Below are 107,052 nucleotides of genomic sequence, written 5' to 3'. Positions count from 1 at the left end.
AGGTCGGGGGATGCTTGGGTGAGTAGTTCGCCCAGGTAGGTTGTCGGGTCGATATGATGGGGGTCAGCGGCCATTGCGGGGTATCTCCTTTCGAGGATAGGTAAGAGTTGATTCGAAAGGTACCCGCGATGGTCGCCTTTGTGCATGCCGACACGAGGATCACCGCGGGATACAGATACACCACACTAACGGACGCAACCATCGGGCTGGGGGAAACGGCTGGGGAAATGAGAGGCACATAGTGTGCTCACTGGTGTTTTCTGGTAGGGACATGGTTTATTCTGAATGGTCAGGTGCATTTAATGTGATTGATTTTCGTGCGGTGGTTCTTGGCGTGCAGTTCTGAAAAAATGCGATTTATTTTTAAGGCACACCCAGCAACACCATATGGGGTTAAGTGCTCTCATGTGGCAGAAGAAGCATGCTCTGTGGTTGGTTCCGTTGTCGTATCGTATCGTTAGTGGTGGGTAGTGCGTGGTATTGGCAACCGCGTCTGATCGATCATTTGACTGAGACGCGGTAGCCGCAGCGGCTCCTGGTTATGGAGGTTTCTATGTCCCTTCCAGTTGGTGCATTTACTGCTGCGGCGCCCGGGATCCAGCGCCGTTTGCGGAAAATAAGTAAATATCCGCGCGAGCCGCGGGTATTTTCCCAAGCTAAAATTTGGTTTGCTTTTGGGTGGCCGGGTTTAATTGTTATGGCTATAACGGTTATTGCGTTAGCAACCGCTGATGAGGCGAGTCGTCCTGATGATGCCACTCTCGGAATTATTTGTTGCTCCGGTTTGATGGTTTTTTGTTCTTGGTTTCTGTGGATGGGGTACAAGCGGCGTTTTGGCGTAGATAATCAAAAAGTGTGGTCCAGCTTTGCGCCGGTCTTTTATCGGGAGATTTATTTCTCGGAGATAACACGGGTGACCTTCGCGGGTGTATCTTTCGGAGTCTTTGCTTGTAATAAGAGACCTCTTGCTTTGGGTATCAACCGTTTTGATTACACCCTGGCATGCCTGCGGATTTTGGAGGAGATGCGGGTAAGGTGCTTCACGGTTGGGAAAATCGAGCCTCATGATCCGCGGTGGCCGGAATCATGGCAGGAAATGCGTAATCGGTTGGCGGTCGAAGCGTACCGGAACCACCAAAATTACTATGATTCCCACCCGGCCGAATTGCAGGAGCTCAACGCATTAGCGGTCGGGCGATTCGTTACTCCCAACCCGGTTCCGCAGCCGCCTACTCAAAAGGGATACTGAGAAAGCCCGGCTTTAGCCCCGAAACCTGCGCCAGGCCGCGAGCGCTAATCCGGCCCCGCCCAGCAGCGCCGCGAGTGCCAGTCCTGCGGCAGAGTCCGCTCCGGTGTATTGTAGCGGCGTTGGGCGCGGCGTGGGCATGTTCGCCGTCCGAGTTGGGGTGGTGCTGGGCTGGGTTGGCACATTTGTCGGTGGCGTAGACGCAGGCGTGCTCACCGAAGGCGGTGTGCTGGGAAAAATCGGAGTGCTCGGAACTATAGGAGTGCCGATAGTAGCCGGAACGGTAGGGGTAGAAACCGGCGGCGCGGGCGTGGACGGCGTCGGGCGGGGAACGCTTTGGTCGCTGGGTTCCGGTGCTGGCGTAGTGGACGGCTCCGGTTCCGGCGATTCAGAAGGCTCCGGCTGTTCGCACAGCGTGATCACCGCGGCAGCCTGATCGCAGCCGTCCTCACCAATACCGCTGAGGTCATACGTGACCGCGGGATTGGCGTAGAGGGCATAGGTGTAGGCATACCAATCGCCTGCCCCTAATGAGCCTTCAATATCTGTCCCGATAAGATCGCTGCGCCCGGTTTCCTTCGTGACCACGCATTGCGGTGAGCCGGTCAGACCGGCATCCGTCACCCTTTCGCGTGCCGCGGCATTCACCGCCGGATCTCTGAGCGAATAGACGGGCAGATCACCCATGCGGCCCCACTCAAATTCTTGTAGACTCTGGCAGCCTTCGATATACGAACCGGGCCCGCCGCCTTCCTGCGAGCATTTCCATAGTTTATTCGTGGCCCGCACGGGAAGTACGGTTACCTCCGATTGCACCGCCACATCACCTTCCACGCGGAGCGTGTAGACGCCCGGGCCTTGCAGTCCGAAAGAATATTCGTCGTACAGAGCCATATTCCCAACCACGCCGTCGTAGGCCTGGTACGACGGCGGATCTGTGGACATGGCTATATCGGCTTTCATATGCCACACCCCTAGATTCTCATCCTCGAAATTCGGCCCGATATGTGGATACCAGGGGAAAGTTTCGGGATCTCGGCCGGGATTGAGCTCGGGATCAACGGTAACTGCCCCTTGCTCGCCTCGGCGTACATTCCAGATGGGCAGCTCCTGATTCACGGGCTTGATGGGGACCGTCCAGCGGCTTTCCCAATCGAAATCAGGCTGCGCCTGGAGGGCCTCGAGAGTGGCGTGGTCCGGAACACCGGTGACCGTGATGCGTACGTTCTCCAGTACCGTAGGAACAAAAACAGCCACGCCCTGCGCGCTCTGGACATGATCAGAAGATCCCAGGAGACGGGCTACCTGAAGCGTGTAACTCACATGGGCGACGTCGCCCACCTTCTCCACGCAGGTATTCCCGCCATGGCAATTTACTCCGCCACCGGTAAGATTCACGACGTTTCCGGCAACGGTGAGGCGCGGGTCAGGCCCACCCGCTGTCGCGGTGGTGGGAAGGAAAATGCCGGCGCCGGCCAGCGCGGCGGCAAGGGCAAGACGCCCGAAAGTGGCTGCGTGAGTGGCCATGGGTACCCCCGTGGAAAATAATTCCCGATGCGGCGTCAACTGTGAAACCACATGAGAAACGGCGTGATATGCGGGTGGGAATCCCGCACCTAGTTTCATATTACGCCTTAGTAAATTAATATGTGCGGGTTCTAGGGCAGGCGCCAATCCACCGGACTGGCACCCTGCTCGGCCAGAAGTGCATTGGCCCGCGAGAAAGGCTTGGAGCCGAAGAAACCGCGGGCGGCGGAAAGCGGCGAGGGGTGCGGGCTGGCAATCACCGGGGTGTCTCCCAGCAGCGGGCGCAGCTCCTGAGCGTTGCGGCCCCACAAAATTGCTACGAGCGGTTTCCCGCGCGCCGCGAGAGTTCGTATCGCATGATCGGTGACCTTCTCCCAGCCGCGCCCCCGGTGGGAATTAGCGTTATTGGGGGTCACGGTCAGCACTCTGTTGAGCAGCATCACACCCTGCTCGCACCACGGCGTGAGGTCACCGCTGCTGGGAAGCGGGGCACCAACGTCGTCGTGCAATTCCCGAAAAATATTGACGAGCGAGCGCGGCGGGGCAACATTCGGCGCCACGCTAAAGGAGAGCCCCACCGCATTACCGGGGGTGGGGTAGGGGTCCTGCCCCACAATGAGCACTTTGACGGCATCCAGGGGATACGTGAAAGCGCGCAGCACATTCTTGCCCGCGGGAAGATAGCCGCGCCCGGCCGCGTTCTCCTCGCGTAAGAACGTTCCCATCTCGTGAATGATAGGTTCAACAGGGGCAAGAGCCCGTGCCCAATCGGGGCTGATGATTTCGGAAAGAGGCTGCATAGTGTCAGAGTACCGGAGTGAGGAACCTCCTTTTGCGGGCGCGCCTTCGAGCGAGGGTGGCGGAGAAGCTACCTGGGAGGATTTCCTGCGCGGTGCCGGGCCTGCCTTGCACGACGACGAGCTGCGCGTCCTCACCACGGAGATGCGGTGGCGGGCCGTGTACCGCACGAAAACCGAGGCAATTCGGGCCTTGGGCATGACTCCCACCCGCTACTACCTTATTCTGTCCGGCATCCTCAATAACCCGCGTGCTGAAGTGGAGTATCCGGATGTGGTGCGGGCTATTACCCGTTTGCGGGATCTGCGCGATAAGGAACGCGGCGGCCGCGGCGAGTGACGCGCTGCGTGACGAGCGCGGGGTAGCGCGTAATTCATGGCGGCTGCGTGCCGCGTCACCGCTGATTGTGCAGCTGAAAACAGCTAGGCTAACGGTGTGGCAGGAAAGTACCCAGTAGACGAATTTGATATCGCGGCGCGTCAGCGCACAACCCGCGGGGCGCACCGTAAGCGCGAATCCTCAGCAAAGTGGTGGATCGCGCTTATCGCTATCCTCATTCTTGCCCCGGCTCTCGGGTACGGCATTGTCAAAATGAACCAGATTTCAGTAGCGCCCCCCTCTCACAAGCCGAGCGTGAGCGCACCGGCCCAGTCCGCAACGCCAGCGCCCGAAGCGGGCACTGAAGGATCGGGCGCGGAAGGCAGCCCTGCTCCCGCTTCGGAGGCACCGGCGCCCGCGGAAGAAGCCTCACCATCAGCTTCCCCGACTCCGGCCGCTGAGGTGGATCACAACCGTTCCACCCTCATCCTCAACGCCTCCGGGATTTCCGGGTATGCCGCCGCCCACCAGCGCCAACTCACCGAAGCTGGCTTCACTACCACCTCGATCGGTAACTACCAGCACGCGGCGCCGGCGCACTCCCAGATTTTCTATCCGACGGCCGCTGATCTACCCACCGTGGAAGCCATTGGTGCCGAATTGGGAATCACCGATTTCGTTGAAAACGCCAGCGCGAGCGGAGATAGCATCGTCGTCGTGCTGGCGGGAGATACCCGCGGCTAAAGAACCGCACGTCAAGATTCCCGGCTTCGCCAGCCGCTAAAACTTGAGCGCTTCCCACTCAAGTTTTCGGGACGCTCATCCGGAGCTAGGTGCGCGGAATTGCGGGCATATCGCGTTTTTCTGGCGGGTGGCTGCTGCGTCGTCGTACCTGAACCACAGCTTGCACTCACGCCTAGAGAGTGCCAGAATCTCTGTTAGCACTCCGAGTATGTGAGTGATAAGTCCACCTGGTTGGTGAGGCTGACCGTGAGCGAAGAAAGGCTTCGCGCGGGAAGTCGTCCGTCGCGGGCACCGGCCACAGTGATTCTGGAGGAATATCGCATGGCAAAGACCATTGCTTTTGATGAGGAAGCACGCCGCTCCATGGAGCGCGGCCTCAATCTCCTCGCGGACACCGTCAAGGTGACGCTGGGACCCAAGGGCCGTAACGTCGTTCTCGATAAGAAGTGGGGCGCCCCCACCATCACGAATGACGGCGTGTCCATCGCCAAGGAAATTGAGCTGGAAGATCCCTACGAGCGTATCGGTGCTGAGCTCGTCAAGGAAGTCGCCAAGAAGACTGACGATATCGCCGGTGACGGCACCACCACCGCAACTGTTCTCGCTCAGGCCCTCGTGCAGGAAGGCCTGCGCAATGTGGCCGCCGGCGCCAACCCCATCGCGCTGAAGAAGGGCATCGATACCGCGGTCAAGGCCGTGACCGAACGCCTCCTCGCGGACGCGAAGGAAGTTGATACCCGCGAAGAGATCGCCTCCACCGCCGCCATTTCGGCCGGTGACCAGGAAATTGGTGAGGTCATCGCCGAAGCCATGGATAAGGCCGGCAAGGAAGGCGTCATCACCGTGGAAGAGTCCTCCGGCTTGGAGCTGGAGCTTGAGCTCACCGAAGGTATGTCCTTCGACAAGGGCTACCTCTCCCCCTACTTCGTGACCGACGCCGAGCGCCAGGAAGCCGTGCTGGAAGATCCCTTCATCCTCTTCGTGGATTCGAAGATCTCCAACCAGAAGGAACTCCTCCCGGTTCTCGAAAAGGTTATGCAGGCAGATCGCCCGCTCCTCATCATCGCTGAGGATGTGGAATCCGAAGCGCTGGCCACCCTCGTGGTCAACAAGATCCGCGGCACCTTCCGCTCCGTGGCCGTCAAGGCCCCGGGCTTCGGTGATCGCCGCAAGGAAATGCTCCAGGATATGGCCATCCTCACCGGTGGCCAGGTCATTTCCGAGTCCGTTGGTCTCAAGCTGGAGAACACCGATCTCACGCTCCTCGGGCGTGCCCGCAAGGTGGTTGTTACCAAGGAAAACACCACCATCGTGGACGGCGCTGGCGACCAGGAGCAGATTGACGGTCGCGTTTCCCAGATCCGCACCCAGATCGAGAACTCCACCTCCGAATACGACACCGAGAAGCTCCAGGAGCGCCTGGCCAAGCTCGCCGGTGGCGTAGCGATCATCAAGGCCGGTGCGGCTACCGAGGTTGAACTCAAGGAACGCAAGCATCGCATCGAGGACGCCGTGCGCAACGCCAAGGCGGCCGTGGAAGAAGGCACCGTCGCCGGTGGTGGCGTGGCCCTTATCCAGGCCGGTAAGGAAGCTTTCGCCGACCTCAAGCTCGAGGGTGACGAAGCGACCGGTGCGGCTATCGTGCGCTACGCTATCGAAGCTCCGCTCAAGCAGATCGCCAGCAATGCCGGCCTCGAGGGCGGCGTGGTGGCCGAGAAGGTGCGCAACCTCCCCAAGGGCGAGGGCCTCAACGCGGCCACCGGCGAATATGTCAACCTCATGGAGGCGGGCGTGATGGATCCGGTCAAGGTGACCCGCTCGGCGCTGCAGAACGCGGCTTCCATTGCCGGTCTCTTCCTCACCACCGAAGCCGTGGTGGCGGACAAGCCCGAACCGCCGGCTCCGGCCGCGCAGGGTGACGGCGGCATGGGCGGCATGTACTAAACCTAAACCGCAAAGATAAGGTGTCAACCTTGGGGTGGCGCGCTTTCCGAAAGGAGGGCGCGCCACCCTTGGTATATCTGGAAGTACTAGCAGACCCGGCTCGCAGTTCGCAGGTTCGGCCGCGCTCTACCGATCCGGCCGCACGTGAGTGCCCGGCCGTGTTTACATATCCGGTTCGCGCTCGATACCGTGCGTGGGGGAGGGGTCGGCGGGCCGGGCCACAATATCGCCTTCCGGGTCATCTTCGATCAATGGCGGGATGGTTTCCGTATAGCGTGGGCTGCGCCGGGGCGTGCCCTCGCGTTCCTTTTCTTTCCACACCTCTGCCTGGGCGCGATCCGCGAGCGGGGAATCAATATTCTCCGCCAGCGCAATGGCTTCATCGCGTTCCTTTTCCGCCGCGCGCCGCCGCTCATTAATCTTATTGAGCATGGCCTGGGAAACTTCCTCGCGTTGGCGTTTGCGGATCTGTTCGGCGCTCAGCTGCGGCTCACTCGCTGCGGTATCCGGCCCGACCGGGAGCACCCGCGTCACCTCACCGGAATCCTCCTCCGGAATACGAGCTTCCACCGCTTCCAAAGTAGAAGTTTCGGTACGGGCATCGCGGTAGGCGTCCGCTCCGGCCGGCGTTACGGGCGCGGCTGGCGCAGTGAGAGGTAGCAGCGGCGTCGTACCTAAATCGATATCACCCGGGCGCGCAACCTCGGCCGTTTGCTCCGCATCCGTTGTGCGGGCAGCACCTACCGGGTGCGCTGCATCCGCACTCGGTTCCGGCTCAGCCAGGCGCTTGCGCAGCTTCGCGGCCTCCGCCTGCAAATTCTGACGCGCCGCATCCTCCCATTTTTGGCCCTCGGGCGTATAAAACAAATGCTTGCGCTCCAGCAGCTTCGCCACGATTTTTTCGCGCCCGCGCCAGAAACTCTCATCGGGAATATGTGGGTATTCCTCGCGAATCGCCTGAGTATAACGCCGGTAACTCTGCGGGGAAGAAGCCAAAATCGCCAGGTGTGCATCACGCAGCACCATAATGTCAATATCTTGCTCAGCGGTCCCCAGACTGGTGGCCGGGGCGCGCCCCATAACCGGCATCGCGGTGAGCGCCGGCGCCTTCATACCCCAAATCAATTCGGCCACCCGGCGCGCGGTTTCGGGAACGATGCCGAGCTGCGTCAGTTCATTTTCGGCAGTGCGCGCAGAAAGCAGCTCATCTTCACCCCCGCGTTTCGTGTAAACACGGTAGCGCGACGTCGAAAAAACCACCCCGTGGTACCAGGCAGCAAGCCGCACCGTATCCGGGTGATGCGTTTCGTTAATGAGTTTTTCCACATTGGCAAGCATGGCCGTGAGGTGGTGAATATCGTGGAAGATGCGATCAGGTTCTGACCAGCGCCTTAGAACAGCAGCGCACGTCTCCTGAATCTCCGCGCTGGACGCGGTCGCCCCCAGCCCCGTCACTGCCTTCTCGAAAGAAACCGGCAGCCACGAAGGAACGGACATATTTCCTCCCACCGTGGTGCGCACCCGCGGCGAACTTTTCGCCAGGGGACGACGACGCACGTCGCCCTCCGCACTCAAACGCAACTGATTCTAATCATGCCCCAGCCCGGGTGGGGACACTTTGGGCCTTCTCGCACGCTAGGACCGCCGAGGGAGAGTGCGGCTCGGCCCTCGGAGCGCCCGCTGGCAGCGCCTCGGGCTCGCCACTTTTCGCCCAGCTGAACGCGATAACCGGGTCGGCGAGGTGCACGGGCGCGGCCGGTGCACTAACGTAGAGACGTGATATCTGACGCAGCCTTCTCCGCATCGCCCACCGGGCAGCGGCCTCGGGCACTGGTGACCGGGGGAAGTTCCGGTATTGGGCTCGCTTTCGCCCGCCAGCTCGCCGCCCGCGGGTACGCGCTGGTTCTGGTGGCGCGCGGGAAGGAACGCCTGAATGCCGTTGCCGAACAATTCCGGGCCGGTGGCGTGGAATGCGAAACGATGTGTTGCGATCTAGGTGTGGGGAACGACGTCGCACGCCTGTGCAGCTACCTAGATGGCCATGCTGTTGATGTGGTGGTGAATAATGCCGGGGCCGGTCTCTACGAGAGCCTCGTGGACGGGGATATGGACCGGATTGAGGCCGCGGCGGCCCTCATGGCGGGAGCGCCAGTACGGATCGGTGCGGCGGCCACGGCGGCGATGGCTGCGCGAGGGAAGGGCACCCTCATAAATATTGCCTCGGTGCAGAGCTTTGTTCCCATGGGTGCCTACGCGGCCCTCAAATCCTTTGTGCGGGTATGGTCCGAATCGCTGGCTGTGGAACTGCACGGCAGTGGGGTGACGGTGACCGCGGTACTGCCCGGATGGGTACGTTCGGATTTCCACCGCAACTCCGGCGGGAAACGCTCCGGGGTTCCCGATGCGCTCTGGCTGGAACCCGATACGGTGGCGCGGGCCGCGCTCGCGGCGGCCGCGCGCGGAAAAGTCCGCTGCACCCCCACGGTGCGCTACAAGATTATTGGTTTCCTCGCGGAAAAGGGCCCGCGCTGCGCGGTAAACTGGGTGGCAAGGAAAATTAATGGCAGTGGGCGAAAGGCGGACCGCGGGTGAGTGAGCTCGAACCGATCGATCCGTATTTGGATGAGTCCAAAGCCCGCCGCCGGCATCGGGTGCGCCGCGCCCTCACGAAACCGGTCATGTCCACGATTCTCCGACCCACCGTGCTGGGAGAGGAAAATATCGAAAACCTGGACGGCGCGTTTATCCTGGTCCCGAATCATTCCTCGCACCTGGATGCTCCCATGATTTTCTCGCTGCTTCCCGATAAACTCACTGAGCGGTTAGCGACCGGGGCGGCCGCGGATTATTTTTATCGCCGCCGCGGCATCTCCAATCTCACCTCGTTGTTCTTTAATACTTATCCCATTGAGCGCGGTAAAAAACCCACCGGGAAGGCCGGTTCGGAATACCAGCCCGGCCGCGCCAAAGGGATGACGGGCCGTCTACTGGCCGCGGGAGTTCCGATTCTGATTTTCCCGGAAGGTACGCGCTCGCGCACCGGGGAACTCGGTACCCCGAAGGCGGGTGCCGCGGCCCTCGCCCAGCGTTTCAATGTTCCTATTGTTCCCATCGCCATGTCCGGCGGGCATGAAGTTATGCCGGTGGGTGCGGTGCTCCCCAAATTCCGCGGCGAGGTCTTTTTGTTTATCGGCAGGCCCATGTATGGCCTCGCGGAGGAAGACCCGGCTGATTTTATGGGCCGGGTCTTCACCGCCATTGAGATGATGCTCGAGCAGAAAAGTGCACACCCGCTCACCTCGGAAGGTGCCAGTCCTTTCGATCTGCCCGAGGCCGGCGAGACGCCCGATGCTGGCGAGGCGGGCGAGTTTCCGGAAACTGAGTAGCTCGCTTAGCCGGGCGTTGCCGGATTCTGACACGGCTCGGTCGGGGCGGGGAAGGTGAGCTGCACGGTGAGTCCGCCACCGGGGGTGGTTAGCGCCCGGGCGGTACCGTGGTGTGCGGCCATAATAGCGGCAACAATGGCAAGGCCTAGGCCGGAGCCCCCTGATTCGCGCGAACGTGAATAGTCCGGGCGGTAGAAACGCTCGAAAATTCGCTGGGAATCGGCTTCGGAAATACCGGGGCCGTGATCACGCACCTCAATAGTGGGGTGGCCTTCCGCGATGCCCACTGCCACTTCTACCGGGCTGGCTTCCGGGGCGTGTGCGAGCACATTAGAAAGAAGATTTGCGATCACCTGGGTGATGCGATCCGCATCCCCGTGGACTTCCACCGTATCGGGCGCCGGGGTGCTCCCATCCAAAGCAACCACCGTGGCGGTGCGTTGCGGGGCACGCACCCGGAAATCGAGGATGGCGTTATCTGCCAGCTTGGCAAGATTGACACAGTCAAGGTTAAGGGGGCGGTTTTCGTCCAGGCGGGCCAGCTGGAGCAAATCCTCCACGAGCCCGGCCATCCGGTTGGCTTCCGATTCCACTCGCTCCATCGCCTCAGGGACACGCTCGGGGGGAACTCCGCCCAGGCGATATAGCTCGGAATACCCACGCACGGTTGCTAGCGGGGTGCGTAATTCGTGAGAGGCGTCCGAAACGAAGCGTCGCATTTTTGCTTCCGAGCGTTCCTTTTCCGCGAAGGCATGCTCGATTTGAGCGAGCATAACGTTAATGGAATTAGCGAGCATCCCAACTTCGTCGTCGTCCTGACCGTGCGGAACACGTTCGGCCAGATGTCCTTCCGCGATGGTATGCGTGGCCGCTTCGATATCACGCAGGGACCGCAAGGTACGCGATACAAGACCGGTAACGGCCAGGCCGGCAGCCAGCACGGTTGCGAGCCCGGCGAGCACAAAAATAAGGCGCAGGCGCGCAATAGTAAACTCGATTGGCCCGAGTGGCTGGGCAATAATGATATTCCCGGTAATGAGACCGCCGGTGGAGGCAGGGCTAATAGGGTGAACCAGCACCCGCCAATCAGAGCCATACAGGGTGGAAGGAACCGTCACGGGTTCTTCGGACCCCAGTCTGGCAATATGCTCGAGATCGCGCGGGTAGCCGAATTCTTCTACGGCCCCCGGATTGGGTAGTTCGTAGGTGGTCACGTCTCGCTGCCCGGCAATACCCCAATTGACCCGCACGAAGAAATCGGAGAGGTTGAGGGGGGAGGATTGGCTGGCACCGGGCAGATCCTGCAGGAACATCCGCTCCACCGAGCGCGCATTCGTGGTCAGATCCTGGTCGATAGTGGAGACCAGGTATTGCTTGAGAAGGGTGACCGAGGCGAAACCCAAAAAGGTTGCCGCGGTTCCCACCAGGATGACGAAAGCGATAATGAGGCGGCCGGCCAGGGTGCGGGCCGGCCGCAGCGCGCGCCGGAAAACTCCGCTGTGGCGGGCGCGCCCGGGAGATTCGGTAGCCGGCTTGCCAGGCTGCGCCGGGCGGCTCGGCACCGGCGCAGCCCCCGCGCTTTCCGGCGGGAGCGGATCGTGACGTTGGGTCATAACCGAATGTTATTTGGAAGCACGCAGAACGTAGCCGATGCCACGGCGAGTGTGGATGAGAGGAATGAGATTGCGGGCCTCTTCCGGATCGGTAATCCCCAGGGCTTCCGGGGAATCAATTTTGCGCCGCAAATAGGAAATATAGGATTCCACGATGGAGATCTCACCCTGCCAGTTGTAATCCCATACATGATCGAGGATCTGTGATTTAGAAACCACTCGTTCGGCATTAATAATGAGGTAGCGCAGTAGCTTGAATTCGGTGGGGGAGAGCTCCACCGGCCGGCCGGCGCGGGTGACCTCATACGAATCTTCGTTCATTTCCAAGTCCGCGTAGCGCAGCACCGCCGATTCGGTTTCTTCCGGGCTGGTGCGCCGCAGCACCGCGCGGATACGCGCCACTACTTCCTCCAGGGAGAAAGGCTTGGTGATGTAGTCATCCCCGCCGACGGTCAGGCCTTGGACTTTGTCCTTCACATCATCGCGGGCGGTGAGGAACAGCACCGGCAGATCGTGATCGCGTTCGCGCAGCCGGCGCAGCACCTCAAAGCCGTCCATGCCCGGCATCATAATGTCGAGGACGGCCAGATCCAGGTGCTGATTTTGCTGGTGAGCGAGGGCTTCCGCGCCATCGGCGGCGGTGTACACATCGAATCCGGCGAACCGGAGAGAAACGGAAAGAAGTTCGCGAATCGAGGGCTCATCATCAACAACGAGGATGGCCGCTTCGGGAGTGTGCTCGGTAGGCGTCATGATGTTAAGGAAACTCGAGGTATCTGGAAGCTTCCTGAAAGTTTGCGGGAAGCGAAAGCAAAGCCGTGGGAGCGATAGAAGTGGAACGACGCCGCGGGCCGGGGTGGCCTTGCCACCCCGGCCCGGGAAGCCACGCCGCGCTTGGGTCACCTAGGTGCATGCGGCGTGTGCTCGTGCCCGGTGCGGGATATTCCCCGCGCCGGAGAACTGTGTGCTTGAGGAGCGGGGGAGCCAGGTACTTTAGTAGCTAGTGAAGTCCCGGCCTTCGATTTGCTCGGGGGCTTCCCCGCTTTTGAGGGCAGCGAGGCGCGCTTCGATTTCTGCGTCGTCGGAATGATCCTCCAATTCGGCGAATTGATCGGCCAAGCTCAGGGAGGCAACTTCGGCCTTGCCCTGGGCCAGGGCTTCCTGGCGGCGGACTCTGTCTTCGAAACGGGCCAGTTCACTGGTGGGATCCAGCACGTTGATCGAGGAGATGGCATCCTGCACCTGGCTTTGCGCCTGTGCGGATTTCTGGCGTGCCACCAGGGTATCGCGCTTATTCTTGAGTTCGGTGAGCTTCTCCTTCATCTGGGTGAGCCCGGATTTGAGCTGTTCAACGACCTTTTCCTGGGAGGCGAGCATGGGTTCGGCATCCTTGGCTTCGCGCTCGTATTGAATCTGCTTGCTCAACGCCACCTTCGCCAGGTCATCCCAGTGGTTCGCACCTGCTTCATCGCCCTTGGCCCGCATCTCATCGGCGCGGCGCGAGGAGGCGATAGCTTTCTGCCCCCAGTCACGGGCGGCTTTGATGTCCTCGTTGTAATCGGATTGTGCCAGGCGCAGATTGCCCACGGTCAGGGCTACGGCATCTTCGGCTTCCGCAATGGAATTCTTGTAATCCCGCACCATCTGGTCGAGCATCTTCTGCGGGTCTTCCGCACGGTCGAGGAGCGCATTAATATTTGCCTTTGCCAGCTGGGTAATGCGTCCGAGGATTGTTTGTTTTTCAGCCATGATCAGCCTTTCTCTGTGCCATCGAGTAGGAATGTGTGATGAATAATGGATAAATAGTATCCGGGCGGGGCGCGATCAACGGACGCACGCAGCCACCGGTATTAGAATGAACGGCTCCCTCCTCCCGCGGCGCCCCCGCCGCCAAATCCGCCGGAGCCACCTCCAAAACCTCCGAAACCACCGCCGAATCCGCTGGAACGGTCCCCGCCAAAACCGGTGCCCCAGCCGGAACCCCAGCCGGAATTGTGGCGGGATCCGCCCCCGGAGAGCGAGCCGAGGAACATCCCGAGCAGCAGGCTACCTACGTCCCCGCCACCGTTATTGCCACCATAGCCACCGGAGTTGCGGGCGGACATCGCTGCCTGGACCGCATCCATGGCGCGCTGGGCATAGGATTCGGCCCGCGCGTAATAATCACGGCGCTTAGCCAGGTCATCGCTGGTATCCCCGGCTTGTAAGGCAGTGCGAGCCGCCTCCAGCGGGGCGCGTGCTTCGTTCCCGGTGCTCCAGCGGTTTTGCGAGACCATCGCCTCCGCCCGCTGCACCGTGGCCCGGGCCCGCTGGCGATCCCGTTCCACTCCGGCTGCCTGGCGGCGGTAGTTTTCCTCCGCGTTCCGGGCCGGGGCGAGCGCCCCGTCCAGGTCATTTTCCGCGTCGGTGAGTTCCCGAATTCCGGCCAGCGGATCCACCCGCTCTCCGCGATATTTCTCCACCAGCACCGCCGCCCGGTCCCGCGCGGCGACCACCTGGACATTATCCCCGCCGATGCGATGGGCATCCGCAATATCCGCGGAAATGGAAGAGATATGCTCAGCTAGTTGGGCGAAGGCTCGATTAATAGATTCTTGGACGTTAGAAATCGCGCGGTAGCGTTCCGCAGCCTCATCCAAAGCCTGTTCAGCGATACGCACAAACGGCACGGCCTGGTTGCGTTCGCCCCCGCTGAGCAGCCGATCAACCTGCCCGAGCGCATCCTCCGCCCCGGCCACGAGAGACTCAATATCCCCTGGGTAGGTGCGGAAGGTTGCCACCGCGCCCTCCCCGTAACTTGCCGCCAGCGAATCCAATTGCCGGGTAGCGTTGGGAAGATGAGTGCGAATATCCGCCACACCTTCGCGCACCCGCGCCGCGGCCTCCTCCACATTCGCCGCTAAATCACGCAGCCGGGCGAATTCTTCTTCCTGTTCGGTAATGGCTCGCTGCGCTTTTTCGGTCAGTTCCAAAATCGCGGTGTTATAGGCACGCACCTGCTCCGGGGTATCGGGGATATCGTCGTCCAAGAGCTGGCGTTGGTTGAAAGCTTCTTGGAGATAGTGCTGTGCCTGCGCAAGCGCTTGGTCAAAGCCGCGCACTGAGTTCACCCCGAATTGTGCCCGCGCGAAATTGAGTTCCGCGGCGGCGCTGCGCACGCCGTCGTCTGTCGCTAAAAGTGCGGCTGCGGCACGTTTGCCGAGCGCGGCAAGATCTTCACGAGTTTTATTTTCCGCTTTTTTACGTTTGCGCGAACGCACGAAAATAATGGCCCCGATAATAACGACGACGACGCCACCCCCGAGCGCCAGACCGCCCCAATTCGTTTCTTCCCCTTGCGCTAACGCCCGGGTGTAGGCGAGGGAACCTTCCAGCCAGCGGCCATCCCGGTAGGCGGCTCGCACTTCCGCGGTAAAAGCCTGGTCCAGGTCTGAGGCGGAGAAACTTGAGCGGCCGTAGGCGTAGCTGAACTGGCGGCTATCCACGGCCACCGCGATGAGGGTGGCATCGCTGGAGAGCCCGGCGCGGTTGAAAGTTTCGATGGGCCACTGGTCCGCGCTGGCGCCGTCGAACCTGTCGACAAAAACGAAACGTACCGCGTAATCCGTCTCATCTTGGAGGCGGTCAAGGGAAGTGCGCAGCTGCTCTTCTTCAGAGGCGGAAAGCACCTGGGCGTGATCGGTGACCGGGTCAACGCCGGTGAGGGGTTCTTCCGCGGCGGCCAGTGGGCCGGAGAGCAGTAGAGCGCTTGCGAGCGCTAATGTTCCAGCTAGCCGGCGTGCGATCCCCATAATTTCAACCTTCCGTGTGCCCGGTGGTGCTCACCAGGTTTACCCCTTACGTGGTGGACAGCACAATTTAACCACAGCATTCTGGGAGTCGGATGGGAAAAGAGGCCGGGGCGTTCAGCCGGTAGCGTTGCCTGTGCCCGCGGGGGCGCTGGTAGAATGGCGCTGGTGCTTCGCCCGACCGTGTGCGAAGCGTTTTTGCTAGAAATGAGAGTGTTGTGCCAACCGGAAAGGTTAAGTTTTTCGACGCCGCTAAGGGCTTCGGCTTTATTGTCAGCGATGAGGATGGTGCGCAGGTTTTCCTGCCCGCATCGGCTCTCCCGGAGGGACTCACGCCGCGCAAGGGCCAGCGGGTATCTTTCGGGCTTGCCGATACACGTCGCGGTCCGCAAGCGCTCAATGTCGAACCGATGACCAAACTTGAATCGCTCGCGCGGAAGAATAGGCGTTCCCCGGAAGAAACGGTGGTGATCGTGGAAGATCTCATTCGGCTTCTGGACGGGGCCTCCACCCAGCTTCGGCGCGGTCGCTACCCGGAAGGGGGAGGGCAGATCGCGCGCGCCTTGCGTGCGGTCGCCGATGATTTTGATGCCTAAGAATGAAGAATATGACAACTATGCGGGGGAAGAATCCGCTGCGGTCCACTTTCCCGATGTGAGGGTTGAAGGACATGCGGATGAGGGTGCAGATATGGCGCGCCCGGAGGATCGCGTTGATGAAAACGTGGCGGTCACCCCGGATGATAAGCGGGTAGAACCGCTGCCCGGCCTACCTGAAGATCGAGTTCTCGCGGGGGCTGTTGCTGAGGCGCGGGCAACCCTACTTGAGGCCATTGCCGAACGTTTCGTGGGAGAGTACGCGGGATTCCTCGCCGAGGACACCCGGGTGGTGTCCTACCTCTTTACCTGCACTCACCCGGGATATCACGGCTGGTACTGGAGTATTACGGTGAGCCGAGCGAGTCGGGCCCGTACCGTGACCTTTAACGAAATTGAGATGTTGCCCGGGGCGGGCGCTTTGCTGGCTCCACGCTGGGTGCCGTGGAGTGAGCGGCTGGCCAAGCTGGAAACGGAAAAAGCGCAGGCGCGGGCCGCTTCGGAAAAGGAACGTCAGGAATCGGCGCGGGCTGCCGCAGCGGACAGGGCTGAGCGCGCTGAGCGCAGCGGGCGGCGCCGCCGGGTGCGGCGCAAGATCGCGGGCGTGGAAAGCGAAACCGGCGCGGTGGACACGGACGCCCAAGCTCCGGCAGCAGCGTCGGCACCTACTCCCGAATCCGCTCAGGAACCGGCAGCTGAAGCGGCGGTAGTGGAAGCGGCCGCGAGCCTTGCCGCGACTCCGGCTCCGGTGATTCGCCGCGGGCGCGGGCGTACCGTGGTGCGCGGATCACGCGGGCGGCGCTACCAGGCCACCGGCGCCCTGAGCTAAAACAGGAGCAGCGGTGATGCGGATCCAAGGGCGGGCCAGGGACTATGCGTGGGGCGGCACGAGCGCGCTTCCCGCGCTTTTCGGCTATGCACCGGCGGAAACCCGGGTAGCGGAAATCTGGCTCGGCGCCCACCCCGATGATTCCGCCCAGGTGATCGCCGCCCAGGATGCCCCGCTCTTTGACCTGGCTCAGCTTTATCCTTCCGCACCCGCCGGGGAACACCGGATCGGGCGCGAATCGGAGGCGAACGAGCGCGGGCACGCCGCGCTGCGCGCTCCGCGCGGGCGGCGGCACGCGCGGCACCGGGCCGGCTTGCCGCGAGGCCCGCGCACCCCAGAGGCTCCGGAAGATTCCGCCACCCTGGTAGCTCCCGGCGGGCCGAGCCTACGTGATCTTATTGCCCGGGCACCCGAAGAGATGCTCGGTGCGGATGTGGCGCGCCGGCACGGGGGTGAATTACCGTATTTACTCAAACTCATTGCCCCGGATCAGCCACTGTCCCTCCAGGTACACCCCTCCCTCGAGCAGGCCCGCGCGGGTTTCGAGCGGGAAGAAGCCGCCGGAATTTCCCGCACCGCGCCCCATCGTTCCTATCGGGATCGCAACCACAAACCGGAACTGGCCTATGCTCTCACGCCTTTCGAGGCTATTTGCGGGCTGCGCACTCCGCGCCGCATCGCCGAGGTGCTGGGTGGTCTCGGGCTGCCCCTCACGGACCGGCTGGCGGCCCTCGTGGAAGAACGCGGGGTGGGAGCGGTGTTCGCCGATCTGCTTTCCGCGGGAACCCGCCCTTCTCCTGAACAGATTCAGCAGGTGGTAGCAGCCTGCGCCGCGCGCCTGGAGCGGGGAACTTCGCCCTCCCCGCGCGCGGACCGCATCGTGGAAACCCTGGCACAGCACTATCCCGGCGACCCCGGAGTGGTAGCTTCCCTCCTCATGAATCCGGTGAGTTTGCGCCCCGGCGAGGCACTATTTATCCCTGCTGGGACAGTACATGCGTACCTGTCTGGAACCGCGGTGGAAATCATGGCGGCCTCAGATAATGTGCTGCGCGCCGGCCTCACCCCGAAACATGTGGATGTGGAGGAACTGGTGCGGATTATGGACGACGCCGCGGTCCCGCCCATCCGCATCGCCCCCGAGCATATGAGCGAGGCGGTGTCCACCTTCTATGTTCCCGTGGATGATTTTGAACTCTCGATAGTTCATTTGCGCGATGCTACCTCCACGGAAAAGTTGCGTTCGCGCGGTCCGCGCACGGTGGTCTGCCTGGAAGGCGCGGTGGAAATCTTTGCCGGAGGTCGGCGTGAACCGCTCAACTCGGGGCAGGCGGTTTTTGTTCCGCACAGTGACGGGGAGCTGGCGGTACGGGGATTTGGCGACGTCGTCGTCGCATCTGTTCCGTAACAATCCGGGTCGCACGGGTGTCGATACGCTCCGCACCCGCAGCTGCGTGGCCGGACTCACGCGGGTGGTGGGCCGGGAGAAAACCGCACTATCGCGCCGTTTCTCCACACCACTTTGCGCACGTCTCGAAATGTGAGATGAAATGGGCGAAAAAGCGTCCACATAGTGAGACTTATCTTGCGTGGGTGGTGGTCGCGGTTCAAGAATGAGTGCTGGTGGCGGTCAGGACCGCCCGAAAATCTGCGGATCACGCGCTCGCCTGGCGCGCAGCGGACCGCACGACTACCGAGGAGATCTTCGTGAGCGTAACTTCCACGCACGTCGAGACGAACCACAGCACAACCTCCGAACCGAAGCGGGATTTTTTCCGGCTGCGCGAACGCGGGACCACCGTGGCCCGGGAAGTGCGCGGCGGACTGGTCACCTTCGTGGCCATGGCCTATATTCTGGTTCTTAATCCAATTATTCTTTCTGGGCAGGATTCCACCGGAGCCTACCTGGGCGGCGGCACCGAGGGGCCGAACCTCCCGGCCATCGCTGCGGGTACCGCTATCGTTGCGGGTGTGATGACGCTGCTCACCGGCGTTATCGCGAATTTCCCGCTCGCCATGGCGGCCGGGCTGGGACTCAATACCATCGTCGGCGTGGTCATCGTGCAGATGCCCGGTATGACCTGGGCTGACGGTATGGGCATTATCGTTATCGAAGGTATCGTTATCACGCTGCTCGTGGTGACGGGCCTGCGTGAAGCTATTTTCCGGGCGGTGCCGAAGTTCTTGCGCACCGCCATTTCTGTGGGCCTGGGGCTCTTCATCACCCTGGTTGGGCTGGTCAATGCCGGCCTTATCCGCCCCGGCGAAGGAACCATCATGTCCTTCGGAATTAACGGCTCCATCGCCTCCTGGCCGCTGGCTGTCTTCGTTTTCGGTCTTTTCCTCACCGCGATCTGCCTGCTGCGCGGGGTTCCCGGCGCGCTCCTCATCGGCATCGTGTCCTCGACCATCGCGGCCGTTATCGTCAATATTGTTGCCAAGCCAGGAAGCGTGGCCGGTGGTGACGTAGCTGGCTGGAACGGTGGGGCACCCGCGCTGAACGGCTCCCCGGTGCAGATCCCGGACTTCTCCACCCTCGGTGCTTTCTCCGTGGTGGGCCCCTTCCAGAAGCTCGGTGTGATCTCCGTAGTTGTGTTGGCCTTCTCCGTGATGCTCGCCGACTTCTTCGACACCATGGGCACCATGGTCGCGGTGGCTTCCGAAGGTGATCTTCTCGATGAGGACGGCATGCCCTACCACACCTCCCGCATCCTGCTCCTCGATTCCCTCGCGGCGCTGGCCGGCGGTATGGGCGGCGTATCCTCCAACACCTCTTTCGTTGAATCGACGACGGGCGTAGCTGACGGCGCGCGCACCGGCCTCGCGTCGGTGACCACCGGTGCGCTCTTCCTGCTCTCGATCTTCTTCGCTCCGCTCGTCACTCTGGTTCCTTCCGAAGCGGCCGCTCCCGCGCTGGTCGCGGTGGGCTTCCTCATGATGCAGCAGGTAACCGAGATTGATTGGGAAGATCTGAGCGTGGGTATCCCGGCCTTCCTCACCGTTGCCCTCATGCCCTTCTCCTACTCCATTACGGTCGGCATCGGGGTGGGCTTCGTTGCCTTCGTCATCATGTCGGTGGCCGCCGGGAAGGCCCGCCGCGTGCACCCCCTCATGTGGGGAACCTTCGTGGCCTTCGTGGTCTACTTCCTGCTCGATCCAATTCAGAAGCTCCTGCTCGGCTAAGCGCAGCTCAGTTCTGCGCAGCACTTTGGCTGCCAGCTCAACCACGCAGGGCCTACCCGTACGGGTAGGCCCTGCGTGCGTCGTCGTACCATTTTCGCCGGTGAGACAAACGTGAGCCTTGCCTGGCCGTGCGTGATAAACTCACCGCAGATAGCGCAACTGCGAGCTCGCCGCGCCCGCCGGCCGCTATGGATATCGGATTTTTCTGCAGGGGGCAGGATTTAGTGGGGCGTACATTCGCCAGTTTGAAGTACCGCAACTACGCTATTTGGTTCGCTGCCTCGTTGGTCGCCAATACCGGCGGGTGGATGCAACGCACCGCTCAGAACTGGCTCGTCATGAGCGACCTCACCAATAATGATGCTTTCGCCGTCGGTATTGTCACGGCGCTGCAATTCGTTCCCATTCCTTTTATTATGCCGCTGGCCGGAGCGCTCGCTGATCGCCTCGATAAACGCAAAATGGTGGTGCTCACCCAATTCGGAATGCTGCTCACCGCGGTGGCCCTGGGGGTACTGGTCCTCCTGGGCTGGGCGAATGTGCTGGTGGTCTGTCTTTTCGCCCTGGCCATCGGGGTGATTCAATCTTTCGATAATCCCCCGCGTCTCGTTTTTATCTCCGAATTGGTGCCTCCGCGCTGGCTACCGAATGCGGTGGGCTTGAATTCCATGTCCTTTAATATTGCGCGCCTGATCGGGCCCGCGCTGGGCGGCTTGCTTATTGGCATTATTGGGACCGGCTGGGTTTTCATTATTAACGGCATCATGTTCGGGGCTACCCTTATTGCGCTGGCGCTCATGCGCCCCGAAGAATTCCATCCGGCACCCCGCCCGGAAAAGAAGGTTTCCGCGATTCAGGGGACGATTGACGGCCTGCGTTACGTGGGCAACCGCTCCGATCTTCTCGTGATTTTCGCGGTGGTGGGCGTGGTTTCCTGCCTGGCCATGAACACCCCGCTCACCACGGTGTCCATGTCCACCATGGAATTCCACGCCGACTCCACCCAATTCGGCATTGTTTCTTCTATGGTCGCGGTTGGTTCGCTATCCGGTGCCGTGGTGGGGGCGCGGCGTACGAAGCAACCGCGTGTGCGCTCCGTGGTAGGAGCGGGCGTAGCTATGGGTATCGCGGTTACCGCCAATGCACTGGCCCCGAATTTGCTGATCTACACCCTCACCCTGGTGCCGGTCGGTTTCTTTATGCTCATTATGCTCACCGCAGCCAATGCCGCGGTGCAGATGTCTACTTCTCCCCAGATGCGCGGGCGCGTGGTCTCCCTCTACCAAACGGTCAACCAGGGCGTGACCCCGATCGGTTCCCTGGTGGTGGGCGGTATTTCCGGGGCAGCCGGGGCGCGCTGGGGTGTGGGCATCGGCGCGATTGGCTGCCTGGTGGCTACCGTGGGTGCCTACCTGTGGGGCCGGCGCAAATGGGATGTGGAAGTGCACTACCGGGTGCGCCATCCCTTCCAGCTGGAGATTCTTGGCCCGCTCGAACATGAAAATGAGGAGCGCGAAGCTGAACTACGGGCCAATCGCACCGGGCAAACGGATAGCGGGCAAAGTTTCACCGCGGAGGACCACGACGAAGTCGAGGCCGATCTTTTCGAACCTGAAGATGAAGCCCACGATGCCGAAACTGGGCATTCCCCGCAGCGCGCGGGCGGCTTAGAATGGCAAGATACGCATGAGGAACCGGATGTGGATGGGCACCCGAATGCCGCCCCCGCCGCTGAGACGAAGGAGACGCGCGATGAGTGATGACCTTGTTGATACCCGCGAAATGTACCTCAAAGCGGTCTACGAACTCGAAGAAGAAGGAATCGTTCCGCTGCGTGCCCGGCTCGTGGAGCGCCTGAGTCAATCCAAACCCACCGTCTCGGAAACCGTGGCGCGCCTAGAGCGCGACGGCATGATGTACCTGGATACCAACCGCGCTATTGTCCTCACCAAGGAAGGCCGGCGCATCGCTACCAGCGTGATGCGTAAGCATCGGGTGGCCGAATGTTTCCTCCTCCACGTGCTCGGGATGCCCTGGGAACACGTCCACGCGGAGGCTTGCCGCTGGGAACACGTCATGTCCCGCGAACTAGAAGAACGCATTGCCCACGTGCTAGGGGAGCAGGGCTACGAGCTCAGCCACGATCCTTTCGGCAACCCGATTCCCGCGGAAAATTCCCTGGGCCCCGGCGCTGATATAGCCGCGCGAACCGGCCTGCTCGCCGTGGCGGATTACCTGGAGCGCAACCCGAGCGGTGGGAAAGTTACCATTGCGCGCATCGGTGAAGTGATCCAGACCGATGACGACGTCCTCGAGGCTATGGCCGCGGCCGGCATTAAACCCGATGCTGCGGTGACCCTCAGTGTTGAGGACGACGGCGATATTCTCGCCCACGGAGCAAGTGGGGTATTTCCTCTGACTGATTGGATTCGCAAACACCTCTTGGTGCATGCCTGAGGTAGCCGGGCTGAAGGTGCCACTTCCCGGGAGGTAGCGTGCGCCAGGCGCTGGTGAAGGCTGGGTGCGGAGCCTGTCTCAGGTGGTGACGGTGGGCGCCCGGGGTAGCGGAGCGGTAGCACAGCGTCGTCGTCATGTGTGGTCTCCACCACGATTTATCACTGCGATGTAATTTAAGTCGCAAAAAAGTATATCAAAACGTTATAAACGGGTGCTTGGAAAAGCCTGGTATCACGCGAAAAAAGTGGAGGAAAGGCCGGGAGTTCGCCGTTTTAGGATGATAACGGCCCTCCTGTGCCACTTGTTACATAAACGTGACAATTCGTTGCCTAATCGTTACGCTAATGGACGTACCGAAAGTGCCCCTCGGGGCGCGCAGGAAAACTTTTGTAGGAGATCATCCCATGACCGGACGCCACGCTCTTGATACGCGGTCGCAGGCTCATAACCTGGCGAACCCTGCAGTACGTGGTCTCACCGCAGCTCTCGTTGTGGGCGGCGCGGCAGCACTGATCGTTCCGAATGCGGCGGCTGATACCGCGGCCGCGCCCGCCAAGGCGGCGCTGTCTAATCCGCACGCGCAGGACGTTGCTGCTGGCATCGCCGGCACCACGAGCGCCACCTCGGAATGGAGGATCGAACAGATCAACATTCAATCCGCAGCTCCGGCTATTGAAGTAGCTGCCCCGGCCGCTAGCGCCACCACCGCCGCGGCTGCCACCGCCACCACTTCCTCTGATGACGATGCCACTCCCGCCGCCGCGGGCATTGGTGTGGAAGTGGAAGCCGCCCCCAGCGCTATTGGCTCCTCCGTTCTTGATACCGCCCTCAGCGGCGTGGGCTCGCCCTATGTATGGGCTGGCACCACACCATCCGGCTGGGATTGCATCGGCTTCGTGCGCTGGGTCTACGCCCAGCACGGCGTTGCTATCGGCGGGTACACCACCTCGGTGCTCTCGGTGGGCCGCCAGGTTTCCTACGCGGAAGCCCAGCCCGGTGACATCCTCTACTGGCCCGGTCACGTGGCGATCTCGCTGGGCAACGGCCAGAATGTGGCGGCGTGGAACCCGAGCATGGGTACCCGCGTGGGTCCGGATTCGTGGTGCGGTGATACCCCCATCGTGATCCGCGTTTCCTAAAGCGCGCCTGCCGCGAGGTCTGAGAAGAATTATGTACGAACGCCGTCGGAGCTCCCGGCGGCGTTCGCATTTTACGCACGGTTCCACCCCGGGGCGGGCCCGTGGGAGAATGGGCAACGGAGGTAACGATGTACCAGCATGAGAATTCCGTGGTCGTTGGGGTGGATGGCTCCCCCGAATCGCGCGCGGCACTTATATGGGGTGCGCACGTGGCCGTGAGCCGCAATGCCACCCTGCGGGCCCTCACCTGCTACCAGGAAGGCCCAGATCCGCGCGGCTCCTATGAGAGCGCCATGAGTATCGCGCGGGAGGCGCTCGCCCAGGAAGGCGTGGCCGGCCTGGCGGGCTTAGAAGCCACCGCGGTGGCGCTACCCGGGGATCCGGTCGAGCTGCTCCTGGCAGAATCCAAAACTGCTTCCCGGCTGGTGGTCGGATATTCCGGGGCGGATACCGCTGATATTGACCAGCTGGGTGTGGTGGCCGGCGCGATTGTTTCCAAGGCGTACTGCCCGGTTGCCGTGGTGCCGCTCCAGCATTCGCGGCGCCTGCCGATCCGCCACATTGTGGTGGGAGTGGACGGCTCGCAGGAATCGAAATATGCCCTTAATTTGGCGGTGCGGATGGCCGGGCGCTGGGGCGCGCAGGTCTCCGCAATTAACGCGGTATCGGTGACGCGCGCCGGGGGCGGCCTGCTTCCCGGCGGGGATATGACCCGTGAAATTCTGGATGACACCCGCCTGGGCTTGGAAGAAACCGTGGCCGAGGTGCTGCGCGGGGATGAAACCGTGCAGGTGCGCTGCTACGCGGTGGAAGGCTCCGCGGCGGAAATCATGGCGGAATTCTCTAGCTCTGTGGACCTGGTGGTGGTGGGGGCGCGCGGCCGCGGCGGAATTACCGGGCTGCTCTTCGGCTCCACCAGCCACACGCTGCTCCTAGGTACCCAATCGCCGGTGCTCGTGGTGCCGACCCACGCCACCAAGAACCTCCACGTTCCTGATACCAATGTGCCCTGGGATGTGCCCGATCCTTCGGCGCAGTAGCGGGTGCGGTGGCGCGAGGTGCCCGTATGGTCTCGCGCGCGGGCAGTAGGTGACCCGCGATAGTAGTGCGGCCCTGTATGCGGCAGGTAACGCGGAATTGCCCGAGGTAAGTAGCGCCCACGGTGCCACGCAGAGTAACCTGGAACGGTTATCTTATTCCCACCGTCGTTCGGATGAATGATCGGCGGTGGGCCCGCCCTCGTAGCTCAGGGGAAGAGCGACCGCCTCCTAAGCGGTAGGTCGAAGGTTCGAATCCTTTCGGGGGCACAGTTGCGATGTCCCGCGTCATAGGTCTGCCTGTGACGCGGGATTTTTCGTGTTTTCAGGTTGGCTACCGGCAGTAGTCCACTCTGCGGTCTATAGCCCCACTCTGCTATTGAACTGTGAAACAGTTTCGCTGGGTATTTCATGTCTGAAAATGTGCAAAATGCATATCGATTCTGTATTTGCACGTATTTCGACACTAGAATGGTCGGTATGATACTCCTCGGTGTGGGCGGCGCTAACTTTAGAAGTTTGCGTGATGAATGGGAGCTGTCCCTCCTCCGCCCTTCGTTGCGGCATAACATTCCACCCAAAGGTGAATTGTGGCGTGAGCACGTATGGCCATGCGCGGCTATTTACGGGGCAAATGCTTCGGGCAAGAGCACCGTGCTGGAGGCACTTAACTTCATCCGAGACGCCGTTTACAACTCGGCACGCTCGTGGGCCAGCGCCGATAAGTTGCCCGTGCCTCCTTTTGCACTGGACCCGGAAAAACGGAACGCGGATACCACGCTATGGATTGATTTCGTGACGGATGGTATTCGTTACGTCTATAGCTTCACGCTCAATGAGAGAGTGATTGTTCGGGAAGAATTACGGGCCTATTACTCGACTCGCGCCACAATGCTTATTGATCGGGACGTGCGCGGGCATAAGGTGCACCCCACGCGGGTGGGGAAGATCAATGAGGTTTCACCCCGTGAGCTGGTTCTTTCGCGCGCCTCGGTTCTTGATACCAAGGTTTTAGGCGACCTCGCACGCACAATCGGCAGAGAATTACTCATGTATCGGGTGGGTAACTCCGATTACGATCTGCAGGTTCATAGGCTCACCAGCGACCTTTCTAAAAATATTGCCAAGCGGCGGCTCTATGCCAGTTTGGCAAAGGTTGCTGATGTGGGGATTGACGATATTAGCGTTGAGTCGCGGGAATTCCCGCCCGAATTACTGGATATGCTCAAGAAACTGATTCCTGAGCAACACCAGGATGAGGAAATCACGGCCGAACTAGTTAAACAATTCGCTTTAGCTCTGCGTTTTTCCCATAAGGGTGCGAAAGACTCAATCACCTTCGCCGCTGAACAAGAATCCCTCGGTACCACATCCTGGCTAGCGTTAGGGAGTTTAGCTGTTGAAGCTTTACGCTCGGGAAAAGTTGTATGCGTGGATGAGATTGACGCGAGTTTGCATCCGATGCTGGCAACTGAGCTCATCGCTGCTTTCCAAGATCCAGAGCTGAATACCAATGGCGGTCAAATCATTTTCACGAGCCATAACCCTTATTTTCTCTCGAACGAATCCGATACCGGCTTGATGCCGGGACAGGTATGGCTGACGGAAAAAAATAATGAGGGTGCTACTGATCTTTTCTCCGTGGCCGATTTCCCCGACGTGAAGCCTGGCACCGATATGGCCAGCTTGTACATGTCGGGCCGTTTAGGTGCTACACCGCTACTTGAACCCTGGCTGTTCCGGAAAATGATCGGCGGGCACAGCGATGGCGAGAAAACGTCCCCAACGGCGTCTGCGTGAGAGCTACCTGATTGTTACCGAAGGCTCAGTAACGGAGGTCGAGTACTTCGGCTTGTTTCAGCAGTTAATACGTGACAATCGGGCAGTTACTCTCAAAATTGTGTCCGGTGGAGGTGAACCTAGGCGAGTATTAGATAAGGCTATGTCCATCGCCGGGCACTCGGGAAAGTATCAGCATATTTGTCTCGTCATGGATACTGACCAGCATCCAACGTTGCAGGCTGTCGTGAAGGAAGCTCAAGCACAAGGTTTCGGAGTTTTCGTCTCGAATCCTTGTTTCGAGATCTGGTTGTGGTGGCATATTGCGGATCATTTCGCACACGTACGTCCAGGTGAGCTTGAGAAGAAACTCGTTCCCCACCTTGATGGTAAGAGCGTACCTAGCACTTTTCCGGTGGAGTCGTGGCGAGATTCATACGAGAGAGCGAAAAATGCGGATAAACAGAACGGAGAGGCGGGGTTGAATCCATCGAGCCGAGTCGGGGAACTGTTGAGCATCCTCGCCTCTACGTAAAGCGCCTGTACCTTTGGGACGTAATTCCCGGGTAGGCTGGGGGAATGACCTTGGGAAATACGCACCACGCACAGGAACCGGATAGGAACGACGGCGCGCCTGCCCCGCTCCATATCGCTATGACCTCGGTGCACACCTCCCCACTGGCCACTCCCGGATCCGCTGACGCCGGCGGCCTCAACGTGGTGGTAACCAATACCGCACAGGCCCTGGCCCGCGCCGGGCACCGGGTTGATCTGGTCACCCGCGCCAGCGAACCCGGCCAGCCTTATATGCATGAGGTCATGCCGGGCGTGCGTGCTTTCTTCTTGCCAGCCGGCCCGCGCCACCCCGTGGCGAAAAGCCACACCGATGGCCTCATCGCCCCCTTCACGGTGGAATTTCGCCGGTGGATGGCCGAGCACGGCAGCGGCGTCGATCTTATCCACTCCCACCACTGGTTCGCGGGCGTGGCCTGCCTGCCCGTCTCCCAAGAAACCGGGCGCCCTCACGTGCAGTCCTTCCATTCGGTAGCTGCGCGGGAAGGCCAAAATCTTGCCGACGGTGAACCCGCGGAATCCGCTGGGCGGGGGCCCGGCGAGGCGCGCTGCGTGCGCGAATCTGATCTCATCATTGCGGTATCCCAAGCGGAAAAAGAGATGATCGCGCAGCGCTACGGTACACCGCCCTGCCCGGTCGACATCGTGCACCCGGGCGTGGATATTGAGATGTTCCACCCGGCCCCCGCTGGCGGACTCGTTGCCGCCTCACCGGCCGCAGCGCCCACCGCACCCGACTGCGTCACCGAGGTAACCGGCGGGCGGGATTACGTTTTCTTCGCTGCGCGGCTCCAACCCCTGAAAGCCCCGGATTTAGCGATTCGCGCGCTCGCGGAGCTGCCCGCCGGCACCCGCCCGCTCCTCGTTATTGCCGGGGCGGCCTCCGATGACTTCGCCGGCTACGAGGACCATTTGCGCGCCGTCGTAACAGAAACCGGAATGGAAAGCGACGTCCGCTTCATCGGCCCGCTTCCACGCACCGGCCTCGCGGCGTTCCTCGCCCACGCACAGCTCCTCCTCAACCCCTCTTTCTCGGAAACTTTTGGGATTATCAACGTGGAAGCGGCCGCCTGCGGCACCCCCGTGGTGGCCTGGGATTCCTCCGGGATTCCCGAATCCGTGCACGGCGGCGTGACGGGCACCCTGTGCCGCAGCCGCGAGCCACGCGAATGGGCCGGTGCGGTGCGAGCCTACCTGGACGACCCGGCTTTGCGAGCCCGGCACGGCGCCGCGGGGCGCGCCTTCGCCGAATCGCGCACCTGGGACGCGGTCGCGCGCGATTACGCTGCCGCCTACCGCAAACTCGGGAGGCACGCATGAGCACGCCTCGCGAGTTTGATGGTCGCGTGTGCAACGGCGCGGCTGCGCGCCCGTGGAGCTGGGACCCCAGTGGGCCGCTCTTCGCCCGCACCCTCTTCCTCCACGCCCACCCGGACGACGAAGCGATCCAGGCCGGCGGCCTCACCGCGCTTCTCACCGCCGCCGGGCACCGCGTCAGCATCCTCACCTGCACCCGCGGCGAAGAAGGCGAAGCGGTCCCTGGAATCTTGCCCGCCGGGGCGGGGGAGGCCGAACTCGTTGCCCGGCGCGAAGCAGAAATCACCCGGGCGCGCGCGATCCTCGGGGTGACGGATGGCTTTTGGCTCGGCACCGCGCCCGCTCTCGCATCCGGCGCCGCCCCGCGCCGCTACCGGGATTCCGGGATGGTTTGGATTGCTCCCGGGGTCGCCGGTCCCGCACCCAGCGCCGGCCCGCGCGCCTTTTCCCGCGCGGAGCTGAGTGAAGAAATAGCAGATGCACGGGCGCTCCTCGCGCACGTGCGGCCCACGGTCATTATTGGGTACGACGCCGCAGCAAGCTACGGCCACCCCGACCACGTACGGGTGCATCACCTGGCTCGCGCCCTCGGCCGGATTACCGGAATTCCCGTGCTTGAGCTGGCTTCCACTCCCGGGCAAGCCGGATGGTGCTATCGCACCGCTCGGGAGCATGAAGCCACCGTGGTGGCGGCGCTACGTTGCTATGCCTCGCAGCTGACCGTAGTTGAGCGCACGGATCCCGCGCTGGCTGGCCTGCCGGTTATCGGTGCCCCTGATTCGGGTTCCGCAGCGGTGAATGCGGTGTGTGATACCGCACTGACTGCTGTGTATAGCGGGGAGCATCGTCCCGAACCGGATGGGGAGCCCGCTCCGCAGCTGCTTATTCGGCACGTGGGTGGCCAGCTCCAGGAGCTCCCTCTCTGGCCGGGATTGCGCCCGGCCGAGGGTGCGTCGTCGTTCTCTATTCCGGAATCTTCCGTGCCTGCCACTACGGCGGCCGCACATTCCACGCCTGTGGCGGAATAAAGCCATAATTTTTGGCTTATTACGGCGCGCATAGGGACTTTTACGCCGGACCTGAGTAGCGTTAAGGTCGTGACTCCTCTCTTCAAACGCTCTTCTCGCCGGCATCCGGCTCGTGAATCTCTTTCTCGTGAAACCGCCGCGGTTCCCGAGACCGCCGCGGTGCCCGCGGGCGACCCCGCTGAATCCGCGCAGGATACGCCCGTAGTGTCCGCACCGGCCGCGGCCCCCGCGGTGTCCGCTGCCGGTGCGGAGGCTGCCGGCAATTCCGCCACGCCAGCTGAACAGGCGAGGCAGACCGGCGCCGCCGGCGTCGCACCGCACAACGTCCCGGGCACCGCAGCCGCGCAGCACGGGACCGATAGTGACAGCTATCCCCGTGACGCGGAGGAGAATCTCACCCCGCTTCCCGCCCCGCAGCGTGAAGAGCTCGTCTCCCGAGCCTATGCCGGTTGGCAGGAGGAGCTGAGGGCGCGGGCGGAGCGCGCGGCGGAAAACGCGGCCGCGCGAGTGTGCATTGATCTTACCCACCCGCATCCGACCGGGGGAGCACAGTTTTCTTCCGGGGCACCCACCCGCCTCACCTCGCTTATTCGGGAGGAGCGTAGCCAGCAAGAAGCTTTAGCCACGTGGCGAACCCTGCGTGAGCAGGTAGCGCGTGCCGCTGAAGAATATGGGTACGCCCCGATACAGTTGGCCAGCGGAAACCTGACGTGGACGGAGCTCCCGCCGCGCCGCCCCAGTGATGAGCTGGAACCCGGCTATGAGGACACCGGCGAACTCAAGCTCGATCCGGAAGCGATGCGGGCCTGCGCGGAGGAGGCCGCGCAGGCTGCGGAAGGCACTCAGGTGGAGGCGCAGGCCGGGTTTGCGGAGCCACTCGAGCAGCCCGCCGCGCAAAGCGGCGAAGAAAGCCGGCAGGTGCGTGAAGTGAGCGTACCGATTGTCTACCGCTTGCTACGGGTGGAGGACGTGGGCACCGATGCCCTCATCCAAACCACCCCGGCCCTGTCCGTCAATCCGGATATTGTGAGTGCACTGCGCCAACACGGCGCCCCGGTGCGGGAATTAGCCCAGCTCACCCGGGTGGAACGGGCCACCGAAGATGAACTTATTACCCGGGTGCGACGCCTGTCCCACCTCTATTTGCCCGGGGCGTCCTACCGCCCTCAGGTGCTCTTGGGGATGTTTGCCGATCCGGCCGCGCGGGCCATTACCGATGCCGAGCTGCTGCGCCCCGTCATGATTCGTTCCGGGGTGCTCGCGGCGATTGCCGGTGATCGGGGCACCCATCAGCTCACCAGCGCCCCGCTTCCTCCGGCCGAGAAACGTGACCGGGCTCCCGAGGGCGAACGCGGGGTGGGCGATTTGGATGTGGCCGAACTTGCCGCGGTGGAGGCCGTGGCAACTGGCCGCGACGTCGTTATCGATACCCCGCCGGGAAGTGCGGACGTGACCACCCTGGTGGCGATTGCCGCGGATGCAGCAGCATCCAGCCGTTCCGTTCTTTATATTCCCGGCAGTAGGGCGCGGCGCGCGGCGGTGACCGCGCGGGCTGGAGAACTCGGTGTGGGCGAACTGCTCATCGACCTCTCTGATATTAACGACGCGGCTTTGCGGCTGCGCCAGGGCCTGCGCCAGAAGTTCCCGCAGATTGACGAAGAACGCACCCTGGCCGTGCGCCGCGATCTCAAAGCGGCCCGGCGCAGCCTGCGCGGTTACGTGAACGCCCTGCACGCCATCGATCCGGTATGGAATACCTCGGTGTATAACGTGCTCGAACATTTGGCTGAGCTTGCCGCACAGCCCAAGGGGCCGGCCACGAAAGTGCGCCTGGATGCCACCGCCGCCGCACGGGTGCGTGAGGAGCGCGAGGCGGTGCTCGAACGGCTCGCGGAAGCAAGCCGTGCCGGCGCCTTTACCGGGGGCGGGAATTCGGAATGGTTGCGCGCGCAGGTCCGCACGGAGGATGATGCCGCCCGCGCTTTCTCCACCGTCACCCGCATGGCTACCGAAACACTTCCCCTGGTCATGGAGCAATCCCAGCGAGTGGCCGGGGAAACCGGCCTGGCGCGCCCGAAGACATTGGCGCAGTGGATGGAACAAATCAAGATGCTCGAAGGGATCTCCGATACTCTCGAGGTCTTCAAACCGGCTATCTACGAACGTTCTGTTGCCGATATGGTGATCGCCACCGCGAGCGATGAATGGCGTGCCGAACACGGCGAAAGCATGAAACGTGCCCAGCGCCGCGCTCTCACCAAGCAGGCCCGCGATTTTGTGCGCCCGGGGATCCGGGTGGCGGATATGCACGCGGCCCTGAGCGAAGTGGCACGCCAGCGCGATATTTGGCGCCGCTACAGCGCGGAAAGTGATTGGCCTACCCTCCCCGAGGGCATGACGATGATCCGTGCGACGGCCGCGGAAGTGGATGGGCAGGTGCGCGAACTCGAGGAATTCCTCCCGCACCGCGCTGGCCTGCGCCGCGAGCCCATCGAAAATGTGCTGGCCTTTGCGCGCGCGCTGGTCTCCCAGCGTCGGGTGCTTGATTCGCAGCCGCGCCGCATCGACCTCCTCCACGACCTTGAGGATAGTGGCCTGGGCGATTTCGCTCGTGATATGGCTCGCCGTGAAGTAAGCGGGGACGCGGTGGCTGCCGAACTTGACCTGGCCTACACCAATTCTGTGTTTGAGCAGCTCATTGCTCGTAACACCGTGCTGGCCCAGGCTGGTCCGCAGCAGTTGGCCCTGCTTGTACACACTGTGCGGGACCTGGATCGCGAACATGTGGAGAGCTTGCCCGGGCCGGTGCTGCGCGCCGCGATCACCCATATGCAAGAGGTTGCCCGCAAACAGCGCGAAGAAACTGTGGCTGTGGATCGTTACTTGGCCCGCGCTGGAGTGAGCGCGCTGGCCGACGTGACTGCCTCGGCAACCGCGCTGGTCCAGGCGGCACGCCCGGTGTGGGTGGTACCGCCGGCGCTGGTTCCTGAACTCATTCCCACTTTGCCCTGGGCGGATGTGGTGATTCTGGACGGTATCGAGGATGTTTCGCTGGCCGCGGTGGTCGCCCTCATGGCGCGTGGCTCGCAGCTCGTCGTTTTCGGTGACGTGGCGCGGGCTGGTGCGGAGAGCGCGCTCGCGGCTTTGGCTGATGCGCTCCCGGTGTGCGAACTTCCTACCTTCCGTGCGCATCACGATGACCTTGCCCTCGCCTGCTTGCGCACCCTCGGGTACGACGACGCCGACCGCGCCGCCCCGGCGGGGCGGGCGCGCCGGGCTAACCGCCTGCACGTGGTGGACGGGCGCGGGGTGCCCTCCCCGAATACCGGGATGGTCGAAGCTCCCAGCGCGGAAGTGGATGCGGTGGTAGATGCCGTTGTGGATCATCTCCTCACCCGACCCGAAGAATCCCTGGCTGTTATTACGATTTCGCGTTTGCATGCCGTTCATGTGCGGGCGGCGGTGGAACGTACCATCGCGAATAGCCCGGCCCTGGCTGAGGCGGGTGAGTCCGCGGCTAGCCTGGTGCCGGTGGTGGATATCACCGGCGCGAGCGGGTTGCGGCGCGACCGGGTTATATTCTCGGTGGGCTTCGGGAAGACGGTGCACGGCCGGGTTCTGCACACCTTCGGGCCGCTCACGGAACCGGACGGCGCGCGCTACCTGAGTGAGGCGCTCCTGGTTCCCAGCCGCTATATGAGTGTTATTTCTTCGTTAGGACCCGGTGATATCGGGGTGGACGATCTTTCCGGTGCAGCTCCTCGGCTGCTAGCTACCCTGCTCGAGACGGCCGCCCGGCAAGAATTACTCATCGGGGCGGACGAGGATGTGGCCAAGGCCAGCCCGTTGCTTTTCGATCTAGCCGCGCGCCTGCGCGGACGCGGGCTTTTCACCGCGCTCTACTACGGGTACGACGCCGGTTTGCGCATCCCGCTTGTTGTTGCTGAACACGAAGGTGATTGGCGGGTGGCTGTATTGACCGACGACGCTGATTACGTTGCCGAACCTTCCCTGCGCCGCCGTGACCGCTACCGGGTCGAGATGCTCGAGGATTTGGGCTGGAAAGTGGTACAAACCTTCTCCTCCTCGATTTTCCTCGATCCGGAAGCTGAAGCGGATCGTATTGAAGCGCTCGTGCGGGTGGTGCGCCGTGACGAGGCTGCCGCGCGCCACCGGGCGGAAGATACCCCCGTTTTTGGCGCGGACGTAGCTGATGAAGCATATTCTGCTCGGGCGGGAGCCGCGGATGAGCCGGGTGTGACGGACGCGGCGGATGAAGCAGGGCCAGCGGGTGCTGGAAAGCCGGGCGATACCGGTGTTGAAGGTCAGCAAGGCGAGCCCGGCGCGGTAAGGTCGCACGTGCCAGCCGGGAGCAGCGAGCAGGAAGCAAACCCTGCTGCGGTTTCAGATCCGGAAGCTTCACGCCGGGCCCGGGGAAAGAAACCCGCGGTGCGGCCGGGGTTGCCGCTGGCCGCCTACTCGGACGATCAGCTTGATGACGTGGTGGCTTGGATAGCCTCCGACGGGGTGGCCCGCACGTCCGAGCAGCTGGTGGAAGAACTGCGTAGCGAGCTGGATATCCGCCGCCGTGGCCCCCAGGCCGATGCCGTGCTCGGTAATGTGGTGCGCCGCTCCGGTCTGGCACAGGACTAGGTGCGCGGCGGTGGCAAGTAATACGCATTCCGGACGCACCCACCGAGCTGTGGTGCGCCTGTCCGAAGTGGATGCCCGGCGGATAGAAAGCGGCGAACTCAAGGACGCCGCCGAAGCTCTCCGGCGCCTCGCGCGCGGCGAAGGGGGAGCGACCCTACCGCATCCGGACACGCCCACCAAAAAATCGGCGTTAAAAAATAGCGTCCCGGGGGCCAGCATCGTGGCGCCCCGGGACACGGTCGCATCCGCTCGTGAGATTCGCACGCGGGATATCGTGGCGCGCACCGCTCACGAGCAGACCATCCTTGACGAACGCCCGCCGCATTTCGGCAAGCTCTAAGCGGCAGCGCACTCCGAAAAACAGGGAAGTTCCGCACGTGCGCAGACTTGCGCGGACTAGCGCAAGCTCAAGCGATTAGTCGCGCTTAGCCCGCAGCTCGTCACGGATCTCCTTGAGAAGGATGAGCTGGGGATCTTCCGGGGCCTCAGCGGCCGGCTTAGCGTGGCGTTCACGCAGCTTATTCATGGGGAGAACCAGGAAGAAGTACAGTGCGAAAGCCACGATGAAGAAGTTGACCACAGCGGTGAGGAAGCTACCGAATTGAATTTCGCCTCCGCCCAAATGCCACACAAAATTACCGTCGAAGTTCGGCTGCCCGAAAATGGCGGCGATAAGCGGCATGAGAATGTGGTCCGTCAGGGACTTCACCACGGCGGAGAAAGCCGCACCGACGATAACACCGACGGCGAGGTCCATGACATTACCTTGCATAACAAACTTCTTAAAACCTGCGAGCACCTTGCATCCTTTCGCGCGGAAAGCCACCGGGACTACCCCGATGGTAGAAACTATGGAGGGGGTACCAGTACTGCCCGCAAAGAATCTGCGGCAGCGTAACCCACAATAAGATTAGCGTCTTTTTCGCGAACAACCAGGTACAGCACTCGATATGTGACGCCCTCGGAGAGCATACCGGTGTTCTTTTCTTCTTCCCCGATCCCCACCACCGCCGCCCGGTCTACCAGTCGAACCGCTCCGGCTTCTGCGCTGTGTTCCGGGGCCGGCGCATATAGCCCAATAAAATTACCCGGCTCAATAAAGCTCCCGGTCCCATCGGATGCTACCCGCACCGCGACCACCACGTGCCCGGCGGGTGGATCGCGTAAAAATTCTTGGGAAAGGAGCAGCCCGCGAGCCAGGGGATAGCCGGCCGGAATATTAGCAGCTAGGCGCTGCCCCTTAGCCTCAGCGGCCGTAGTCAGTGCATTATCTGGAATAAGATCCCGGGCCACGGTGCGCGCCTCCACATCGCGCCCGCTCAGCACGTGTCCGGCCGGTAGATGACGGCGTGCTACTAACACGTGCCCGGTATCTGGGTAGCGGCGCTCGATAGCCTGAAGAATGGTGAAAAAAGCCAGGATGGCAACCCCGGCTAGCAGCAGATGGCGTGCGCGCCACAGCCGTGTGTGGAGTCCGGTCATGGCTCGAGGCTAGCGGGAGCTAATCAGCTGCGAACCAGAACTAGGCCCTTGTGTGGATACCGGCAGCGTTTCGCGGAGTTGGGGATAAACCGAGCTGCGTCGTCGTCCTTACTTTTGCGTAGAGCTTCCACCCGAAGAACGTGAGTCATTGTGGTAGAAACCCGAGCCTTTGAAAACAATTGCGCTGATCCCCGCCATTACCTTCTGCAAGGAGTCTTTCCCGCATTCCGGGCAGGTAACCAGGGCGGCGGCTGTCATCGACTGGTGCGCATCAAAATGGTGACCGCAATTATCGCAACGGTAACTGTAGGTAGGCACGTTCTTCCTTTCCGGGCCGGTGGCCGAGCCGAGGTGCGGCCGGCACAAGCCGTACGGCGCATTATTCTAGCGCGTGGCACGTGCCCTCGGGGAAGTGGCCCGTAACTCCTAGTGCATAGGGGTATGCCCGCCCAGGTCCACCACGGTTTCAGGAAGGAGGACGTAGTGCACCGGCACGTCCATCTCATCGTGGGGGAGGGGAGTGTGCACGTATTCTTCGGGCCACACCAGGGCGCCCACCGGGGTGGAGCTATCGAGCTGCTTGAGGACGCGGTCGTACCAGCCCCCGCCCTGCCCCAGGCGCACGCCATCGTGATTGACGAGCAGCGCGGGGATAAAAGCGGCATCAACCTCGCGTAATACCGCGGAATCCAGGGCTTCACCCCGAGGTGCGGGCGGCCGGCCGGGAGCCTGATCGGTAAGATTATCCGCGCCGGTATAGCGCGCCCACTGGCGGGTGAGCCCGGGGCCGAGCTTGGGGACAAGGAGGGTGCGCCCGCTGGCCACAATCGCATCGCACAGAGCACGGGTACCCGGTTCGTTAGCGACGGAAATATAACCGGCAACTGTGGTGGCGGTGCCGAGGAAATCCAGCACGGTAGTGACCCAGCGGGCCTCGGCTTCCTCACGGGCAGCGGGCGTGCGCTTGGCTCGAGCCGCGCGCACCGTTGCGCGCAAGGCTTGTTTGGCTTCCGGCAGCGCCATCGCGGAGACATCAGGAAGAGATATGGTGTGGTCGGTCATGGCACCAGTGTGGCACGAGCGGCTGGATGCCCGCTAGGAGTAAGGCCCTTTGCGGATGGAGGCAAGGCCCGTGCGCGCGGCGTTAGCGCTGGCAGGCCCCCAAACCGGTACGCTGTGCTGTGTACCGAGGAGGAATGCGTGAAAACAGTAGCCGAGCAACTCGATGAATTCTTAAAGGTCGCCCAGCCCCTGGAGGCTCTCGATGTGGAGCTTGCTGACGCGATGGGGTGTATTCTTGCCGAAAACGTTGTCGCCACTGTTGATGTTCCTCACACCGACCTGGCGGCGCTGGACGGTTACGCGGTGCGCGCGGACGAAACTTTCGGTGCGGAACCTGCCCGCCCGGTGCATTTCCCGGTGACGGACGATATTTTCGCCGTCACCACCGACCGCATCGCCCACACTCCTGGCGCGGCGGCCCGCATTGCTTCCGGGGCGCGGATGCCCACGGGCGCGGACGCCGTTGTTCCCCTTATTGATACGGATCACGGGGAAGCGCAGGTGGATATTACGGCGCGCGTGGCCCCCGGGGAGAATGTGCGCGCGCAGGGTGAGGACCTGCGGGCCGGCACCACGATTCTGGAGGAAGGCACCCGTATCGGGGCGCGTCACATCGCGTTGCTTGCGGCGGCCGGGCGGGACCGGGTGCGGGTGCGGCCGGCGCCGCGCGTCGTCGTCATGTCCGTGGGCGATGAACTGGTGGCACCCGGAAAGGCTTTGGGCAACGGGAAGATTTACGACGCGAATTCGCACGCGCTTGCCACCGCGGTGCGTAACGCCGGGGCGGTTGCGTATCGCGTGCCGGCGGTTTCGGATGACCGGCATATCTTGCGGGAGTCCTTGGAGGACCAGCTGTTGCGCGCCGACGTTATCCTCACCACCGGTGGTTTGAGTTACGGGGGTGGAGATACCCTCAAAGAGGTCCTGTCCCCGCTCGGGTCGATGAGGTTCGACGCCGTCGCTATGAATCCGGGCCGGCACATCGGGGTGGGTACCATCGGGGGCGACGGCGCAAATTCGGCACTCATGTTCTGCCTGCCGGGCAACCCGGTGGCCGCGCTGGTGTGCTTCGAGGTGTTTGTGCGCCCCTCGCTGCGGAAAATGGCCGGCTACAAGCACGTGACCCCGCGCTCCATTCGGGCCCGGGCGGCGCGTGGGCTGCTCTCCCGGCCCGGCGTGCAGGATTACGTGCGGGTGCAGGTCTATGGCGATCCGCGCGCCGGCTACGAATTTGACCCGGTGGGGGATGTGGAGCTGCTCTCACTGGCGAATTTCGCGAAATCGAACGGGCTCGCGGTGGTGCCTGACGCTCAAGAAAGCGTGGGCATCGGTGATGAACTGGAGTGCATGATTCTTAACGGCTAGGTCCAGCTTGAGGAGACAGCCCAGATCAACAGCCCCATCCGTCCCACGAATAACATCATTGTTATTCTCTCTACGAAAGTAACGGCGCGTCCCTGCCTGAGTGCCCCACGATTGGTTAAAGTGGCTGTGTGGGGTTCCAGGGATACGCGTTGATGGCAGTGGTTGTGCTGCTCATGGTCTATGTCATCCCTGGGGTGTATCGCCGGCGCGTCATCCTCGCGGATGTGCGCATTGACGAACGCTATTCACCCCAGCTACGTACCCTCGCACTGCCGGACGGAACGGCGGGCGTGGAAACTGGTGGGCCAACCGGGGCTATTTTTTTCCGGAAGCCGGAGGTCATCATGGCAGAGAACGACGAACGCGATATTCTTCCACCCAATGCGGGGCGTAATGTGCGCACCCTGGCGCGGGAACGCGCGCGCCGTAAGGCACGTATTTCCCAACGCGCGGCGAACCGCCAGCGCGGTTTCGTGGTTGCGGGCGCTTTAGGCTTGCTTATTGCGGTGCTCGGCGCTCTTGCTTTTACGACGACGATGCCACGCTGGATTTTCTACGTTGCCGTGGGCGTAGGGGTGCTGTACGGGGCCGGCTTTGGGTACTTGCTCAGCGAAATGGGTAAGGCGACGGCTCGTGACCGCGAGGATATTGCTGAGCTCACCGAGGAACTCGGTATTCGGAAGACCCGCGGGGCACAGCGCCATTCGCGCCGCCCGGCCCGCCCGCGCCCCGGGCGTTCGGCGGTCTCGGCTGCTTCCGCACATTCGGCTTTGAGTGCGGCCAGCGCGGCGCTGGGAAGCGATGACCTCGGGGCGCTGACGGCTGATGCGAGCCGCAGCGCTGACCTGGGGCGGAGTGCTGATCTCAGTCGGAGTGTTGCGAGCGGGAGTGCGGCCACCATGCCAACGGCGGCCTCCGCGGCTACCGGTGGCGCAGATGCAGCTGGTGAAGGTGAAGCTGCTGGCGATGCTCGTGATGGTGGCGCTGGCGATGCTCGCGATACGCAGGCTGCGAACGCCGAGGAACAGGAGACCGGGGTGAACCCGGGAAAAGCACGGAGCCGGAACGCGGGGGCGCGGGCGCCTAAGCGCCGTTCCGGCATTTCGGTGACCCTTGAGCAGGGGATTATTGCCGCGGAAGATTTCGCTCCTATCGCCGGTTCGCGGCGTGAACAAGCGGAGAAACTTCCCAAGCGTTTCGTGGCCGGGGCGGTCCCGCGCCGCCAGCTGCCTAGCTATACGCTCAAGCCGCAGATCCAACAGCGCACGGTAGCGCCCTACCAGGCTCCAGAAGCTCCCGTTGCCCCGGTGCCCTACCGCCCGAAGGAGATCGGCGAGCGAGTGACCTTCGTGGATGCGGTGGCGCAAGATGTGGCCGCAGCCGCGGCTCCGGCAGGCCAAGCTACGCCGCAAAGCAGTGCGCCGGCACCTAAGTCCGAAGCTGCAGTGCCTTCTGCACAAGCGACTGCACCTGCGCATGATGGCCTCGCGGGTGGTGCGGCTTTGGACGAGTTGCTGCGCAAGCGCCGCGCGTAGCTCTGGCCGGCTGGGTGTCCTGGCTGACTGCTGAGTTGCCGCGCCGCGGGTACTAACTGAAAATAGAAGATCGGGGAGTGGTGTAATAGGAACCACTCCCCGAAGTTTTATTCCGGGCCGTTCGGGTGCTAAACTAATCAGGTCTTTGGGGCTATGGCGCAGTTGGTAGCGCGTCTCGTTCGCAATGAGAAGGTCAGGGGTTCGAATCCCCTTAGCTCCACCATTCTGGCTGATAAATACTCACGCCACATTTCTGTTCATTCACCGAAGTCCGCTTTTCGGAAGTCAGGGATTCAGTTGGACTTCTTCGGCTGGTAAAGCGTGGACATCCAGATCTAGCGCTGGAGCTTCAGTTTTAACAATGAGCTTTTCAATCCTCCCGACAGCCGTGCAGTGCTGTGGGGCATTCGGCGGTGTTCCCTCGATAACTGCCACCTCAATGCGTCCATCAGTTTCCTTGGCGACGGTACGCAACTTGAAACATTTGGGGTCACCCGTGATAGCGGTGAAAGTCAGCTCGTGTGAATCTGTGACTTCGTACTTTGTCCAGTTTATTATTTTTTCCGAGTGTGATGCGCCTTCGCCGCCTGAACAGCCGCATAGCGTAACAATGGCGCTTAGGAGTACGGTTAGCACTCTTCCGATTTGCCTCGGCGGCCATTTAATCATTCCGACTCCGAACCCGGCCTAATAGACCGGTTGTGACGTATGTGCGGATTTTGGAAAGCCGTAACCCCAGCGATTTAGCCGAAGCTAGGGATCGTTCCAGGGTCTTCGATGGTCAGGCTACCATGGACGGAAACGGTCATGGAAGCTTCCTTTGGCTCCAAAATTCTGTCGTAAGCCACTGCTAAACATGCGAGCATGTCACAGACTATTCATCGTCCCATTGCTGTGGACCTATTTTCGGGCGCTGGCGGGTTCTCCCTAGGTCTGGAACAAGTCGGGTATGACGTTACCGCGTCCGTTGAATACGATCCGATCCGCGCTGCTGTCCACGAATTTAATTCCCCTACGGTAAAACTTTCTGTGCGGACGTGCGTAATGTCAGCGGCGCTATGATCCGCTCCGAATCAGATATCCAGGACCAAGAGATTCACCTTGTGGTGGGAGATCCACCCTGCCAGGGGATCTCACTGATAGGCAAACGGGCTCTGGACGATGAACGTAATTCCCTCCTCAAGGAATTTGTCCGTTTAGTCCTGGAATTGCGCCCGCGCCCCAGCTACCCGAGTCCACGGTATACGCCACGCCGTATCGATGGTTCACTCCCGGAAGAGAGTCTGCTCCCGTTGGGGCTCTGCGTCAGTGACGCTCTTGCAGATCTACCCGATGCAGATACTTTTGAGGAATTGCTGCGCGGTGACTCGGTGGCGAGCACTGAATATTCGGAACCAAGCCCCTACGCGGCAATCCTGCGCGGTGTCACACAAGATCTGAGGAATCACGCCCGGCCCCGCTCGTCCGTGAGTGATCGGCTTACAGCATCCGCACGAACAGCTCATGCTCAAAAATCAGTTGATCGATTCACCGCTACTCTTCCCGGAACAACCGAACGGATCAGCAGATTCCTTCGGCTTCACCCGAAGGAATCTGCAATACCTTGCGTGCCGGTACCGCCTCAGACCGTGGTGCGTACATAGCTCCCCGCTCTATTCATCCCGTCCATCCTCGAGTGATCACAGTGCGGGAAGCAGCACGCCTGCACGGCTACCTGGATTGGTTCAGATTCCACGTAACCAAGTGGAACGGTTTCAGAGAAATCGGAAACTCCGTTCCCGTTATGCTTGGCCACACGGTAGCCGCAGAACTTCTCAAAGCGGATAACATAACGCCAACCCGAGGTGAATTCACTCCGCTCGGTGATGAAGCCTTACTCCCTTTCGCCGCGACCGAAGCCCGCACCTATTTCGAGCTCACAGAACGCGTTATCCCGCAACGTAACAGAGCTCGAAGTTAGGGATTGGTGTATTGAAACGAAGGGCGTGTCGCAGTTATTATGTTGCAAAATGGATAAGTATTTATCTTAGTGAATACTATAAATGAAATTGTCATTATCGTATTCTATTGATTCGTTAAGGGTATCCATAGGAGGATGTCCTTAGACGGGAGAGTGTATGAAACACCGCAAACTTTGGGGGCTTTTCACATCCTTGATTTCCGGTGCGATTGTATTGGCGGGTATTGCTATTCCTACGGCCTCAGCCGCGAATGACATTTCCGGATTGGTTGATCAGTCTTCCATCGGGATGAACCGCAACTCCAACTTAACCGTGAATTCTCATATCGGAACCACCACTGAAGTTAGCGCGACTACGGGATGGGCGGGAACTCTCAAGTTCAAGTTGGCTAAGAAAGGTGCGCATCCAACTGTCAACGCGGGGGATGTTTTGAAGGTTGGTTTGACCCCGGTTGATCCCGCTCTAGACCTGTTGCGCCTGAGCGGCAACTTCAATTCAGTCACTCAAATTACAGATTCTGTCACCGGTGCCAAACTTGCTGATGTGGCTACTGAAGCGGAGCATATTGGAGTCTTTACTTTCACCGATGTCAGTGAAGATTTTGTTACTTCCCAAATTGAGATGCCGTTCTACGTTGATAAAGGTATACGCGACACGTATTTTGAGGAAAATCCAGATGTTACCCACGTTGATGTCGCTTACGACATTACAGTCGATGGAAAACCGACGGGGAAGCAGGTTACCTATCGGGTAAAGAAGCCTGTTGTCAAACTCCCGGATATGGCTTCTTTGGAGAAGATGGGTGCTTCGAAAGTAGATGGCGATAAATCGTATATCTACTCTGAGATCCAAGTTGGTACCAAGTTGCGGCCGAATAATGAATTTATCATTTACGACACGCCTGATGTGAATATGGCTATTCGTGGGAATGTTGCCGTTTATGACGAAAAAACTCAGGGAGGTAAAGATTCCTTCTTGGCTGAACTTGGAGCAACGAATCCGCATTGGGTAAAAGATTCTACAAAACCCGAAGAGCAGCGCATGGAGATGTGGCTTTATGACATCTACTTCCGTACACCTGAGCCAGAAAATCCTGTATCTTCTCGAACTGCGGCGTTTGAGGAAAAACCCATCCCTTTGGATCGCTATGACATCGTAGCCAAGAAACAAGGCATGATGAGCATGGCGAACGCTACCGTACCGAAAGATATTCTGCTGCAAAAACCGGCTGGAGAGACCCTCACAGCTGAGGAACAAAAGCTTATTGATGATGCTGGCGGCCTGTATAAGGTCGTTGGTAAAGGATTCATGCTGCGAGTGAAGAATTACTCCTCGAAGTACTTTGACGGGGGTGGATACTTCAATATCGGCTTTGATGCTGAGCCTGTTAATGATTCGGTTATGCTCAGCAAAAACGGACGGCCTATTTATGTCAATAAGGCGTCCTATTACGCTCAAGAGATTCCGAACTGTGATCCAGCGGTCGACCAGAATTGCACTCCGATTAAATACGAAGGATCCAAACCCGGTGACGTTGAAGCAAAGGGGAAAGGATACAACCCCGAAGAGCTTAAACCGCCGGGGATTACTGCTGAGACCGATGGGTATCAGCTAATCGACTTTGTGAAGCAGGATGATACGGGTAAGGCTTTGGCAGGTGCGGTGTTCAGCATCTACAAAGCGAAATCCGACGGAACTCCGGGTGATATTGCCACTAATCGGGATGGTGTAAAACTGGAGAACCTGGTGAGCGGCGCGGATGGAAAACTCTATCTACCGGATCGCACGACAGGCGTGAAACTTGAGCTGAAGCGCGGTAACTATGTCTTTGTTGAGGTCAAGGCTCCGGAAGGCTTCGTCAAGGCAAAAGACACCGTCGTGCCGGTGCAGTTCAAGCAAAAAGTTGTGGTGGTTTCCAATACGAAAGTGAAGAACCCGGGTAATAAGCCGAGTGTGGAACCCAGTGGTGACCCGAGTGTCGAACCAAGCGTCGACCCCAGTAGTGGCCCGAGCGTGGAACCTAGCGGTGACCCGAGCGCGGAGCCGAGCATTACTCCGAGCACATCGCCCAGCGGTAGCCCGAGTATGGATCCGAGCGCGGACCCCAGTAGTGAACCTAGTGGTGACCCGAGTGTCGAACCGAGCGTGAATCCAAGCATCGACCCCAGTGAACACCCGAGTGTTGAGCCTAGCGGTGAGCCTAGCGGTGACCCGAGCGCGGAGCCGAGTACTACCCCGAGTGCCGAACCCAGCGGTACCTCGAGCGTGAAACCCACTCCGAATATCAAGAAGGTGGAAAAACCCAATAAGAAGCTGCCGGCTACCGGATTCGAAGGCGGCTTGATTATCGCGGTGATTGCCGTATTCGGAACAGGTATCGCCCTGTATCGGAAAGCGGAAGCCAACTAAGGTTTGTTGGAGGCGAAATAATTAGAGTGAGCGGGGGCCGATAACTTTCGACCCCCGCTCGCGTTGCAAGCGCGATGCCCGTGTATCCTCACGCAGGTGAAGTACAGCGCAGTGGCTAACGCGCTCCCGCCCGCTGCTCGGTGAGGCGCCGGTGGGAGAGCGTGAGAACGCGATCCGCGCCCCGGGCAATATCCGCGGAGTGCGTGACAAGAATGACGCACTTGCCATGCAGATGTGCGGCGTCGTGCAAAATCTGGACCACGCCGCGCGCGGTATCCTCATCAAGGTTCCCCGTCGGCTCGTCCGCGAGAATCACCGGCGCCGGGGATGCCAGCGCCCGCGCAATCGCCACCCGCTGCTGCTGCCCGCCAGAAAGCCGCAGCACATTACGGTGAATCTCATCCTCACTCAACCCCAGCTCCAGCAGCACGGAACTATCCGCTCGCCGATCCACCAACCGTACATTTTCCAGTGGCGTCAAGTAATCAATGAGATTGTAATTCTGGAACACCAGCGAAATATGGGCACGGCGGTGATGGGCGTAGCCCGTCGTCGCAATATCTACACCCTCAAAAAGCACCGCGCCCTTCGTGGGGGTATCCAAACCCGCGAGCAAACTCAACAGTGTCGATTTCCCGGCACCCGAAGCGCCCAGCAGCGCCGTAACTGTACCCGGCTCGAAACCCGCGCACACATCGGTCAGCACCTTCGCGCCGCTACCCGGGTAGCTATAACTCACGTGATCAAGTTCCATAACATTCATAATCTTTTCCTAACTCAGTGACGAAAGAATCTGCCGGGGAGACCGGCGCAAAATCGGAAACAGCGCAATCGCCAGCGCCACGGCAAGAATCCCGGCGCCGATACCCAACGCCCACGCAATATCCGTGCCGCTCACCGCCACCGGAGGTAACCCGGCCAGCGCGCCCGGTGCCGCGCCGTCCACAACGGCCCGCCCCACCAGCGCGGTGAGCTGGCGCCCCGCAAGAATAGCGACGACGCCGCCAGCCAGTGCCAGCGCGCCCAACTCAAGCGCGAAACCGCCGGCAATCGCCCGGCGCCGCTGCCCGAGCGAAAGCAAGACCCCAATTTCCCGCATACGCCCACGCACCCAGAGAGCCAACACCGCTGCGGCAATCACCACTCCGGCCGCGCACGCACCGCTGAGCAGCGCACTCAACAGTCCTTCCACGCTATCCACCGCGCGCAGCACCCCGGTGAAACTCGCGGCATTGTGCTCGTAAGTGAGATCGGGAAGCGCGGTGCGGGCCGCGGCCAAGCTCGCGGGTAATTCGCTCGCGCTCGCGGTGAAACACCGCACTCGGGTGGCGCCCGCATCCCCGCTGAGCTCGCCGCCCGCCGCGCTATCCACGAGGATACGATTCGCGGCTGCGCTTGCCGGCAACCCGGAGGGATTCGGGGTGGTGCCGTCGAAAATGCCGGTGACGGTACGGGTGACCTCGCCGGCCGGGCCGCGCAGCCGCAAATCATCGCCAAGCCGCAAGCCATTAGCTTCCGCGAAATCACGGTGGATGAGGGCGCCCGGTTCCGCGCCGTTGTTCATCTTTCCGGACGCGAGCCGGTAGAGCTTGGCCGCGAAAGCCGGGAACCGCGCCGGATCCGAGCTCGCGGTCACCGTCACCGCGCCCATGACGCCGGCATCCAACTGCACCCCACCCGCGGTGGCCACGGCTCGGGCTCCAACCGGAATGGCCAAAATATCTTGCTCGGTGGCAGTGCTTGTCACCCCTGGCAGCGCCGCGAGCTGGCTGGCCTGGTCCGGACTCAGAGTGGGCGCGGCTTGTGTCAGCGGATTATCGCCGGGGTTGGTGTTGGGGCTATCGCTGGGGACCGCATTGCTCGGTGCATCGCCCGGTGCATCGCCCGGCGTATCGCCCGGCGCGCTCTCCGGTACTCCGGCAGCCGCGCCATCCGCATCACTGGGGGAACCGGCCGGTGCACTCGCAACGAAACCGGCTCCCACCTGGGCATCAATAGCGGTGCGCAGCTGGCCCATGGCCCCGCGTACCCCGGCCTGGGCCACCAAAGCCGTGAAAATCAGGGTGATGACCACGAAAAGTAGGCCGTTGCGAACCGGGCGGCGCCGTAGCGCGAGCCCGGCACGCCTCCCCGCGCTCATGGGTGCGGGGAGCTGGGAGCTTTGCGGCACGTGGCCGCCCGCCTGGCTGCCCACCCGGCCGCTTTCGGGAGGTACCTCGCTCATGCCGCACTCACCAGCAGCTTGCGCGGGGAGGTGCGCAGCATGGGAAGGGCCGCCAGCACAGTTGCCCCGATAAGCACGGCAAGGGTGAGGGCCAGGGCAAGCGTCGTCGTACCCGCACTCAACTGGACCGTAAGATCATCCAAAGTGCGCGTGGCCGTGGTGACATCCACCCCGCCACCCAGCGGGGCCTGCGAGGTGAGCTCCTCCATTCCGGACTTCTTCACCGAAGCCAGCACGCTTGTCCCGACCCGCTGAGCGACCACGGTACTGAGGGCGACCCCGGCTGCCGCCGCCGGGATACTAATAAAGAGCAGCTCCACCAGGTACTGGCCCAGAATCTTCAGTTTCGAGGTGCCGATAGCGAGGAGCACCCCGGTTTCGCGGCGGCGTTCGCGCAGCCAGAGCACTAGGACCAGGCTGAGGAGCGCGAGGGCGAGCAGCGCCGTCGTAATAATTGCGCCGGTCATGACGCTCTGAACCCCGGCCACCGCTCCGGTAATACCGGTGAGCAGCTGAGAGGTGCGGGTGAGCTGGTAATTGCGCCAATCGATCGGAAGGCCGCGGGCCTCGTTCATCACCGTTTCGCTATCGGCGCCCTCGGTCACGAAGAAGGTGGTGTCCTGGTAAATTTCCGTCTCCGGGGTGTAGGCATACAGTGCCCGGGTGGTGGCAAGGTCGGTGTAAACCGCGTTGGCGAAAAGTTCGAGGCGGCGCGCGGCCGGCTGCGGATTATCCCCGCGCACCAACCCCACAATCTCCACGGTCACTTCCGCCGTGGATTTCTTTGTATTGTCGTAATCATAAGGATTACCGCGCAGGGTGAGTTTCGAGCCGACGGTCAGCCCGTTGAGCCGCGCTAAATCCTCGTGAATAATTGCCTTATTTTTATCCTCGCGGGTGATATGCCGCCCGGCCACCAGCTCGAGGGTGCCGCTGCGAATATTCGTTTCATCCGCGCTGGCACTCACCCCGCGCACGCTCACCGCATTGCCCAGCTGCGCCTCGCGCTTGGCATCGTATTCCTGCCGGTCCAGCCGGGCCACCTTGGCGTTCACAAGATCCGCGGTCACATCCTGGCGCGCGGTGAAACGATCCACCCCGGGCAGCGCCGCGATCCGCTCCACGTCCGCGGGTTTGACCGTCCCGCCCCCGCGCGGGGTGCCGGAATTATAGGGGGAGTTCTCCAGCACGAAACCGGATCCCAGGGTGCGTTCCGCGTCGCGGCCCGCCGCTGCCGATGCCGTTTTCACCGCCCCGGCCGAAACCAGCACGGTGACCACGGCCGTGATGATGATGAAAAGAAGGAGGGTACGGATATGTTTTCGCGTGACGTAACGCCACGCGCGTCCAGCTAAGGTCACTACCGGGTACCTTTCACGTCTTCGGGAAAATTTCTGATAGGCACTAGCGTTTCTCAGCTTACTGGAGACTTCCTGGAGGCTTCGTGAAGAGAATGTGAAGAGCCCTGCGCGCGTGGCCCCTAGGCGCGTGGCCCCTGCGCGCCGCGGGCCGTGTGCACCGCGGCCCGTATGCGCCGGGCCGTTCGCGCTTGGCTACCGGTATTGCCAGCGGCGGGGAGCCACTATGATGGGAGAGCGGCGCTCTTTTCCCGCACCCACCCTCAGCGAAAGGCGAGCATGCAGTTCATCTCCACCCGTTCCGGGATGGAACCGGCTTCTTTCACCGATATTCTGCTGGACGGTCTGGCCCCGGACGGCGGCCTGGTGGTACCCGAAAGTATCCCGCACGTGGATGCCGCCCAGCTCGAAGCGTGGCGCGGCCTGAGCTACCCGGAGCTAGCCGCGGCGATTATCGGCCTGTACGCCACCGATATTCCCACCGCGGATCTCGAGCGTCTCACCGCGGTCGCCTATAGCCCGCAGAACTTCCCGGGCGGGGTGCCGCTGCGCCGCGTGGACGACACCCTCGTGTTGGTCGGCCTTTCGGAAGGCCCCACGATGGCTTTCAAGGATCTCGCTATGCAGTTCCTAGGCCAGGCGATTCCCTATGTGCTGGCTGCCACCGGGCGTGAACTCACCATTTTGGGCGCTACGTCGGGGGATACGGGTTCCTCGGCGGAATACGCGTTCCGTGGCCAGCCGGGTGTGCAGGTGGTGATGCTTTCTCCGCGTGGGCGCATGTCCGCGGTGCAGCGCGCTCAGATGTATTCCCTCCAGGATGCTAATATCCACAATCTCGTGGTCGATGGTGTTTTCGACGACTGCCAAGACATCGTCAAAACCCTCAGCTCCGATATTGACTTCAAAACGCGCTACCGCATCGGCGCGGTCAATTCTATCAACTTTGGGCGTATTGCCGCGCAAATTGTGTACTACTTCTGGGCGTGGCTGCGTTTCACGGATGGTGCTGCCGCGCGCGTTGGGAACGACGACGCCGCCGCTGGCGCGGCGTCCCCTTCCGCTCCCGGTGCTGCTGGCGGGGTGGGCGCGGCCACCACCCGAGTGGATTTCTGTGTCCCTTCCGGTAATTTTGGCAATATTTACGCCGGCCACCTGGCCCGCTGCATGGGCCTTCCCATCCGCCGGCTACTGCTGGCCACCAACGAAAACAATGTGCTGGAAGAATTCTTCACCACCGGGCGCTATACCCCGCGCTCGCGCGAGCGTACATACGCCACCTCCAGCCCCTCCATGGATATTTCCAAGGCATCCAATGTGGAGCGTTTCATCTACCAGGTGCTGGGGGCGGAATTCCCGGCTGCCTGGGAGCAGCTGAACGCCACCGGAACTCTGGATATGCACACGTATCTTCCGGAATTCGGGGAGAAATTCGGCTTCGCGGCCTCCTCATCCCACCATGCGGACCGCCTGGCTGCTATTGAGTGGACCTACCGCACCAGCGGGATTCTTATTGACCCGCATACCGCTGATGCGGTCACGGTGGCGCGCCGCCTGAGTGACGGCACGGTCCCGGTCCTCGCCTTGGAAACCGCCCGCCCGGAGAAATTCGCCCATACGGTTCGCGAAGCGGTGGGGGATGCGGCCGCTGACCTGGACGAACGCCTTGCCGGGCTTCTGGCCCTCCCGCAGCGCTCCACCGAGGTCCCGGCCGATCCGGAAGCGGTGCGCGAGTATATCGCCACGCATTGCGCTTAGCGGGCCGCCGGGTGGGTTCCCCGCGCGGCGCGAGGCGCCGCGCGCGTCGTCGTACCTATAAAATCCGCGCCGGAAACGGAGCGGCTCCGGGTAGTATATGAGGTAATGAGCCGCGCGATTGGCGCCGTCGCCCGCGCACGAGCCTAGACAGAACGGGGTGTATCCATGGCACGCATTTTCGTTGTTGGAAGCATGAATTCCGATACCTTCCTCAAGGTGGAGAATTTTGTGGAGCCGGGAGAAACAATTTCTGCGCTCAGCTCCCACACCGCGCTGGGAGGGAAGGGGCTTAACCAGGCGGTTGCTGCGGCTCGTATGGGAATCCCCGTCACTATGGTGGCGGCTCTCGGGCGCGATGCTGTGGGGGATGCCGTTGCGGCTGAGCTCGCTGCGGAAGAAAATCTTGATATGGATGCGGTGCTGCGGGTGAGTGAACCTACCGGGCAGGCCATGATCCAATCCGATGCCGATGGGGAAAATGCCATCGTGGTGGTGGCCGGCGCGAACGCCGCGAATACTCCGGAGAATGTGGTGGAGCGCCTAGCCGCGGTGCAGAGCGGGGATATTGTGGTCTGCCAGCTGGAAATTCCCGAACCCGCGGTGGCAGCAGCCCTGAGCGAAGCTAAGAAACGCGGGGCTACCACGGTGCTCAATGCCGCCCCGGCCGCTCCTGTGGGTCACCTGCTGGAGAACGTGGACGTTCTTATCGTTAACGAAACCGAAGCGGATACCATCCTCGGAACCAAGGTGACTGATCGTGCTCAGCAGCTCCACCTGCGCTACGGCGGGTCCATCGTGGTGACCCTGGGCAGCCACGGCTGCCAGTACATTGACGCCTACCTGCCCGATGCCGATGTTAAGGCCGACGCCCTGCCCGCTCACCACGTGGACGTGGTGGATACCACCGGTGCGGGCGATGCCTTTGTGGGTGCTTTCGCGGCCGCCCTGGCCGTGGGTGAATCCCTGGCCACCGCGGCCCGCTGGGGCACCGCCCTCGGTGCGATCGCTACCGGGGCTTCGGGTGCGCAAGGCTATACGGCTAGCCGTGCGGACGTGGTGGCTCTGGCCGGTGTTGGCGCAGGCAGCGCCGCCGGTGCGGGTGCTACGGGCGCCGCGGGTACTCCCGGTGCCACGGGTTCCGACAACTAGAACGCTCTCCACGTAGCACTAGCAGAAAGGCTTTTCGTGCAGCCCGCGCCTACCGACCTGAGCCTCCTGCGCGAGGCCGCCGCCAGCGTGAAACTCGTCGTCGTTGATATGGATGGCACGTTCCTCCTGCCCGGGAAAATCTTTCCGGAACGTGGCAATGAGCTGGTGGCGCGCCTGCGGGAACGCGGTATTATTTTCTGCCCGGCCTCCGGGCGCCAGTACCAGACGCTGGCGGATATGTTTTCCGCACACGTGGAAGGTATGCCAATTATTGCGGAGAACGGGGCAAATGTACGCCGCGACGGCGAACCGCTGGCCATCACCACCCTGCCCCGGGAAACCAGCGCACGGGTGGTGGAGATCGTGCGTGAGCTCAGCGCGGCGGGGGAGGATGTGGGCACGGTGCTCTGCGGGGAGAAAGCCTACGCCGAACGCAGTGACACCGCGTTTCTTGACGAAACCCTCGCCTATTACCACGCCAATGCGATTGTTCCCGACCTCATGCCCCATACCGAGGGGATTTACAAAATTGGGGTGCTCAGTTTCGCTGACCCGCTCCGGCGCGTCATCCCGCTGCTGGAAACGCTCGGGCCGGGGGTGGATGTGGTGCGCAGCGGCGAGCTGTGGACGGATGTCAATCCCGCCGCAGCCACGAAAGGCACCGGCCTGGCCGGCCTCCAGGCAAGCCTGGGCATCAGCCCGGCGCAGACCCTGTGCTTCGGGGATTTCAATAATGACATCCCCATGTTCGAGCACGCGCACTTCAGCTTCGCTATGGCGAATGCCCAGCCCGATGTGGTGGAGGCCGCTCGCTACGTGGCGCCTTCCAACGCGGAGGAAGGCGTGATCACGGTAGCGAACGACCTCTTCGAGCTGGGCCTTTAACCGTAAGAGCCGCTAGTTTTGCGGTTCTTGCTCGTCCTTGTCGCGCGGTTGCGTTGGGTTCTGGGAATTCTGCGGCGGGAATTGTGGTGAATTCTGCGGTGGGAACTGCGGGGCCTGGCCGGCAAAAGGCGCTTCGCCACCGGGAACCGGGCCGGGCTGCGGGGCACTGGCTACCGCGGCCGGAGTTTTGGCGATTTGCCAGATACCGAAACCGAGCATGAGCACGGCGGCCACCGCGAGCAGATAGAAGCCAATGCCGGGAGCAATATCCACATCCACGCCCTGGGACTGCCCGTAGGCAATGATGGTATCCGCATCCGAAGGCTTGATATTAATAACCAGGTAAATCGCCACAATAACCGCGCCGACAATGCCGCCCGAGGACCACGTCTTGCGCACCGCGGCGGGCGCCTGCCGCACCAGCCCTACGAATGCGCCGATAGCACCCAGGGCCAGGCCGATGGTGATGAAAATAGCGACCGACTTCGTATCGGCTTCCCATAGCTTGACGCCGAAATCTTCCGACTGGGTGCCGGCACTCATATGCAGGGTCCAGAAGTGCAGCGCCGTGCCGATGAAACCGATAATGGAACCGGCCAGCACGCCGAGCGGGGCCGCCAGCGGCGGAGTGGTGCGTACCGCGGGAGTGCCTGCAGCAGCCCCGGGCAGGGGAGTGCCGGCGGGGCCGGGCGCGTTGAAGGAGTGGTCCGAGGGCATATCTGCCCCCTGGGGGAAAGTGTTACTCATAGTCCCTAGTGTAGGGGGCGTATCCCCGTGGCGGGGCCGGGCGGATACCTTGTGGCACCTAGCGCGCAGGAACGACGACGCAGCTTCGGGACAAGGGTCCCGGGGCTGTCACATTTCGCCCAGAGGTATGAAACCGCTCACATCTGCTGAAAAATAGGTAGAGTAATAGGTAGGAACGCGGGAGATTCCGCGTTCCCGTCATAACAATATAACTGCTCTCTTCCCGCGGGTAGCGAAGCGCCGTCGCCTCCCTACCCGGCCCTACATCCCGGTATATGCGCTTTCGCGCAGGGGATGAGGCGCGCGGGATGCGCCGGGAAGCCCATCGAATTTATCCACTACGCGGGTGGGCCGCGGGTCTGCTCGCACCGATACGCGGAGGTTGAACAATGGCGTACCAAACAGTGAGTCCGTACACCGGTGAACTACTCAAGGAATATCCCACTGCCACGGATGAAGAAGTCAAGAAGGCAGTTGACGTTGCCCATGAAGCTTTTTTGGAGTGGCGGGAAACACCGTATGCGCAGCGCGCGCAGGTGCTCCAGAAGGCCGCTGATCTGCTGCGCGAACGCCGCACCGAATACGCCTCGATTATCACCAAGGAAATGGGGAAGGTGATCGGGGAGGCAGAAGCGGAAGTCGATATCTGTATCGCGATGTTTGAGGACTATGTGCGCAATGGTGAGAAGTATCTTGCCACTCGCACGCTCCCCTCGGATAAATACGGGAAGGACTCCGTGCAGCTGCTCTTCCAGCCCCTCGGGGTGCTCTTCATGGTGGAGCCGTGGAACTTCCCCTACTACCAGATTGTCCGCGTGGCTGCCCCGCAGCTTTTCGCCGGCAATACCCTTATTCTCAAGCATGCCTCCATCGTTCCGGAATCGGCGGCAACCTTCGTGGAGATCTTCCGCGAAGCGGGCCTACCCGAAGGTTGTTTCCAGAATCTTTACCTCTCCCATGACCAGTCGGAGATTGTGCTGGCTGATCCGCGCGTGCGCGGGGTCGCGCTTACCGGCTCGGAAGTGGCAGGCGCGGCCATCGCGCAGCTTGCCGGCAAGTACATTAAGAAGTCCACGCTGGAACTGGGCGGGGCTGATGCCTTTATCGTGCTCGAGGATGCTGATCTTGATAAGACGGTTGCGTGGGCGGTTACCGGCCGGCATTGGAATGCCGGGCAGGTGTGCTGCTCGTCCAAGCGCATGATCGTTGTGGATGCTGTGTATGACGAATTCATGGAGAAATACCGGGAAGGCGTCAAGCAGCTCAAGGCCGGGGACCCGATGGATCGGGAAACCACCTTGGCACCGCTATCCTCGGCGGCAGCGAAGCGTGATCTGGCCAAGCAGCTGGAAGAAGCTATTGCGGAAGGCGCGAAGGCTGAAGAAGCGGGAATTGAGCTACCCGAGCACGGTAACTTCTTCCAGCCCACGATCCTCACGGAGATCCCCGCGGGCGCCCGGTGCCGCTATACGGAATTCTTCGGGCCGGTCTCCCAGATTTACCGGGTCAAGGACGAAGAAGAGGCAATTACCCTCGCCAATGATTCCCCGTACGGCTTGGGCGGTTCGGTCTTCACCGAGGATCTGGAACGCGGCAAGCAGGTAGCTGCACGGCTGGATACCGGGATGGTCTATCTCAACCATCCCACCGCGGTCGCGGCGGATATCCCCTTCGGCGGCGTGAAGAACTCCGGCTATGGGCATGAGCTCATTGACCTGGGTATTCACGAATTCGTCAATATCAAGGTGGTGGCTAATTCGCCTATCGACGGTGAATTCTAATCCCTGACTCCCGCGGCCCCGAGCGGCCCCGAGCGGCCGCGGATAGCCCAATCTCCCGCGGGCCAGATACGCCGGGGCGGGATGCATCCGCATCCCGCCCCGGCCGTCGTCGTACTCTTTAAGAACTATGCGCGCGCATGGCGCTTCTCACGCGAAACTTTCACCTGGTACGCGATGGTGAGGAGTAGCAGCCAGGCCGGACCCACGAAAACTGCCACCCGGTAGGCGTCTTGGAAAAGCATGAGCACCACGCAGGCCGCCAGCGCCACCAGTACAAAAATGCTGGAGGCTAGGCCGCCGGGGAGCTTGTAGGCGAGGCTCGCCACGCGTTCCGGGCCGAGCGCGGCGCGGAATTTCAGCTGGGTGATCATGACCATTGTCCAGTTGATAATCCCGGCGATGAGGGCGATGGAAAGCAGATACCCGAATGCGAAGTTCGGGAAAGCGAAGACCACAACCACTGCCACGACGGTGACGGCCGAGGAGGTCAGAATCCCCACGTACGGCGTGCCCGCTCGTGAAAGTGTGGCGAAAATACGCGGGGCGTTACCTTGTTGCGCCAGCGAATAGAGCATGCGGCCGTTGGAGTACAGTCCGGAATTGTAGACGGAGAGCGCCGCGGTGAGCACCACGAAATTGAGGATATGGGCCGCGAAGGTGATCCCTACCGAGTCGAAAATCTGGACGAAGGGGCTGGCGTGCCCGTCGATGCTGCGCCACGGGATGACCGCCATAATAATGGCGAGCGACAGCACGTAGAAAATGAGGATGCGCTGAATCACCAGGTTGATGGCGCGTGGGATGGATCGGCGTGGGTCGTCTGCCTCACCGGCGGTGATGCCGATGAGTTCGATGCCGCCGAAACTGAACATAACGACGACGAAAGCGAAAGTCGCGCCTTTGAGGCCGTTGGGGAAAACCAGCTCGGCGAAAGAGGTTCCGGGCGGGACCTGGTGAGGTTCTTGGAGCCCGACGACAAGCACAAGAATGCCCAGCACAATCATTCCGATAATTGCGATGACCTTGACGAGCGCGAACCAGAATTCGAATTCACCGAAGGCGCGTACCCCGAGTAGGTTGACGGCCGTGATGAAGACCAGGCAGAACGCGGCGGTGAGCCACGTGGGGACCGCCGGGAACCAGTAATTGATATAGAGGCCGACGACGGATAGTTCCGACATCGCCACGAAAATGTAGTTAAACCAGTAATTCCAGCCCGAGATAAAGCCGGCGCGCGGGCTCCAGTATGTATAGGCGTAATGGGAGAAAGCGCCGGGCACCGGTTCGTGCACGCTCATTTCACCCAGGGCGCGCATAACAAGGTAGATCGTGCATCCGCCGATGAGATAGACGAAGAGGATAGCCGGACCGGCCAAGCTGATGGAGGAGGCTGAGCCGTAGAAGAGGCCCGTTCCGATGGCCCCGCCCAGCGCGATCATCTGGATATGGCGATTGTGCAGATCTCGGTGCAGGTGGGCTGCGTGGGTAGTGGCGTGGGTGCCGGTTGCTGCGGGTGCGCTGGTAGTCGGCGTTCCCGGCGCCGGAGTGCCGGACGGAGCCGGCGTGGAATTCGTGGACATAGAGGTCTTTCCCGATATGTGAGGAATGTGCTGCATTAGCGCCTTGAGCTTATCGCCTTCACCGCCCGGGTGGGGAATTGTGGGCTATGTGGACAGGTGCGAAGGTGCGCTGGACGCGTTCTGACGGAGTGGGGGCGGAGTAGGCGCGGAGGCGCTGAGCGGTGTGGGTGCGGGCAGGGGAAGGATCCGGGGAGGGATCTGGGGAGGGATCCGGGGAGGTGCCGGGCAGACGTCGCTACGTGCATAGTCACGCGGCGGGTGTACCCGGCCCGGCTAAAGGCGTGAGGTTGCTGAGGGGGCTGGACGGGACTTTGGTCGAAAAGTTGAATACAAAGGTATATTAATTCCATTGATGAATCTTTGAGCTGGGCAAATGCATATCTTAAATAAAATCGGAATGTTAATATGGCGCGAAATTAAAAGGAAAAAACACCGTGAGTGGCGGTGGTCACAGAGTTCCGAAAATCTCATCATTCCCGTATATTAATAGAGCGCAATAAAGTATTGTGACTGTTGTGGCAGGTGCTCAGTGGAGTGCACGGCTGGCGAATGGGATCGGTCGATAAAGCCTTTACTGAGGAATTCATGCCATGGACATACGTTTATAGGAGTAGACATGCAGTTGAAGAAGATTGTGGCTGGCGCTACCTTTGGTGTCATGCTCGCCGCGGGGGGGGGGTGTAGCTTACGCTGCTCCTGCCGCGCCTGATGCACCGCAGGTGACCGCTGCCGATACCACGGCGGCTGAAAAGGCTGTTGCTGATGCCAAGGCTAAGGTTGATGCCGCGGCAGCTGAAGTGAAGGCCGCTTCCGAAAAACTTGAAAAGCTCGAAATTGCCGTTTCGAACGCGAAGGCTAAGCTGACTGAACTTGAAGTTGTCAATGCTGGACTTCCCGCGGAACTTGAGAAGGCTGAGGCTGCCTACGCGGCTTTGGCTACCGCCCAGGAGAATTACAATAAAGCTCGCAAAGCTTTCGAAGCCAACATGAACGATGAGGCGCTTCAGAAGGCTATGGTTGATGCCAAGAATGCCATGAACACCGCACAGGCGGGCGTTGCTGGTCTCCGCACGGTGGAAGAAATTAAGACCGATATCGCTGATACCCCCCGTTACATCGAGATCCAGAAGGGCACCCTCAGCTACGCTGAAGAAGCTCTTGACGCCTTCCCGGGTGTTGGTCCGGCTCAGGATGCCTACGACAAGGCCGTCGCCGAACTCGACGCTGCCCAGAAGGCTCTTGACGCTCTGAAGGGCCAGGCCCCCAAGGTTGACCCCAAGGCGGATCCGAAGGCTGAAAAGCCCGCGCCGAAGGCCGATCCCAAGAAGGATGCCGAGAAGAAGGCTGATCCTAAGGCTGAGAAGAAGGCTGACCCCAAGAAGGAAGTCAAGAAGGCCGACGCCAAGAAGCTGGCCAACTCCGGTGTTGACGCCGGTGCGGCTGCTGGTGGGGCTGCTCTGCTCCTCCTGGCCGGTGGTGCCTTCGTGGCCTACCGCAAGTTTGCCTAAGCAAACCTGCCTCTGGCACTAAAAACAGTTCCGAGGCTGGTTGCCATTAGGTTATTCATCCTCAACTGTTTCATCGTTTCACGCGGAATGGGTCCGGGTTTTTACCCGGGCCCGTTCTGTTTTTGTTGTGCTGCCCCTGCGCTACCCTGTCCAAGAACTCTCATCTCATATAGTGGGCAACAAGTTGACGTGGCTTAATAATTCCCTCTAGGCTACTGGAGGTAGGCGCCCACAAGGGGCACTACCTCAAAGAAACGCCGGCGGCACGGCCCCGGCGCTCCGATTCGGACGGAAAGGATGCACCATGGTTCTCAATGATCCTCGCTCTGCCATGACGATGCCCGCCGCCCGAATGCGAATGCTGGGCTAGCGCGGATTCCACTTGGCCTTCGGGCGATTCCGCGCGCGAGGACGTCTCGCCCCGGTCCGTTACGTCTCACTGAGCACCCGCCGCTGCGGCGTCGTATCGTTGATGGGATACGCTGAGTCGGACCGATCTCCATCACCACACCCAGTACAAAGGACTTTATAATGACGAAGATCAAGACCACTCATGTCGGCTCCCTTCCGCGCACCGATTCGCTGCGCGCGACCAACGAAGCACACCAAAACGGCCAGATTAGCGACGCCGAATTCAAAGAAAAGCTCGACGCAGAAGTTGCTGGCGTTGTTGCGCGCCAGAAGGATATCGGCCTCGATATTATTAACGACGGCGAATACGGCCACGTCATGACCGAAGTAACTAATTACGGTTCCTGGTGGTGGTACTCATTCTCGCGCCTGGGCGGGCTGGAATTCACGGATAACGAATTCCACGCGGCGGCTACCGCGGGTGGGGGAGCGGTTGAGCTCGTTCCCTTCGATGAGCGCCGGGATTGGCAGCGTTTCAAGGATGCCTACACGGATCCGGAATCGGGAATTCACCAGGCCAAGCGCCAGGAAGTGGCCATGCCCACCATCACCGGCCCCGTGACCTACATTGGTGCCGAACAAACCCAGCGCGACGTCGACCTTACCCTCAAGGCACTCAAGGCCAATGGGCTTGATGCATCCTCCGGGTTTATCGCGGCGCTGTCTCCCGGGTCTGCGGCGCGTATTTCCAATACGCATTACAAGTCGGAAGATGAAGTCCTCACCGCGATGGCCGATGCCCTCCACGAGGAATACAAGATCATCACCGATGCCGGCCTGACCGTCCAGATCGACGATCCCTCGCTGGCTGAAGGCTGGGACCAGGTCAATCCGGAACCGGCCGTTGCCGATTACCGCACCTGGGTGGCTCGCCGTATTGAAGCGATCAACTACGCCCTGGAAGGCATCGATCCGGAGCTTGTGCGCCTGCACGTATGCTGGGGATCCTGGCACGGCCCGCACACCACCGATATTCCCTTCCGGGATATCGTGGATCTGTGTTTGAAGGTGAAGGCCCGCGGCCTGACTTTCGAAGCGGGCAATGCCCGCCACGCTCACGAATGGAAGATTTGGGAAGATATTGCCCTGCCGGATGACAAGGTACTCATCCCGGGCGTCGTTTCCCACTCCACGAATGTGGTGGAGCATCCCGAGCTGGTGGCGCAGCGCATCGAGCATTTCACCTCGCTGGTGGGTGCCGAACGCGTGATCGCCTCGACCGATTGTGGCCTGGGCGGGCGCATCTACCCGTCTATCGCCTGGGCGAAGCTCGAAACGCTCGTGGAAGGCGCCCGCCTCGCCTCGAAGTAAAGGCTCCAAGGCCGCGGGCCTGAACACACCCGCGTCTTGAAGGACCGGAGCGGCCTGCCGCTCCATGTGGAACACCGAAGGGGACCCGGACAGCTCAGCTGTTCAGGTCCCCTTCTGGTATTCCGGCCGCATCCGGTGGTCCACTTTTATGCGGAGTACGGCTCCAAGGTGCCTCCGACCGTTTAGTTCACCGGCGATTCGCCCAGCGTTACCTCAATGGTTTGCGGGGCCCCGCCGCCACGCGAAATTTCCAGGGTGATGGTGTCGCCTACCTTGTGGGTGCGTACCTGCTTGGCGACCTGGGCCGGGCTGGAAACCGATTGCCCATCCAGGCTCAGAATCGTATCGCCTTCCTTCACACCGGCTTTCGCCGCCCCGGAATTCGGGCCAACGGCCAGCACGGTCACGCGGCTTTGCTCACTGAGCCCCACGGTAATTCCGAGGGCGGCGTTCTTACCCACGGTTACGTTATCGTCGCTCTTCCCGGCGCGGATCTGCTCCACGATGGACAGGGCGCGCTCGATAGGAATAGCAAAGCCGTACACCTGGGCAGACGTGGTGCCCTGCGAGGCCGCGCTATTCATCCCCACCACTTCGCCTTGGGCGTTCATCATCGGTCCGCCTGAATAACCAGGAACCACATCGGCATCGGTGACGATCATATCCTTGAGGGTGTCAAAGCTCAGGCCATCCTCAGTGGCCACCCGCACGTCCATTCCCAGCCCGGTCACCTCGCCTTTAATTTCAGTGAGATAGCCCTGGCCGCGCCCGTTGCCCACCGCGCTTACTTTATCGCCCTGCTTAGCCGGGGTGCTGGCAATTTTTGCCGGAGTGAGCCCGGAAGCGTCCTTGAGCTGCAAAAGGGCGACGTCGCGCTTCTCGTCATGCCCGATAACACTGGCCGCATAGGTTTTCCCGGTTGCCGGGATCTCGACCTGGATGGCATCCGATCCCATAACCACGTGGTAATTCGTGAGCACCTGGCCGTCCGCCGTGAGGACAATCCCGCTGCCGGCCCCCATGCCGGAACCCATCCGCGCATTAATAATGGCCACACCCGCCGGGCTAACTTTTTCGCCCCGGTCAATAGGCCCGTCCGCACCGTGGTTGCCGCCCGGCAGCTGGGTGGGGAAATCCCGCGGGATCGGCATATACGGTTCGGCACCGCCCTGCTGGCGTCCGTCGTTCGGGGCGGTCAGTCCGTCATTGTATTGGAAACTAAAGGGATCTTTGACGGAAGGTGAGCTCGCCTGCGGTTCGGGAGCCAGGCCGAAATACCCCACCCCGGTGCCCACGAGCAGCGCGACCACCATACCGATAATGACAAGAATGGCGGTGGTGCCTTTCGAACGCCGCTTAACCGGCGCTGCCCCGAATTGCGGTGCGCCGCCGAACTGCGGTGCCGCTCCGAATTGCGTTCCGGCACCGAATTGCCCGCCGTAGCCGTATCCGTATCCGTACTGCTGCTGGGAGGCGCCGGGGTAGCCACTCGGATAAGGCGGCTGCGCGGAGGCATACCCTGCGGAGGGAACGCTGGGGTAGTGGTACGCATTCGTGTAGCTAGTCGATTGCGCGCCGCCGGCCTGCGTCCACGCACCTTGCGAGCTGCCAGCCTGCGCCCACGCACTTTGCGCGCCTCCGCCTTGGTTTGCACCGGGCTGGCTCGGATTCACGTGCGATTGACCCGGGCCGGCATGGTTCGCATTCGGCTGCTGCGCGCCCGGTTCGCCCGCGTCATTACGCCACTCATCTGTCATGTGAAACGTCCTTTCCTCACTCCGCACCTAGCCGCCGCCACGGCCGCCGCGGTGGTCCGGTCACATCGGGTAGCATGCCCGCCGATTCTGGAAAGTTTCTGAACGTTGTCCGAAAATGCGAGCATCGCCAGGTGCGCGCTTGCGCCGTGCCCACCCGCGCTAAATCCACGAAGGTAGCCACATGTGCAGGCGCCAAAACTCATAGGAAACGGTTTGCCCGGTCCAGATCGGGTACCAGAACAGCGCCGCCAGCACAATAAGAACGACGACGACGCCGCACGCCGTCAGCGTGCGGCGGCCTATCCGGCATCGCCACCACCGCACCGGAGAGGCGCATATCCCAACCGGCTTATCCCAGACGAAGTCCGCGTGGCCCCAGGCGCCGTCGTCGTATAAATCCGCGCGCACGCTCCCGCATCCGCGCGCGTGCGGGGCACCGAGCGCACCGGTGATATAGCCGAGGCCGTAGGTGAGGGCGAGGGCCACGAAGGGGAGGAAAGCGATGGCGTAGAACTGGAAAATGGTGCGGTCCATATACAGTGACCACGGCGCGGCCATGGCAAGATAGCCGCTCACAATCGCCCAGGCGCGCCAGTCGAAACGGGTGAAGGCCACCCAGAGCACCACGGCAAGGGCGAGGAGCGCCAGCCACCACACCACCGGATTACCCACCGACGTGACCGCTTGCACGCAACGCTCGCCGCTTGGGCACTGCCCGGCCATTTCTTCGGAGCTCGGCCACCAGAAAGAGACCGGGCGCCACTGCACAAACCACTGCCAGACCGAGGATTGGTAGGTGTGCGGGGTGGAGAGCCCGTTGTGGAAGTCCCACATTTGGCTGTGATAATGCGCCAGGTCGTTGAAAGAATTGGGGAGCCAGGGGAAGGGGAGAGCCTCGGGGGTACTTTCGCGTACGCCGGCCGCCCAGCCGTGCCCCCAGGACCGGCTATCGCGGAACCAGGAGAACCAGGAGGCCACGTACGTGGCCGCGGCGGTGGGAACCAGGTGGATAAAAGCGGGGATTCCCTCCTGGAAAACCGCGGCACCTCCCCACAGCCGCAGCCCCACCGCGTGACGGGCGGCCATGCCCCAGGCGAAGGCCACCAGGCCGAAAACCGCCACGGCGTAAATCCCGGACCATTTCACCCCGCAGGCCAGCCCGAGGAATACCCCGGTGGCCAGCATCCACGGGCGCCACCACACCCGCGGGCCCCAGGCAACCGGGCGCCCATCCGCGCGCACCGGCCCGGTAGCAACCCGGTGGGCTAGGCGCTCCCGGGTCCAATCGCGATCCCGCAGCAGCGCCCAGAATCCAGCCAGCACAAAGAAAGCCAGCAGGTTATCGAGGATCCCGATACGGGAGATGGTGATCCCCATGCCGTCCAGGGCCATCGCGATCCCGGCAACCCCGGCCAGCCACGGGTTGAGGAAGAGGCGCAGGGCGATGCGAACCAGCAGCGCCACCGCGAGCGTGCCGGCCAGCGCCACCATAAAGCGCCAGCCGAAGGGGGAAGTTTCCCCGAAAATCGCCTGGCCGACCGCCATGATCCATTTCCCGAGCGGAGGATGAACCACGTAGTCGCCGGCCGGTGAGGTATGGGAGAAGTCGCCGGTGGCGAAAGCGGTGTCGAACTCCGTGCCGCCCTGCCAATCCACTTCGTAGCCCAGGCGCAGCAGCGAATTCGCGCCTTTGACGTAGTAGGTTTCGTCGAACATGAGGCGGTCGGGGAAGCCCAGGCGGAAGAACCTGGTGAACGCGGCGATAAGCGTAACCGCTCCGGTCACCCACCACCCCAGCCGTTTTTCGGCGCGGGTGAGCCACTCTAATCCGCGCGGGGCCAGCCCGAGCCGGCCGCGCAGCTCGTCTTCATAGCGCTCCGCGCACTCGCGCGGGAGTCGCCCGATGGGTTCGCTTCGTTTTTCGCTCACGTGCGGATTCTATCGATAACTAGGCGCCCGCGCCGTAGTGCTGCGCGTGGCAGAATAGCAGAATGAGCACAGGTCAACACGCGGGAATTGTTCTTGCCGCCACCCCCATTGGAAACGACGCCGATGCCTCGCCGCGTCTGCGCGCCGAAATTGCGCGGGCCGATACCGTGGCCGCGGAAGATACCCGCCGTTTTTACCAGCTCGCCGCGCGCCTCGGCATCGAGGTGAACGCCCAGGTGCTCTCCTATTACGAACATAATGAAGCCGAACGCGGCGCCCACCTCATTGACCTGGCTCGCGCCGGTGCTCGGGTTCTCATGGTCAGCGATGCGGGAATGCCCGCCGTTTCCGACCCCGGTTTCCGCCTGGTCGTGCGCGCCCGCGAAGCAGGTATTCCCGTGACGGTGGTTCCCGGGCCTTCCGCCCCGCTCACCGCGCTTGTCGCCAGCGGCCTTCCCACCGACCGTTTTACTTTCGAAGGATTCCTCCCGCGTAAAACCGGGGAACAAGCCGCCGCGCTCGCGGCCTTGGCCAGTGAAGAGCGCACCATGATTTTCTTCGAATCCCCGCGCCGCCTCGGGGCCACCCTCGCCAATTTCGTCACCGCGTTCGGCGGTGAGCGCGAAGCTGCGGTATGCCGTGAACTCACTAAGACGCACGAGGAAATTGTGCGCGGGCCCCTGGCCGAACTCGCGCAGCGTTTCGCGGATGGTGCGCTCGGGGAGATCGTCGTCGTCGTTACCGGAAGTAGCGTGACCGAAAGGGAGGAACGGGCGCGCACGCGGGCCGTGGGCGACGTCGCCCAGCTGTGTCAGCTCGGCCTGCGCCGCAAAGATGCCGCCGCTTTCGTGGCCGCTCGCACCGGATTGCGCACGAATGAGCTCTACCGCGCCGCGCTCAGCGAGGGCGAATAAAGCGCGAAAATACGCGGGTTTAGTGGGGTTTAGTGCCGAAAAAACGCAGCTAAACCACGTTCCACCCGCACTCCACCCGCGCTTTCCTAGCGCACGTGACCCAGATCATGCACAGTAAAAACAACCCCCGGGGAACCGGGGCCGGGACATGATCCTCTCGCCGCGAGGCGGGTACGGGTTGGACAGCCAACAGTGATCCCAGGGGCCGAAGATGACCCCGTTACCGCTGGCCGGTCTGCCCGAACGGGACCACGGACCGCGCTAGGAAAGGAACGACAATGGCTGTCAATATCCGCGGACGCAATTTCCTCAAGCTGCTCGATTTTACGCCCGATGAAATCCGCTACCTGCTGCGTCTGTCCGCGCAGTTCAAGGAACTCAAGCTCAGCGGTACCCCGCACCGCTACCTCGAAGGCAAAAATATTGTGCTGCTCTTCGAAAAGACCTCCACCCGCACCCGCTGCTCCTTCGAAGTGGCCGGCATGGACCTGGGCATGGGAGTGACCTACCTGGATCCGGGCAGCTCCCAGATGGGTAAGAAGGAATCCATTGAGGATACCGCCCGGGTGCTCGGCCGCATGTACGACGGTATCGAATACCGCGGCTTCTCCCAGGAACTCGTGGAGGAAATGGGCGCCAAGGCCGGCGTGCCGGTATGGAACGGCCTGACCGACCTCTTCCACCCCACCCAGATGCTCGCCGATATCCTCACCGTGCAGGAAAACTTCGAGGACGGCATCAAGGGCAAGAAGTTCGTGTTCTTCGGGGACGCGCGCAATAACGTGGCGAACTCGCTCATGGTGGTTTGCTCCAAGCTGGGCCTCAACTTCGTGGCCTGCGGCCCGAAGGATCGCATGCCCGAAGAGTGGCTGGTGGATACCTGCAAGGAACTCGCGGCGGAATCTGGCGGCAGCGTGACGCTCACCGAAGATGCTGCGGCGGCCGCCACCGGCGCCCACGTGCTCTACACCGATATCTGGGTGTCCATGGGCGAACCGGACGAGGTGTGGGCCTCGCGTATTGCCGAGCTGGAAGCCTACCGCGTCACCCAGGAACTCATGGACAAGGCAGATCCGGAAGCGATCTTCATGCACTGCCTGCCCTCCTTCCATGACACGAACACCACTATCGGCGCGGAGATCGCCAAGAAGTTCGGGGTGACGGAAATGGAAGTGGAAGACCGGGTCTTCGAAGGGCCGCGTTCGCGCGTCTTTGACGAAGCGGAGAACCGCATGCACACCATTAAGGCCGTTATGTACGCAACCCTCTCCTAGGGGGTACAGGCACGCGCCCGCGCGGCCGTGCCGAGATAAGCGCGGGCGACGATGCCGGGGAGCTGGCCGCAGGTAGCAGGGCCGCACCGCGGCGCGTCGCCCGCGCGCAAAATAAGGACTGAATTATGACACAGGAACATACACAGACCGCCGGCGAAAAAATTGTGGTTGCGCTGGGCGGCAATGCACTCGGGAAAACCCCGGAGCAGCAACTGGAACTCATTAAGGAAACCGCACGTTCCATCGTGGATTTGGTGGCAGCTGGCAATGACGTCGTTGTCACCCACGGAAACGGCCCGCAGGTGGGCATGATCAAGGTCGCGACCGATAATTCCGCGGCTGCCGGGGAAACACCGTCTATTCCCTTCGCCGAATGCGGCGCCATGTCCCAGGGCTATATCGGTTACCACCTCCAGCAGGCCATCGAAGCTGAACTCGCGGCGCGGCAGCTTGCCCGCCCCGTTATTTCGGTGGTTACCCAGACTGAGGTCGACGCCGCAGATCCCGCTTTTGGCCGCCCGACCAAGCCGGTCGGGGCCTTCTTCACCGAAGAACAAGCCCGGGCCCTCATGGAGGAAACCGGAAACAAATACGTGGAGGATGCCGGGCGCGGCTGGCGCTGGGTGGTGGCCTCCCCGCTCCCTGTCTCCATCGTGGAACGCGATGTTATCAGCTCGCTTATTGATGCGGGCACCATCGTGATCGCGGCCGGTGGTGGCGGCATCCCGGTGGTCAAGGACGGTTCGGGGTACCGCGGAGTTGCGGCCGTCATCGATAAGGATCGCACCGCCGCGCTGCTCGCGCGGGAGGTCGACGCCGATACCCTCCTCATCCTCACCGCCGTGGACGCGGTCGCCATTGATTTCAATAAGCCCACACAGCGCGATGTGCGCGAGATGACGGTGCGTGAGGCCCGCCAGTACATCGAGGAGGAGCAGTTCGCTCCCGGATCCATGCTGCCCAAGGTGGAAGCTTGCCTCGAATTCGTGGACGGCGCGGCTGGCAAACGCGCCATTATTACCTCTCTGGAAAAGGCCGAACAGGGTATTTCCGGAGAGAGCGGCACCGCGATCACCGCCTAAGCCCGAAGGACTACCATCATGACAACACGCACAAACGATGCCACAGCCGGCAATGGGGCCGGCGGCATGGATAACAACCTCGCCCCGGACGGGCGCGAACACCGCAGCGGCCGGGAGGACGCTGCGGGCGTCGTCGTCGCGGATAACGAAAGCGAAGCCGTAACCGCAGGCAGTGGCGCGCCCGGTGACGGCGATTCCGGTGCGAAAAAGACACGCAAGAAGCGGCGCGGTATTACCATCCCGGGCGCTTTCACGATTCTCTTCTTCCTGACCATCGTGGCGGCTATCGCCACGTGGCTGGTGCCGGCCGGTTCCTACGCCAAGCTGAGCTACAGTTCCGATACCGGCACGTTCTCCGTGCTCAGCCCGCACGGGGATACCACCGAATACCCGGGCACCCAGGAAACCCTGAGCGAATTGGGGATGGATATTGATATCTCCCAGTTCACTTCCGGGGCGCTCAATAAGCCGATTTCCGTGCCCGGGTCCTATGAGTCCCTCGAGCAGAACCCGGCCAGTGTTTCCGATATTCCGGTCGCCATGGTGCACGGCACGATCGAAGCGGTAGACATTATGGTCTTTATCTTCGTGCTCGGGGGCCTCATCGGGGTGGTGAGAAAAACAGGTGCCTTTGAGTCAGGGCTCATCGCGCTGACGAAGAAAACTAAGGGGCACGAATTCCTCCTGGTCTTTGCGGTTGCCGTCTTTATGGTGGTGGGCGGATCGCTGTGCGGCCTGGAAGAAGAAGCGGTGGCCTTCTACCCGATCCTCGTGCCGATATTCCTGGCGATGGGATACGACTCGATTATCTGCGTGGGCGCGATCTTCCTGGCCGGGTCCATGGGAACCACGTTCTCCACGATTAATCCCTTCTCCGTGGTGATTGCCTCCAATGCTGCGGGTATTCCCTTCACGGACGGCATTATCTGGCGTGTGGGCGGGTGTATCGTCGGCGCCATTGTGGTGGTGTGGTACCTGCACCGCTACGCGAAAATGATTAAGAAGGACTTTACGAAGTCCTATGTGTACGAAGATCACGAAGCTTTCGAGAAACAGTGGGCGATGACCACCCACTCGGATGATGTGCCGGCCTTCAACTGGCAGAAGAAACTCATCCTCGTGCTCTTCGTTTCCGCCTTCCCGATTATGGTCTGGGGCGTGATGGCCATGGGCTGGTGGTTCCCGACCATGGCGGCCTCCTTCCTCACCATCACCATCGCGGTTATGGCAATTTCCCTCTTCGGGAAGGACCGGCTCAATGAGAAGCAACTAACGGACGCTTTTATCGAAGGCTCCTCAAGCCTCGTGGGTGTTTCGCTGATTATCGGGCTGGCGCGCGGCATCAATATCGTGATGAACGACGGGCTGATTTCCGATTCCCTGCTCCATTCGGCAACGAACCTGGTGTCAGGGATGTCCGGCCCGCTCTTCATCATTATTATGCTGCTGATCTTCTTCGTGCTCGGTTTCGTGGTGCCGTCCTCCTCCGGTTTGGCCGTGCTGGCCATGCCGATCATGGCGCCGCTGGCCGATGCCGTGGGTATCCCGCGGTGGATCATCGTATGTGCGTATCAATGGGGTCAGTACGCGATGCTCTTCCTGGCACCGACGGGTCTGGTTATGGCAACGCTGCAGATGCTCGATATGAAGTATCAGCATTGGTTCCGTTTCGTGTGGCCGATGGTGCTCTTCGTACTCGGCTTCGGCGGGGCGGCCTGCGTGGCCCAGGTGCTCATCTACGGCGCATAGGCGCGAAGAATACGGCTATCACTAGCCGAAACGCGCGGCTCCGGCGGGCTTGGTACCGCCGGGGCCGCCGCGTGCATTCCACTCGCCCGGAATTCTGGCAGTGGCGATTAATGCTTTTATAATATGACAGTACGGCGCGGGGAACTCGCGCCCGTGATCCCGAGGCGGAAAACCGAGACGGGTAACCGCGGCGGGATCGCGTGGGGAACGCAACGGAGCTATGCGATGACGATAGGGCTGTTTTATTACACCTGGGTAGTAGGGCTTTTCATCCTCATGGGTTCAGCGACGGCGCTTGCGTGTTACCTAGTTTCGCGCCGTCGCATGTTTTTGTGTTGCGCCGCTCTTTTCCTCACCTATTTTTTCGACGTCGCAACCGTGGCCCGCACGGACTTCACCCACCCGCGCAATATTGACAGCGTTTACCACATCACCGCACCCGTAGAATCAATCACCCTGGGCGCGCTGCTCATGGGCCTCATCTGGCTGACCTACGCCACCTTCATGACGGAACCGGAAGCGAAAGTGGAGTGGCGCAGCGCTCTTATCCCGGCCGGGATTTTCATCGTGGGGAGCGCCGGCGCGTTAATGATCACCAACCCGGCCTGGCGGGAGTTTGTGTTCTTCTCCGTGCGCGGCATCGTGGTCATCGGGATCCTTAGCGTGGCAACGTGGAACTACCTACGCGCCACCACCGGGGTGGAGAAAATTCGCCAGCGCCGCCACCGCTGGCTATACGTCACCACCTGGGTGACGGTACTGGGGACTTTCGCCTGGAATATCACCTTTATTTTCCTCGTTGCGCCCCAGGCGCATAGCGCTTCCGCGCTCGCCTTCCTTCCCGAACGCAATTTCCTGGAAAACCTCATGTACATCTGCTGGGTGATCCACGTGATGCGTTTCGGGGTGCGGGTGCTACGTATCCATTTCGACCGGCCCCCGGAAACAGTCAATCACCTGGAGGAGGATTTCATCGAATCCTCCCTGATGTTCTATTCCCAGGCGCGCGGGCTATCGAAACGCGAAGAAGAAGTGCTCGGCTACCTCATGCGCGGGAAAACAAATACCCAGATTTCCACGGAGCTGTATCTGTCTCCCTCCACGGTGAAAGTGCACGTGCACAATATCCTCAAGAAAAGCCAGGTGGCTAATCGCGAGGAGCTCGTCAAAGACTTCTGGCGCTCGGTCTAGCGTGGTTGCGAGCCGGAGCCGGAACCCGCTTTACTTCGCGGAGTCGATGCCGGGGCGGTAGTCGATATCGGAGAAATCGAAATCAGCCTCATTGACCTCATCCGAAAAGTCGATATTTTCATCTTCCTCGGCGTAGTCGTCGAAATCGTCGTCGTCGTACAGCTCGTAGTCATCATCGAGGTTCTCGAGTTCCGCTTCGGCAGCTGCAGCGTCGTCGTACGGATCATCGAATTCGTCCGGAACCTCGGACTCTTCGTAAAAACCGAAAGCATCCGCAGATTGCAGCTGCTCCACGCCCGCTTCGTCCATCTCCACACGGGCTGCGGCCCCGAGTTCCGGGGAGGTCGGTACGGTGAGGTCGGAAAAAACGCGGGTGCGGAAACCGTTGCGCACCGCATCGATGGCGGTGGCGCGCACGCAATGCGATTCGGCAATGCCTACCACGTCCACATCCGTGACTTCGGCGGTGCGCAGTACGTCCTCGAGGAGGTTACCCTGCGGATCGGTACCCTCGAAACCGGAATAGCCCGAAGCGTACTGGCCCTTCTTGAACTGGACATCAATGGGGAGAGCCGCGATGGATTCGTGCAGCTCCGCCTCCGGGGTATCGGCCACGCCGTGGGGCGGCCAGCTATCCACAAAATCCGGATTCTCGGAGAAATGCGGGCCCGGGTCGATATGCCAATCCTGGGTGGTGGCGATAAGAGCGTATTCTTCGGCGTTATCAGTGACAAAATCGGCAATACGTTCGGCAACGGCGTTACCGCCGTCCACCCCGAGGCTGCCGCCTTCGCAGAATGTGGGTTGCACATCAACAATGATGAGTGCGCGGGTCTCATCCATAGTCATCCTCCTGATGAAGCGGGTCATCACGCGGTGCGCGGCGGCCGGATGGTCAATCGCTGTGGCGAAACCGCGCCCTTATAGTTTAGGCGCGGGGATGCGGGCACGCTAGCGGGCGCGCTAGTAGAATGGTGGCTATGACTCATATTCTCTCCGCTGTTGCCTGGCCGTATGCCAACGGCCCGCGCCATATTGGTCACGTTGCTGGATTCGGTGTTCCCTCGGATGTGTTCTCGCGCTATATGCGCATGGTGGGGGAGGATGTCCTCATGGTCTCGGGTACCGATGAGCACGGCACCCCGATTTTGGTTTCGGCCGACGCGGAAGGAATCACCCCGGAAGAACTCGCGGACCGCAATAATCGCATTATTGTGGAGGACCTCGTAGCGCTCGGGCTTTCCTATGACCTGTTCACCCGCACCACCACGGTTAATCACGAGCGGGTTGTGCAGCAGATGTTTGAGGTATGCCGCGATAACGGCTATATGGTGGTGCAATCCACCCCGGTTGCCATTGATCCGGAAACCGGGAACACTCTCCCGGATCGCTATATTGAAGGCACGTGCCCGTTGTGCGGCTACAGCCCGGCCCGCGGGGACCAGTGCGATCATTGCGGTAACCAACTCGATCCGCAGGATCTCATCGACCCTGTTTCGAAGGTTTCCGGGAAAACCCCGCAATTCCGCGAAACCGAGCATTATTTCTTGGATTTGCCGGCGCTGGCGGAACGCCTGGGCCAGTGGCTTGATGAGGTGGAAGAATCCGGGCAGTGGCGCCCGAACGTTATCTCATTTTCCAAGCACCTTCTGGAGGATGTACGCCCGCGTGCCATGAGCCGGGATATTAGCTGGGGCATTCCGGTCCCCGGCTGGGAAGAGCAACCCTCCAAGCGCCTGTACGTGTGGTTCGACGCCGTTATCGGCTACCTTTCCGCCTCTATTGAATGGGCCCGCCGGCGTGAAGCCGCGGGAACCGGGAGCCGGGAAGATTGGCGCGCCTGGTGGAATGATGCGGAGGCCCGCTCCTATTACTTTATGGGGAAGGATAATATTGTTTTCCATTCCCAGATCTGGCCGGCCGAACTCCTCGCCTATAACGGGGAGGGAAGCCGGGGCGGCCAGCCCGGTGATTTAGGGCAGCTCAACCTACCCACCCAGGTGGTGGCTTCCGAATTCCTGACCATGGAAGGGGAGAAGGTCTCCTCCTCCAAGGGCGTGGTGATTTACGTGCGCGATGTGCTCTCGCGCTACCAGCCCGATGCGTTGCGCTACTTCATTTCCATTGCCGGCCCGGAAACTTCCGATGCTGATTTCACCTGGTCGGAATTTGTGCGGCGCAATAATTCCGAGCTGGTGGCCGGATGGGGGAACCTCGTTAATCGCACCGCGGCTATGATCGCCAAGAACTTCGGGGAAATCCCGGCGGCCGGGCCACTCGAGGCGGTGGATCGGGAGCTCCTGGATGCGGTGGAAGCCGGTTTCACCACCGTGGGTAATTCCATTGCCGCGCACCGCCAGCGCGCCGCGCTCACCGAAATTATGCGTCTGGTGCGGGAGGCAAACGGGTACGTTTCCGCTACCGAACCCTTCAAGATGAAGGATCCTTCCCAGCGCGAACGCTTGGGCACGGTGCTCCACACCCTTATCCAGGCGGTCTCCGATCTCAATACCATGATGAGCGTATTCCTCCCGCATTCGTCGAACGCGGTGGATCGGGTGCTGGGCGGGGCCGGTGATATTGCCCCGATGCCGCGCCTGGAGGAGGTCACCGACCTCGATTCAGGTAAGCCCTACCCGATTATTACCGGGGATTATTCTAATCTGCACCCGTGGGAGCGGGTGGAGGTCCAGGTCGGTACCCCGATTGCCAAGCCGTCCCCGGTGTTCACCAAGCTGGATGCCAGCGTGGTTGCTGAGGAGCTGGAGCGCCTCGGCATCGATAAGGCCTAAAGCGTGGGCAAGGAAGCAGCGGGGGAAGGGATTCTTCGCAACGAATTAGCGCCGGAGGAATTCGCGGCGCTCTCCGCGAAGGAGAAAAAGCGGGCGCGCCGCTGGTATCTGCCCGATCTCCCGGAAAAGCTCGCCGGTCCGGTGGTGGATAACCACACCCATATTTGGGTGCCGGCGGGGGCAGCGCAGGCAGGTCACTCGGATGCTACGCTTACCCCACCGCGCGGGCGGATGCTGCCGAATGAGGAAGCTGCCGCCATGGAGGCTGCCGGGGTGTGCCACGCCATTACCTGCGCGTGTGAGGTCCCGGACCTTCTGCCCACGGTGGCTGTGGCTGAAGCGGACCCGGCCCACTTTTCCGCAGCCCTTGCTATTCACCCCAATGAAGCTGCCCGGCATCGCGGAATCACCGCGACGGGCCCGGATGGTTTAGCGCAGGAGCTCGCCGCGCACCATGCCCTCAGTCTGGAGGAGGCCATCGACCGGGTGGCGCAGGCGGCCCGCTCCAAGGCCGTCGTTGCGATTGGGGAGACGGGACTCGACTATTACCGTACTTCTGAGGAGGGCCGCGCCGCGCAAATCGAGGCGTTCCGCGCTCATCTTGCCCTCGCGCGCGAGCTCGACCTGCCCGTTCAGATTCACGACCGCGAGGCCCACGCTGATTGCGTGGAGGTGCTGCGCCGTGACGGTGCCCCGAGCCGGGTGGTTTTCCACGCGTTTTCCGGCGACGCCGCGCTTGCCGAGCTGTGTAACCGCGAAGGCTGGTACGGAAGTTTTGGCGGGCAAATAACCTACCCTGCCAATGATGAGCTCCGCGCTGCTTTCCATGCTTTTGATTCCGCGCTCATCCTCGCGGAAACAGACGCACCCTACCTAACGCCGGTTCCGTGGCGCGGCCACCCAAACGCCCCCTACGTGATGGCGTGGACGGTGCGTTTCGGAGCTGAGCTGCGCGAACTGGCTGAAGCGCAGTGGTGCGCCCAGCTCCTGGAAAACACCCGGGCGGTGTACGGGGAACTGGGCGCAGCCTAGCTAGCTCTGAGCTGCGCTGTGCTGAGCCCTGCTCTTAGCTCTGGGGGCTTTCAGATTCGGGAGTCTGGCCGGAAGGCTCGGTTTGGGCAGCTGGCTTGCCATAGTTCTGCCCGGGCTGCGCATATGCCTGCCGGTACGGCTGGGTTTGCCCCTGATAAGCTGGCTGGCCTTGATATTGAGATTGGCCTTGATATTGAGCTTGGCCCGGATAGCCCTGGCCGTAACCTTGCGGATAGCCCGGCACCGGTGCGCCCTGGGCCGGGTACCCCTGGCCTGCGGGGCCGGCCTGGCCGGGATAACCCTGCCCCGGGTAGCCCGGATAGCCCTGGCCATACGTCTGTTGCGATGCCGGGCTGGGGTAACCGGGATAGTTCGGGTAGCCCGGGTACGCGGGCCGCGCGGATTTCTTCGCGGCTGTTCCTGCGGCCACTCCCTGCGCGATGCCGGTCAGTGCCAGAATCAAGGCCAGTGCGCCGGTCGCCCAGAAGAGCGCGGTGTACTGCGCCCCGAATTCGCGAAGAGCGCCGACCGAACTATCCAGGGAGAGTGCCACGAGCCCGCCCAGGGTGATTGCTCCGCCCAGCGGTGCCAGCCAAGAAAAGGCTTGGGCTGCCCGGCCAGTGGTGAACAAACCGAGCACTCCCGCTAGCAGCGCCAGAAGAACACCGCAGCCGTACACAAGCACCGGCAGCCACACGCCACCCGGATTCGCCAGCCCAATAATAGAGGCATTATCCTCACCCCGGGCTAGGGCTGGTGTGAAGCACAAGATAATAAGAGCGATGCTCAGTGCGGTGGTAAGAGCCGCCAGGCCGCGCAGCGCGCCGGTGCCGCGCTTCGGTGCGGAGGGGACGGGATAGCTCGGAGGGACAGGCTGCTGTGCGTATCCGGGATATTGAGTGCTCATAGCCTTAAATGTAATCGATGTAACGCCCGCGCTGGGGGCGCGTTAGCTTTGTCTCCCCGAACGAGGTTCTTCAGCCTTCCCCAGTGGTGTGAAATAACGCTCAGATTACGATGTGGCCGCTAGCGGCGCCGTCGTGCGATACGCGTAAAAACCCCGAGAATCCGCGGAAAAGTCAGGTGACCACAATTTGAGCGCTCCTAAAAATCTCAAGAAAAGCGAGCTTTTCCCTCCGAATCATTGTCCGAATGTTACGAAATGGTTACACTCAATATAGTTTCGTTATAAAAGTGAGGCCGGAGGGTACTCGCGCAAGCAACGGAGGAAGTTTAGTGGGGCGTCACAGCGCACAGGGAATGGGACTCGAGCAATTTGTTCGGGCTGAGGTTCGTACCCCGGGTCCGCGGTCGCGGGCTCTCATGATGGAACGCGGCGCGGTGAGTGAGGCTGTTCAGGCCGTGCTGGCCACTCGGCCGCAGGCCACCGGCACCGCTTTCCAGGCACCCGCCGCCGTGGAGGATTCCGCCGCGAACGCCCAGCTCAATGCGTTCCCGCTCAGCCGGCGCGGGGTTGCCGCGCTCGGGGCTGTGCTGCTGGCCGGTAGCGGTATTGGCCTGATGTCGCATATGTCGATGCCTGCCAATGCTTATGCGGATGGTTTCCCGGTGGCTCGCACCGCGGGCGCCACGGTATCCGAATACTCTTTCACCGTTAATTTTGAAGGCGAAGAACGTACCCTCACCACCACGGCAGTCACCCTCGGGGATGCGCTGCAAGAAGCCGGGATTACGGTATCCGGGGATGACGTTGTTTCGCAGAGTCTTGCCGCGCCGGTTGTTCCGGGCTCGAAGGTCACGATTACCCGGGTGGAAACGCGCGTGATCACCGAAGAAGTGGTGGATGCGCACGGCTCTACCAAGGTGGACGACGCCGCGCTTGCCAAAGGTACCACCAAGGTGGAAACCGAAGGTAAGGATGGCATTTCTGCCAACACCTATGAAATCCGGGTGGAAAACGGCAAGGAAGTTGCTCGCACTCTGACTTTCTCCGCGGTCAAGCAGGCCCGCGTGGATGAAGTGGTCAAGGTGGGGACCTCGGAAAGCGCCGCTGCCGTGGCGGGTGCAAGTGCTGATGGGAGCGGAGCGGCTGCGGTCGCCAGTGTGGTTCCGGCCGGTACCGCCCAGGAAATCGCCTCGGGTATGCTTTCCGCCTACGGTTGGGGTCAGGATCAGTTCTCCTGCCTGGTAACGCTGTGGAATCGGGAATCGAATTGGAATCACCTGGCGGAAAATAGCTCCTCGGGTGCCTACGGTATTCCGCAGGCGTTGCCCGGCTCCAAGATGGCTTCTGCCGGCGCTGATTGGCAGACCAATCCGGCCACCCAAATCCGCTGGGGCTTGGGCTATATCGAAGGCCGCTACGGCAGCCCCTGCGCTGCGCTCGGGCACTCTAATTCCCGCGGGTGGTACTAAAACGGCGTAGGCGCTTAAACGAAGCTCATGCACATGCTCAGAATCGCGGTGCTGGCCGGCGGGATGACACTTATCTCGATGGTTGGGCTGCGGTCGGTGGGTCTACCCTGGTACGCCTGGATTATTCAATTTGTGATCCTGGTGGGTGCTGGGTTGGTGTGGGGTAAATTCCTCGCCGAGGAGTCGGGGGAGTCACGGGGTTCTGAGGATACCGGGCGTTCTTCTGGTTCCCGTGGCGCAGCTGGCCGGCAGCGACGCCGCGCACTTGCCCTACTGATCGCGGCGGTGGCGGCCGTGATTCTCATTCTTGTGTATCTCTTCTTAATCGTGTGGGTGTAACCATCAAGGGTTCGCATTTTTGGCAGGTGCGGATTTTGACGGAGCATTCGGACGGCATTCACCAAGCCGGGTACACTGCATCTGTGGTCGCCAATAATATTGCTCAACAGGACTCGCCCGGTAACAGCACGGCCGGTAGTGGCTCGGCCGGTGATACCGCGGATGGTCGCACCCCGGCTGGAACTGCCCTCCTCACCCCGGTGGACGTGCGCGCGCTGTGCACGGCCCTGAATATTCGCCCCACCAAAACCCTGGGGCAAAACTTCGTGCACGATGGCGGCACCGTGCGCAAAATCGTGCGGGAAGCCGGGGTGGGCCCGGGGGATAGGGTCCTCGAAATCGGCCCGGGCCTGGGCTCACTCACCCTGGCGCTCCTGGAAAGCGGCGCTTACGTATCCGCGGTGGAGATCGACGCCGCACTGGCCGCCGCTCTCCCCGATACCGTGGCGCGCCGCCACAGCTCCCCGGAAAATTTCGCACTGCTCCACGCGGATGCCCTGAGCATCACCGGGCCTGAACAGCTCGCCTGCCCGCCCGCGCTATGCACCGGCGAGATCGAGGCCGTAGCCGGCGTAGTGGATACCGCCAACGTAACCTCCGGCACCAGCACCCCCGGCAGCACACCGACCTTCGCGCCCACCGCACTGGTGGCGAACCTTCCCTATAACGTGGCGGTGCCGGTGCTCCTCACCCTCATGGAAGCCCTGCCCAGCCTGGAGACCATCACGGTGATGGTGCAGCTAGAAGTAGCCGACCGCCTGGCCGCCGCCCCCGGGTCACGCACCTACGGGGTACCCTCCGTGAAAGCAGCCTGGTACGGGAGCGCCACTCGGGGCGCGAAAATCTCCCGCCACGTTTTCTACCCGGAACCCAATGTGGATTCCGCCCTCGTTCACCTGCGCTTGCGGCCCGCGCCCGGTACCGATGAACTGCGCGAGCGTGTTTTTCAGGTGATCGACGCCGCTTTCGCTCAGCGCCGGAAAACCCTGCGCAGTGCCCTGGGTTCCTGGGCCGGCAGCCCGGCTGCGGCCGAAACTATCCTCGAGCGGGCCGGAGTATCACCTCAGGCACGCGGGGAAACCCTCACCATCGATGATTTTGTGCGGATCGCGCAGGCCCGCGACTTCGCCAACTAGAATCCCTCACTCCAAGGACCACCAGCTATGGCACATTTACTTTCGGTACATGACGTGGGCGTCAGCCTGGGAAGTCGCGATATCCTCAGCAACGTTTCCCTGAGTTTAGAGGACGGTAGCCGCATCGGCGTCGTCGGCCCGAACGGGGGAGGGAAAACCACACTGCTGCGCCTCATCACCGGGGCGCTCGCGCCCACCAGCGGCGAGGTTATTCCCACCAATACCGCAAAATTCGCCACGCTCACCCAGGCTGATGAGCTCCCCGATGCCACGGTGCTGGAGGCGATTCACGCGGGCACCGCGCGCCACGAATGGGCCAGTGACGCACACGTGCGGCGTTTGCATGCCGGGCTGCTCCCCGATATTCCCCTCGAGGCGCGGGTGCGTGTGCTTTCCGGCGGGCAACGCCGGCGGGTGGCCCTGGCCCATACTCTTACCCGCGAGGCGAATATTATTATTCTCGACGAGCCGACCAACCATCTGGACGTCGAAGGGATTACCTTCCTGGCGAATTATATTAAGGAGCGTTTCGGTGGGCCGCGCCCGCGCGGAGCGCTCGTGGCCGTGACCCACGACCGCTGGTTCCTGGATGCGGTGGCCACGCGACTGTGGGAAGTGGTGCCCGGGGTGGAAAGCCCGCGCGGGCAGATTCCCGGTCGGGTAGAAACCTACGAGGGCGGGTATTCGGACTATATTTTCCAGCGCGCCGAACGCGAACGCCAGGCCGCACTCGCTGAAGAAAAACGCAATAACCTCTTGCGGAAGGAACTGGCGTGGTTGCGGCGCGGTGCCCCGGCCCGCACTTCCAAACCGCGGTTCCGTATCGAAGCGGCGGAAAGCCTTATCGCGGATGTTCCGGCTCCGCGCGATAGCGTGGAAATGACGCGCATGGCCGCCAGCCGCCTGGGTAAAGAAGTTGTCAATCTGGAGGATGTTAGCCTGCGCTACGGTGGCGGGCCGGAAATTTTACGCGGGGTGACCTGGCGGATTGCGCCGGGTGAACGCGTGGGGATTCTGGGTGCGAACGGCGCCGGGAAATCCTCGCTGCTCGCGCTGATCGCCGGGCGGCTCCAGCCCACGGCGGGCCACGTCAAACGCGGTGCCACCGTGAAACTCGCGGAACTATCCCAGCACACCCGCGAACTCGATGAGGTGGCCGAGCTGCGCGTGGTGGAGGCCGTGAACGACGTCGCAGCTCGCGTGCAGGTGGGGAAGAAAGAACTCACCGCGAGCCAGGTGACCGAGCGGATGGGATTCACCCGCGAACGTGCCTGGACGCGGGTCAGTGAACTCTCGGGTGGGGAGCGGCGCCGCTTGCAATTCATGCGCCTACTCATGGCGGAACCGAATGTGCTGCTCCTGGACGAACCGACCAATGACCTGGATACCGATACCCTCGCCGCGATGGAGGACGTGCTCGACGGCTGGCCGGGCACCCTCATTGTGGTCTCCCATGATCGCTACCTGCTCGAACGCATGACGGACCGCCAGATTGCCGTGCTGGATGGCCGGGTGCGGGACTTGCCGGGCGGTGTTGATGAATATCTGCGTTTGCGCGAGCAGGAGCAGGAAGCCCGCGAGCAGGCCGCTGCCGCGGCGGGAACACGCGCGGGCACCGGTGTTCAGGCCGGGGCAGGTGGGGCCGGGGCCGGTGCAGGCAGCGCTGGGGCGGCGGCCGCCGGGTCCGGGGCGGGAACTGTGAAAAGCGCGAGTGCCCTTCAGCGCGAAGCCCGCAAAGAGGTGCAACGCATCGAAAAACGCATGGCGCGGCTGCGCGAGCAGATCGCCAAGGCGCAGGAGCGCAGCGCTGCCTGTGCGGTGAGCGGGGACTATGAGGAACTCGCGCGGATTGGCAAAGAGCTGAGTGAGGCCACCGGCCAGCTTGAGGAACTGGAAGAACAGTGGCTGGAGGCAGCTGAAGTAGCTGAGGGATAAGGCCGGCCTGCCTCGCGGGCCGCGGGTGCCCATCGGCCAGCCGAATACAAGCGTGGCGCCCCGGGAGAAACTTCCCGGGGCGCCACGCTTGTCGTCGTCGTGCTTACATTCGAAGGCTAGGCAGCCTTACGGAAAATCTGCGTGAGCTTGACGCGCTCACCCATCCGCAAAATCGAGCGTTCGTAAATCTTGCCGGCCAGGATCGCCAGGAGGAAGACCCCGAGGGCATTGATGCCGACGGCGGCCAGTTCTTCCAGGAGCGGGACCTCGCCGATCGCGGTGCGCATGGGCATCATGAACGGGCCGAAGAAAGGCAGCACGGAGAGGATCTTCGTGATCGCGGCTTCCGGAAGCGCCGGAATGAGGTAGATCGCGGTGTAGAAGGGGATGAACTGGATAAACATGACCGGGGTGTTGATGCCGGCCAGGTCTTCCTGGCGGGACACCGTGGCAGCCAGTCCGCCCACCAGCGCGGTGGCTGTGAAGTAGCCGAGCACCATCCACAGGACCGTGCGCGCCACCATGCCGGCCAGCCCGAATTCCTGGAGGAAACTGAGATCGGGGAACAGCCCGGAAATGGTCACGCCGGTGATAATTGCGCCGATATAGCCGAAGAGGATGACTACCCAGCCGGCGCCCAGGCCCAGCACTTTGCCGAGGAGCAGGACGCGCGGGCGAACCGTCGTCAAAATAATTTCCACTACGCGCGAAGATTTTTCTTCGACGACGCCGGCGCCCACCGCGCCGATTCCGCCCATCACCATGAAGAAAATCAGCATGGCGCTGACCGAGCCGATCAGGAAACCAATGGGATTAGCTCCGATGCCGGAGGGAGTGTAATTCACCGTCTGCACCTGAAGATTATTAATCGCATCCAGGTGGGCGAGGACCGTGGCATCCACCCCGGATTCCTCCAGCAGGTAGGTGCTCAGGATCTTCTTGAGAGCGGGAAGCTCCTTCGGGTCCGGGGAGGTGGCCACGATCTGCGGATCGAGCGCGGTACCGGAAATTCCGATCTCCGCTTCCGGTTCGTCAACCGCCAGCTCGGCAGCGATATTGGAGGTCGGGAGTGCGGAGAAACCGGCGCTCTCGAGATAGGGCTGGAGCTCCGCGGCGCCGGCCTCCAGGTAAATACCCTGGGCTTGCGGGGCCGGCCCTGCTCCGGCGGCTTCATCATCCCCGCCCAGGAAAACGCGGCCCGCGAAACCTGCCACAATAGCAATCACCCATATCACCGCCAGGGAAATCATGGTGGCGCGGGAGGCAAAAACGTTCTTGAACTCGCGTGCGAAAACAATGCGTACCATTACTTAGCCTTCTTTCCGAACAGCGAGCCGAACAGGCCACGCTTTTTCTTGGTGGTGGCCGCATCGCCTTCTTCTTCCGTGGAAGGCACCTGGACGACGTCGCGGAACAATTCCGTGAGGTGAGGGCGGCGCTGGGCGAATTCCACCACGGTGCCGGCCTGCTGGGCCGCGTTGAGAAGCGCGGCGGTGGGGTCGGCGGTTCCCGCGGCGGCCGGGGTTTCCACGAGCACGCGGGTAATTCCCGCACTCAGCGGCGCCTCTGACGTTCCGGCCAGCGGATCGGGCTGGACGGTAAATCCGGCCTGGGTGAGGGCCGTGCGCAGCGTGGCTTCTGCTGCCCGTACCGCCAGCGCGTAGGGCGGATTCCCGGCATTGCGCAATTCATCAACGGTGCCGCGAGCCACGATATTTCCGCCCGCGAGAATTCCCACGCTATCGCATAGGCGTTCCACCAGGTCAAGCTGGTGCGAGGAGAAAATAACCGGGACGCCTTCGTCTGCCTTCTGGCGTAGCGTTTCGCTCATGGTGCGTACCGCTACCGGATCCAGCCCGGAGAAAGGTTCATCAAGAATGAGCAGTTCCGGATCGTGAATAAGGGCGGCGGCCAGCTGCACGCGCTGCTGGTTACCGAGGGAAAGTTTCTGGACGGCATCCTCCTGGCGTGACCCCACCCCGAGGCGATCAGTCCAGCGCTCCATGGCGGCCCGCGCCGCATCCGGGCTCATCCCGTGCAGGCGCGCGAAATACATCAGCTGCTTATCGACCGGCATTTTCGGGTAGAGACCGCGCTCTTCAGGCATATAGCCGATGCGCTGGCGCGCCGCGAAATCAATAGGGCCACCATTCCAGGTCACCTGCCCGGAATCTTTACTCAGGAGGCCGAGCATAATGCGCATTGCAGTGGTTTTCCCAGCGCCGTTCGAGCCGACGAAACCGAAGATTTCACCGGGGCGAACCGCGAAGGTGAGATTTTGCAATACTTTGCGCGACCCGAAACTCTTGGAGATGTTCTCAACGGAGAGCATAAGGGGTATGTCCTTGCTATTGTTCGATTGATGAATTTTCCAGGGTAGCACGCCACGCGTCCAGACACGGGCAACCGTCGCGTGCAAGACCGGTGACGTCACCTAGAGCGCCATCGTTCTATTTGCGTGTCGCCGTCCATTCTATGCCACAGCCCAGGTGAAACCTAGAATAAGAAAGGGAGATGGGCCGGATTGCGGCTAGTGCCCGCCGCGGGTGAGCAGGCGCGGCTGTGATTCCAGCCCGCGCAAGCCGTTCCACATAAAATTCACCACGTGTTCCGCCACGGTCTCTTTATCGGGTTGGCGCACATCCACCCACCACTGGCCCACCTGGCCGAGCGCCCCGGCCAGCGTCTGCCCGTAAATACGTGCGTATTGGGGAGAGATACCGTTGCGCCCGAGCATGGGCGCGAGTAAATCGGAGGCGTAATCAGCCACATCCGCGATCACGGTGGAGAAGGAATCCCCGCCGAGCGTAGCTGGCGAGCGCTGCACAAGGAGGCGAAAACCGTCGTCGTTATGCTCGATATAATCCAGCACGGCGACGACGATGGACTCAAGCACTTCGCGCTCGGGCAGCCCAATGTTCATACGCGCGGAGAGTAATTCCGTGAGGGTGACGAGCTCGCGATCCACCACTACGTTGTAAATGCCTTCTTTGGAGCCGAAGTGCTCGTACACAACGGGCTTGGATACTTGGGCGGCCGCGGCGATTTCTTCAATGGAGACCCCGTCAAAACCCTGCGCCGCGAAAAGTTCCCGCGCCACACCCACCAATTGTTTACGCCTGTCTGCCCGCGACATGCGCACCCGTTTCTTTTCCGAGGCGGGGGCAGGTGTGGTGGTGGCAGCGGTGTTCTGGGTGGGGTCAGTGAGCGTGTTGTCGGCGGCGCGGGCGGCATCGACGCCGTTCGTACCCTCAGGCGAGGTCTGTTTCATACTTAGTATTATGCCAGGAGCGCTTCGGTCAGCTAGACTATACCGGTGCCGGCCCGCGCGTCGGCAGTTCTCCGCCATGGTGTAACGGCAACACAGCGGTCTTTGGAACCGTTATTCTAGGTTCGAATCCTAGTGGCGGAACGTTTTCGGGCGCAGCGTCAGCGTCCGTGGCGAAATATAGGGCGCATCGCCGCCGGAAAAGGGAAGGCATGGATCTCTCCGCTGTCGTCATCCTGGCTGCTGGCCAGGGAACTCGCATGAAATCAGCCACCCCGAAACTTTTGCATGAGGTGTGCGGCCGCACGCTGCTCGGGCACGCCATCACTGCTGCCCGCAGCCTGAATCCCCAGCATATCGTGGTGGTGGTGCGCCACGAACGGGACCGAGTGGCCGCCCACGCGCTTGAACTAGATGATTCGGTCATTATTGCCGACCAGGATGAAATCAAGGGGACGGGCCGCGCTGTATGGTGCGGAATGGAAGCTCTGGGTGCGAGCGTGACCGGTCCGGTTCTCGTTATGGCCGGGGATACCCCGCTTTTGGGTGGGGAGATTCTCGGGGAGCTCGCGCGCGCCCACGGGAACGGTGGTGGCGGGAACGACGCCGCAGCTACCGCCTCGGCTACTCCCGCCAGCCCCGCTGTCACCGTGCTGAGCGCCCGGGTGCCAGATCCGGCTGGCTACGGGCGGATTGTGCGCGATGGGGAAGGAACCATCTGCGCCGTCGTAGAAGATAAAGACGCAAGTACGCAGCAGCGTGCCATCAACGAAATAAATACTTCCACGTATATTTTCGATGCTGCATTTTTGCGCGAGGCGCTGGCGGGCCTGGGCACGGATAACGCCCAGGGGGAAATGTACCTGACCGATGTTGTGGCGCGGGCCTATCAACTCGGCGCCGGAGTGGGCTCCTACGTGAGCAGTGATTACCTGGCTGCGGAAGGTGCGAATGATCTTGTCCAGCTCGCGGCCCTGCGCAGGGAAATGAATCGGCGCATCGGGGAGCGGTGGATGCGCAGCGGGGTGAGCATTATTGATCCGGCCACGGCGTGGATTGACGTCCAGGTGGAGCTGGAGCCGGATTGCGTCGTCGAACCTCATACTATTTTGCGCGGGACCACGCGGGTTGCGCGGTTCGGGCATGTGGGGCCCGGGGAGCTTGCCAACGTCATCGTGGAAGAGGGCGCGCGGGCGCGGCACGTGTACCTGCGCGATTGCCTGATCCCAGCCGGGAAATGCGCCCGGCACGCGGTGGCTCTCGGGGAGGCGCCGCAGCACCGCTGTGGCGGGTAAACATTGTTCTGCTGGTAAACACCGTTTACCAGGTAGCGGGTAGCGCCGCGATCACATAAGCTGACAACGTCGAAAAACCCAAGCAGGCGAAACACATCGGGGGAGCACAATGAGCACGGGAATGCGGGTATCGAACGATAAGCGGCTGGTCCTAGCCACGGGCCGCGCTTATCCGGAGCTGGCGGAGGAGGTTGCGCGCTGCCTCCATATCAGCATGCTGCCCACCACCATTTACGATTTCGCGAATTCGGAAATTTACATCCGCTATGAGGAGTCCATCCGCGGGGCGGATGTTTTTATTATGCAGGCCTTCAGCAGCCCCATTAATAAGTGGCTGATGGAGACGCTGCTTATGGTGGATGCGGCCAAACGCGCTTCGGCCAAGCGCATCACCGTGGTGGCGCCGTATTATCCCTACGCCCGCCAGGATAAGAAGCACAAGGGCCGCGAACCGATTTCCGCGCGGCTGGTGGCTGATCTTCTCAAGACGGCCGGCGCGAACCGCATTATGAGCGTGGATTTGCACGCCGCGCAAAGCCAGGGTTTCTTCGATGGGCCGGTGGATCACCTGTGGGCGATGCCCACCCTGGTCGAATACGTCCGCTCCATTATTACCGGCGACGACGCCGTTATGGTCTCACCCGATGCCGGCCGTATTAAGGTGGCCGAGCAGTGGTCCTCGCGCCTGGGCGGAATTCCGCTGGCTTTCGTGCATAAGACCCGCAATATCGAGAAAGCGAATACCGCGAAGGCCAACCGTGTGGTTGGCGATGTGGCCGGTAAAACCGCCATTATTGTCGATGACATGATTGACACGGCAGGCACGCTGGTCGGCGCGATCCGCGTTGTTAAGGATGCCGGTGCCAAAGACGTGATCGTGGCGGCCACCCACGCGCTGCTTTCCGGGGAAGCGGTGGAGCGGCTCTCGAACGCTCCGATTCGCGAACTTGTGGTGACCGATACCGTGCCGATTCCCGATGAGAAGCGTTTTAAGGGCCTGACGGTGCTCTCGATTGCTCCCACACTGGCCCGTGCCATTGACGAAGTGTTCGAGGACGGCTCGGTGACCTCGCTGTTTGACGGCGCGTACTGAGTGTGAGGTAGCCTCACGAGGAGGCGCTGGTGCGCTGGAGCGTACCGGCGCCTCCATTGTTGTGGTGGGAGCCCGGTACTTAGTGGGAGCCCGGTGCTTAATGGGAGCCCGGTACTTTCCGGGGTTGGGAAGCTAGTAGTTGATGCGGCTAAGAAGCCAGTGCTCAATGTAGCTGGGGAACCAGTACTTGACGCGGCTAGGAAGGAAGATAACGCACGTGGTGGTCACATCGACTTGGGCGCTGTCCGTACTTGTCTTTGCTACTGGTCTGGTTGGCGGCATCGTGGGGTACCTGACCGGAGTGGCATCGTTGGTCACCTACCCGGCCCTCCTCGCCCTCGGATTCCCACCGATTACCGCCAATGTCACGAATGCGATCAATAATTTCGGGAGCAGCCTGGGGTCTGTACTCACCGGCTGGCGGTCCATGCGGGCGGTGCAGGCCTACCCGCTGTGGCCGCAGATGTTTATCAGCGCGGTGGGCGGAGCTATCGGCGCGGTGCTGCTCCTGGCTTTCGACCCGAAAGTTTTTGAGTTCGTGGTGCCCTGGCTGGTGCTCATCGCCACCCTCTCCACATTGATCGGCCCCTACCTGGAGCGACGCGGCATTCACGCTAATATTCCGGTTCCCACTTTCCTGGTGCTGGTGGGAGTGCTGGGCGTGTACGGAGGTTATTTCGGGGCGGCCTCCGCGGTTGTTTATCTTGGCATCGCCGCGATCCTCACCCCGATGACCACCCACGAAGCGCTGCTGCTCAAATCCCCGGTGCTGGGCTGCGCTAATCTCACGGCCCTGCTCTTCTTCATCTGGTCCGGGGAAGTGGACTACGCGGCGGCGCTCACCATGATGCTCGGCGGGTTGCTCGGCGGAATGGTGGGCCCACACCTCCAGCGTTTCCTCCCCGGTGGTGTGGTGCGCTGGCTGGTCGGCATATTCGGAACCGCACTCGCGATCTGGTTGTTGCTGCGCGCGCTGGGATAGGGCGGCGTCGAGCAAGCCCTGCGAGAATGTGTGTGGCTGCCGTAATTCCTGGTCGGCCACCGACTCAGGTCCTTACCTCTACCGGCTCATTCCCTCACCCGCCACCCGCGCTGGCGGAATGCCTCGGCCAGGCGAGCGGTTGCGGGAACTTCGCCGCTCGTGATGCGCGGAAGCGCGGGCCTGCCCGGGTTGAACATCGTGCGGACGAGCTGCCGGGGAAGGCGGAGATCCGGGTGGAAAACCTGCAGTTCGATCCAGCCGTAGCTGGTGCGGAGCTCTCGCCGCTGGCGATCCTTGACCTGCTGAGAGGCGTCTCGGTGAGGTGCGCCGTCGTACTCCACAATAATGCGCTGCTCCTCGAAGAGCATATCGGGCTGGCCGAGCGAGCGGCCGTCGGGGGCGAGAAGCCGCTGGTTGAGGCGCGGTTCCGGGAATCCCGCCATGGCGATAATGAGCCGCAGTAGGGTTTCCATCGGTGAATCCGCACCCACCCGCGCCCAGGCCAGCGCCGCGCGGAAGTGCACCACAAAATTCCAGTTCGGGTGTTCGGCCAGGAAAGTCTCCAGTCCCTCGCGGGTGGTGTAGGGCGCCGACCTCCCCTCGAAGCGCCGACGAGGAATGCGCAGGAGCGCGTCGATTGCCGCGATGAGCTGGTAAAACGATAGATCCGGCACGCTCGCCAGAACAGCACGCGGCCGCGACGCAATGCGCAGGTTACCACCGGGCGTGCGGATCGTTTCAATATCACTGGCGAGCAGCTGCGTGCGATCCCAGCGGATGAGGGGGTGGGGGGAACAGTATCTCTTCGAGGGAAAGCCGCAGTCTAGCTGCATTTGTTCAGTCCACGAATCTACCCGATAAGGGAGCGGCAGCCCCCATAAACGCATCGCCGATAATCCAGTTACTACACTGCCCGGAAACTGATGTTGTACCGCCAGGAGTGCGTCAGCTTCCGTGATGTCACGCGTCGTGTCCCGGTAAATACCGTGCGCTAAACGCTGAAACTGACCGCGGCGAGCGAGGGTTCTGGGTAGCCCCAAATCGTCAAGCTGCGCGACGCTAAAAATAGGTGGGTGCTGAAGTGGCTTGGTCATAGAGCGAGTATTGAGCCAGATGACGATTTGGGCAAGGTGATATCCACAGGCAAAGTTGGTGCAGAGAGGTATCGAGGAGCTTCGGGTGCGTAGTCCGGTAAGCGAGCAAAAACGTAGTGCAAATCTACGCACCATTTTGGCCCGATTTCTGTCCTGGGCTTGCACTTTGTGGCACCTACGGTCCGGGATTTGCACTTTGCGTGTGGGGTAGGGGTGGTACGACGACGGCGCTAGTTGGCAGGGTGGATTCTGGCGGGGTGGAGGGGTTTTCGGGTAGGGGTCACGGGGTATGCCAGCTGAGCGGGCCGCGGGGCGGTCCAGCGGCGATGCGCTGGCGGCGCAGGAAGCGCGCGGGGCGTGTGAGGCGCGGCAAAAAACTTTGTTTTTTGCCGCCGTCGCCCTAAAATTGACGGCGTTGCTTCGGCGAGGGAAGGAGCTCGAAGCGCGGAATTATCTGACCTGCGGGTTGGGAGCCCGGTGAACCTGCGGTGCGGGTGAGCTGGGGATGCATGCGCGCTCACGAACTCTTCCGTTATCGACGCGGCAGGCGCTCCTTCGGGTGGCCTGCTTTACGAGGCCACCACCCGGTTATGCGCGCCTTGCGCGGCGGGTGTTTATATCGAAATATCGAGGTCAGCCCGCCACTGGGGTGACCGTTAATTGACGAAGGAGAATCATGGCTATTGATGCTGCGAAGCTTACTGCCGAAACCCGCGATGAATTTGGCAAGGGTGCGGCTCGCCGCCTGCGCCGCGATGGGCGCGTTCCCGCGGTGCTCTACGGGCACGGAATTGAGCCGGTGCACGTGCACCTGGATGCCCACGATATGTTCCTCGCGGTCAAGGGAAATCCGAATGCCCTGGTCAGCCTCACCATTGATGGTGAACTGAGCCTGGCCCTGGTCAAGGATATTCAGCGCAACCCGCTCTCGCGCTCCATCGAGCACGTTGACTTCCTGCGCGTCAAGCGCGACGAAAAGGTCGAGGTTGAAATTCCGCTGGTTGTTGTGGGCGAACCGGCTCCGGGCCTCATCAACACTCTTGAACTCCTCAATATTCTGGTGTCTGCCCCGGCAATCGATATTCCGGAATCCATCGAGGTCAACGTCGAAGGCCTCGAAGATGGCGCGCGTATCACCGTTGCGGATCTCCAGCTTCCCGAGGATGTGGAAGCCCTGGTTGACGGCGAAGAAATCGTCTCCCTGGTCATGGAGCCCCAGGTTGATCGGGCGCTGGAAGAAGCCGATGCCGCTATGGCCGAAGCCCAGGCGGAAGAAGCAGCCGAAGAAGCGGCAGCTTCCGAAGGTGCCGGCGAGTAAATCAGCAATGCACCTCACTCGCCAGGAGTGACTCTCACGCGGCCGCGGACGCAATGTCCGCGGCCGCGTGCCATTCGGCGTCGTCGTAAAAAATACGAGGCACGCAGGTGCGGAACAATCTCGGGTAAGCGGGTACGGTTGAAGATGCACAGGAGGAACGCATGTACGCTGTAGTTGGATTAGGTAATCCCGGTGCTACCTATGCCGGAACTCGCCACAATTGTGGGCATATGGTGGTGGCGGAGCTTGCCGCGCGCTGCGGGGGGCAGTTGCGCTCGCACGGCGCCACCCAGACGAACCAGCTCTCCGCGCGGGTGGGTGTGGCGCCCGGCCAGCCAGGTGAGCAGGTCATTCTTGCGACGTGCCAGTGCTATATGAATACCTCGGGCGGGCCGGTGAGCGCGCTGCTGCGCTATTACGACTGCCCGGTGGAGAACCTTATTGTGGTTCACGATGAACTTGATCTGCCATTCGGGACCCTGCGTCTCAAACGCGGCGGGGGCGAAGGCGGGCACAACGGACTCAAGTCGATTTCGCAGTCGACGGGCTCGAAGGATTATATTCGGCTGCGATTCGGGATTGGCCGGCCGCCCGGGCGCCAGGACCCTTCGGATTTTGTGCTGCGCCCCTTTAGCTCGGCGGAGCGTAAGGAACTTGACGTGCTCATCGCGCAGGCAGCGGATGCCGTGGAGGATGTGCTGCGCAACGGGTTGGAAAGCGCCACGATGCGCTTGCACACGAAGCACTAGCGCGCCGTGGAACCGGGGCGTAACCGCGCTGGAACCGCGCTGGAACCGCGGCGAGTAGTGTGGCACCTCGGCGGGCACCGCGGCGAGTAGCGCGGCGCCGCGCCACGTAACGCGAGAACCGTAACGCGAGAACCACAACCCCAGAAGGACGAGGAAGGAAACGAGCGTCCCGTGCAATTAGAATCCTTGCTGCCGCTCATCGGCGCGGATCCCGCCCTGAGCCGCGCCGCAGCTTCGACCGCCACCCGCTTGGATATTCCGATGCCGCGCGGGGTTGTGCCCCCGGCCCTGGCGTACCTCGCCGGCAGCGGCGGCCCAGGTGGTCCTGGTGGTTTTAGCGGTCCTGGCGGCCCAACAGGCCCCAGCGGCAGCAGCGGCCCAACAGGCTCGACCGCCGCCCATCCTCTCCACGTGGCCATTACCGCTTCCGGGCGGGAGGCCGAAATCCTTGAGGGCGCGATGCGCGCTTACCTTCCGGCCGAGCAGATCGCGGTGTTCCCCTCCTGGGAAACGCTCCCGCACGAGCGCCTTTCCCCGCGTTCGGATACGGTGGCCCGGCGCCTGCTCACCCTGCGCCGCCTGGCCCACCCGGAGGAATTCGAGCCGCTGCGCCTCCTCATTATGCCGGTGCGCGCACTGCTTCAGCCCATTACCCGCGGCCTGGGTGATCTGGCGCCGGTGCGGCTCCGCCTCCGTGAGGATGCCCCCATGGAAGAGGTGGAAAACGCGCTGGTGAACGCCGCTTACACCCGGGTTGATATGGTGGAACGCCGCGGCCAGTTCGCGGTGCGCGGCGGAATCCTCGACGTCTTCCCACCCACGGAACGCCACCCGATCCGCGTGGAATTCTTCGGCGATACCGTGGATGAAATTCGTACCTTCTCCGTGGGTGACCAGCGCTCCATGGAGGAACGCGAGGAGATCTACGCCCCGCCTTGCCGCGAAATTCTCCTCACCGAATCGGTGCGCACCCGCGCCCGGTCGCTTATCAGCGAACTGCCCGGCGCCACCGATATGCTCGACAAAATCGCCGCCGGCATCGCTCCGGAAGGCATGGAATCCCTCACGCCGGTGCTCGTGGACGGCATGGACGCGGTGGTGGATGTGCTTCCCGCGGATGCCCGCCTCCTCATCATCGAGCCGGAGCGCGTAGATCAGCGCGCGGAATCGCTTATCGCCACCACGGAGGAATTCCTGGCGGCAGCGTGGAGCGCGGCGGCAGCCGGGGGCACGCCTCCGGTGCAGGCCAATGCGGCGAGTTTCGCGAGCGTGGCGGCTACTCGGGAAGCGGCGCTCACGCGCGGGCAAGCGTGGTGGACGCTCGGCGGCTTTTCCGGGAACGCTTTATCCGGGAACGCTCTACCTGGGAACGTCACTTCCACCGCCGGTACTTTCAAGAACGACGACGCCGGCGCCGCTGTCGCGGCGCGCGAACCGCGTAAATTCCTCGGGAAAGTTGATGAGGCTCTCGCCGCTATCGGGGAGCAGGCACGGCGCGGGGTGCGCCAGGTGCTCGTGGTGGACGGGCCGGGCCTGGCGCGCCGCTACGCGGAACAGCTCGGTGAGCTGGACGTTCCCGCTAGTGCGGTAGCGGAGGTTCCCACGCATCTCGACTCCGGGGTGGTCTACGTGGTGGCCGCACCTATCGCGGAGGGCTTCGTGCTGGAAGGCCAGCAGCTCGGGGTGTACGCGGGCGCGGATCTGACCGGGCGGGGCGGTTCTTCCACTCGGGATATGCGTGCCCTGCCCAAGCGGCGCCGTAAGAATGCTGTCGATCCGCTGTCTCTTACTCCCGGGGATTTTGTGGTGCATGATCGCCACGGGGTGGGCCGCTTCGTGCGTATGGAAAAGCGAGCAATTGGCGGTAAAGGCGGGCAGCGTGAATATATTGTGCTGGAGTACGCGCCCTCGCGGCGCGGCGGGCCGCCCGATCAGCTCTGGGTGCCCACCGACCAGCTCGACCAGGTCTCCAAGTATTCGGGCGGAGAATCCCCGAGCCTCAATAAAATGGGCGGGGCCGATTGGGAGAAAACGAAGTCGAAGGCCCGCGCGGCCACCCGCAAAATTGCTGCTGAGCTCATTCGCCTTTACGCCCAACGTATGGCTACCCCGGGCATCGCATTTTCGCCGGATACCCCGTGGCAGCGCGAGCTCGAGGACGCTTTCGCCTACGTGGAAACCCCCGATCAGCTGCACACCATTGACGAAGTGAAAGCCGATATGGAAAAGCCGGTCCCCATGGATCGCCTTATTTCCGGGGATGTGGGCTACGGCAAAACGGAGATCGCGGTGCGGGCGGCCTTCAAGGCGGTGCAGGATGGCCGCCAGGTGGCGGTCCTGGTGCCGACCACCCTGCTGGTGGAGCAGCATCGGGAAACCTTCGAGGAGCGTTACGCCGGGTTCCCGGTGCGGGTGGCGGCGCTCTCGCGTTTCCAGAACGCGCGCGAATCAGAGGAGGTCATCGCCGGGCTCGCGGACGGCACCATTGATGTGGTGATCGGTACCCACCGCCTCCTCACGGGGAATGTGCGTTTCAAAGCCCTCGGCCTGGTGGTGATCGACGAGGAGCAGCGTTTCGGCGTCGAACATAAAGAGACCCTCAAGCAGATGTACCCGAATATCGATGTGCTGTCGATGTCGGCCACCCCGATTCCGCGCACGCTGGAAATGGCGGTCACGGGGGTGCGGGAGATGTCCACCTTGGCCACTCCGCCCGAAGAACGCCACCCAATTCTCACCTACGTGGGTGCGCGGGAGAATCGCCAGATCAGCGCTGCGATTCGCCGCGAGCTGCTGCGTGACGGCCAGGTCTTTTACGTGCATAACCGGGTGGGGGATATGGGCCGGGTGGCCGCGCAGCTCGGTGAGCTGGTGCCCGAGGCGCGCATCGCCGTCGCCCACGGAAAAATGAGCGAACGCGATCTGGAAAATGTTATTCAGAATTTCTGGGAGCATGAGATCGACGTCCTCATCTGCACCACCATCGTGGAAACGGGGCTCGATATTTCCAACGCGAATACGCTTATTGTGGATAATGCCGATAAGCTTGGGCTCTCCCAGCTCCATCAGCTGCGCGGGCGAGTGGGCCGCGGGCGCGAGCGCGCCTACGCGTATTTCCTGTACGACCCGGACCGCGCGCTCACGGAAACATCCCTGGAACGCTTGCGCACCATCGCCGCGAATACCGACCTCGGGGCCGGCACCCAGGTCGCGATGAAGGATCTCGAAATTCGCGGGGCGGGCAATATGCTCGGCGGGGAACAATCCGGCCATATCGAGGGCGTTGGTTTCGATTTGTACGTGCGCATGGTCTCCGAAGCGGTCGCGAAAATACGTGGGGAGATTCCTAGCGACGACGACGCCAGCAGCGATGTGCGCATCGAGCTGCCGGTGGAAGCCTACCTACCCGAAGATTACGTGCCGTCCGAGCGGTTGCGGCTGGAAATTTACACCAAGTTGGCGGCGTCGCGCGGGGAGGACCAGCGCGAGGAAATTCGCGCGGAATTGCGCGACCGCTACGGGGAGATTCCCGAGGTGGCCGCGCGGCTTTTCCGGATCGCGCAGCTGCGTGACCTGGCGCGCAGTGCCGGGTTGGAGGAAATTACCCAGATGGGGCGCAATGTGCGTTTCGCGCCGGTGGCGCTGCCGGATTCACGGCAAGCCCGCCTCAAGCGCCTGTACCCGGGTGCCATGCTCAAGCCCGCCGTGCGGGTACTCATGGTCCCGGTGCCGCCGGCGCAGGTGGGCGGGGCGATGAGTGCGCGCCCGGGCGTTATGGGTGCCGCGCAGACGTCCGCGCGCCTGGGAACCGGAGCTCCCATGGAAGGTGACGAATTACTCGAGTGGGTATCCCGGCTCGTGACGGCGGTGTTTATTTCCTCGGTGGGCTAGCTCCGGGCTGTTCTAGGCCGTGCCGCGGGAATACCCGGCTCGCTGACCTGCCGTTATTGTCGCTTCTGTGACGGTTTTGTATTTGAAGTACCTTTATTAATCCTGTCGTAATTTGATAAATTAAACCGTACGTTGTGGCGGTGGAATAGATGGGATGGGCTGCGGCACCCGCATGGAAAGCTGGCGTGCTCGTGTGCTTATGTTCGTTAAGGCGCCTAAGTCCAAGAAATGGGATGACGCAACGGCACCGATGGTGGCGGCTACCTGTGGCGTGGCTGCTTTTAGCGTAAGGAAGAATATGAAGAAAATTCTCAGAGGTGTCGTGGCTGCCGCGACCGCCTGCACGGTGCTGCTGGGCGGAGCGAGTGCAGCTTTTGCAGAACCGGCCGACCCGGCCGGGGCTACCACTCCTGTTGGTGCGGAAGGGCCTTCCGGTGCCGGCGATGCGGGCGCAACCGATCCGGGCGCGCAGAACCCGGCCGCTGCGGATACCAGTACTGCTGAGTACGCTGCCGGAAAGATTAATGAAGCCCTGGGTGCTACTCCTGCCGAGCAGGCTGATGCCTGGATGGTAGGTGCGTTGCAGAATCAGGCCTCGCACTACTCGAAAGCCTATGTGGACCAGCGCTTTGTCAAGGCTGCGCAGGCTTATGTTAACGCCTACTCCAACGGGGTTTCCGACCTGGATAAGGCCATCGTTGAAGTGACCAAAACGGCCAAGACCGTTGCGGAAATGGATCGGCGTGTCAACGAAGAATTCCAGAAGTCCGCGGCTGGAAATAAGAGCGAAGTCGTCCAGAAGATTCGTTCCTGTATTGACCTCGCTAAGCAGGGCAAGAGCAAGGAATTCAACCAGTGCCTCAACGGCATTATCGTGCTGCAGAACCTCGAAGCTTACGAGAAGATGATTATCGCCGGTGATGCGGTGCTTAACGGGGATGTTTCCTACATCGACGCGGAAACCCTCGCCCAGCTCAAGAAGGACGTTGCCTACCTGCGTGAAGCGGCGGCCTACCGCCCCGAAGCTGAGAAGCTGACCGGTAAGACCTGGTGGAAGGATATTGATCCGGCTACCATTACCCCGCTTGGCGATGCCGATTATGCTCGCCTCGAGCAGCTGCGCTGGATTATCTCCGGTGAAAAAGAATTCAACGGCGTAAAAACCACCTACGGGGAGAGCTCGAACCGAGTGCGCGATCTGGTGCGTAAGGCCGGTGCCCTCAAGGCCAATGCCGATACCGCGGCGCTTATTGCCAGTTTGAAGAACCCGGTGGTGCGCACGGCCGCCCAGCAGCTTTTCGATGCGGCGCCGGATAATTACGCTGCCGATACCTTCGCCGCGGTGCTGCCGCTTCTCGATGCCTGGGCTACGAAGCTCGGGGAGGCGAAGGCCGCTATTGAAGCCGAACAGGCTGCCCAGCTCAAGGCGCTGGCAGCGCTGGAGTGCGCTCCGGAAGCCGCGCGTACCCAGGCTGAAACGGATATTAAGGCAGCCACGGCGGCGGCGCTCGATAAGCTCAAGCCGGTTGTGGACGAAGGCGTGCTCGCTGCGATCAGCGCTGAGCATGCCGCCACCGTACGCGGTGCGGTGCATAATGTCGCGTCTCTCAAGGAATGCCAGCCTGCCGAACCGACCGCACCTGCGGAACCGACCCAGCCTAGCGATCCGACTACGCCGGCGGATCCGACCCAGCCTAGCGATCCGACCAAACCCGCCCAGCCCGCAGATCCGACGGCGCCCGCGGATCCGACCAAACCCGCCCAGCCCGCAGATCCGACGGCGCCCGCAGATCCGACGGCGCCAGCGCAGCCCACTGCGCCGGCACCGGCCGAATCCGCCAAGCCGGCCGCCCCGGCTAAGCCCGGAAAGACCGTGGTGAAGAAGTCGGCGAAGAAACTCCCGAATACCGGTGCGGAAGCCACCTCCCTGGCGCTCCTCTCCGGTGCTCTGCTCGCCGGCGGGGCGCTCGCGATGCGGCGTCGTCGTACCGCCTAAACGTGACCACTAAATGAGCTGAGGCTCGGGTGGGCCCGGCACGTGCGAAATACAAGCGCGTGCCGGGCCCACCTATTTTTACACCTCGTTTTCACAATTATGTTTACATTGACCGATCTCAAGTATTGCGAATGAAATTTATTCTTGATTATGCTGTGGGTAAACGCATAGACGGTGTGTGGTTGTTTCTATCGCAAAGTGGCGATCATGAATAGTGTTTTGGACTCGTTGTTTCTGGACTTCTCACAATTACGTCTACCGTGGCTCCGGTGGACGTGGGAGAGATTGGTGTAGGCCCGCAGGGTGCGCCAAATTCCTATCAGAGTGCACGGGAACTAACGCATGATGAGATTGAAGAAGCTGCGAAACGATCTGGGATTGAGAATGTAGAGATCATTCCTCGGCAGAGCTTTACTGGTGTTGATATTCAGGGTGAAAACGATATCTCTAACATTGAGACCCGCTGGCTCCAAACCTTTGCCTGTCAGGCAACGCCTGGATTTACCAACACGTGTTCAGATCATATTGCACATATTAGTAATAGTTTTGAATTGAGGCATTCGTGGTGGGCTCAAACGAGTAGCAATGCCAATGTAACAGGCCGCGGCTACGAATGGGGAAAGGAGACTTGGCGAGGTGGAGGAAATGCAAAATATGGATCTTTCGTAGTTCCTTGGTACACCTCGGGAGGTAACGGAAGTAAAGTTTCTGTGGCGGCAAATAAAACTGTTCGAGTTCGTTCTATGAGCGCGCCTCTCGGAATCTATATGATTGTTCAATGAGGTCTCAAAATCGGATGTTAGTCAGGATAGTAACGCTCGGTGTGCTGATTCTGGGCGTTACTGGCTGTACGAAGAATCCCAAGAACGCAGATATGCCCGCAGAGGTGCATATTGACAGGAACACTTCTTCCCAGATTGTTCAGATCCTTGGTGCGGCGGTTTGTGGTGAGAAATATACGGTAACGTCGGAGTTAGCGGTGCCGGGTGAGATTAAGGGCTATACCTGCCTTGCGGAAGACGGGTTTCCTCAAGTTGTCTATCGCGAAACCAACAGCGCTATGTCACTGAGTGCATCGGAAAATACCTGGGTATCGTTCCCGGATCATCCGCTTAAGATTATTCGCGGAACGGGCTGGTATATAGTTCTCGATAGTGAGAATGCCAGCCTTTTAGCCGATAAGTTCAAAACCGTTGACGTGGAACTTGAGGACGTAAAATCGGTTGAAGTATCTAGTGAAACTAAGCGTGAAGACCCTGAAGCTGTGATTTGCTCCCAGTTCGCATCGGCGATAATTCACGGTTTTGTCTATGAAGACAGTCCGTTACCGGATAATCTGTCGGATGAGGCTGAGAAGATCATTACGGAGTCTTACCAGGACTTTCGAGAAACCAATCCCGGGGTAACTGCGGAATCGCCAGAGTCTTATATTCTTCTGGGTAATCCCGCTCGTGAAATAAATCGATTCTGTGCCGAGAATGGAGAGCTCTTTGATGATCGATAACAAGTTCAAAAGAATGGCTATTGGCTTCGTTCGGCGCACGTACGGCGTTGCGGGTGCGCTGTTGGTCATCGCGATTTTCCTCCAGATTGCGGGGCCCTTCGCCATGCTGGAGCTCAATGAGCTTCCTGCTGGCACCGCCGATCCGGTCAAGGTTGGCCTGGCCTTTGTAGTCAAGGTGCTCATGGATATCTTTACCCTGCAGCTGGCCGGGGTTGCCGTGCTCATCGCTTTCCTGGCTCACCCCGTGCTGACCTCGGTGGTGAAAGAGGGGGGGGAGCGGGGCGGGCGGCGTCGTCGTACCTAACGGCGCAGGGGAAGAAACTGCGGCGCACTAAACTCTCCGCGCAAGTGCGTGAGCTAGTTAGCACCCGGGCGGTTCGCGCGCGGTGCCAAAGTCCCGAGTGGGCGAAAATCTTCGCGGCTCAGGGCGAAAACGCCGAGTTAATCACGGCCTGAGCATGACGCGCGCGGGTGTTTTGAGAGACAATAGAAACAGCGGATATTCCGCGCAGGTAGCCACAACTATGTGGCACGGTCTATATGAAGGAGTACCTGTGGCATTCATTGAGGCAGTTAACGCCCGCGAAATTCTCGACTCCCGTGGCAACCCCACCGTTGAGGTTGAAGTTGTCCTGGATGATGGCACCTACAAGCGCGCATCGGTTCCCTCCGGCGCGTCCACCGGCGCCTTTGAAGCCGTGGAAAAGCGTGACGGTGATAAGGGTCGTTACCTCGGTAAGGGTGTCGAGCAGGCAGTGGAAGCGGTGAACGAAATCATCGCTCCGGAAATCATTGGCATGGACGCCAATGATCAGCGCGCTCTTGACGCGCTGCTCATTGACCTGGACGGCACGGATAACAAGGGCAAGCTCGGCGCGAACGCCATCCTGGGTGTGTCCCTCGCCGTGGCGCACGCCGCCGCCGAATCGGCCGGCCTGCCGCTCTACCACTACATTGGCGGCCCGAACGCCCACATCCTGCCCGTTCCCATGATGAACATCCTCAACGGTGGCTCGCATGCCGATTCCAACGTTGATATTCAGGAATTCATGATCGCCCCGATCGGCGCCGAAACCTTCAAGGAAGCGCTGCGCTGGGGTGCTGAGGTGTACCACACCCTCAAGAGCGTTCTCAAGGAACGCGGCCTGGCCACCGGCCTGGGCGATGAGGGCGGCTTTGCACCCAACCTTGATTCCAACGCCGAAGCTCTGGACCTCATCGTCGAAGCGATCGAGCGCGCCGGCTACACCCCGGGCAAGGACTTCGGTCTTGCCCTGGACGTTGCCGCCACCGAATTCTTCGAGAACGGTGTTTACAAGTTTGAGGGCGGCACCAAGTCCTCGGACGAAATGATCGCCTACTACGAAGAGCTCGTGGAGAAGTACCCGCTCGTGTCCATCGAGGATCCGCTCTCGGAAGACGAATGGGACGCCTGGAAGAAGCTCACCTCCGAGATCGGTGACCGCGTCCAGATCGTTGGCGACGACCTCTTCGTCACCAACCCCACCCGCCTCCAGAAGGGCATCGAAACCAAGGCCGCGAACGCGCTCCTGGTGAAGGTGAACCAGATCGGTTCGCTGACCGAAACCCTCGAAGCCGTGGAGCTCGCGCACCGCAACGGCTTCCGCACGATGACCTCGCACCGCTCCGGCGAAACCGAGGACACCACGATTGCGGATCTCGCGGTGGCCACCAACTCCGGTCAGCTCAAGACCGGTGCTCCGGCCCGCGGCGAGCGCATCAACAAGTACAACCAGCTGCTGCGCATCGAAGACGAACTCGGTGAGGACGCAGTCTACGCCGGTCGTGCCGCTTTCCCGCGCTTCAAGGCCTAAGGCTACGGCTTAGGGTTTAGCTAGCCGGTTAGTTGGCCAGTGTTGCTGGCCTGCTCATAGCGCTGAGTGCCGCCCCTTCCCCGATCGGGAAGGGGCGGCACTTTGTTGTGTGGTGCGTTTGGTGTGTGCCGTGCCGGTGGTGCGTTTGGTGTGTGCCGGGCCGGCGGTGCGTTTGGCTTGCGCCGTGCCGGCGGTGCGTTTGGTGTGTGCCGGGCCGGCGGTGCGTTTGGCTTGCGCCGTGCCGGTGGTGCGTAAGCCGAATCACTGCTCAAAGTCGCTGTGCCGGCTCGGCGTGCCGGCTTGGCATGCCGGCGGGGGAGAGGTGTTTTTCTGAGGTGTACTTCGCATGTACGACATCTGCACTACAGCTCTGAAAACACATACCGCCCCGGCAGGGGTTCGTGTGGCCGGTGCGCTTCGTGAGACTCCTGAGATTTTCGGGGGCTGGTCGTCGCGTTTGCCCGAAATCAAAGTGCAACCGCAACTACGTTAAGAAATTGTTTTGATGTCCTCAGGTTGCATCCTGTGGGTGGTGCTGTCACTAGGTTGCATCCTGTGGGTGGTGCTGTCACCAGGTTGCATCCTGTGAGGCTTCGATCATCCAGGTGTGTATTGTGAGGACTGCGGGGGCGCGCCCTATTCGCGAGCGGTGACACCAGGCGCCTAGACTGGTAGCCATGAGTGTTCGCCGTCCCCCCTCGCGCCCCGAGCGCAACCGCCGCATCTCCGCGCGCGGAACTCAGCACACTCAGCGAACCCAAAGAACTCAAGGGAATCACGGGACTCAGGCGAACCGCGAGGATACTGCGGCGAAGCCTCGCTCAGGTAGCATGCCAGCTCGTTCCGCTCACTCGCCGGCGCGCTCTGCCCATTCTCCGGCGCGTTCCGCCAGCTCTCCCGCCCGTGCGGGTGCTGCTTACCGCAGCGAAACAACGCCGCGCCCGGGGGCTAATCCGCGCCCGGGGGCTAAACCACGCCCCGGAACGAAGCCGCGGCAGGGCAGTGCTAGCCGTTCGGAAAAAACCAGCCGGCTGGGGCAAGGTAGCTCTCGGACGGCTACACAAGGCCGGAACGGCCAGCGCCGCGCTATCACAGTCGAATCTGGCCAGCGCCAGCACACCGTGAGTTTGCGAGCTGTGGCTATTGCGCTTTTCGCGATCCTCGCCATTATTATTGTGACCCCGACGGTTTCGCGTTTCTCTGCCCAGCAGCATGAATTGCGGGCGGTGCGTGCGGAGCTGGAAAGCGTGCAGCAGCACACCCGGGAACTCGAAGTGGAAAAAGCCCTGTGGAACGACCCGGATTACGTGCGGGCCCAAGCCCGGGTGCGGCTCGGCTACGTTGTTCCCGGCCAGCGGCTTTTCGTGGGCGCGGACCCGAACGAGGGCACCGCCCAGGAACAACTGGAAGAACGGGTGGCTACCGTTAACCGCGAACGCCGCGCGAATACCCCGTGGTATGTCACCGGCTGGGATTCCATCACCATTGCGGGTAACTCGGTGGACGGCCAGCTCGATAACCCGGACGAGGCCCCGATGTATACCCCGCCAACGCCGCAACCGGAAGGCGAGGCGCCGGAAGATGCGGCCACGCCGGCCCCCGGTATCGCGCCCGCACCCGATACCGCGCCGGCCCCCGGTACCGTGCCCGCAGCCGATACTGATCCGGCCCCCGATACCGCGCCCGCACCCGAAGGAGAATAAGTATGACCGATGTCCTCACCGAGCGCGATGTCACCCCGGAGCTCCTCAGCCGCATCGCCGTGAACGCCACCCCGCTGCGCCCCACTGACCGCGCCGAAGTAGCTGCCCAGCTCGGGCGCGTCCCGCGCGGCCTCGTCGGCATCGGGGCGCGCTGCGCCTGCGGCCGCCCCGCGGTCACTATCACCCTCCCGCGCCTCGGTCACGGCGAACCATTCCCGACCCTCTTCTACCTGTGCCTGCCCTACCTGGTCAAAGAGATTTCTCGCCTGGAAGCGCGCGGGGAGATGGCCACCATGACCTCCGCTTTATCCGACGACGCCGCATTGCAAGCGGCCCACCGGGCCGCCCACGAATCCTATATTGCGCGCCGCTCCCTGCTGGGTGATGTTCCGGAAATTGCCGGGGTATCCGCAGGGGGAATGCCCGAGCGGGTCAAATGCCTGCACGCGCTGGCGGGCTATGCACTCAGCGTCGGGCGTGGAGTTTGCCCACTGGGGGACCGTGCTCTTGACCTGGTCGGCTGGGATGGCGCCACCTGCCACTGCGAAGAGTCCCCCGCCTCCCGCGATGAGTCCCCCGCCTCCCGCGATGAGACCCCCACCTCCCGCGATGATGAAACCAGCGCAGCAGCGCACTAACACCAGCGCACGAGAAAGGACTTATACGCCAACCATGTTGGTCTCAGATACCTCCACGCCCACCGCTCCCGCTGCGCCTGTCCTGCCCTCCCGGCGGGTCGCCGGTATTGACTGCGGCACCAATTCCATCCGTCTCCTCATTGCCGATGTTCCAGGCGTAGACGGTAGTTCCCTGAGCGATATCACTCGCCACATGGAAATTGTTTACCTGGGCCAGGGCGTGGATGCCACCGGGCACTTCGCTCCCGAAGCGCTCGAGCGCACCCTCAAGCAGGTAGAAATTTACGCGCGGATGTGCCAGCAAGCAGGGGTAACATCCATTCGCTTTGCCGCTACTTCCGCCACTCGCGATGCGTCCAACCGGGCGGACTTCCTCGACGGGGTGATGGCCCGACTCGGGGTGCGCCCCCAGGTGCTCACCGGCACCCAAGAAGCCCAAACTTCGTTCTCCGGCGCGATTTCTGCGCTGAGCTCGCCCGCCTCTCCGGTGCTCCTTATTGACCTGGGCGGCGGCTCCACCGAACTCGTGCTCGGCCGCGCGGACGGCAGCGTGCTGGCCAGCTACTCTATGGATATCGGTTCGGTGCGGATGCGCGAACGCCACCTGCGCCACGATCCGCCTACCCCGGCCGAACTGGAGAGCGCCCGCGCCGACATTCGCGCGGCCCTGGACGAAGCAGAAAAGCACGTGTCCTTCGGGCAGGCCGAACAGGTGGTTGGAGTAGCCGGTACCGTTACGTCGGTAACCGCCACCTGGCTGGGGCTCGATACCTATGATTCGCAGGCAGTGCACGGCACCGCAATGCCGCTGGCTGATATTGACACCGTGACCGACTGGTTTATCCACGCGCCCCTAGAAGAACGCGCCGCGCTCGGCTTTATGCACCCGGGGCGAGCCCCCGTGATCGGTGCCGGAGCGCTGGTATGGCAAGAAGTGGTACGCCGCATTGCCGAGCGCCGGAGCGCCGCGGGCCGCCCGCTTGCCACCATCACCACCTCGGAACATGACATCCTCGACGGCTTGGCGCTATGGGCCGCCCGGGAACCCCAGCCACCCGCCCGGCCCGCCGCTTAGGCGGCAGAGTCCGCGCTGCCGCTAGCGCCGTCGTCGTGCAACGTACCGGAGGCGCGATGGTGCCGCACCCGCACCCGGGTAGCGAGCGCCCCGAGAATCACCGAGAGCAGTGTGCCGAGTAGCACGCCCACGCGCGCGTGGGCTTCGTGCGGGTCGGTGGGCGCGAAGGAGAGCTGCGCGATAAGTAGCGACACCGTGAAGCCGATACCGGCCAGGATCGACATGGGGAAAATATCGCCCAGGTGCAGACCTTCGCCCAATTTGAGACGAAATACTTTCACGAAGAGCCAGGTGCCGCAGAAGATTCCGATGCATTTGCCCAGCGGGAGGCCCAGGTAGATGCCGATGGCAACCGGGTCCGCGAGCAGCGCGGTGATTCCGCCGGCATCGGTGATATTCACGCCCGCGGCGAAGAAAGCGAAAATCGGCAGCGCGATGCCCGCCGACCAGAAAATAAGCCGTTCGCTATAGCGTTCCGTGAGCGGGGTGTCGTCCGCGTCGGTGGTGGAGGTGGGGATCATGAAACCGAGGACCACCGCGGAAATTGTGGCGTGGACGCCGGCGCGGAAGAAGCAGTACCAGCACACCAGTGCCAGCGGCCATAGCAGCCACCAGCGGTTCCACCCTTTCCAGCACAGTAGCCCGAATACGGCCGCGACCAGCAGGCCGCCGCCGAGGAAGAGGAAATTGACACCCTCCGAGAAGAAAATCGCGATAACGATAATGCCGCCCAGGTCGTCGGCCACCGCGAGGGTCATGAGGAAAATGCCGGCGGCTTTCGGCAGCCCCTTACCCACCAGCGCCAGCACCCCGAGCGCGAAAGCGATATCGGTGGCAACCGGAATGGCCCAGCCGTCATAAATACGGGCGCCCGAAATAGCCTGCGTGGCGCAATAGACCCCGATGGGTCCGAGCATGCCGGTCACCGCTGCCAGCACGGGGAGGGCCGCTTTACGCGGGTCGTTGAGGGAACCGATGGTGAATTCCTGCTTGAGTTCCATGCCCACCACGAAGAAGAAAAGCGCGAGCACGAAATCCGCGGCCCAATGCGCCAGGTCCAGGTGGAGCCCTAGGCTCTCCGGCCCGATTTTTGTGGCAGCCAGCGCGAAATAGGTATCGCGGCCCGGGGAATTGGCCCAGATAAGCGCCACGACCGCCGAAATAACCAACACCAGCCCGGCAAAAGATTCATTGCGCAGCGCCTGGCTGTAGCGCGTGACCGGCGCCGCGAGTTTCCCCACCCGGCGCAGGCCCGAGCGACGTTTGCGCTGCTCGGCTCCCGAGGCGGTTTCTGGGGTCACGGCGCTTTCCGCGGTGGTGGCGGATTCGGGTTCGGTGGCGGATTCGTGAGTGGTGTCGCGGTGCTCGCGCTGTGTCATTCCCTCTCGATTCTATGTGCCTAGGTTTTGGTGGTACGACGGCGCAGCTACCGGCCGGCGGCCCTCTACGCAGGTAAAAGCCGGTGAAGCGACGCGCTTAGGATCCCTCCTACTCTACAGGGTGGCGCAACAAGGTAGTATTCTAGGGATGTTCATACGCGCCAATGTGCTCGCATGTTCAGCCCCCGTAGCCCAATTGGCAGAGGCACCCGACTTAAAATCGGTTCAGTGTCGGTTCGAGTCCGTCCGGGGGTACCGCCGGATGCTGGCATAGTTTGCGGATTTATTCCCGGAAACAGTGTTCTTAGGCTGATTGAGGAAAACCGAGAAGTCTTTCAGGAAAAATTCAGGCACGGGCTTGAGAATAACCCTGGAGACGATATTGGACGAGTTATAACCAAGTTTCTACGTAACCTGGATGCTAACCGGACGATGGTCGCGTCTGATAGTAGGCGGGCCGCTTATCCGGCGGTCCACCACAATACAGGAGGGTATTTTGTCGAATCCCGTGATGAGTAACAACCCGTATTTCCGCAAGGGTGCTGCCACACCGAACCAGCAGTTCCGCGGTGGCAATATTGCAACGGAACCGCGTCAGGGTTACCAGGCCGGTCCGGGTGTTTATGAACAGCCGGGTGGCTACGGTACGGAGCAGCCCGATTGGTATAACCAGCAGAACTTTGCGCATCCGGACTACGGTCAGGCTTATCAGCAGCAGGGCTATGGCCAGTACGCGGGCGGCTACGGCCAGCCCGGTGCTTTCGGGGCTCCGGCCACCGCCACCATGACCTATGACGACGCCATGGTGAAAACCGCGATTCTGCTGGCGGTCTCCATTGTTGCCGGCGCGGCCACCATGCTCTTCGTGCCGCTGGATTACGCGATGATGCTCGCGATCCCGGCCTCCCTCATCGCTTTCGCGGTAGGTATGTTCGGCGCCTGGCGCCCGATGGTCGGCCCGGGTATCTCCATTGCCTACTCCCTTTTCCAGGGCGTGGCCCTCGGTGCGATCACCAATGCTTTTGACACTCTCTATCCGGGGGTGGCTTTCCAGGCGATTCTGGGTACCGCGATTGTGGTGGGTGTAGCGGTGTTCCTCCACATGTCCGGAAAGGTCCGCACCACGGCCAAAGGCCGGCGTGTGGTCCTTACCATTATGATCGCCTACATTATCTTCGGTTTCGTCAATCTCATTCTTATGCTGACCGGCGTGACCAATTCGCTGCGCAATATTACGGTGGGTGGCTTCCACCTGGGGATCATCCTCGGGCTGGTTATGATCGCGGTGGCCGGCTACGTGCTCATCTCCGATCTGGAAACCGCCAAGCTCGCGGTGGAACGCCACGCCCCGAAGGAATTTGCGTGGACAGCAGCCTTCGGCATCGTCATGACGGTGCTGTGGATCTACCTCGAAGTGCTGCGCGTTGTGGCCTACCTGGCCGCCTCCTCGCGGAACTAGGGGAATCGCGAACTAGCCGTAATCGCGGAACTAGAGCCAGAATTTCAGAACTAGCAGTACCGCGGCACTAAGGCTGATAGCTACAGCAAAGGCCGGGACGGATGTTTTTCCGTCCCGGCCTTTGTGTGCATGATTCCCGCGTTATTCTTCCCCGGGATGGCCCGGCGAGGTACTAGCCGAGCGGGCCAGCACCCGGCAGCAGGCCAGCACCCGGCAGCGGGCAGGCGATTCCGGTGCGCGAATGGCATTGGTAGCCGTGCGGTACCTTATGGAGGTACCCCTGGTGCTCCTCTTCGGCCAGGTAGAAAGGCCCGGCGGCCAGCGCCGGCACCACTTCCGTCACAATAACTCCCCGCCCGGCCGCCCGGAGAACATCCTCATAACCAGCAATCATGGCCCGAGCGGTGCGCTCCTGGGTGTCCGTCGTCGTAAAAATAGCGCTGCGATACTGGGTGCCCACATCGTTTCCCTGCCGGTTAAGCGAGGTGGGATCGTGAGACTCGAAGAAAAGCTGAAGCAACTTTTCCAGCGGGAGCTCGCGCGGATCGAAAACTACCCGCACCGTTTCCGCGTGCCCGGTGCGACCCGTGCACACCTCAGCGTAGGTGGGATTGGGCGTGGTACCACCCATATAGCCGACCGCGGTGCTCAGCGCACCAGCCTCCCAGGCCAGCTTTTCCGCACCCCAAAAACACCCGGAGGCAAGGTAAATGAGCTCCTCACCCGGCCCGGGTTCAGCCAGGAGGGGAGTCCCCAGGACCGCGTGCGGCGCCGGATTCGGATTAATCGGATCGCCCCGGCCGGGCAGTGCGGTGGTAGCAGAAAGATTCACGATCAGCTCCTTACCTCGTACCTAGACTTTCGCTTTGCTGTCCGTTTTCGCTTGTGCCTTCGCGTGGCACCCTGGCTTTCTAGCCTTCGTAAGGCTTGATATCGAGGATTTCCACCTTGACGGGCCGGCCCAGGCGGTTCTTGAAGGTGGTTTTCTCCCCCTTCTTCAGCCCCAGGATCGCCTGCCCGAGCGGCGCGCTTTCCGGATACACTTCCATTCCCACGATGTCGGCGGCCTCGCGCGAACCGAGGAGGAAGGTTTCTTCCATGCCGCCAATCGTGGCCGTCACAACCGTGCCGGAGGCAACCTCATCGCCCGAGGGCGGTTCGGATACGTGAGCGTTTTCCAGCAACGCGGTCAGCTCCACGATCCGCCCCTCCAGCTTCGACTGCTCTTCGCGAGCCGCCTGATAGCCGCCGTTCTCCCGCAGGTCACCTTCGGAGCGCGCCGCTTCGATCTTCTTGGCGATTTCCGCGCGCTGGACGGTAATCATGTCATTGAGTTCGGCCTTGAGGTGCTCGTACGTTTCGGGGGAGAGCCAAGCCCCCTTGGTGTTTTCAGACATCTCTTCCTCTTTCTCGTCACGGCGGGCGGGTGCGGCACGCACCTACCCGGTTGGTCATTCGGTTATGAGTCCGCGCTCGCGCGGCGCAGCTCGGCACGCCCTCGTGCGGCGATGCGGTTGCGGGGGCCCGAGCGCTGGGCGCGGGTGGGACGCCCCACTCGGATAAAAAAATTCATGCCCTGACAGGCATGTTTCTCCGGCTAAGCATACCAGCCTTCCGGCGGTTGCAACATTCCCGGCCCGTATTCCACGTGCTTACCACCGCGGGGCAGCGCCCGAGTCGTCTTGGTAGAGTAGCGCGGTGAATCGGCCTGCTGGCAGCCGCGCCCGTGAGTGCGCGCCCGCAGTCCCGTATCACTAGCAGAAAACCCGCGCGATGAGCCCACGCGCCAGCTGCGGAAGGAGAAGGATAATGGACGAACGCCGCCTCCTCTGCGTCCACGCCCACCCGGATGACGAATCATCGAAAGGCGCAGCAACCCTGGCATCATACGCCCGCCTCGGCCGGGTGCGGGTAGTCACCTGCACGGGTGGCGAACGCGGGGATATCCTCAATCCTTTATTCGACGACGCCGCTCTGGCCGGGCGCACTATGGCGCAGCTACGCCGGGAAGAAATGGCAGCAGCCGCTCGAATCCTCGGCATTGAGCACGTTTTCCTCGGCTTTGTGGATTCCGGACTCCCCGAGGGCTACCCGGATGTGGAGCTGCCCGCCGATAGTTTTGCCCGAGCCACGGATGCGGATGTCCACCGCGCGCTCGTGGCCCAGATCCGCGAATTTCGGCCCCAGGTGGTGACCACCTATGACGAAAACGGCGGCTACCCGCATCCCGATCACCTGCGCACCCATACCGCGACCCTCGCGGCAGTGCGGCTGGCGGGCGAGCCGTGCTGGCCGGAACTGGGTAAGCCCTGGCAGGTCTCCAAATTGTATTACGACGCCAATCTTTCCTTCACCCGGCTGCGCACTTTGCACGAAGCGATTCTCGCCGCCGGCCAGGCCAGCCCATTCACGGAATGGCTCACAGAGGCCGCGCAATTCCCGCGCCCGCGGCATGCCGCAACCACGCGGGTCGACGTCGTCGCATATTTCCCACTGCGTGACGCGGCCATGCGTGCGCACGCCTCCCAAATCGACCCGAACGGGCTTTTCTTCGCTGCGCCGCGGGAACTGGAGGCGCAGGTGTGGCCGCACGAGGACTTCTACCTAGCAGCCTCCACCGTGGGCCCGGCGCCCGCCGAGGGTGAAACGGACCTCTTCGCGCGGGTGCCCGGGCTGGAGAGCGAAGAGCAGGCGGCGGCGCGTTACCGCTAGTTACTGCGCGCTACCGCTAGTGACTGCCCGTTCCCGCTAGCTACTGCGCGTTTCCTACCCGTTCCCCGGCGTCCTTGCGGGCATCTTGAGTGATGAGCTTTTCCACGCCGTTGCGGTAATCCTCCGATTCTGCGGCGACCTCCTCGGCCTGCGCGCGTAGTTCTTCCACGGAGAGCTGCGCGGTGTGGCGAGGCATGGTGGCGAGCACCTGCGCGGCCTGGGTGCGCGGATCCCAGCGTACTTCCGGCCAGCGCGGGGCCAGGTGGGCCAGCGCCTGGGCGAGGAGCTCGGTCACCGCGAGCCGCGCGAACCACTGACGATCTGCCGGCACCGCATACCACGGGGCATACTCCGTGGAGGTGCGCTCAAACATCGCCTGGTAGGCATCCATATAGGCGGGCCACTGGGCGCGCGCCGCCACATCAGAAGGCGAATACTTCCAGTGTTTATCGCGGCGCGCCAACCGGCGCAGCAGCCGGAACCCCTGTTCCTCATAACCGATAAGCAGAGCCACCTTGACGAGCGTATATCCCGCATCCACGAGTTCCCGCTCGAACTCATTAATCTTTTTGTACCGCTCCTCGATCTCCGCGGGAGTGGCCAGCTCATCAACCTTCCCGACCAGCACGTCCTCGTAATGCGAGCGGTCAAAAACGCCGATCATCCCGGCCGGCGGTAACGCGCGCCGAATCCGCCACAGGAAATCGTGGGAGAGTTCCTCCGCGGTGGGTACCCCGAAAGAACGCAGATGCACGCCCTGCGGGTCAACCATCCCGAGCACGTGCCGGCAAATACCGCCCTTCCCCGCCGTATCCATCCCCTGCACGACGAGCAACACCCGCCGTTCGCCGCCCTGGCGCGCCTCAGCGTAGAGCCGTTCTTGCAGCTCCGCAAGGAGCCTGCCACGCTCCTTCATGGCAGCTTTCCCGGCCTTTTTCGCGCCGTGCCAGCCCGGCGTGGATCCGGTATCAACGGAGGCAATCTGAAAACCATCCCGGACCCGCAGCGCAATTCCGGGCGCCGTGCTCCAGCTGACGTCCTGCTCTCGCGCCTCCGCGTTCTTCTTTTTGCTCA

The 107,052-nt window shown here is 61.9% G+C and carries 87 protein-coding genes and 4 tRNA genes (1 of these 91 only partly in view); 63 read left to right on the top strand and 28 right to left on the bottom strand.

The genetic code is table 11. The features are described 5' to 3' along the window. Positions 1-553: 553 nt before the first annotated feature. Complete coding sequence (locus tag HMPREF9237_RS09075; RefSeq protein ID WP_016443297.1) at positions 554-1,249, top strand: hypothetical protein; 696 nt, start codon at positions 554-556, stop codon at positions 1,247-1,249. Positions 1,250-1,261: 12 nt separating this feature from the next. Here HMPREF9237_RS09075 and HMPREF9237_RS08275 read toward each other — a convergent pair whose 3' ends face one another. Together HMPREF9237_RS08275 and HMPREF9237_RS08270 are read right to left on the bottom strand one after the other, a co-directional pair. After that, complete coding sequence (locus tag HMPREF9237_RS08275) at positions 1,262-2,773, bottom strand: hypothetical protein (protein WP_039898959.1); 1,512 nt, start codon at positions 2,771-2,773, stop codon at positions 1,262-1,264. 131 nt (positions 2,774-2,904) lie between these two features. Continuing rightward, a complete protein-coding gene (locus tag HMPREF9237_RS08270; RefSeq protein WP_016443295.1) occupies positions 2,905-3,573 on the bottom strand; it encodes a uracil-DNA glycosylase in 669 nt (222 codons plus the stop codon). Position 3,574: 1 nt separating this feature from the next. Between HMPREF9237_RS08270 and HMPREF9237_RS08265 the strand changes: the two genes are divergently transcribed. The 3 genes from HMPREF9237_RS08265 to groL all read left to right on the top strand — a co-directional run bounded on the left by HMPREF9237_RS08265 (position 3,575) and on the right by groL (position 6,577). Beyond that, positions 3,575-3,910, top strand: a complete 336-nt coding sequence (locus tag HMPREF9237_RS08265) for a DUF3263 domain-containing protein (RefSeq protein ID WP_016443294.1) — start codon at positions 3,575-3,577, stop codon at positions 3,908-3,910. A 96-nt stretch (positions 3,911-4,006) separates the two neighbouring features. After that, positions 4,007-4,633: a LytR C-terminal domain-containing protein gene (locus HMPREF9237_RS08260; protein ID WP_016443293.1), complete on the top strand. Its 627-nt coding sequence runs from the start codon at positions 4,007-4,009 to the stop codon at positions 4,631-4,633. Between the two features lie 321 nt (positions 4,634-4,954). Then, complete coding sequence (gene groL, locus HMPREF9237_RS08255) at positions 4,955-6,577, top strand: chaperonin GroEL (protein ID WP_016443292.1); 1,623 nt, start codon at positions 4,955-4,957, stop codon at positions 6,575-6,577. Positions 6,578-6,739: 162 nt separating this feature from the next. On the opposite strand, the gene HMPREF9237_RS09070 is transcribed toward groL, so the two are convergent. After that, a complete protein-coding gene (locus tag HMPREF9237_RS09070) occupies positions 6,740-8,152 on the bottom strand; it encodes a hypothetical protein (RefSeq protein WP_155876001.1) in 1,413 nt (470 codons plus the stop codon). Between the two features lie 201 nt (positions 8,153-8,353). On the opposite strand from HMPREF9237_RS09070, the gene HMPREF9237_RS08245 reads away from it, so the two are divergent. Next, complete coding sequence (locus HMPREF9237_RS08245) at positions 8,354-9,169, top strand: SDR family NAD(P)-dependent oxidoreductase (protein WP_231366727.1); 816 nt, start codon at positions 8,354-8,356, stop codon at positions 9,167-9,169. Further along, positions 9,166-9,963 (top strand): lysophospholipid acyltransferase family protein, encoded by a 798-nt coding sequence (locus HMPREF9237_RS08240; RefSeq protein WP_016443289.1) that lies wholly within the window; start codon positions 9,166-9,168, stop codon positions 9,961-9,963. Before HMPREF9237_RS08245 ends, HMPREF9237_RS08240 begins: the two co-directional genes overlap by 4 nt. A 5-nt stretch (positions 9,964-9,968) precedes the next feature. On the opposite strand, the gene HMPREF9237_RS08235 is transcribed toward HMPREF9237_RS08240, so the two are convergent. The 4 genes from HMPREF9237_RS08235 to HMPREF9237_RS08220 all read right to left on the bottom strand — a co-directional run bounded on the left by HMPREF9237_RS08235 (position 9,969) and on the right by HMPREF9237_RS08220 (position 15,367). Continuing rightward, positions 9,969-11,576, bottom strand: a complete 1,608-nt coding sequence (locus HMPREF9237_RS08235; protein WP_016443288.1) for a sensor histidine kinase — start codon at positions 11,574-11,576, stop codon at positions 9,969-9,971. 9 nt (positions 11,577-11,585) lie between these two features. Further along, entirely contained in the window at positions 11,586-12,329 is a 744-nt protein-coding gene (locus HMPREF9237_RS08230) for a response regulator transcription factor (protein WP_016443287.1), read from the bottom strand. A gap of 240 nt (positions 12,330-12,569) precedes the next feature. Continuing rightward, positions 12,570-13,325, bottom strand: a complete 756-nt coding sequence (locus tag HMPREF9237_RS08225) for a PspA/IM30 family protein (protein WP_016443286.1) — start codon at positions 13,323-13,325, stop codon at positions 12,570-12,572. A 101-nt stretch (positions 13,326-13,426) separates the two neighbouring features. Beyond that, positions 13,427-15,367 (bottom strand): TPM domain-containing protein, encoded by a 1,941-nt coding sequence (locus HMPREF9237_RS08220; RefSeq protein ID WP_016443285.1) that lies wholly within the window; start codon positions 15,365-15,367, stop codon positions 13,427-13,429. A 215-nt stretch (positions 15,368-15,582) separates the two neighbouring features. Here HMPREF9237_RS08220 and HMPREF9237_RS08215 point away from each other — a divergent pair, with 215 nt between their 5' ends. From HMPREF9237_RS08215 to HMPREF9237_RS08145, 15 genes are all read left to right on the top strand, one after another. Next, a complete protein-coding gene (locus tag HMPREF9237_RS08215) occupies positions 15,583-15,960 on the top strand; it encodes a cold-shock protein (RefSeq protein WP_016443284.1) in 378 nt (125 codons plus the stop codon). Beyond that, positions 15,953-16,789: a DUF3027 domain-containing protein gene (locus HMPREF9237_RS09065; protein WP_051107012.1), complete on the top strand. Its 837-nt coding sequence runs from the start codon at positions 15,953-15,955 to the stop codon at positions 16,787-16,789. The genes HMPREF9237_RS08215 and HMPREF9237_RS09065 overlap by 8 nt, the downstream gene beginning before the upstream one ends. 16 nt (positions 16,790-16,805) lie before the next feature. Next, entirely contained in the window at positions 16,806-18,197 is a 1,392-nt protein-coding gene (gene manA, locus HMPREF9237_RS08205) for a mannose-6-phosphate isomerase, class I (RefSeq protein WP_016443282.1), read from the top strand. A 299-nt stretch (positions 18,198-18,496) separates the two neighbouring features. After that, positions 18,497-19,972: an NCS2 family permease gene (locus HMPREF9237_RS08200; protein WP_016443281.1), complete on the top strand. Its 1,476-nt coding sequence runs from the start codon at positions 18,497-18,499 to the stop codon at positions 19,970-19,972. Positions 19,973-20,217: 245 nt separating this feature from the next. Continuing rightward, entirely contained in the window at positions 20,218-21,732 is a 1,515-nt protein-coding gene (locus HMPREF9237_RS08195) for an MFS transporter (RefSeq protein ID WP_231366726.1), read from the top strand. Continuing rightward, positions 21,725-22,429, top strand: a complete 705-nt coding sequence (locus HMPREF9237_RS08190; protein ID WP_016443279.1) for a metal-dependent transcriptional regulator — start codon at positions 21,725-21,727, stop codon at positions 22,427-22,429. The genes HMPREF9237_RS08195 and HMPREF9237_RS08190 overlap by 8 nt, the downstream gene beginning before the upstream one ends. A gap of 404 nt (positions 22,430-22,833) precedes the next feature. Beyond that, positions 22,834-23,568: a C40 family peptidase gene (locus HMPREF9237_RS09060; protein ID WP_016443278.1), complete on the top strand. Its 735-nt coding sequence runs from the start codon at positions 22,834-22,836 to the stop codon at positions 23,566-23,568. 101 nt (positions 23,569-23,669) lie between these two features. Further along, entirely contained in the window at positions 23,670-24,608 is a 939-nt protein-coding gene (locus HMPREF9237_RS08180) for a universal stress protein (protein WP_231366725.1), read from the top strand. A 195-nt stretch (positions 24,609-24,803) separates the two neighbouring features. Then, positions 24,804-24,875: transfer RNA gene (locus HMPREF9237_RS08175), tRNA-Arg, on the top strand. Between the two features lie 141 nt (positions 24,876-25,016). Then, on the top strand, positions 25,017-26,405 hold the full coding sequence (locus HMPREF9237_RS08170) for an AAA family ATPase (protein ID WP_016443276.1): 1,389 nt from the start codon (positions 25,017-25,019) through the stop codon (positions 26,403-26,405). Then, on the top strand, positions 26,371-26,919 hold the full coding sequence (locus tag HMPREF9237_RS08165; protein WP_016443275.1) for an RloB family protein: 549 nt from the start codon (positions 26,371-26,373) through the stop codon (positions 26,917-26,919). Before HMPREF9237_RS08170 ends, HMPREF9237_RS08165 begins: the two co-directional genes overlap by 35 nt. A gap of 44 nt (positions 26,920-26,963) precedes the next feature. After that, complete coding sequence (locus HMPREF9237_RS08160) at positions 26,964-28,277, top strand: glycosyltransferase (RefSeq protein WP_016443274.1); 1,314 nt, start codon at positions 26,964-26,966, stop codon at positions 28,275-28,277. Then, the gene (locus tag HMPREF9237_RS08155; protein ID WP_016443273.1) at positions 28,274-29,302 is read left to right on the top strand and encodes a PIG-L deacetylase family protein; all 1,029 of its coding nucleotides are present in this window, start codon (positions 28,274-28,276) and stop codon (positions 29,300-29,302) included. The genes HMPREF9237_RS08160 and HMPREF9237_RS08155 overlap by 4 nt, the downstream gene beginning before the upstream one ends. Positions 29,303-29,371: 69 nt before the next feature. Next, complete coding sequence (locus HMPREF9237_RS08150) at positions 29,372-33,955, top strand: hypothetical protein (RefSeq protein WP_016443272.1); 4,584 nt, start codon at positions 29,372-29,374, stop codon at positions 33,953-33,955. 10 nt (positions 33,956-33,965) lie between these two features. Beyond that, positions 33,966-34,295, top strand: coding sequence for a hypothetical protein (locus tag HMPREF9237_RS08145; RefSeq protein WP_039898951.1), 330 nt, complete (start codon positions 33,966-33,968; stop codon positions 34,293-34,295). 75 nt (positions 34,296-34,370) lie between these two features. Here HMPREF9237_RS08145 and mscL read toward each other — a convergent pair whose 3' ends face one another. From mscL to HMPREF9237_RS08130, 4 genes are all read right to left on the bottom strand, one after another. Further along, the gene (mscL, locus tag HMPREF9237_RS08140) at positions 34,371-34,754 is read right to left on the bottom strand and encodes a large conductance mechanosensitive channel protein MscL (RefSeq protein ID WP_016443270.1); all 384 of its coding nucleotides are present in this window, start codon (positions 34,752-34,754) and stop codon (positions 34,371-34,373) included. A gap of 50 nt (positions 34,755-34,804) precedes the next feature. Then, positions 34,805-35,437, bottom strand: a complete 633-nt coding sequence (locus tag HMPREF9237_RS08135; RefSeq protein WP_016443269.1) for an SAF domain-containing protein — start codon at positions 35,435-35,437, stop codon at positions 34,805-34,807. Between the two features lie 108 nt (positions 35,438-35,545). Then, positions 35,546-35,755: an FmdB family zinc ribbon protein gene (locus HMPREF9237_RS09930; protein WP_016443268.1), complete on the bottom strand. Its 210-nt coding sequence runs from the start codon at positions 35,753-35,755 to the stop codon at positions 35,546-35,548. A gap of 108 nt (positions 35,756-35,863) precedes the next feature. After that, positions 35,864-36,499 (bottom strand): 5-formyltetrahydrofolate cyclo-ligase, encoded by a 636-nt coding sequence (locus HMPREF9237_RS08130; protein ID WP_016443267.1) that lies wholly within the window; start codon positions 36,497-36,499, stop codon positions 35,864-35,866. Between the two features lie 138 nt (positions 36,500-36,637). On the opposite strand from HMPREF9237_RS08130, the gene glp reads away from it, so the two are divergent. From glp to HMPREF9237_RS08105, 7 genes are all read left to right on the top strand, one after another. Then, positions 36,638-37,864, top strand: coding sequence for a gephyrin-like molybdotransferase Glp (gene glp, locus HMPREF9237_RS08125; protein ID WP_016443266.1), 1,227 nt, complete (start codon positions 36,638-36,640; stop codon positions 37,862-37,864). A gap of 152 nt (positions 37,865-38,016) precedes the next feature. Further along, positions 38,017-39,399: a DUF6667 domain-containing protein gene (locus tag HMPREF9237_RS08120; RefSeq protein WP_016443265.1), complete on the top strand. Its 1,383-nt coding sequence runs from the start codon at positions 38,017-38,019 to the stop codon at positions 39,397-39,399. A gap of 147 nt (positions 39,400-39,546) precedes the next feature. After that, positions 39,547-39,622, top strand: a tRNA-Ala gene (locus tag HMPREF9237_RS08115). 641 nt (positions 39,623-40,263) lie between these two features. Then, positions 40,264-40,461, top strand: a complete 198-nt coding sequence (locus tag HMPREF9237_RS09925) for a DNA cytosine methyltransferase (protein WP_196800270.1) — start codon at positions 40,264-40,266, stop codon at positions 40,459-40,461. Beyond that, positions 40,458-41,042, top strand: coding sequence for a DNA cytosine methyltransferase (locus HMPREF9237_RS09920; RefSeq protein WP_016443263.1), 585 nt, complete (start codon positions 40,458-40,460; stop codon positions 41,040-41,042). The genes HMPREF9237_RS09925 and HMPREF9237_RS09920 overlap by 4 nt, the downstream gene beginning before the upstream one ends. Beyond that, a complete protein-coding gene (locus HMPREF9237_RS09915; protein ID WP_196800268.1) occupies positions 41,003-41,359 on the top strand; it encodes a DNA cytosine methyltransferase in 357 nt (118 codons plus the stop codon). Before HMPREF9237_RS09920 ends, HMPREF9237_RS09915 begins: the two co-directional genes overlap by 40 nt. Before the next feature lie 157 nt (positions 41,360-41,516). Then, the gene (locus tag HMPREF9237_RS08105) at positions 41,517-43,769 is read left to right on the top strand and encodes a prealbumin-like fold domain-containing protein (protein ID WP_016443261.1); all 2,253 of its coding nucleotides are present in this window, start codon (positions 41,517-41,519) and stop codon (positions 43,767-43,769) included. A gap of 115 nt (positions 43,770-43,884) precedes the next feature. On the opposite strand, the gene HMPREF9237_RS08100 is transcribed toward HMPREF9237_RS08105, so the two are convergent. The 3 genes from HMPREF9237_RS08100 to HMPREF9237_RS08090 are packed head-to-tail and all read right to left on the bottom strand — an operon-like array spanning position 43,885 to position 47,354. Further along, entirely contained in the window at positions 43,885-44,532 is a 648-nt protein-coding gene (locus tag HMPREF9237_RS08100) for an ABC transporter ATP-binding protein (RefSeq protein WP_016443260.1), read from the bottom strand. 9 nt (positions 44,533-44,541) lie between these two features. Then, positions 44,542-45,993, bottom strand: coding sequence for an FtsX-like permease family protein (locus HMPREF9237_RS08095; RefSeq protein WP_016443259.1), 1,452 nt, complete (start codon positions 45,991-45,993; stop codon positions 44,542-44,544). Further along, positions 45,990-47,354 carry an ABC transporter permease gene (locus HMPREF9237_RS08090; RefSeq protein WP_016443258.1) on the bottom strand — a complete coding sequence of 455 codons (1,365 nt, stop codon included), beginning with the start codon at positions 47,352-47,354 and terminating at the stop codon, positions 45,990-45,992. Before HMPREF9237_RS08090 ends, HMPREF9237_RS08095 begins: the two co-directional genes overlap by 4 nt. 276 nt (positions 47,355-47,630) lie before the next feature. On the opposite strand from HMPREF9237_RS08090, the gene HMPREF9237_RS08085 reads away from it, so the two are divergent. The 3 genes from HMPREF9237_RS08085 (at position 47,631) to HMPREF9237_RS08075 (ending at position 51,143) form a co-directional block, all read left to right on the top strand. Then, positions 47,631-49,109 carry a threonine synthase gene (locus HMPREF9237_RS08085; protein WP_016443257.1) on the top strand — a complete coding sequence of 493 codons (1,479 nt, stop codon included), beginning with the start codon at positions 47,631-47,633 and terminating at the stop codon, positions 49,107-49,109. Positions 49,110-49,274: 165 nt separating this feature from the next. Next, complete coding sequence (locus HMPREF9237_RS08080) at positions 49,275-50,258, top strand: ribokinase (protein WP_016443256.1); 984 nt, start codon at positions 49,275-49,277, stop codon at positions 50,256-50,258. A 36-nt stretch (positions 50,259-50,294) separates the two neighbouring features. Beyond that, positions 50,295-51,143, top strand: coding sequence for a Cof-type HAD-IIB family hydrolase (locus tag HMPREF9237_RS08075; RefSeq protein ID WP_016443255.1), 849 nt, complete (start codon positions 50,295-50,297; stop codon positions 51,141-51,143). A gap of 12 nt (positions 51,144-51,155) precedes the next feature. On the opposite strand, the gene HMPREF9237_RS08070 is transcribed toward HMPREF9237_RS08075, so the two are convergent. Beyond that, positions 51,156-51,890: a hypothetical protein gene (locus HMPREF9237_RS08070; RefSeq protein ID WP_155875993.1), complete on the bottom strand. Its 735-nt coding sequence runs from the start codon at positions 51,888-51,890 to the stop codon at positions 51,156-51,158. Positions 51,891-52,279: 389 nt separating this feature from the next. On the opposite strand from HMPREF9237_RS08070, the gene HMPREF9237_RS08065 reads away from it, so the two are divergent. Next, entirely contained in the window at positions 52,280-53,671 is a 1,392-nt protein-coding gene (locus HMPREF9237_RS08065; protein ID WP_016443253.1) for an NAD-dependent succinate-semialdehyde dehydrogenase, read from the top strand. 125 nt (positions 53,672-53,796) lie between these two features. Here the strand turns inward: HMPREF9237_RS08065 and HMPREF9237_RS08060 are convergent, their stop codons facing one another. Beyond that, positions 53,797-55,251 (bottom strand): amino acid permease, encoded by a 1,455-nt coding sequence (locus HMPREF9237_RS08060; protein ID WP_016443252.1) that lies wholly within the window; start codon positions 55,249-55,251, stop codon positions 53,797-53,799. A gap of 719 nt (positions 55,252-55,970) precedes the next feature. Between HMPREF9237_RS08060 and HMPREF9237_RS08055 the strand changes: the two genes are divergently transcribed. Both HMPREF9237_RS08055 and HMPREF9237_RS08050 read left to right on the top strand, forming a co-directional pair. Further along, positions 55,971-56,759 (top strand): hypothetical protein, encoded by a 789-nt coding sequence (locus HMPREF9237_RS08055; protein WP_016443250.1) that lies wholly within the window; start codon positions 55,971-55,973, stop codon positions 56,757-56,759. Positions 56,760-57,290: 531 nt separating this feature from the next. Then, complete coding sequence (locus tag HMPREF9237_RS08050) at positions 57,291-58,481, top strand: cobalamin-independent methionine synthase II family protein (protein WP_016443249.1); 1,191 nt, start codon at positions 57,291-57,293, stop codon at positions 58,479-58,481. A gap of 182 nt (positions 58,482-58,663) precedes the next feature. On the opposite strand, the gene HMPREF9237_RS09050 is transcribed toward HMPREF9237_RS08050, so the two are convergent. Then, entirely contained in the window at positions 58,664-60,238 is a 1,575-nt protein-coding gene (locus tag HMPREF9237_RS09050; protein ID WP_016443248.1) for a S1C family serine protease, read from the bottom strand. 159 nt (positions 60,239-60,397) lie between these two features. After that, positions 60,398-62,167 carry a dolichyl-phosphate-mannose--protein mannosyltransferase gene (locus HMPREF9237_RS08040; protein WP_016443247.1) on the bottom strand — a complete coding sequence of 590 codons (1,770 nt, stop codon included), beginning with the start codon at positions 62,165-62,167 and terminating at the stop codon, positions 60,398-60,400. Positions 62,168-62,229: 62 nt separating this feature from the next. Between HMPREF9237_RS08040 and rsmI the strand changes: the two genes are divergently transcribed. The 5 genes from rsmI (at position 62,230) to HMPREF9237_RS08015 (ending at position 68,377) form a co-directional block, all read left to right on the top strand. Beyond that, positions 62,230-63,081 carry a 16S rRNA (cytidine(1402)-2'-O)-methyltransferase gene (gene rsmI / locus HMPREF9237_RS08035; protein WP_016443246.1) on the top strand — a complete coding sequence of 284 codons (852 nt, stop codon included), beginning with the start codon at positions 62,230-62,232 and terminating at the stop codon, positions 63,079-63,081. Positions 63,082-63,359: 278 nt separating this feature from the next. Then, the gene (argF, locus tag HMPREF9237_RS08030) at positions 63,360-64,355 is read left to right on the top strand and encodes an ornithine carbamoyltransferase (protein ID WP_016443245.1); all 996 of its coding nucleotides are present in this window, start codon (positions 63,360-63,362) and stop codon (positions 64,353-64,355) included. 125 nt (positions 64,356-64,480) lie between these two features. Further along, on the top strand, positions 64,481-65,437 hold the full coding sequence (arcC, locus tag HMPREF9237_RS08025; RefSeq protein ID WP_016443244.1) for a carbamate kinase: 957 nt from the start codon (positions 64,481-64,483) through the stop codon (positions 65,435-65,437). 18 nt (positions 65,438-65,455) lie between these two features. Next, positions 65,456-67,186 carry a YfcC family protein gene (locus HMPREF9237_RS08020; RefSeq protein WP_016443243.1) on the top strand — a complete coding sequence of 577 codons (1,731 nt, stop codon included), beginning with the start codon at positions 65,456-65,458 and terminating at the stop codon, positions 67,184-67,186. Positions 67,187-67,411: 225 nt separating this feature from the next. After that, positions 67,412-68,377: a helix-turn-helix transcriptional regulator gene (locus tag HMPREF9237_RS08015; RefSeq protein WP_016443242.1), complete on the top strand. Its 966-nt coding sequence runs from the start codon at positions 67,412-67,414 to the stop codon at positions 68,375-68,377. Positions 68,378-68,407: 30 nt separating this feature from the next. Here HMPREF9237_RS08015 and HMPREF9237_RS08010 read toward each other — a convergent pair whose 3' ends face one another. After that, positions 68,408-69,220, bottom strand: coding sequence for an isochorismatase family protein (locus HMPREF9237_RS08010; RefSeq protein ID WP_016443241.1), 813 nt, complete (start codon positions 69,218-69,220; stop codon positions 68,408-68,410). Positions 69,221-69,357: 137 nt separating this feature from the next. On the opposite strand from HMPREF9237_RS08010, the gene metG reads away from it, so the two are divergent. Both metG and HMPREF9237_RS08000 read left to right on the top strand, forming a co-directional pair. Beyond that, positions 69,358-71,169, top strand: coding sequence for a methionine--tRNA ligase (metG, locus tag HMPREF9237_RS08005; RefSeq protein ID WP_016443240.1), 1,812 nt, complete (start codon positions 69,358-69,360; stop codon positions 71,167-71,169). A gap of 3 nt (positions 71,170-71,172) precedes the next feature. After that, positions 71,173-72,201, top strand: a complete 1,029-nt coding sequence (locus HMPREF9237_RS08000; protein WP_016443239.1) for a TatD family hydrolase — start codon at positions 71,173-71,175, stop codon at positions 72,199-72,201. Positions 72,202-72,235: 34 nt separating this feature from the next. On the opposite strand, the gene HMPREF9237_RS09045 is transcribed toward HMPREF9237_RS08000, so the two are convergent. Beyond that, positions 72,236-73,108, bottom strand: a complete 873-nt coding sequence (locus HMPREF9237_RS09045; protein ID WP_016443238.1) for a hypothetical protein — start codon at positions 73,106-73,108, stop codon at positions 72,236-72,238. A 329-nt stretch (positions 73,109-73,437) separates the two neighbouring features. Between HMPREF9237_RS09045 and HMPREF9237_RS07990 the strand changes: the two genes are divergently transcribed. The 4 genes from HMPREF9237_RS07990 (at position 73,438) to HMPREF9237_RS07975 (ending at position 77,987) form a co-directional block, all read left to right on the top strand. After that, entirely contained in the window at positions 73,438-74,577 is a 1,140-nt protein-coding gene (locus tag HMPREF9237_RS07990; protein WP_016443237.1) for a G5 domain-containing protein, read from the top strand. Positions 74,578-74,604: 27 nt separating this feature from the next. Continuing rightward, a complete protein-coding gene (locus HMPREF9237_RS07985) occupies positions 74,605-74,916 on the top strand; it encodes a hypothetical protein (RefSeq protein ID WP_016443236.1) in 312 nt (103 codons plus the stop codon). Between the two features lie 200 nt (positions 74,917-75,116). Then, positions 75,117-76,052 (top strand): ribosomal RNA small subunit methyltransferase A, encoded by a 936-nt coding sequence (locus HMPREF9237_RS07980; RefSeq protein WP_231366739.1) that lies wholly within the window; start codon positions 75,117-75,119, stop codon positions 76,050-76,052. A 27-nt stretch (positions 76,053-76,079) separates the two neighbouring features. Continuing rightward, entirely contained in the window at positions 76,080-77,987 is a 1,908-nt protein-coding gene (locus HMPREF9237_RS07975; RefSeq protein WP_016443234.1) for an ABC-F family ATP-binding cassette domain-containing protein, read from the top strand. A gap of 116 nt (positions 77,988-78,103) precedes the next feature. Here the strand turns inward: HMPREF9237_RS07975 and HMPREF9237_RS07970 are convergent, their stop codons facing one another. The 3 genes from HMPREF9237_RS07970 to HMPREF9237_RS07960 all read right to left on the bottom strand — a co-directional run bounded on the left by HMPREF9237_RS07970 (position 78,104) and on the right by HMPREF9237_RS07960 (position 81,258). Further along, positions 78,104-79,294 carry an ABC transporter permease gene (locus HMPREF9237_RS07970; protein WP_016443233.1) on the bottom strand — a complete coding sequence of 397 codons (1,191 nt, stop codon included), beginning with the start codon at positions 79,292-79,294 and terminating at the stop codon, positions 78,104-78,106. Next, positions 79,294-80,319 (bottom strand): ABC transporter ATP-binding protein, encoded by a 1,026-nt coding sequence (locus HMPREF9237_RS07965; RefSeq protein WP_016443232.1) that lies wholly within the window; start codon positions 80,317-80,319, stop codon positions 79,294-79,296. Before HMPREF9237_RS07965 ends, HMPREF9237_RS07970 begins: the two co-directional genes overlap by 1 nt. Before the next feature lie 198 nt (positions 80,320-80,517). After that, positions 80,518-81,258 (bottom strand): TetR/AcrR family transcriptional regulator, encoded by a 741-nt coding sequence (locus HMPREF9237_RS07960; protein WP_016443231.1) that lies wholly within the window; start codon positions 81,256-81,258, stop codon positions 80,518-80,520. Positions 81,259-81,328: 70 nt separating this feature from the next. Here HMPREF9237_RS07960 and HMPREF9237_RS07955 point away from each other — a divergent pair. From HMPREF9237_RS07955 to HMPREF9237_RS07940, 4 genes are all read left to right on the top strand, one after another. Further along, positions 81,329-81,399: transfer RNA gene (locus HMPREF9237_RS07955), tRNA-Gln, on the top strand. A 68-nt stretch (positions 81,400-81,467) separates the two neighbouring features. Beyond that, the gene (locus HMPREF9237_RS07950; protein ID WP_016443230.1) at positions 81,468-82,550 is read left to right on the top strand and encodes an NTP transferase domain-containing protein; all 1,083 of its coding nucleotides are present in this window, start codon (positions 81,468-81,470) and stop codon (positions 82,548-82,550) included. 109 nt (positions 82,551-82,659) lie between these two features. Next, positions 82,660-83,643, top strand: a complete 984-nt coding sequence (locus tag HMPREF9237_RS07945) for a ribose-phosphate diphosphokinase (protein ID WP_016443229.1) — start codon at positions 82,660-82,662, stop codon at positions 83,641-83,643. A 220-nt stretch (positions 83,644-83,863) separates the two neighbouring features. Then, positions 83,864-84,625 (top strand): sulfite exporter TauE/SafE family protein, encoded by a 762-nt coding sequence (locus tag HMPREF9237_RS07940; protein WP_231366724.1) that lies wholly within the window; start codon positions 83,864-83,866, stop codon positions 84,623-84,625. An 86-nt stretch (positions 84,626-84,711) separates the two neighbouring features. Here HMPREF9237_RS07940 and HMPREF9237_RS09040 read toward each other — a convergent pair whose 3' ends face one another. Next, positions 84,712-85,458: a hypothetical protein gene (locus HMPREF9237_RS09040; protein ID WP_016443227.1), complete on the bottom strand. Its 747-nt coding sequence runs from the start codon at positions 85,456-85,458 to the stop codon at positions 84,712-84,714. A gap of 937 nt (positions 85,459-86,395) precedes the next feature. Between HMPREF9237_RS09040 and HMPREF9237_RS07925 the strand changes: the two genes are divergently transcribed. From HMPREF9237_RS07925 to HMPREF9237_RS07875, 11 genes are all read left to right on the top strand, one after another. Then, complete coding sequence (locus HMPREF9237_RS07925) at positions 86,396-87,037, top strand: 50S ribosomal protein L25/general stress protein Ctc (RefSeq protein WP_016443226.1); 642 nt, start codon at positions 86,396-86,398, stop codon at positions 87,035-87,037. Positions 87,038-87,198: 161 nt separating this feature from the next. Then, positions 87,199-87,786: an aminoacyl-tRNA hydrolase gene (pth, locus tag HMPREF9237_RS07920; protein WP_016443225.1), complete on the top strand. Its 588-nt coding sequence runs from the start codon at positions 87,199-87,201 to the stop codon at positions 87,784-87,786. Positions 87,787-87,957: 171 nt separating this feature from the next. Further along, positions 87,958-91,677 (top strand): transcription-repair coupling factor, encoded by a 3,720-nt coding sequence (mfd, locus tag HMPREF9237_RS07915; protein WP_016443224.1) that lies wholly within the window; start codon positions 87,958-87,960, stop codon positions 91,675-91,677. Positions 91,678-91,975: 298 nt separating this feature from the next. After that, entirely contained in the window at positions 91,976-93,673 is a 1,698-nt protein-coding gene (locus HMPREF9237_RS09035) for an LPXTG cell wall anchor domain-containing protein (protein WP_155875989.1), read from the top strand. A gap of 269 nt (positions 93,674-93,942) precedes the next feature. Further along, complete coding sequence (locus HMPREF9237_RS09535) at positions 93,943-94,455, top strand: hypothetical protein (RefSeq protein ID WP_155875987.1); 513 nt, start codon at positions 93,943-93,945, stop codon at positions 94,453-94,455. Next, positions 94,452-95,177, top strand: coding sequence for a hypothetical protein (locus HMPREF9237_RS07905; protein WP_155875985.1), 726 nt, complete (start codon positions 94,452-94,454; stop codon positions 95,175-95,177). Before HMPREF9237_RS09535 ends, HMPREF9237_RS07905 begins: the two co-directional genes overlap by 4 nt. Beyond that, positions 95,167-95,481 (top strand): hypothetical protein, encoded by a 315-nt coding sequence (locus HMPREF9237_RS07900; protein ID WP_016443221.1) that lies wholly within the window; start codon positions 95,167-95,169, stop codon positions 95,479-95,481. Before HMPREF9237_RS07905 ends, HMPREF9237_RS07900 begins: the two co-directional genes overlap by 11 nt. Positions 95,482-95,731: 250 nt before the next feature. Beyond that, positions 95,732-97,012, top strand: coding sequence for a phosphopyruvate hydratase (gene eno / locus HMPREF9237_RS07895; protein ID WP_016443220.1), 1,281 nt, complete (start codon positions 95,732-95,734; stop codon positions 97,010-97,012). 1,136 nt (positions 97,013-98,148) lie between these two features. Then, positions 98,149-98,715, top strand: coding sequence for an FtsB family cell division protein (locus tag HMPREF9237_RS09765; RefSeq protein ID WP_016443218.1), 567 nt, complete (start codon positions 98,149-98,151; stop codon positions 98,713-98,715). A 2-nt stretch (positions 98,716-98,717) separates the two neighbouring features. Next, entirely contained in the window at positions 98,718-99,353 is a 636-nt protein-coding gene (locus HMPREF9237_RS07880; protein ID WP_016443217.1) for a DUF501 domain-containing protein, read from the top strand. Between the two features lie 34 nt (positions 99,354-99,387). Next, complete coding sequence (locus HMPREF9237_RS07875; RefSeq protein WP_016443216.1) at positions 99,388-100,428, top strand: Ppx/GppA phosphatase family protein; 1,041 nt, start codon at positions 99,388-99,390, stop codon at positions 100,426-100,428. Here the strand turns inward: HMPREF9237_RS07875 and nhaA are convergent. Next, positions 100,425-101,807 (bottom strand): Na+/H+ antiporter NhaA, encoded by a 1,383-nt coding sequence (gene nhaA, locus HMPREF9237_RS07870; RefSeq protein WP_016443215.1) that lies wholly within the window; start codon positions 101,805-101,807, stop codon positions 100,425-100,427. The two genes, HMPREF9237_RS07875 and nhaA, sit on opposite strands and share 4 nt — an antisense overlap. Positions 101,808-101,988: 181 nt before the next feature. Between nhaA and HMPREF9237_RS07865 the strand changes: the two genes are divergently transcribed. Further along, positions 101,989-102,062: transfer RNA gene (locus HMPREF9237_RS07865), tRNA-Leu, on the top strand. 256 nt (positions 102,063-102,318) lie between these two features. Then, a complete protein-coding gene (locus tag HMPREF9237_RS07860; RefSeq protein ID WP_231366723.1) occupies positions 102,319-103,266 on the top strand; it encodes a Bax inhibitor-1/YccA family membrane protein in 948 nt (315 codons plus the stop codon). A 172-nt stretch (positions 103,267-103,438) separates the two neighbouring features. Here HMPREF9237_RS07860 and msrA read toward each other — a convergent pair whose 3' ends face one another. Further along, positions 103,439-104,098: a peptide-methionine (S)-S-oxide reductase MsrA gene (gene msrA, locus HMPREF9237_RS07855; protein ID WP_016443213.1), complete on the bottom strand. Its 660-nt coding sequence runs from the start codon at positions 104,096-104,098 to the stop codon at positions 103,439-103,441. A gap of 79 nt (positions 104,099-104,177) precedes the next feature. Then, positions 104,178-104,663 (bottom strand): GreA/GreB family elongation factor, encoded by a 486-nt coding sequence (locus HMPREF9237_RS07850; protein WP_016443212.1) that lies wholly within the window; start codon positions 104,661-104,663, stop codon positions 104,178-104,180. 412 nt (positions 104,664-105,075) lie between these two features. On the opposite strand from HMPREF9237_RS07850, the gene mca reads away from it, so the two are divergent. Further along, positions 105,076-105,978: a mycothiol conjugate amidase Mca gene (gene mca / locus HMPREF9237_RS07845; protein ID WP_016443211.1), complete on the top strand. Its 903-nt coding sequence runs from the start codon at positions 105,076-105,078 to the stop codon at positions 105,976-105,978. Between the two features lie 40 nt (positions 105,979-106,018). Here the strand turns inward: mca and HMPREF9237_RS07840 are convergent, their stop codons facing one another. After that, on the bottom strand, positions 106,019-107,052 hold the 3' portion of the coding sequence (locus HMPREF9237_RS07840; RefSeq protein ID WP_016443210.1) for a PPK2 family polyphosphate kinase. It continues 1 nt past the right edge of the window; the window shows 1,034 of its 1,035 coding nt (coding positions 2-1,035); the start codon is cut by the window's right edge — 2 of its three bases fall inside, at positions 107,051-107,052; its stop codon occupies positions 106,019-106,021.

This window comes from Actinotignum schaalii FB123-CNA-2 (assembly GCF_000411135.1).
Lineage (GTDB): Bacteria > Actinomycetota > Actinomycetes > Actinomycetales > Actinomycetaceae > Actinotignum > Actinotignum schaalii_A.
The sequence above is the reverse complement of the archived record's forward strand: the minus strand, read 5'-3'. Positions and strand labels throughout refer to the sequence as shown.

Coding starts and splice junctions, on each gene's coding strand:
- HMPREF9237_RS08100 (WP_016443260.1), bottom strand. CDS start 44,532: ATGAATGTTATGGAACTTGATCACGTGAGTTATAGCTACCCGGGTAGC.
- HMPREF9237_RS08010 (WP_016443241.1), bottom strand. CDS start 69,220: ATGGATGAGACCCGCGCACTCATCATTGTTGATGTGCAACCCACATTC.
- argF (WP_016443245.1), top strand. CDS start 63,360: ATGGCTGTCAATATCCGCGGACGCAATTTCCTCAAGCTGCTCGATTTT.
- HMPREF9237_RS07950 (WP_016443230.1), top strand. CDS start 81,468: ATGGATCTCTCCGCTGTCGTCATCCTGGCTGCTGGCCAGGGAACTCGC.
- metG (WP_016443240.1), top strand. CDS start 69,358: ATGACTCATATTCTCTCCGCTGTTGCCTGGCCGTATGCCAACGGCCCG.
- HMPREF9237_RS07945 (WP_016443229.1), top strand. CDS start 82,660: ATGAGCACGGGAATGCGGGTATCGAACGATAAGCGGCTGGTCCTAGCC.
- HMPREF9237_RS08050 (WP_016443249.1), top strand. CDS start 57,291: ATGACGAAGATCAAGACCACTCATGTCGGCTCCCTTCCGCGCACCGAT.
- HMPREF9237_RS08230 (WP_016443287.1), bottom strand. CDS start 12,329: ATGACGCCTACCGAGCACACTCCCGAAGCGGCCATCCTCGTTGTTGAT.
- HMPREF9237_RS08220 (WP_016443285.1), bottom strand. CDS start 15,367: ATGGGGATCGCACGCCGGCTAGCTGGAACATTAGCGCTCGCAAGCGCT.
- HMPREF9237_RS08160 (WP_016443274.1), top strand. CDS start 26,964: ATGACCTTGGGAAATACGCACCACGCACAGGAACCGGATAGGAACGAC.
- HMPREF9237_RS07900 (WP_016443221.1), top strand. CDS start 95,167: ATGATCGATAACAAGTTCAAAAGAATGGCTATTGGCTTCGTTCGGCGC.
- nhaA (WP_016443215.1), bottom strand. CDS start 101,807: ATGACACAGCGCGAGCACCGCGACACCACTCACGAATCCGCCACCGAA.
- manA (WP_016443282.1), top strand. CDS start 16,806: ATGCGGATCCAAGGGCGGGCCAGGGACTATGCGTGGGGCGGCACGAGC.
- HMPREF9237_RS07960 (WP_016443231.1), bottom strand. CDS start 81,258: ATGAAACAGACCTCGCCTGAGGGTACGAACGGCGTCGATGCCGCCCGC.
- HMPREF9237_RS07850 (WP_016443212.1), bottom strand. CDS start 104,663: ATGTCTGAAAACACCAAGGGGGCTTGGCTCTCCCCCGAAACGTACGAG.
- HMPREF9237_RS08270 (WP_016443295.1), bottom strand. CDS start 3,573: ATGCAGCCTCTTTCCGAAATCATCAGCCCCGATTGGGCACGGGCTCTT.
- HMPREF9237_RS07875 (WP_016443216.1), top strand. CDS start 99,388: ATGTTGGTCTCAGATACCTCCACGCCCACCGCTCCCGCTGCGCCTGTC.
- HMPREF9237_RS08080 (WP_016443256.1), top strand. CDS start 49,275: ATGGCACGCATTTTCGTTGTTGGAAGCATGAATTCCGATACCTTCCTC.
- HMPREF9237_RS08015 (WP_016443242.1), top strand. CDS start 67,412: ATGACGATAGGGCTGTTTTATTACACCTGGGTAGTAGGGCTTTTCATC.
- HMPREF9237_RS07905 (WP_155875985.1), top strand. CDS start 94,452: ATGAGGTCTCAAAATCGGATGTTAGTCAGGATAGTAACGCTCGGTGTG.
- HMPREF9237_RS08060 (WP_016443252.1), bottom strand. CDS start 55,251: ATGTCCACGAATTCCACGCCGGCTCCGTCCGGCACTCCGGCGCCGGGA.
- HMPREF9237_RS08020 (WP_016443243.1), top strand. CDS start 65,456: ATGACAACACGCACAAACGATGCCACAGCCGGCAATGGGGCCGGCGGC.
- arcC (WP_016443244.1), top strand. CDS start 64,481: ATGACACAGGAACATACACAGACCGCCGGCGAAAAAATTGTGGTTGCG.
- HMPREF9237_RS08085 (WP_016443257.1), top strand. CDS start 47,631: ATGCAGTTCATCTCCACCCGTTCCGGGATGGAACCGGCTTCTTTCACC.
- HMPREF9237_RS07970 (WP_016443233.1), bottom strand. CDS start 79,294: ATGGTACGCATTGTTTTCGCACGCGAGTTCAAGAACGTTTTTGCCTCC.
- HMPREF9237_RS07965 (WP_016443232.1), bottom strand. CDS start 80,319: ATGCTCTCCGTTGAGAACATCTCCAAGAGTTTCGGGTCGCGCAAAGTA.
- HMPREF9237_RS09060 (WP_016443278.1), top strand. CDS start 22,834: ATGACCGGACGCCACGCTCTTGATACGCGGTCGCAGGCTCATAACCTG.
- HMPREF9237_RS09035 (WP_155875989.1), top strand. CDS start 91,976: ATGAAGAAAATTCTCAGAGGTGTCGTGGCTGCCGCGACCGCCTGCACG.
- HMPREF9237_RS08105 (WP_016443261.1), top strand. CDS start 41,517: ATGAAACACCGCAAACTTTGGGGGCTTTTCACATCCTTGATTTCCGGT.
- HMPREF9237_RS07925 (WP_016443226.1), top strand. CDS start 86,396: ATGGCTATTGATGCTGCGAAGCTTACTGCCGAAACCCGCGATGAATTT.
- HMPREF9237_RS08070 (WP_155875993.1), bottom strand. CDS start 51,890: ATGAGTAACACTTTCCCCCAGGGGGCAGATATGCCCTCGGACCACTCC.
- HMPREF9237_RS07985 (WP_016443236.1), top strand. CDS start 74,605: ATGCACATGCTCAGAATCGCGGTGCTGGCCGGCGGGATGACACTTATC.
- pth (WP_016443225.1), top strand. CDS start 87,199: ATGTACGCTGTAGTTGGATTAGGTAATCCCGGTGCTACCTATGCCGGA.
- HMPREF9237_RS07975 (WP_016443234.1), top strand. CDS start 76,080: ATGGCACATTTACTTTCGGTACATGACGTGGGCGTCAGCCTGGGAAGT.
- HMPREF9237_RS09040 (WP_016443227.1), bottom strand. CDS start 85,458: ATGCAGCTAGACTGCGGCTTTCCCTCGAAGAGATACTGTTCCCCCCAC.
- HMPREF9237_RS09065 (WP_051107012.1), top strand. CDS start 15,953: ATGCCTAAGAATGAAGAATATGACAACTATGCGGGGGAAGAATCCGCT.
- HMPREF9237_RS08190 (WP_016443279.1), top strand. CDS start 21,725: ATGAGTGATGACCTTGTTGATACCCGCGAAATGTACCTCAAAGCGGTC.
- HMPREF9237_RS08095 (WP_016443259.1), bottom strand. CDS start 45,993: ATGAGCGAGGTACCTCCCGAAAGCGGCCGGGTGGGCAGCCAGGCGGGC.
- groL (WP_016443292.1), top strand. CDS start 4,955: ATGGCAAAGACCATTGCTTTTGATGAGGAAGCACGCCGCTCCATGGAG.
- HMPREF9237_RS08155 (WP_016443273.1), top strand. CDS start 28,274: ATGAGCACGCCTCGCGAGTTTGATGGTCGCGTGTGCAACGGCGCGGCT.
- mca (WP_016443211.1), top strand. CDS start 105,076: ATGGACGAACGCCGCCTCCTCTGCGTCCACGCCCACCCGGATGACGAA.
- HMPREF9237_RS08165 (WP_016443275.1), top strand. CDS start 26,371: ATGGCGAGAAAACGTCCCCAACGGCGTCTGCGTGAGAGCTACCTGATT.
- HMPREF9237_RS07860 (WP_231366723.1), top strand. CDS start 102,319: ATGAGTAACAACCCGTATTTCCGCAAGGGTGCTGCCACACCGAACCAG.
- HMPREF9237_RS09045 (WP_016443238.1), bottom strand. CDS start 73,108: ATGAGCACTCAATATCCCGGATACGCACAGCAGCCTGTCCCTCCGAGC.
- HMPREF9237_RS08235 (WP_016443288.1), bottom strand. CDS start 11,576: ATGACCCAACGTCACGATCCGCTCCCGCCGGAAAGCGCGGGGGCTGCG.
- HMPREF9237_RS09925 (WP_196800270.1), top strand. CDS start 40,264: ATGTCACAGACTATTCATCGTCCCATTGCTGTGGACCTATTTTCGGGC.
- HMPREF9237_RS08120 (WP_016443265.1), top strand. CDS start 38,017: ATGGCAGTGGTTGTGCTGCTCATGGTCTATGTCATCCCTGGGGTGTAT.
- HMPREF9237_RS07880 (WP_016443217.1), top strand. CDS start 98,718: ATGACCGATGTCCTCACCGAGCGCGATGTCACCCCGGAGCTCCTCAGC.
- HMPREF9237_RS08065 (WP_016443253.1), top strand. CDS start 52,280: ATGGCGTACCAAACAGTGAGTCCGTACACCGGTGAACTACTCAAGGAA.
- rsmI (WP_016443246.1), top strand. CDS start 62,230: ATGAGCACAGGTCAACACGCGGGAATTGTTCTTGCCGCCACCCCCATT.
- HMPREF9237_RS08135 (WP_016443269.1), bottom strand. CDS start 35,437: ATGACCGGACTCCACACACGGCTGTGGCGCGCACGCCATCTGCTGCTA.
- HMPREF9237_RS09920 (WP_016443263.1), top strand. CDS start 40,458: ATGATCCGCTCCGAATCAGATATCCAGGACCAAGAGATTCACCTTGTG.
- HMPREF9237_RS08130 (WP_016443267.1), bottom strand. CDS start 36,499: ATGACCGACCACACCATATCTCTTCCTGATGTCTCCGCGATGGCGCTG.
- HMPREF9237_RS08275 (WP_039898959.1), bottom strand. CDS start 2,773: ATGGCCACTCACGCAGCCACTTTCGGGCGTCTTGCCCTTGCCGCCGCG.
- HMPREF9237_RS09075 (WP_016443297.1), top strand. CDS start 554: ATGTCCCTTCCAGTTGGTGCATTTACTGCTGCGGCGCCCGGGATCCAG.
- HMPREF9237_RS09050 (WP_016443248.1), bottom strand. CDS start 60,238: ATGACAGATGAGTGGCGTAATGACGCGGGCGAACCGGGCGCGCAGCAG.
- HMPREF9237_RS08225 (WP_016443286.1), bottom strand. CDS start 13,325: ATGGCTGAAAAACAAACAATCCTCGGACGCATTACCCAGCTGGCAAAG.
- HMPREF9237_RS08170 (WP_016443276.1), top strand. CDS start 25,017: ATGTCTGAAAATGTGCAAAATGCATATCGATTCTGTATTTGCACGTAT.